At 40.0% G+C, this 115,343-nt stretch carries 81 protein-coding genes, 1 tRNA gene and 2 pseudogenes (1 of these 84 running past the window's edge); 63 read left to right on the top strand and 21 right to left on the bottom strand.

Annotated features, from left to right (window positions below):
- Positions 1-481: the final stretch of a carboxypeptidase-like regulatory domain-containing protein gene (locus DUT71_RS15425; protein WP_113663444.1), read on the top strand. Its footprint begins 824 nt before the window's first position; 481 of the gene's 1,305 nt are visible here — the last part of the coding sequence; its start codon lies beyond the left edge, outside the window; it ends in the stop codon at positions 479-481.
- A 35-nt stretch (positions 482-516) separates the two neighbouring features.
- Here the strand turns inward: DUT71_RS15425 and DUT71_RS15420 are convergent, their stop codons facing one another.
- Positions 517-1,152 (bottom strand): HAD family hydrolase, encoded by a 636-nt coding sequence (locus DUT71_RS15420; protein WP_113663443.1) that lies wholly within the window; start codon positions 1,150-1,152, stop codon positions 517-519.
- A gap of 251 nt (positions 1,153-1,403) precedes the next feature.
- Here DUT71_RS15420 and DUT71_RS15415 point away from each other — a divergent pair.
- The 23 genes from DUT71_RS15415 to DUT71_RS15315 all read left to right on the top strand — a co-directional run bounded on the left by DUT71_RS15415 (position 1,404) and on the right by DUT71_RS15315 (position 32,911).
- Positions 1,404-1,477 (top strand) — tRNA-Ile (locus DUT71_RS15415).
- Between the two features lie 183 nt (positions 1,478-1,660).
- Complete coding sequence (locus DUT71_RS15410; protein ID WP_113663442.1) at positions 1,661-2,926, top strand: site-specific integrase; 1,266 nt, start codon at positions 1,661-1,663, stop codon at positions 2,924-2,926.
- Positions 2,927-3,037: 111 nt separating this feature from the next.
- Positions 3,038-3,184 carry a hypothetical protein gene (locus DUT71_RS20250; RefSeq protein ID WP_162796072.1) on the top strand — a complete coding sequence of 49 codons (147 nt, stop codon included), beginning with the start codon at positions 3,038-3,040 and terminating at the stop codon, positions 3,182-3,184.
- A 261-nt stretch (positions 3,185-3,445) separates the two neighbouring features.
- The gene (locus DUT71_RS15405) at positions 3,446-4,456 is read left to right on the top strand and encodes a LacI family DNA-binding transcriptional regulator (protein ID WP_113663441.1); all 1,011 of its coding nucleotides are present in this window, start codon (positions 3,446-3,448) and stop codon (positions 4,454-4,456) included.
- Between the two features lie 428 nt (positions 4,457-4,884).
- A complete protein-coding gene (locus DUT71_RS15400) occupies positions 4,885-7,944 on the top strand; it encodes a SusC/RagA family TonB-linked outer membrane protein (RefSeq protein WP_113663440.1) in 3,060 nt (1,019 codons plus the stop codon).
- Between the two features lie 20 nt (positions 7,945-7,964).
- The gene (locus tag DUT71_RS15395; protein WP_113663439.1) at positions 7,965-9,335 is read left to right on the top strand and encodes a RagB/SusD family nutrient uptake outer membrane protein; all 1,371 of its coding nucleotides are present in this window, start codon (positions 7,965-7,967) and stop codon (positions 9,333-9,335) included.
- 12 nt (positions 9,336-9,347) lie between these two features.
- Positions 9,348-9,845 (top strand): DUF5004 domain-containing protein, encoded by a 498-nt coding sequence (locus DUT71_RS15390; RefSeq protein WP_113663438.1) that lies wholly within the window; start codon positions 9,348-9,350, stop codon positions 9,843-9,845.
- A 4-nt stretch (positions 9,846-9,849) separates the two neighbouring features.
- Positions 9,850-10,623 (top strand): hypothetical protein, encoded by a 774-nt coding sequence (locus DUT71_RS15385; RefSeq protein WP_162796071.1) that lies wholly within the window; start codon positions 9,850-9,852, stop codon positions 10,621-10,623.
- A 7-nt stretch (positions 10,624-10,630) separates the two neighbouring features.
- Positions 10,631-12,400, top strand: a complete 1,770-nt coding sequence (locus DUT71_RS15380) for a SusE domain-containing protein (RefSeq protein ID WP_113663436.1) — start codon at positions 10,631-10,633, stop codon at positions 12,398-12,400.
- Positions 12,401-12,476: 76 nt separating this feature from the next.
- Entirely contained in the window at positions 12,477-14,921 is a 2,445-nt protein-coding gene (locus tag DUT71_RS15375; protein WP_113663435.1) for a glycoside hydrolase family 31 protein, read from the top strand.
- Positions 14,922-16,769, top strand: coding sequence for a glycoside hydrolase family 13 protein (locus tag DUT71_RS15370; protein ID WP_205313967.1), 1,848 nt, complete (start codon positions 14,922-14,924; stop codon positions 16,767-16,769).
- A 26-nt stretch (positions 16,770-16,795) separates the two neighbouring features.
- On the top strand, positions 16,796-17,452 hold the full coding sequence (pgmB, locus tag DUT71_RS15365; RefSeq protein WP_113663434.1) for a beta-phosphoglucomutase: 657 nt from the start codon (positions 16,796-16,798) through the stop codon (positions 17,450-17,452).
- An 18-nt stretch (positions 17,453-17,470) separates the two neighbouring features.
- Positions 17,471-19,789, top strand: coding sequence for a glycoside hydrolase family 65 protein (locus DUT71_RS15360; protein WP_113663433.1), 2,319 nt, complete (start codon positions 17,471-17,473; stop codon positions 19,787-19,789).
- 10 nt (positions 19,790-19,799) lie between these two features.
- Positions 19,800-21,560 carry an alpha-amylase family glycosyl hydrolase gene (locus tag DUT71_RS15355; protein WP_113663432.1) on the top strand — a complete coding sequence of 587 codons (1,761 nt, stop codon included), beginning with the start codon at positions 19,800-19,802 and terminating at the stop codon, positions 21,558-21,560.
- Positions 21,561-21,586: 26 nt separating this feature from the next.
- Complete coding sequence (locus tag DUT71_RS15350; protein WP_113663431.1) at positions 21,587-22,954, top strand: MFS transporter; 1,368 nt, start codon at positions 21,587-21,589, stop codon at positions 22,952-22,954.
- 43 nt (positions 22,955-22,997) lie between these two features.
- A complete protein-coding gene (locus tag DUT71_RS15345) occupies positions 22,998-24,893 on the top strand; it encodes an alpha-amylase family glycosyl hydrolase (protein ID WP_113663493.1) in 1,896 nt (631 codons plus the stop codon).
- A gap of 894 nt (positions 24,894-25,787) precedes the next feature.
- Positions 25,788-26,462: a TetR/AcrR family transcriptional regulator gene (locus DUT71_RS15340; RefSeq protein WP_113663430.1), complete on the top strand. Its 675-nt coding sequence runs from the start codon at positions 25,788-25,790 to the stop codon at positions 26,460-26,462.
- Between the two features lies 1 nt (position 26,463).
- Positions 26,464-28,131, top strand: coding sequence for a peptidase domain-containing ABC transporter (locus DUT71_RS15335; RefSeq protein ID WP_113663429.1), 1,668 nt, complete (start codon positions 26,464-26,466; stop codon positions 28,129-28,131).
- 18 nt (positions 28,132-28,149) lie between these two features.
- A complete protein-coding gene (locus DUT71_RS15330; protein ID WP_113663428.1) occupies positions 28,150-29,448 on the top strand; it encodes an HlyD family secretion protein in 1,299 nt (432 codons plus the stop codon).
- Between the two features lie 8 nt (positions 29,449-29,456).
- The gene (locus DUT71_RS15325) at positions 29,457-30,860 is read left to right on the top strand and encodes a TolC family protein (protein WP_162796070.1); all 1,404 of its coding nucleotides are present in this window, start codon (positions 29,457-29,459) and stop codon (positions 30,858-30,860) included.
- Positions 30,861-31,245: 385 nt separating this feature from the next.
- Positions 31,246-31,782, top strand: coding sequence for an RNA polymerase sigma factor (locus DUT71_RS15320; RefSeq protein WP_162796069.1), 537 nt, complete (start codon positions 31,246-31,248; stop codon positions 31,780-31,782).
- A 99-nt stretch (positions 31,783-31,881) separates the two neighbouring features.
- Positions 31,882-32,139: a hypothetical protein gene (locus DUT71_RS20245; protein ID WP_162796068.1), complete on the top strand. Its 258-nt coding sequence runs from the start codon at positions 31,882-31,884 to the stop codon at positions 32,137-32,139.
- Entirely contained in the window at positions 32,063-32,911 is an 849-nt protein-coding gene (locus tag DUT71_RS15315; RefSeq protein ID WP_113663425.1) for a cytochrome-c peroxidase, read from the top strand. Before DUT71_RS20245 ends, DUT71_RS15315 begins: the two co-directional genes overlap by 77 nt.
- A 259-nt stretch (positions 32,912-33,170) precedes the next feature.
- Here DUT71_RS15315 and DUT71_RS15310 read toward each other — a convergent pair whose 3' ends face one another.
- Entirely contained in the window at positions 33,171-34,094 is a 924-nt protein-coding gene (locus DUT71_RS15310; protein ID WP_113663424.1) for a LysR family transcriptional regulator, read from the bottom strand.
- 91 nt (positions 34,095-34,185) lie between these two features.
- Here DUT71_RS15310 and DUT71_RS15305 point away from each other — a divergent pair, with 91 nt between their 5' ends.
- The 7 genes from DUT71_RS15305 (at position 34,186) to DUT71_RS15275 (ending at position 39,747) form a co-directional block, all read left to right on the top strand.
- Entirely contained in the window at positions 34,186-35,622 is a 1,437-nt protein-coding gene (locus tag DUT71_RS15305) for an NADP-dependent isocitrate dehydrogenase (RefSeq protein ID WP_113663423.1), read from the top strand.
- Between the two features lie 11 nt (positions 35,623-35,633).
- Positions 35,634-35,945, top strand: coding sequence for a divalent cation tolerance protein CutA (locus DUT71_RS15300; RefSeq protein WP_113663422.1), 312 nt, complete (start codon positions 35,634-35,636; stop codon positions 35,943-35,945).
- A gap of 197 nt (positions 35,946-36,142) precedes the next feature.
- Entirely contained in the window at positions 36,143-36,418 is a 276-nt protein-coding gene (locus DUT71_RS15295; RefSeq protein ID WP_113663421.1) for a hypothetical protein, read from the top strand.
- A 3-nt stretch (positions 36,419-36,421) separates the two neighbouring features.
- A complete protein-coding gene (locus DUT71_RS15290; protein ID WP_113663420.1) occupies positions 36,422-37,258 on the top strand; it encodes a DUF6671 family protein in 837 nt (278 codons plus the stop codon).
- 2 nt (positions 37,259-37,260) lie between these two features.
- Positions 37,261-38,235 (top strand): L-threonylcarbamoyladenylate synthase, encoded by a 975-nt coding sequence (locus DUT71_RS15285; protein WP_113663419.1) that lies wholly within the window; start codon positions 37,261-37,263, stop codon positions 38,233-38,235.
- 38 nt (positions 38,236-38,273) lie between these two features.
- Positions 38,274-38,795 (top strand): hypothetical protein, encoded by a 522-nt coding sequence (locus DUT71_RS15280; protein WP_162796066.1) that lies wholly within the window; start codon positions 38,274-38,276, stop codon positions 38,793-38,795.
- Entirely contained in the window at positions 38,785-39,747 is a 963-nt protein-coding gene (locus DUT71_RS15275) for a sodium-dependent bicarbonate transport family permease (RefSeq protein ID WP_113663417.1), read from the top strand. Before DUT71_RS15280 ends, DUT71_RS15275 begins: the two co-directional genes overlap by 11 nt.
- Before the next feature lie 241 nt (positions 39,748-39,988).
- On the opposite strand, the pseudogene DUT71_RS15265 reads toward DUT71_RS15275, so the two are convergent.
- The 4 genes and pseudogenes from DUT71_RS15265 to DUT71_RS15240 all read right to left on the bottom strand — a co-directional run.
- Positions 39,989-40,099, bottom strand: a pseudogene (locus tag DUT71_RS15265) (DUF4133 domain-containing protein); the annotation flags it as partial.
- Positions 40,100-40,110: 11 nt separating this feature from the next.
- The gene (locus tag DUT71_RS15260) at positions 40,111-40,371 is read right to left on the bottom strand and encodes a DUF4134 domain-containing protein (protein WP_113663415.1); all 261 of its coding nucleotides are present in this window, start codon (positions 40,369-40,371) and stop codon (positions 40,111-40,113) included.
- Positions 40,302-40,793, bottom strand: a complete 492-nt coding sequence (locus DUT71_RS15255; RefSeq protein ID WP_240186953.1) for a DNA topoisomerase — start codon at positions 40,791-40,793, stop codon at positions 40,302-40,304. Before DUT71_RS15255 ends, DUT71_RS15260 begins: the two co-directional genes overlap by 70 nt.
- A 2,158-nt stretch (positions 40,794-42,951) precedes the next feature.
- Positions 42,952-43,482, bottom strand: a complete 531-nt coding sequence (locus tag DUT71_RS15240; protein WP_162796065.1) for a hypothetical protein — start codon at positions 43,480-43,482, stop codon at positions 42,952-42,954.
- A 752-nt stretch (positions 43,483-44,234) separates the two neighbouring features.
- On the opposite strand from DUT71_RS15240, the gene DUT71_RS15230 reads away from it, so the two are divergent.
- The 9 genes from DUT71_RS15230 (at position 44,235) to DUT71_RS15190 (ending at position 55,937) form a co-directional block, all read left to right on the top strand.
- The gene (locus DUT71_RS15230) at positions 44,235-45,881 is read left to right on the top strand and encodes a TonB-dependent receptor plug domain-containing protein (protein WP_113663410.1); all 1,647 of its coding nucleotides are present in this window, start codon (positions 44,235-44,237) and stop codon (positions 45,879-45,881) included.
- A 551-nt stretch (positions 45,882-46,432) separates the two neighbouring features.
- Entirely contained in the window at positions 46,433-46,852 is a 420-nt protein-coding gene (locus DUT71_RS15225) for a cupin domain-containing protein (RefSeq protein ID WP_113663409.1), read from the top strand.
- Positions 46,853-47,070: 218 nt separating this feature from the next.
- A complete protein-coding gene (locus DUT71_RS15220) occupies positions 47,071-47,433 on the top strand; it encodes a hypothetical protein (RefSeq protein WP_113663408.1) in 363 nt (120 codons plus the stop codon).
- Positions 47,434-47,516: 83 nt separating this feature from the next.
- Positions 47,517-51,902: a CusA/CzcA family heavy metal efflux RND transporter gene (locus tag DUT71_RS15215; RefSeq protein WP_113663407.1), complete on the top strand. Its 4,386-nt coding sequence runs from the start codon at positions 47,517-47,519 to the stop codon at positions 51,900-51,902.
- A 9-nt stretch (positions 51,903-51,911) separates the two neighbouring features.
- Entirely contained in the window at positions 51,912-53,072 is a 1,161-nt protein-coding gene (locus tag DUT71_RS15210) for an efflux RND transporter periplasmic adaptor subunit (protein WP_113663406.1), read from the top strand.
- Positions 53,072-54,301, top strand: a complete 1,230-nt coding sequence (locus DUT71_RS15205) for an MFS transporter (protein WP_113663405.1) — start codon at positions 53,072-53,074, stop codon at positions 54,299-54,301. The genes DUT71_RS15210 and DUT71_RS15205 overlap by 1 nt, the downstream gene beginning before the upstream one ends.
- A gap of 33 nt (positions 54,302-54,334) precedes the next feature.
- Entirely contained in the window at positions 54,335-54,544 is a 210-nt protein-coding gene (locus tag DUT71_RS15200; RefSeq protein ID WP_113663404.1) for a hypothetical protein, read from the top strand.
- A 65-nt stretch (positions 54,545-54,609) separates the two neighbouring features.
- Entirely contained in the window at positions 54,610-55,299 is a 690-nt protein-coding gene (locus DUT71_RS15195; protein ID WP_113663403.1) for a HupE/UreJ family protein, read from the top strand.
- 11 nt (positions 55,300-55,310) lie between these two features.
- A complete protein-coding gene (locus DUT71_RS15190; protein WP_113663402.1) occupies positions 55,311-55,937 on the top strand; it encodes a hypothetical protein in 627 nt (208 codons plus the stop codon).
- Between the two features lie 68 nt (positions 55,938-56,005).
- Here the strand turns inward: DUT71_RS15190 and DUT71_RS15185 are convergent, their stop codons facing one another.
- The 10 genes from DUT71_RS15185 to DUT71_RS15140 all read right to left on the bottom strand — a co-directional run bounded on the left by DUT71_RS15185 (position 56,006) and on the right by DUT71_RS15140 (position 68,139).
- A complete protein-coding gene (locus DUT71_RS15185; protein WP_113663401.1) occupies positions 56,006-56,728 on the bottom strand; it encodes a superoxide dismutase in 723 nt (240 codons plus the stop codon).
- Positions 56,728-57,909 (bottom strand): chromate transporter, encoded by a 1,182-nt coding sequence (locus DUT71_RS15180; RefSeq protein ID WP_113663400.1) that lies wholly within the window; start codon positions 57,907-57,909, stop codon positions 56,728-56,730. The genes DUT71_RS15185 and DUT71_RS15180 overlap by 1 nt, the downstream gene beginning before the upstream one ends.
- On the bottom strand, positions 57,891-58,343 hold the full coding sequence (locus tag DUT71_RS15175; protein WP_113663399.1) for a chromate resistance protein ChrB domain-containing protein: 453 nt from the start codon (positions 58,341-58,343) through the stop codon (positions 57,891-57,893). The genes DUT71_RS15180 and DUT71_RS15175 overlap by 19 nt, the downstream gene beginning before the upstream one ends.
- A 37-nt stretch (positions 58,344-58,380) precedes the next feature.
- Entirely contained in the window at positions 58,381-59,376 is a 996-nt protein-coding gene (locus tag DUT71_RS15170; protein ID WP_113663398.1) for a DUF1259 domain-containing protein, read from the bottom strand.
- Between the two features lie 111 nt (positions 59,377-59,487).
- The gene (locus DUT71_RS15165; protein WP_162796064.1) at positions 59,488-60,579 is read right to left on the bottom strand and encodes an efflux RND transporter periplasmic adaptor subunit; all 1,092 of its coding nucleotides are present in this window, start codon (positions 60,577-60,579) and stop codon (positions 59,488-59,490) included.
- Positions 60,580-60,592: 13 nt separating this feature from the next.
- The gene (locus tag DUT71_RS15160; RefSeq protein ID WP_113663396.1) at positions 60,593-63,742 is read right to left on the bottom strand and encodes an efflux RND transporter permease subunit; all 3,150 of its coding nucleotides are present in this window, start codon (positions 63,740-63,742) and stop codon (positions 60,593-60,595) included.
- Positions 63,743-63,747: 5 nt separating this feature from the next.
- On the bottom strand, positions 63,748-65,130 hold the full coding sequence (locus tag DUT71_RS15155) for a TolC family protein (protein ID WP_205313965.1): 1,383 nt from the start codon (positions 65,128-65,130) through the stop codon (positions 63,748-63,750).
- A 77-nt stretch (positions 65,131-65,207) separates the two neighbouring features.
- Positions 65,208-66,473: a sensor histidine kinase gene (locus DUT71_RS15150; RefSeq protein WP_113663394.1), complete on the bottom strand. Its 1,266-nt coding sequence runs from the start codon at positions 66,471-66,473 to the stop codon at positions 65,208-65,210.
- The gene (locus tag DUT71_RS15145) at positions 66,470-67,144 is read right to left on the bottom strand and encodes a response regulator transcription factor (RefSeq protein ID WP_113663393.1); all 675 of its coding nucleotides are present in this window, start codon (positions 67,142-67,144) and stop codon (positions 66,470-66,472) included. Before DUT71_RS15145 ends, DUT71_RS15150 begins: the two co-directional genes overlap by 4 nt.
- A 137-nt stretch (positions 67,145-67,281) precedes the next feature.
- Positions 67,282-68,139: a chromate resistance protein ChrB domain-containing protein gene (locus DUT71_RS15140; protein ID WP_113663392.1), complete on the bottom strand. Its 858-nt coding sequence runs from the start codon at positions 68,137-68,139 to the stop codon at positions 67,282-67,284.
- A gap of 482 nt (positions 68,140-68,621) precedes the next feature.
- On the opposite strand from DUT71_RS15140, the gene DUT71_RS15130 reads away from it, so the two are divergent.
- Positions 68,622-69,923: a site-specific integrase gene (locus DUT71_RS15130; protein ID WP_113663391.1), complete on the top strand. Its 1,302-nt coding sequence runs from the start codon at positions 68,622-68,624 to the stop codon at positions 69,921-69,923.
- 559 nt (positions 69,924-70,482) lie between these two features.
- Here the strand turns inward: DUT71_RS15130 and DUT71_RS15120 are convergent.
- Positions 70,483-71,889 carry an apiosidase-like domain-containing protein gene (locus DUT71_RS15120; RefSeq protein ID WP_113663389.1) on the bottom strand — a complete coding sequence of 469 codons (1,407 nt, stop codon included), beginning with the start codon at positions 71,887-71,889 and terminating at the stop codon, positions 70,483-70,485.
- A gap of 219 nt (positions 71,890-72,108) precedes the next feature.
- On the opposite strand from DUT71_RS15120, the gene DUT71_RS15115 reads away from it, so the two are divergent.
- The 13 genes from DUT71_RS15115 (at position 72,109) to DUT71_RS15055 (ending at position 97,596) form a co-directional block, all read left to right on the top strand.
- On the top strand, positions 72,109-74,085 hold the full coding sequence (locus DUT71_RS15115) for a sialate O-acetylesterase (protein ID WP_113663388.1): 1,977 nt from the start codon (positions 72,109-72,111) through the stop codon (positions 74,083-74,085).
- Between the two features lie 505 nt (positions 74,086-74,590).
- On the top strand, positions 74,591-77,695 hold the full coding sequence (locus DUT71_RS15110; protein WP_240186957.1) for a SusC/RagA family TonB-linked outer membrane protein: 3,105 nt from the start codon (positions 74,591-74,593) through the stop codon (positions 77,693-77,695).
- Positions 77,696-77,705: 10 nt separating this feature from the next.
- A complete protein-coding gene (locus DUT71_RS15105; protein ID WP_113663386.1) occupies positions 77,706-79,523 on the top strand; it encodes a RagB/SusD family nutrient uptake outer membrane protein in 1,818 nt (605 codons plus the stop codon).
- Positions 79,524-79,545: 22 nt separating this feature from the next.
- On the top strand, positions 79,546-80,448 hold the full coding sequence (locus tag DUT71_RS15100) for a DUF5017 domain-containing protein (protein WP_113663385.1): 903 nt from the start codon (positions 79,546-79,548) through the stop codon (positions 80,446-80,448).
- A 51-nt stretch (positions 80,449-80,499) separates the two neighbouring features.
- A complete protein-coding gene (locus DUT71_RS15095) occupies positions 80,500-81,585 on the top strand; it encodes a glycoside hydrolase family 5 protein (protein WP_205313963.1) in 1,086 nt (361 codons plus the stop codon).
- A gap of 1 nt (position 81,586) precedes the next feature.
- Positions 81,587-82,822, top strand: coding sequence for an MFS transporter (locus DUT71_RS15090; RefSeq protein ID WP_113663384.1), 1,236 nt, complete (start codon positions 81,587-81,589; stop codon positions 82,820-82,822).
- An 84-nt stretch (positions 82,823-82,906) separates the two neighbouring features.
- Positions 82,907-84,412, top strand: coding sequence for an L-fucose/L-arabinose isomerase family protein (locus DUT71_RS15085; protein WP_113663383.1), 1,506 nt, complete (start codon positions 82,907-82,909; stop codon positions 84,410-84,412).
- Between the two features lie 188 nt (positions 84,413-84,600).
- Positions 84,601-87,144 (top strand): hypothetical protein, encoded by a 2,544-nt coding sequence (locus DUT71_RS15080; RefSeq protein WP_113663382.1) that lies wholly within the window; start codon positions 84,601-84,603, stop codon positions 87,142-87,144.
- Between the two features lie 15 nt (positions 87,145-87,159).
- The gene (locus DUT71_RS15075; RefSeq protein ID WP_205313962.1) at positions 87,160-87,873 is read left to right on the top strand and encodes an SGNH/GDSL hydrolase family protein; all 714 of its coding nucleotides are present in this window, start codon (positions 87,160-87,162) and stop codon (positions 87,871-87,873) included.
- A 183-nt stretch (positions 87,874-88,056) separates the two neighbouring features.
- Positions 88,057-89,211, top strand: coding sequence for a T9SS type A sorting domain-containing protein (locus tag DUT71_RS15070; protein ID WP_113663380.1), 1,155 nt, complete (start codon positions 88,057-88,059; stop codon positions 89,209-89,211).
- A 211-nt stretch (positions 89,212-89,422) separates the two neighbouring features.
- Positions 89,423-91,705, top strand: coding sequence for a cellulase family glycosylhydrolase (locus DUT71_RS15065; protein WP_113663379.1), 2,283 nt, complete (start codon positions 89,423-89,425; stop codon positions 91,703-91,705).
- An 85-nt stretch (positions 91,706-91,790) separates the two neighbouring features.
- A complete protein-coding gene (locus DUT71_RS15060; protein ID WP_113663378.1) occupies positions 91,791-94,157 on the top strand; it encodes a cellulase family glycosylhydrolase in 2,367 nt (788 codons plus the stop codon).
- 109 nt (positions 94,158-94,266) lie between these two features.
- Positions 94,267-97,596, top strand: a complete 3,330-nt coding sequence (locus DUT71_RS15055) for a cellulase family glycosylhydrolase (RefSeq protein WP_113663377.1) — start codon at positions 94,267-94,269, stop codon at positions 97,594-97,596.
- Positions 97,597-97,617: 21 nt separating this feature from the next.
- Here the strand turns inward: DUT71_RS15055 and DUT71_RS15050 are convergent, their stop codons facing one another.
- From DUT71_RS15050 to DUT71_RS15040, 3 genes are all read right to left on the bottom strand, one after another.
- Positions 97,618-98,376, bottom strand: coding sequence for a GntR family transcriptional regulator (locus tag DUT71_RS15050; RefSeq protein ID WP_113663376.1), 759 nt, complete (start codon positions 98,374-98,376; stop codon positions 97,618-97,620).
- A gap of 178 nt (positions 98,377-98,554) precedes the next feature.
- Positions 98,555-99,664, bottom strand: a complete 1,110-nt coding sequence (locus DUT71_RS15045; protein WP_113663375.1) for a glycoside hydrolase family 5 protein — start codon at positions 99,662-99,664, stop codon at positions 98,555-98,557.
- Positions 99,665-99,783: 119 nt separating this feature from the next.
- Complete coding sequence (locus DUT71_RS15040) at positions 99,784-100,665, bottom strand: AraC family transcriptional regulator (RefSeq protein WP_113663374.1); 882 nt, start codon at positions 100,663-100,665, stop codon at positions 99,784-99,786.
- A gap of 407 nt (positions 100,666-101,072) precedes the next feature.
- Here DUT71_RS15040 and DUT71_RS15035 point away from each other — a divergent pair, with 407 nt between their 5' ends.
- The 7 genes from DUT71_RS15035 to DUT71_RS15005 all read left to right on the top strand — a co-directional run bounded on the left by DUT71_RS15035 (position 101,073) and on the right by DUT71_RS15005 (position 113,226).
- Entirely contained in the window at positions 101,073-102,899 is a 1,827-nt protein-coding gene (locus tag DUT71_RS15035; RefSeq protein WP_113663373.1) for a sodium:solute symporter family protein, read from the top strand.
- A 28-nt stretch (positions 102,900-102,927) separates the two neighbouring features.
- Positions 102,928-104,112, top strand: a complete 1,185-nt coding sequence (locus DUT71_RS15030; protein ID WP_113663372.1) for a glycoside hydrolase family 130 protein — start codon at positions 102,928-102,930, stop codon at positions 104,110-104,112.
- Positions 104,113-104,242: 130 nt separating this feature from the next.
- Positions 104,243-106,363, top strand: a complete 2,121-nt coding sequence (locus tag DUT71_RS15025) for a bifunctional aldolase/short-chain dehydrogenase (protein ID WP_113663371.1) — start codon at positions 104,243-104,245, stop codon at positions 106,361-106,363.
- A 110-nt stretch (positions 106,364-106,473) separates the two neighbouring features.
- Complete coding sequence (locus tag DUT71_RS15020; protein ID WP_113663491.1) at positions 106,474-107,757, top strand: sugar isomerase; 1,284 nt, start codon at positions 106,474-106,476, stop codon at positions 107,755-107,757.
- A 3-nt stretch (positions 107,758-107,760) separates the two neighbouring features.
- Positions 107,761-109,152: an FGGY-family carbohydrate kinase gene (locus tag DUT71_RS15015; protein WP_113663370.1), complete on the top strand. Its 1,392-nt coding sequence runs from the start codon at positions 107,761-107,763 to the stop codon at positions 109,150-109,152.
- Positions 109,149-110,291, top strand: coding sequence for an alpha-hydroxy acid oxidase (locus tag DUT71_RS15010; RefSeq protein ID WP_113663369.1), 1,143 nt, complete (start codon positions 109,149-109,151; stop codon positions 110,289-110,291). Before DUT71_RS15015 ends, DUT71_RS15010 begins: the two co-directional genes overlap by 4 nt.
- A gap of 106 nt (positions 110,292-110,397) precedes the next feature.
- Positions 110,398-113,226, top strand: a complete 2,829-nt coding sequence (locus tag DUT71_RS15005; RefSeq protein ID WP_113663368.1) for an FAD-binding and (Fe-S)-binding domain-containing protein — start codon at positions 110,398-110,400, stop codon at positions 113,224-113,226.
- Positions 113,227-113,345: 119 nt separating this feature from the next.
- Here DUT71_RS15005 and DUT71_RS15000 read toward each other — a convergent pair whose 3' ends face one another.
- On the bottom strand, positions 113,346-113,741 hold the full coding sequence (locus tag DUT71_RS15000; protein WP_113663367.1) for a hypothetical protein: 396 nt from the start codon (positions 113,739-113,741) through the stop codon (positions 113,346-113,348).
- Positions 113,742-113,887: 146 nt separating this feature from the next.
- On the opposite strand from DUT71_RS15000, the gene DUT71_RS14995 reads away from it, so the two are divergent.
- Positions 113,888-114,748: a LytR/AlgR family response regulator transcription factor gene (locus DUT71_RS14995; RefSeq protein WP_113663366.1), complete on the top strand. Its 861-nt coding sequence runs from the start codon at positions 113,888-113,890 to the stop codon at positions 114,746-114,748.
- Between the two features lie 116 nt (positions 114,749-114,864).
- Positions 114,865-115,343 (top strand): annotated as a pseudogene (locus DUT71_RS20400) (hypothetical protein); the annotation flags it as partial.

The following is a 115,343-nucleotide window of genomic DNA, read 5'->3' as shown; positions in this document are numbered from 1 at the left end:
GTTTGCTTTGGATTTGCATGTCAGGGATTTGATCGCTGATCAGGATACCTTGGCTTATTATGGCGAGGTTTTTAAACAGCCCGATTTGGTATGTAGAACTTTGGATACGGTATGCTTGGACCGCATTCTGGAACACGATAAAGTGAACAGGGTGTATAAACTTAAATTTAAGGATTCTCTGATGGTAACCTACCGTCGGAATTTTCAGAAAATGTCAGCCTATGTAGATACTACAAAAGTGAGGATCAATAAGGAAATGCCTACAAAGATGGAAACGTTGTTGTATATGATGGATGACGAACCTTTTGAACTCTCGGAAGATGGTTTGGAATTGAGCTACAACCTCTATATGTCGGGCTTTATGTCGAAAAGGAGGCTGGCAACCTTTATGCCTGCCGACTATGAGCCGGCTGTTCCACGAAAAGCAACAGCTATTGATGCGCTCAAGAACCATGAAGCGCTTCGGGAGAAAAAGCGGTAGGAAAAACCAAACAGATTATCCCTACCCATATAATGCTACAGAATGTGATGGCTCACCAGGAAATCACGCAAATGCTCTGGGTGTACATTCATTAGCAAGGTGTTTAATCCTGCTTTTTTAGCTCCCTCAATATGTTGCGGGCTATCGTCAATGAACAGGGTTTCTTCGGCTACAAGGTTGTTTTCTTTCAGTACCATTTCAAATATGGCAGGGTTTGGCTTGCGCATGCTGGTATCTTGTGAAAAATAGGCTCTTTCAAAAAAATCATCATAGTTGTTGAAACCAAAGTCTTTTTGTAGATAGGCAATGATCCAATCGTAGTGGATTTTATTGTTGTTGCTTAACAAAAAAGTGCGGTAATTATCTTTTACTTCTAACAGTACCTCGTGGTTGTTGCCTGATACGCCAATTAGCAAACTGTTCCAGGCATCGTCTATTTGTTGGTCGGTAAGTTCTAATTTTTCGGCTACCTTTCTAATGCCATCCCTAAACTGGGCAGGGGTAATGCTTCCGGTTTCAAAATCGTCAAATAGTTGGTTGTGGCCCTTGTGCGCAAAGAATTCGGTTACATTGGGGATACCTAGTTGTGCAAGAGCATTTTGGGTGCGTAAGAAGTCGATAGCAAAAATCACGTTGCCGTAATCGAAGATAATATTTTTAATTTTTTCCATTTATTGTTCCAAAATTCGATGCAAATATGTAACATTGCACTCGCAAAACCTAACAGTGTTTTAGCAGGGCCATTAGCTCAGTTGGTTAGAGTAGAAGACTCATAATTATCTGGACTATAGAATTGAAAACAAGCTTTTTTGAACTTAAATTCTTCCCAAACCTTTGAGGGTCTTTCAAAGGGGAAAAGAATTTGCCAACTCGAAAAATTTTGTCTAAGTTTGTCTCACGCAGACAGCTAAAAATAGTGTAAGGGCCTATAGCTCAGTTGGTTAGAGCGCCGGACTCATAATCCGTCGGTCCCAGGTTCAAGTCCTGGTGGGCCCACTTCAAAACCGTCTTACAAAGAAATTTGAGGACGGTTTTTTTATTTTTTCTGATGCCGATTACCGTCGGCAACTATGCTTCAGGAAGCCCCCTGAAAGCAGGTTTTACATAATTTTTTGTTTAACTCCACGCAAAAACGTTACGAAATGGTTACGAACTTTTTACGTGCTAAATTCAAGGATTATGGCAACCGTTAGCGCCAAGGTGTTCGAACACCACAAAAAAACAGATGGCACCTTCAATGTAAAAATCTGTGTCCATCACAAGGCCCAAAGAAAGTACATCGACACTGTACACTATGTAGTCAAAAAGCAACTGACTACAAAAATGAAGATCAAAGACATTTTTGTTAATGATTTAGTAGAACAACAACTTAGGGGCTATCGAAAGATCATCAGCGAACTAGGAGAAAGGCTAGACTTTTTTACTGCTGAAACATTAAAGAACTACCTCTGCGAAATAGATGACGATGTTGATTTTATCAAATTTTGTGCTGAACACATGGCTCAAACTGTCAAAGAAGGACGAAAGGCGACGGCCCATAACTTCCGCTTAGTCCGCAATAGCCTCATTGATTATTTTAAAAGGGAATCTGTTTCGATAACGGAAATCAATTCCAATATGCTTATTTATTATGAGCGCTTTTTGCGAAGCGAACGTACGATGGAGCGCCCGAATGGACAGAAAAGCATTATTACCAAGAAAACAGCAAAGGGAGTTTCTGACAGCGGACTTCACAACCACATGCGTGATTTACGCACCCTATTCAATGCTGCACGCAATAAATATAATAATGAGGACTTAGGCATATACCGGATCAAGCATTACCCATTCAAAAAATATAAGATTGGTTCTCCACCACTTACTAAAAAAAGGAACAATACTTTAGAGCAGATAAGAATAATTCGAGACTGCAAAAGCGAAATGGGAAGCCGTGCAGAAATGGCAAAGGAGCTTTATATGCTTTCGTTTTATCTGTGTGGAACAAATGCAGTGGATTTTTATCAGCTGACCAAAGAAAATATCAGAAATGGCAGATTAGAATATAACCGTTCCAAAACTAGGGGCAAGCGAAAAGACAGTGCTTTTATAAGCATAAAAATTATAGATGAAGCCAAACCACTGCTCCAAAAATATATAGGAAAACTTTCTACCCGCTATATAAATTCTGATGGTCTAAATAAAGCTCTATCAATGGGAATGAAAAAGCTGAGAATTCTTACAGGCCTTAAAGAACTAACACTTTATTGGGCAAGGCACACTTTTGCAACTATTGCCCGCAATTCCGGTGGAATGAGTAAGGATGATGTGGCACAAGCGTTGAACCATGTAGATAATGAGCATACTACAACTGATATTTACATTGCAAAAGATTGGCGAATTGTCGACCGCGTACAGATAAGTGTTATCAGCCTTTTAAGAAAGTTAGATAAAAAGAAGGTGACCTAGAAAAGAAGATAAAGCAAATAAAAATAGCAGTTTAAATGTTACACCTTCATGGCTTTTATTTCTTAGCCATGAAGGTGTTTTTAATAAATGAAAGTATTAAATTTTAATATCATGAAAAATCTCATTCTATTTTTTTTGACTTGTATTGTTGCTACAGGAGCGTTTCTCTCTGGTCTTACCATGGAAAACCCTTTGCCTGCCTTTATAGTTGGTTTTGTGGTTTGGATGTTTTTTCTTTATAGAATGGCTTGTAAATAGTTTTTTGAAAAAAACTTTAATAGGTTATAGATTTTGTCAAAAGTATCTATCACCTTTCGTCCCAAACTCGCCATCCAGCTAATTTTTCAGCTTTGGAAAACTCATCCCACAGATAAAGCAATATTTATAATTTGAGATCCCAGAAATTTCAGCAGATAACCTTTTCAAACCTAATTACAAAGCTTATCGATGAAGATTTAACTGTTGATATATCCATTTCAAGGTTTATCTTTGTTTCAAGATAATTTTGGTAAATTATAAATGGATCGTATCAATATCAAAAAGTTGGCGGAGGCGCTTAATCTCTCAAAGTCTACAGTGTCTAGGGCTTTTAGGGATCACAGTGATATTAAACCACACACCAAAGAAAGGATATTGGCGAAGGCTCGTGAGCTAAACTACCAACCCAATCATTACGCTAGCAACTTAAGGGAGCAAAAAAGTCGCACTATTGCGATCATTGTTCCAGAGCTGGCCAATAACTATTTTTCGCAAGCCATACATGGTATAGAGCGTATTGCCCGTAAACACGACTACCACATTTTAATTTACGTAACAGATGATGACTACCAAAAAGAGGTAGATTTTATCAGGCACTTGCACAATGGTAGGGCTGATGGCATCATCATGTCTGCCTCTGGTGAAGCTAATGATCATGCATATTTGAACAATTTGGGCCCAAAGCGCTTACCTTTAGTGTTTTTTGATAGAATTTACGAGGATATTGAAGTGCCAAGGGTAATTACAAATGATTATGACAGCAGCTTTAAAGCTACGGAACATTTAATACAGCAGGGTTGCAAAAGAATTGGTTACCTGGTAGTAAACAAAAATCTAAGTATCGGTAAAACACGTATGAGTGGCTACCAAGATGCCTTGGGCAAATACAATATTCCATTTAATGAGAAGTTGGTAGTAGATTGTAGTAACAGTTACGAGGAAAACGCACTAATTATTAAGACAGCGCTGCAAGAATTGAAACCAGATGGGATATTTGCTGCTGTAGAACGCTTGGCGTTCGCTACCTATTATACTTGTTTCGATTTGCAAATACGTATTCCTGAAGATCTCAAAGTAATAGGTTTTTCGAGCCTTGAGATAGCCCCTTTGCTTAATCCATCGTTAACAACAATGACACAACCGGCCACAGAAATAGGTGCGCAGGCGGCACAGTTACTTTTCAATATTTTGGAAGGAGAAGAGGCTGTAGAAACTATCCAAGAAGTGGTGCTCAAGTCAAAGCTTTACAGTCGTAAGTCTACTGCGAAATAATCAAGTTTTTTGCGAAACTTTTTTGAGTTTAATTTTTCAATTTTTTTCTTCACTTAGTGTATTTTAAGAAGAATTATCGTTTTTTTTCGGGAACGTTCCCGAAAAAAGCAATCAAATTATCTCTTAAAAAACGGGAACGTTCCCGTTAATTAGTGTATGAAAATACTAAGTGTTTAAAATACACTTTGTTTTTATTTTATTTATATTAAAATATTGATTATAAGTTATTTATATTTTTTATTTAGGCATTATTTACTTTAATTATTTCTTTGCTAAGTGTGTTTTTTAGGAAAAATAAATAACTGGTTTTGGTAGGTGAAAATTAATTTTAAAATAAATTTTGATTACTACTTTCTACTTGTAAATTAGTGCTTAGTGTATTTTAACTAAAACTCTAACCAAATTTATTAATCAAATTAAGCCAAAGTATGAAAATATTTTACTTGCTAAAACGGGGGCTTTTGATGCTACTGATGCTAGTAGCGTTGCAGGTTCAGGCGCAAACCGGAGTAATTTCTGGAAAGGTGCTTGATAATACGGGTCAGCCTTTGCCCGGTGCCTCTGTTTTTATTAAAGGAACAACAAAAGCAACTTCTACTGATAACGATGGCGTGTTTCAGATTAGTGGCTTAACCAACGGTGATGTGACCTTAGAGGTACGTTCAATCGCCTTCAAAACCTTAGAGCGCGTTGTAAAGGTGTCCGGCAGAACAGAAGTGACTTTGACCTTACAGTCTGACAACCAAATGTTAGACGACGTAGTGATTGTAGGTTACGGCACCCAAACTAAACGTCAGGTTACTGGGGCTATCTCAAAAGTTACTGGAGAAAAAATAACCGCATTGCCAACACCAAGTTTCGAAGCTAGTTTGCAAGGCCAGGCGCCTGGCGTTCAGGTTACTCAGGGTAGTGGTTTAGCAGGTAGCGGCTCGGTAATACGTATCAGGGGTATCGGTTCAATCAGTGCAGGTGGCGATCCGCTTTATGTGCTAGATGGTATTCCAATCACTGCTGATCCGTTCATCGGTGGAAATCGTGGCGCAATGAACCAAAATCCACTAGCCACCATCAATCCAAACGACATTGAATCTATTGAGATCTTAAAGGATGCCGCTGCAGCTGGTATTTACGGATCTAGAGGTGCTAACGGTGTAATTTTAATTACTACAAAAAGAGGAAAAGCGGGCAAAAAGCCAACGGTAACACTTTCTAGTAAATACGGTTTAAGCACGTATGCCAATAAGCCAACTTTTGCCACAGGCGAGGAATGGTTGTCATTACGTCAAGAAGCTTGGACCAACGATGGCAACACTGGCTTAGCACCTTTGCCGGGCGGCTTAACTTGGGACCAAGCTCGCCAAAACAATACAGATTGGTGGGGAATTGTAACTGAAACCGGAAAATCTAACGACCAGTCAATTTCTATAAATCAAGGTTCAGAGAAAATTAGTACTTATTTCTCTGCCAACTACAGCGATAACAATAGCTTCCTAAAAGGAAATTCATATGAGCGTTATGGTTTTAGAGCCAACGTAGATGTAAAACCAACCTCGTATTTTGCTACGAACATTAACCTCGCCTACGATAACGGTACTAACAATCGTGTAAATGCGGCTTGGTCTGGTGGCTTGGGAGAAGCGATGTCTACCGCATTACCAATTTTTCCTGTGTACAATGCTGATGGTAGCTTCTTTTCTAACGGAGCAAATCCGGCAAGAAACCTCGGATTACTAGATTGGAAAACAATCAACAAACGTTTAATCGGTGGTGTAACTTTCGAATTGAAGCCTGTTAAAAACCTTAGCCTAAAAGCTATTGGTAACATGGATAATTTGGACATTCAAGACAACGTATTTTCACCTGCTGAACTTGTAAATAGAACCAGAGGACAGGCCTCTACTTATCCAGTGCAGGTTTTTAATAAAACAGTAACTGGAACGGCAACTTACGATTGGGCGTTAAATACAAACAATAAAATCACCTTCTTAGCGGGTATAGAAACTCAGTTCTCTGATAGACGCTTATACAGAGATGGTATTTTTGGAGATGCAGACGCTAGATTTGATGTGGATAGGGCTAGCTATTATCAGGCCTTAAATGCAGCTGCTGCCAGCAACAGTTTAAATTATTTTAATGGAATTGGTAGAGACAGATTTTCATCTGTGTTTGGCCGTATCAACTATTCATACAAAGATAAATATTACTTACAAGGTGTAATACGTAGAGATGGTTCATCTAAGTTCGGTCCTAACAATAAATACGGTTACTTCCCTTCAGGATCTGCTTCGTGGTATATCAGTCAGGAAGATTTCTTGAAAAATAATAAGGTTATCAGTAATTTGAAATTGAGGGCTAGTTACGGTTTAGTGGGAAGTTCTAACTTTCCAAGTGGTGAGTATTTTCAACAGTTTACAGCAGGTTCGCCATACAACGGCCGCCCTACATTATTTCCAAAAAACGTTCAAAACCCAGATTTGAAATGGGAGGAAGGTCAAAACTTGGACCTTGGTATTGATTTTGGATTATTTAATGGGCGAATTAGCGGTGAGTTTTCATACTACCGTAAAAAAACAACGGATGCATTGCTGAATGGTGCTATTTCTCCATCAACAGGATTTGATGGCGCATGGATTAACGTTGGAGAAATTCTAAATGAAGGTTACGAATTTGCATTAAACACTGTTAATGTTGAAACTAAAGACTTCAAATGGGTTACTCGTTTCAATGCCTCTAAGAATTTCAACGAGGTTTTAAGTTTGGGCGGTTACAGTCCAGATGCTGTTGGCGGTGGTACCAATGATACTCGTATCGCCGTAGGTTATCCAATTGGAACAAACTATCTGGTAAGATACAAAGGTGTTGATCCTAATGACGGCTTGCCAATTTGGTTAGATAAGGATGGCTTTGAAACAAAAACCTTCTCGTTAGATAACCGAGTACCAGTAGGTAAGATACTGCCAGATTATTTGGGTGGTTTAACTAATACATTTAGCTACAAAGGATTTGAATTAAATACCTTATTTACGTTTGCAATTGGAGGTAACCTGTACGACAGTTCGGCAAAACGCCAGTTAGGTGTAGTAACAGATTGGAACATTAGGGAAGATATTGCAGATCGTTGGAGGCAACCAGGAGACGTAGCAAGGTTTCCACGTTTAACTATGAACGCGAGCAATTACCCGGGCTTATCAAGCGAATGGCAATACAACTCTACGATGTTCCTGTACGATGCTTCTTTCGTTCGCTTAAGGGAAATTACATTGTCTTATAGCTTGCCAACCAAAGCCATTAGCAAATTAAGACTTCAGAACTTGAGATTATTTGCAACTGGTATGAATTTGTTGACTTTCACTAAGTATCCAGGTGGCGATCCTGAGATTGCCCGTGATTTCGAAAATCCGCAGGATAGAAACATGAGCCCGAACGTTACTTATTTGACTACACCTCAGCAAAAATCAATCACTTTCGGTTTAACAACATCATTCTAACCAAATAAAGCATTAAAGAAATGAAAATTGAGTATAACAATATATGGAAATCATTCATTGTACTTACTGTGGTGGCAGGTTTTGGTACAGGATGTAAGAAATTTTTAGATGCACCCCCAGTGGATGCGATAACTAAAGAAGTTGCTTTAGCTGATCAAGAAGGATTAGTTAAAGAGATGAATGGAGCGTACCAAATTGTAGGTGGTGCAATGTTTGGCGGTAAAATACAAGTCATGAATGAACTAATTGCCGACCAATTAGACGGCTCGCAACTAAGCGCAGATTTTGGCGAGATCTATGGCAGAAGAAGCTCGGTTTTTGGAGCTTACAAAAATGATTTATATCGAGATATTTATCAATCTATTTATAGAGCTAACGTAGTTCTAGAAAACTTAGCTGTTGCAAATACACTTAAAGATAATCTAGAAGGACAAGCTCGATTTGTAAGAGCAATTAGTCATTTCGAAGCGGCTAAGTTGTGGGCACAACCTTACGGCTATACTGCAGATAATAGTCATTTAGGTGTCCCGTTGAGATTAAAGACAGAAGCAGTGGCAGGTTTCAGGTCTACCGTAAAACAGGTGTATGACCAAATCATTGCCGATTTGAAAATAGCAGAAGTAAAACTACCAGATGAGAATGATGGATATGCTACTAAATGGGCAGCTAAAGCATTGTTAGCAAAGGTGTATTTCCAAATGAACGATTTCACCAATGCATATAAATACGCTAACGAGGCAATCTCTTCTAATAAATTTACATTAGATACCTACGCATCAAGATTTTCAGAAACTGGATCAAAGGAAAGCATTTTCAAAATCATTAGCAGCAGGGGCACGTTTGAGGCGGGTGGCGAGTTGAGAGGCCAATTCCGATCGGATTTTAATTTGCCAACCCTGCGTTTTAATACCGCTTTTTGGAATACGGTAAATACCACAAATGATGTGAGGAAGGCATGGTTCGAAACCGTGAAATATCCAGGTTTTATCGCCATTAAAAAATACAACAGCGATCGTTTTGAAATTCCCGTACTTTATTTAACCGACATGAAGTTGATTAGGGCAGAGTCGGCTGCAGAATTGAACACCAGTTTAAATATAGCTGTTCAAGACATCAATGACATTTTAGCTCGGGCCTATGCAGGCACCAAATCAATTCCAGCTGGTTCATCCGCTAGTTTAATTAGAACCAATGCAAGGTTCGAACGTAGCATTGAAATGGCAGGTGAAGGTAACCGACTATCAGAAATTAAACGTATTGGCGCTAAAGGTGAGAACATCGACAGACGTGGCGCTGTTTGGAACTGTGGCGGTATGATCTTACAGTTTCCTCAAGGTGAAATGGCTGCCAGCGACATTTTCGTCCGTAATCCAGAAGGTGGTTGTAACTAAATTTAGATAAAGATGAAGACATTAAAATATTTTACAGTATTGGCGGTTGTCCTAAGCGTTTTTGGATGCAAGCCAGAAGACTTTGGCCCTATTACAACCAAAGTGGAAGTAGTAAAACAAATGCAGGGAACTTGGGGCTTAACCAAGGTTACACAGGTAGACCAGGACGCAGCTACCAAAGGATTTCCTTATAAGGAGTTGGATATTACCAGCATATATCCTTACAAAGATTTAACCATTGCGCTGCTTGGCGATGCTAGCGGTACACCAACAACCTTTACCATTACCAACGGTAATGCGCCTAAAATTGCAGATTTAACTTCTGGTACTTGGACGGTAGATGATGCAACAGCACCGTCCGCAATTACCCTTAAAAATGGCACAGTAACCAATATATTAAAATTGGGTTCTTATGCTGGTTTAAGCAGCGGTAAGTTTTACTTAACCAAAAATAAATCCATCAATGGTAAAGTAATCATTTCTTACAAATACGAGTTCACTAAAAAGTAACATCATGATGAAAAAGTTTTTATTATCAACCATATTTAGTTTATGTACGCTTTGGGCATTTGCTCAGGTAACTTTTAGTCCGGCGTCGTTTACTGCAGAAGATGAGGTAACCATTACCTTAGATGTTTCTAACACGCCGTTGGCAGGGATGAACGATATTTACATTTGGGCTTTCTCTAATGATGGTGTTGGAGGCGGTAAAGATGCTATCGTAAATGGCCAGTGGGGAAATTCATCTGAAGCGGCCAAGCTTACTAAAATCGCAACCAATAAATTTACCTTTAAGTTTATTGCTACAACATTGTTTGCACAAAGCCCAGCAGAGCTAATTAACTTTGGTTTTTTGGCCAAAACAAAAGACGGTTCCAAACAAACCCAAGATTTTAAGCCTTACAAGTTCGATCCCTTGGTGTTTTCGCCATCGCAGTTCAGAATATTTCCTTCCAAGCTAGATCAGACCGATATGGCTACGGTCTATTTTCATCAAGACTTGGCAACTGATCAGAATTTGCAGCGTATGTTCGATGTGAAAGTGACCATCACTTTCTTCGATGGGGCTGGTAATCAGTTCGCCCAAAGGGCAAACATCACTGCAAAGAAAGAGTCTGATAAATTGTACTCTTATTCTTTTATTCCTGAAAAGCTAATTACGCTTCCTGCAGGAACAACGCTGTCTAAATTTAGCTATCAGTTTTCGGGTAATATTAAAGACGCTACAGGGACTAACGTAGTAACTACTGCACCTGTAGTTGAGGTAGCTTATTTAACCTTTAATTAATATTGATATGAAGAATAAACTATTTTTTTTATTACTGTCAGTATCGGTAATAATTTTTGGATGTAAGAAAATTGATTTCGACGACCAATCTAAGGGCGAGGCCTTAGGTGCTTTTAATTTAACGGCACCTCAAAATAACGCTATATTGGTGTTAAATAGTGCAACCCCTAATGCTCAGGTGCAGATTACTTGGACCGCGGCTAAGCCCGGTGTATCAACTGCCTCAACTTACACATTTATAGCGGCGCTTAAAACAGGTTCTTTAACACAACCCTTGCTAGAAATTCCAGCAGACAATGATGGGAAAACCAATAAACTGACACTAACACAAAAACAGTTAGACGATGCTTTAAAAGCAAAGGGAATTGCTGATGGTGTTAAAACAGATTTGATTTGGAATGTAAGGGCTGATAACGGCACTAAAAAAGAAGTAGCAAGTGCAAACTACAATATCTCCATTACTCGTTTTGGAGATGGTATCAGTAACTTCCTACTTTATGGTCCGGTCTCTTCAGCTAACAACGTAGAGATTAACCCTAACTCTACTACAGATTTGATCACTTTCAAATGGCAAAAGGCTTTCCCTGGAAAATCAACCAGTCCAGTAACCTACAAAATAAAGTTTGCTCGCGAAGGAGAAAGTTTTGATACACCAATTTTCGAAGCGGCATCTAACAATTCGGGAGCTGACTCTACTTTTACCATCAGCTACCAAGCGATGGATCAAATGTTAAGCTCAAAAGGTTTTACAGATCAATCATCGGCTGCTAAATTGCAATGGACAGTAGAAGCAAAATCTGGCACTTATATTAAAAATTCTGATTACGTTAATAACCTAAGCATAGTTAGGGAAGTAAAATTGTTTATGGTGGGTGGCGCAACGCCTATTGGATGGAATCCAGCTCAGGCCATTCAAATGATTGCAGATAAAAATCTGTCGGGAACGTTCTATGCCTACGTGTATTTAACACAAGACGGTATGAAGTTTTTAAGTGAAAACACCGACTGGAGCACACCATCTCAGAAAATTTACGGCAAGGGCGCAGCAGACGGAGAATTATTACAAAGCGGGGGCAGCGGCAATATCGATATACCTGTAGCTGGCTATTATCGCGTTAGCGCCGATTTGAAAAACAACAAATACTACATACAACAAGGTAGGATGGGTGCTGTAGGCGCTGCAACAGTTGCAGGATGGAACCCTCCTAATGTTTTCCCTACCCAAGGCTTAACTTTAATTGGAACCAATAAATTTATGGGCTTCGTAAACTTAACTGCAGGCGAACAGTGGAAATTTGTAGACGGTGCAGCATGGGGCGACGGTACGGCAGCGGGATCGAAAGATTTTGGTAAAGTGAAAAACACCACAGATGGCTCCATTACACAAGGCGATGCCGACAATATGACGGTTCCAGGTGCAACAGGTTTATACCGTTTAATTTGGGACGGTACTAATATCAAAAACCTAAAATATCAAATCACTACTGGAACAGTTTTCTTAATTGGTGCAGCGACAGCTGGCGGTTGGGATAATAATAATGCCGCTTTACCTGCAATGATTTATCAAGGCAGCGGTGTGTGGCGGGTAACCACCAACTTAACCGCAGGCGAATTTAAATTCTTATTGCAAAAAGGAACTTGGGATTATACTTATGGCCCAGGTACAGCAGCAGGTACGATTACCGATGGTGGCGGCAATATGAGCGTGGCAACTTCTGGTAATTACACCGTTACGTTAAATGAGTTCGACAGAACTTATACAATAGTTAAAAATTAATCGATATCAGATACCATTTTCGGCATAAATCTTTGCCGAAGATGGTATTCTTTCTTTTCTTGTTTTTTTTGCCGATATGCACAGATATTTTCTTTCCATATGCTTTCTTTTTATAGCGATAAACCCAACTTTTGCACAACAAAAACCTGTGTTAGCTGCAGGCAGTGTTACCAATACAACTATTGCAGGCCAAAGTGTACGCTTTGTAACCGACAACGCCTTTGGAGAAGTAACTGTTTATTCGCCGAGTGTAATTAGGCTGCGTTTAGATAAAAAGCAATTGGCCAAAGATTTTTCTTACGCTGTCATTGCCCAGCCTCAAAAAACAAACGTAAAAATCAGTGAAGATGCTAATGAGCTTACGCTAGCTACAGATTCGGTTAAAACCATTATTAAAAAGAAACCTTTTTCGGTAGCTTTTTTTACCGTAGATGGTAGGTTGATCAATCAAGATGAGCAAGGTTTGCAAAACTCTTGGGTAGCAGAAGAAGTAACAGCTTATAAGCAGCTGCAACAAGGTGAGCGTTTTGTAGGTTTGGGCGAAAAAACTGGTAACCTCGATAGAAGAGGCAATGGATATACCAATTGGAACTACGATGCTTACGGCTATTCTACCGGTCAGGATCCTTTGTATTCATCAATTCCATTTTACATCGGTATTCATAATAATTTAAACTACGGCATCTTTTTAGACAATACCTATCAAACCGATTTTAATTTTGGTGCAAGTAACAATCGTTTCTCTTCTTTTTCTGCACAAGGTGGCGAGCTAAATTATTATTTCATTTATCACACGCATCTGGCGGATGTTGTAAAATCTTATACCAACCTAACGGGAAGAATGAAAATGCCACCATTATGGAGTTTGGGTTATCAACAAAACCGTTACAGCTATTATCCGGAAACAGAAGTAATGCGTATTGCGCAAACGTTAAGGGAAAAGAAAATCCCTGCAGACGGTATTACGCTTGACATTCATTACATGGATCAGTATAAGCTATTCACTTGGGATCGGCAGCGTTTCCAAAATCCCTTAGCGATGAATAAAAAGCTAAAGGAGATGGGTTTTAGAACTACGGTTATTGTAGACCCGGGTATTAAAGTGGAAAAGGGCTATGAAGCTTTTGAGGACGGCGTGAAACAAAACATTTTCGTGAAATATACCGACAGTAGCAATTTCACGGCACAGGTTTGGCCGGGCTGGTGCCATTTTCCAGATTTCACATCCCCTTTGGGTAGAAACTGGTGGCACGAAAAAATTAAGTTTTTTGCCAATACCGGCGTAGATGGAATTTGGAACGATATGAACGAAATTGCCAGTTGGGGTCAAAAAATGCCATCAAATATCATTTTTAATTACGATGGTGCATTGGCAAGCCACAAGCAGGCACACAACGTTTACGGCATGCAGATGGCTCGTGCAAGTTTCGAAGGCATGACACAGGCCACTAATAAGAGGCAGTTCAATTTAACAAGGGCCGGTTATGCAGGTTTGCAACGTTATACTGCCATTTGGACTGGCGATAACCGATCTGAAGAAGATCACATGTTATTGGGCGTACGTTTAATGAACAGTTTAGGCTTAAGCGGTGTAGCTTTTACCGGGATGGATATTGGCGGGTTCACTGGAAACCCATCAGTGAGTTTGTATGCACGTTGGATACAAATCGGTGCATTTAACCCTTATTTCCGTAACCATGCTGCGGTGAACAGTAAATCTTCGGAGCCATGGACCTACGGCGAAGAAGTAACAGAAATCTCTAGAAACTTCATTAACCTGCGTTATCGATTGTTACCTTATTTATATTCGACCTTTAACGAAGCTACACAAAATGGAATGCCGGTAGTAAGAAGTTTGGCACTGGAAAATGCCCACGAAGCAAAAGTTTTCGACGGCAAATTCCAGAACCAATTTATGTTTGGGCAGGCATTTTTAGTAGCACCTTTCGAAAGCACGAAAGAGTACGGGGCAGTGTTTTTTCCAAAAGGCACCTGGTACAGCCTTTATGACGATGCTGCGCAACTTGGCAATACCGAGAAAATTTTTCGCTTAAGCGTACAGCAATTGCCCGTGTTTGTAAGAGGTGGCAGTATTGTGCCAATGCAATCTTTAGTACAAACAACAGCCGAAAAGCCAACGGATACGTTGGTATTGCACATCTATAAAGGTGACCAAAACAATAGTTTCACGTATTATGAAGACGATGGCGAAACCTATAATTACGAAAAAGGCGATTACTATAAACGTTTAATCAGTTATGATGCAACGCAGCGTAAAATTATATTTAACAAAGTTGAAGGCAATTTCAAGTCTAAATTTAACTTGCTAAAGTTAGTGTTCCACGGGTTTGATGACAAGGATAACATACAAGCATCTGGAAGTTTAAAAGATGATTTTGTGTCCTTAATTGCGCCAATTTCTAGGTTCGATCCGCAAGGTACTGCCAACCCAACTATTGGTTGTAAAGTAAAAAGTTTAACCATTGCTAGCAAAGTTTCACAATTCGAAATCAAATATTAGATGATGAAAAAAGCCTTATTATTCCTGTTTTTGGCTATTCCGTTTGTACTTGTTGCGCAAATGCCAAAACTTGAAAGGGTAGAACCAGCTTTTTGGTGGGCAGGTATGAAAAATCCAAAACTGCAGCTGTTGGTTCACGGTAAAGACATCGGCAAAACAGAAGTAAAAATTGAAAATACTGATGTAACGCTAGAAAAGATAAACCGGGTAGATAATCCCAACTACCTTTTTTTAGACCTATTAATTTCGGCTAATGCCAAAGCCGGAAAGTTTGAGATTTCATTTAGCTATAACGGTAAAAAATACGCTCAATATACTTACGAACTTAAAGTACGGAATGCTGGTCAGCAGCAGTTTCAAGGCGTTACCAATAAAGATTTTATCTACCTTATTATGCCAGATCGCTTTGCAAACGGCGATAGCAAGAATGATGTGGTGAAGGGAATGAACGAAACAGCCCTAAACCGAGATAGCATGTATTATAGGCACGGCGGCGACTTAAAAGGCATTACTTCGAAGCTTGATTACCTGCAGGAACTTGGCGTAACTGCCCTCTGGTTAAATCCGGTGCTAGAAAATAACCAGCCCAAAACCTCGTATCATGGCTATGCCAACACAGAAAATTATAAAATAGATCCGCGTTTTGGCACCAACGAGGATTATAAACAACTCGTGATAGATTGCCACCAACGTGGTATCAAAATGATCAAAGATTTAGTGCACAATCACTTCGGTACCGAACATTTTACCATCAAAGATATGCCTACTAAAGATTGGGTGCACCAATGGCCAAACTATACCAAAACTACTTACAGGGAGCAGGTGCATTTTGATCCGTATGTAGCCAAAAGCGATAAAGACTTGATGCTTAATGGATGGTTCGATAGACATATGCCAGACCTGAACCAAAACAATGAATTTGTAAAAAATTATTTAACGCAAAGCCACATTTGGTGGATAGAATATGCAGATCTAGACGGTTTTAGGCTAGACACCTACGCTTACAACGATGCGAAATTTATGGCCGAATGGGGCGAACGCATCATCGAGGAGTATCCAAAATTTACCTTTTTTGGTGAAACTTGGGTGCATGGGGTGCCTAATCAGGCTTTTTTCACTAAAGGGAACAAAATCAATCAGGGCTTGGATACGCAATTGCAAGGCGTAACCGATTTTCAAACGCTTTGGGGCATTAACGAAGCCTTAAATGGGAAATTCGGTTGGACTGACGGCGTGGTGCGCTTGTACAACACCCTTGCCAACGACTACATGTACGAAGATCCGACACGGAATGTGGTTTTCTTGGACAATCACGATATCAGTAGGTTTTATTCTGTGGTAGGCGAAGATTTTGATAAATACAAGTCTGGCATTGCCTGTTTGCTCACCACCCGTGGTATTCCACAGATGTATTACGGAACTGAAATTCTGATGAAGAACTATGCCAACCCAGATGGTTTGGTGCGAAGCGATTTTGCAGGTGGTTGGCCAAGCGATAAGATGAATAAATTCGTGGCTTCGGGCCGTACCGAAAAGGAAAATGATGCCTTTAATTACGTGAAAAAATTGGCCAACTACCGTAAAAACAACGAGGTGCTGCAAACTGGAAAGCTGATTCAGTTTATACCAGAAGACGGCATTTATGTGTATTTCAGGTATAACGATGCTAAAAAAGTAATGATGTTGATGAATGGAAATACCGAAGCAAAAACATTAAAGACAATACGTTTTAACGAAATGATTTTAGGCAGCAAAAAAGCCAAGAATGTAATCACGGATGAGCTGTTGAACGACATTACTCAAATCAATATCCCAGCAAAAACCACTTTGGTTTTAGAACTACAATAATTACGTAATAACAATACATACACAAAATGAAGATCAAAGCTTGCCTTTTCGATTTAGATGGTGTGCTGGTAGATACGGCAGTTTATCATTTTAAAGCCTGGAAAAAATTGGCCAATACTTTAGGGTTCGATTTCACCGAAGAGCAGAACGAACAACTTAAGGGAATTAGTCGTATCGAGAGTTTAAACAAAATCTTGGACTGGGGAAAACAACAAAAAACGGAAGAAGAGAAAATCAGCCTTGCTACGCAAAAAAATGATTGGTACGTAGCCATGATTAACCAAATGACACCGGCGGAGGTGCTTAATGGAACAGTTGACTTTCTTTCGAAGGTTAAAAACGCAGGCTATTTAATCGGTTTGGGCTCGGCCAGTAAAAATTCCGCAATGATTTTAGATAGAACCAATTTAACACATTTTTTTGATGTCATAGTAGATGGGAACGTGGTAAGCAAATCTAAACCAGACCCAGAGGTATTCCTAAAAGGAGCCGAATTACTCCGGGTTTTGCCCCAAGAAGCATTGGTTTTTGAAGATGCTATTGCTGGAATTGAAGCCGCCAATAGGGCAGGAATGAAAAGTGTAGGTATCGGCCATGCCGAAATATTAACAGAAGCTACTCTGGTAGTGGCAGATTTAAGTAAACTGTCTATTGCGCATTTGCACCAAATGGACGAATTATAAAAAAGTATCAGCAATAAAATGAAGAATTATATCAAAGCGCATGAATGGAACATTATCGAGGAAGGTTTTGATCCACATTTGAACAAGATTTCTGAAAGTATTTTCAGTCTAGGTAATGGACGGATGGGGCAACGAGCCAATTTCGAGGAAAGCTATTCTGGCGAAACACTTCAAGGAAACTATGTTGCTGGTGTTTATTATCCCGATAAAACCCGGGTAGGCTGGTGGAAAAACGGCTACCCTGAATATTTTGCTAAGGTGCTTAATGCCACCAATTGGATTGGTATTTTTATTACCATTGATGGTGTGGAATTAGACTTGGCAAAAGCTGATGTTACCGAGTTTTCGCGTGTGCTACACATGAAAGAAGGTTATTTAGAACGCAATTTTAAAGCAACTCTGCAAAATGGCTATGAGGTAGGGGTGAAGGCCTTACGTTTTTGCAGTATTGCTGATGATGAGGTTGGCGCTATCCATTATCAACTTAAAGCGCTAAATTTTGATGGGCAATTGACCGTAACATCATACCTAGACGGCGACATAAAAAACCAAGACAGTAATTACGACGAAAAATTTTGGGATTTTGTAGCTGATGCAGATGAGCAAAACGCCTGCTATTTGACACTGAGGACAAAGAAAAGTGGTTTCGAGGTTTGTACCGGGGCGCACATCGCAATAGCTAAAAATGGCACAAACCAAGACTGCGAACTTCAAACCATCCGTAGCGAGAAATATATTGGACAGCAATTTAATTTAGCTTTGGCCAAAGGCGATGAAATTACTCTCATTAAAACAGCGGTAATTCTATCTTCACAAAATTACGATACAAGCAAGCTGTTAAACGCAACTAAAAAATCGTTGGAAGCTGCGGTATCTAAAGGTTTCGAACGGCTTTTTCAAGAGCAGCAGCAGGCTTGGGCTAAAAAATGGCAGGAAAGCGATATCGTAATTGAAGGCGATGTAGCAGCCCAACAAGCCATCCGCTTTAATATCTTTCAATTATTTCAAACCTATACCGGTACCGACGATCGTTTGAATATTGGGCCGAAAGGATTTACGGGTGAGAAATATGGTGGCTCTACCTATTGGGATACTGAAGCGTATTGCGTACCGTTCTATCTGGCAACTGCGCCGCAAGAGGTAAGTAAAAATTTGCTAATCTATCGCTACAAACAATTAGACAAAGCCATAGAAAATGCCCAAAAACTAGGCTTTACCGATGGTGCGGCTTTATACCCAATGGTAACCATTAATGGCGAAGAATGCCATAATGAGTGGGAAATTACCTTTGAGGAAATACATAGAAATGGTGCTATAGCTTATGCTATTTTCAATTATATTCGTTACACCGGCGACACTGAATACCTAGCGCAATACGGATTGGAGGTATTAATTGCAATTGCACGTTTCTGGAAACAGCGTATTAACTGGAGCCAAGCTAAAAAGCAATATGTAATGCTTGGTGTTACCGGACCAAATGAGTACGAAAATAACATCAATAACAATTGGTACACTAACTATTTAGCCGTTTGGTGCTTAAAGTATGCCCAAGAGTCTACAAACTGGGTAAAGCTAAATCAGCCGCTACGCCATCAAGAATTGCAGCATAAGCTTCACTTTTCTGATGATGAATTTGCAACCTGGCAGCATATTGTAGAAAATATGTACTATCCTTTCGATGAGGCGGCTGGAGTGTACTTGCAACAAGACGGCTACTTAGATAAAGAACAGGTTTTAGTGAAAGATTTGCCAGCGGAAGATCGCCCATTGAACCAAAAATGGAGCTGGGACAGAATTTTACGTTCGTGTTTCATTAAACAAGCTGATGTTTTGCAAGGCTTTTACTTTTTTGAGGATGATTTTGATTTTGATATGCACAAGCGCAGTTTCGATTTTTACGAACCGCGTACAGTACATGAAAGTTCCTTATCGCCATGCGTGCACAGCATTTTGGCCGCCAAATTGCACGACGAAGCAAGAGCTTACGAGTTTTACCTTCGCACTTCACGCTTAGATTTAGATGATTACAATAACGATACCGAAGATGGTTTGCACATCACCTCTATGGCTGGTACGTGGATGAGTGTGGTAGAAGGCTTTGCAGGTATGCGGGTGCGTAACAACAAACTGATATTCAATCCGTTTGTGCCGAAAAAATGGCAATCTTTCTCTTTTACCGTGGGTTTCAGGGGCGCAACAATCAAAGTCAATATCAGTAAAGAGCAAATTCATATCGTTAATACGTCTAACCAGTCGATAGCCTTACAAGTATTAGATAAAGACTATCAATTGCTAGGTAACGCCGAGTTGCAAATATCAAACGCAGTTTTGGCCTAAAACTTTTAAAATGAATACGAAATTCGGTTTTACTTTAGTTTTTTTAGTTTTATTGATGATATCTTGTATAGAAAATCAACAATTGCAACCTGCGGACAAGAAGGATAATATCATTATTTATCAACTCTTGCCACGCTTATTTGGTAATGCTAATATCACCAACAAGCCTTTTGGTACCATAGCCGAAAACGGTTGTGGCAAGTTTAATGACATTAATGACAAAGCATTTGATGGATTAAAGGAGCTGAATGTAGATTACGTATGGTACACGGGCATAATTGCCCACGCAAGCCTAACCGATTACAGTCAGTTTGGTATTGCTACTGGCGATGCCGATGTAGTTAAAGGCAGAGCTGGATCACCTTATGCGATTAGAGATTATTACGATGTTGATCCTGATTTGGCAGTTGACGTGAACAAGCGCATGCAAGAGTTTGAGGCGTTGATTAAGCGTACGCATGATAAAGGATTAAAGGTATTAATTGATTTTGTGCCCAATCATGTAGACAGAAATTATAAGTCTACCGCTAAGCCAGAAGGTGTAGAAGATTTCGGCGCAAAAGATAATAAGGCTGTTACTTATAGCGCAACTAATGATTTTTACTATCTGCCATCCGAGGATTTTGTAGTTCCTGCAAATTCAAAATCAAGTGGTGCTTTGGCTACATTGCAAGACGGTAAGTTTGCAGAAAGCCCGGCAAAGGCAACGGGCAACAATGTGTTTGCAGCTCAGCCATCAGTAAACGATTGGTACGAAACCGTGAAACTAAACTACGGCGTAGAGTTTAGAAACGGAAAGGAAATCAAACATCTACAGCCAACGCCACCAGTTTGGTTAAAAATGAAAGATATTTTGGTGTATTGGGCAAAAAAAGGAGTAGATGGTTTTAGGTGCGATGTTGCAGAAATGGTGCCGGTAGAATTTTGGAGCTGGGTAATACCTGAAGTAAAAAAGGTAAATTCAAAACTGATATTTATAGGCGAAGCCTACAATCCAAAGGCCTATGCCCAATACGTAAATGAAGGCAAGTTCGATTATTTGTATGATAAAGTGGGCTTGTACGATGGTTTAAAACGTTTCGTTAAAGATGAAGCTTCTGCCAATATTAAAGAAATTCAGCATGTTTGGCAAACGGAAAGCAAGGGTTTCGACAATCAAATGTTACGGTTTTTAGAAAACCACGATGAGGAACGTATTGCATCCAAAGGTTTTGCGGGTGATGCGAAATTGGCCTTTCCGGCAATGGTTATTTCCGCCACATTAGGGAAAGGACCGCTGATGCTGTATTTTGGGCAAGAAGTAGGCGAGCCAGGTGCGGCTGCCGAAGGTTTTGGTGGCGATGATAACCGTACCACTATTTTCGATTATTGGGGTGTTCCCAACCATCAGCGCTGGTTAAACGGAGGTAAATTCGATAGTGCAAAACTTACTGTTCAAGAGCAGCAAATTCGAGAGTTTTATAAGAAGTTAACTACGATTAGGGCAACTAGTGATGCTGTCACGAACGGCGCAATAACCGAATTTCCTTTAACCGAATTTCCAAAAGCTTATGCTTACATTAGGCATAGCAATAAGCAGCGTATTTTAGTAGTAGCAAACTTTAGTCGTACGCAAAATGTAGAGACAGCCATAAATATTCCGGCGCAATTCATCAAAAAAGAAGGAATCGCTAAAGCCAAAGAGTTGTTATCGGGTAACCCAATAATTTTAGAAAAGAATAATATTACTTTGAAAATAGCGCCTTCATCGGCACAAATCATTCAGTTTTAACCGAACTAACCAAATTTTAACCTTTTATGAATCCTAAAAAAGATATCAAACCTGCACTAAGCATTTCTCAAATCATCAACATGAGTGTTGGTTTTTTTGGGATACAGTTTGGATGGGATTTGCAACGTGCCAATATGGGCCGTATTTATGAAAATTTAGGTGCCAATGCCGATGATGTGCCTTTGCTGTTTTTGGCAGCACCGTTAACGGGCTTGATTGTGCAGCCAATTATTGGTTACCTGAGCGATCGCACATGGCATCCTACTTGGGGCCGAAGAAGGCCTTATTTTTTCATAGGGGCGTTGATTAGTTCTGTTGCTTTAATTTTTATGCCACATAGCAGTGCCTTGTGGATGGCTGCAAGTTTATTGTGGATATTAGACGTATTTGGTAACGTGTCAATGGAGCCGTTTAGAGCTTTTGTGGCTGATAAACTTCCGGACAGTCAAATCAATCGTGGTTTTGTGATGCAAAGTATGATGATTGGTTTAGGCGGAAGTATTGCATCGGCCTTACCTTGGATATTTAACAATTGGTTTAAAGTAAGTAACGTTGCTGCCTTTGGTGGCGTTCCTCAAAACGTAAAATATTCTTTTTATCTAGGAGCGTTCTTTTTCTTCTCAGCTGTACTGTACACGGTACTTACCAGTAAAGAGTATCCGCCAACGGAAGAAGAATTAGCTGAAAATAAAAAGGGCGCAGGTTTTTTTGGTGGAATTTCGGAAATGATTGCCGCTGTTGGCAATATGCCGAAGCAAATGAAGGTAATTTCGTTAGTACAGTTTTTCACTTGGCCGGGCTTGTTCTTAATGTGGTTCTACTATACCACCGCCGTAGCCGTAAATGTATTTGGCGGCAAAGATGCTAGTGATCCGGTATACGCTGCTGGCGCCGATTTTGGAAGTCTAACGTTAGCGTTTTACAGCGTAGTTACCTTTTTATTTGCATTGGTACTACCCAAAATTGCTGATGCCTTAGGTAGAAAGGCTACACACTCACTTTGTTTGCTTTGTGGTGCCCTAGGCTTAATAAGCGTAGCTTGGGTGCACGATAAAAATATGCTTTATCTATGTATGACGGGTATCGGAATTGCTTGGGCAAGCATTTTATCTATGCCTTATGCCATGATTAGTGGCCACTTGCCAAAAGCGAAAATTGGAATTTACATGGGCATCTTTAATTTTTTCATTGTGTTGCCAGAGATAATTGCCTCTTTAGGTTTTGGTTGGTTAATGCGCCACGTACTGAACAATGATAGGCTTTTAGCGGTACAGTTGGGCGGCGGATTAATGATTTTTGCAGCCGTAATCTGTTATTTTTTGGTGAAGGATGAACGAAAGGCGAATGACCAATTAGCCGCAGAACTTGCGGTAGAAGAACATCGAAGCGTTTAAGAGTATATATGTTCCATCCCTGATGGAAGCCGAATTAGATGATATGAAAAGATATTTTTTATTACTGTTTTTAAGTGCCTGTTTAAGTTTTTCTTGTAAAAAAAGTAACGTAGGAGAAGAGCCTACACCAACGCCGCCTCCGGTTCTTCCACCTGTTTCAACAGAATTGCCAGCAGGCGCTAAAGAGGGTGTAGTATTTACAAACGGCGGTACATCGGCAATTTTTGTACTGTATGCACCAGGGAAAAACGCAGTGAGCTTAATGGGCGATTTTAATAATTGGTCGGCAACTGCAGCTAAAATGACCAAAACTCCTGATGGTAATTACTTCTGGATTAAGGTTGATAACATAGATCCGAACTTAGAATACAGCTATCAGTTTTTGGTGGATGACAACCTGAGAATTGCAGACCCTTATTGCGAAAAGATTTTAGATCCTGTTAACGACCCCTACATCACAGCAGCCACATATCCCAATTTAAAGGCTTATCCAACAGGTAAAACTACCGGAATTGTCAGCGTTATGCAAGCTAATCAGCCTAGCTATACTTGGAAAAACAATAATTTTGTTCGTCCGGCGAAAAGCGATTTGGTAATTTACGAGTTACTGATTAGAGATTTCACCAATGGACATACTTATAATTCAACTATTCAAAAACTAGATTATCTGGTTGATTTAGGGATTAATGCTATTGAGTTGTTACCCGTTAACGAATTTGAAGGTAATTTGAGCTGGGGTTATAACCCATCCTTTTATTTTGCTCCCGATAAATACTACGGCCCAAAAAATGATTTGAAGAAATTTATTGATGAGTGCCATGGCAGAGGAATTGCCGTGATTTTAGACATAGTGCTTAACCATTCGTTCAGTCAGTCGCCCATGGTACAGCTTTATTTTGATGGCAATAAGCCAACGGTTAACAACCCTTGGTATAATGTTGATGCCAAACATCCGTACAATGTAGGTTACGATTTTAATCACGAAAGTGGTGCTACCAGAGCCTTTTCTAAAAATGTGCTTAAGTTTTGGATGCAAGAATATAAAGTGGATGGCTTTAGGTTCGATTTGGCTAAGGGCTTTACTCAAAAACAGAGCAATGATGATGGAGGTTTCTCTGCATTTGACGCCGGTAGAGTAGCTATCTGGGACGATTATGTAGCAACAATGAAAAACATCGACCCTAATTTTTATATCATCCTAGAATTATTTGCAGATGATTCCGAAGAGCGTGCCTATGCAAACAAAGGTTTAATGATGTGGAACAATCTTAATCATTCCATGAACGAAGCAACGATGGGCTGGCTAACTTCGTCCGATTTTTCTAGAGGGGTGTTTGGCACACACGGTTTTACATCTGCCGACGGCTTAATTAGCTACGCCGAAAGCCATGATGAAGAACGATTAACCTATAAGAATTTGATGTATGGCAATGCAAATGGCAGTTATATCATTAAAAGCAACTTACCAACTTCGCTTAAACGGAACGAGATGGCGGCTGCATTTCTATTTTCGATGCCCGGTCCTAAAATGCTTTGGCAGTTTGGAGAGTTAGGTTACGATGTAAACATAGATTTTAATGGACGTACTGGCGATAAACCCATACGTTGGGAGTATTTTGGCGACAGTAATAGAAAAGCACTTTATAATGCCTTTGCTAGGTTCATTAAGATGAAGCAGAAAAACAGTGTATTTAAAAGTGCCAATTTTACCTACGATTTTTCAAAAGCAATTAAATACATTAAGCTTACAGATGCCAACAACACAGTAGTTGTAGTAGGTAATTTTGATGTAGCCGCACAAACAGCTGTTATTGATTTTGGTGCCGGAAATTGGTATGATATAAAAGGCGGTACATTGAATCTATCGTCAAATACATATAGCCAAACGATAGCCCCAGGAGAATATCATATTTATAGTAGAAATATGCTTCTTCATTAAGAAATCATTTAATTTTTTTCGAGTAAAATCCTTAGGCGGGTGGTGACACACGCCTACAGCGACCCGCTAGAGTTTGGTGTGCTTGAACTTGTTCCGATGTATCGGAAAACTCAACCTGTTAAATATTTATTCCATTTTTAAACGGTTTCTAAAAATGTTTTTATTTGTTAAACTTTAATTAGGTGTAAATGGTAGTTCAGAATTATAAGGAATAATTCGCAATTTGCCGTCTTTCCCTTTTTAAATACTGACGTTTTGCCTGCAATTAACTCTTTGCTACTCTCGTCGGTAACCCAAACATTCCTCGTCGTAAATAGAGCTTACAAAGTAAGGTAAAGCTCGTTTCTTGCTGTTACTAAATGTTTGTCGTCCAAAAGCTAACGTTAGTTTTAAAAAAAAAATACGTCGTCATAATGCTAGTGTCTGTATCAGAAATCACTTGATTTGCTAAGTTTTTATCATCTCCTGCTTTTTTTGATTTGTCCAATTTTCACAAGAGCCTCGCACCACGCTTGCTGCGTTTTATTTACTTCGTCGTAAGTTATGATGCTTTGAGCCCCTTCTTCAAAATAGCCTAGGCCCCAACTATTCTATCACTCGTTTCATTTCTGTTTTAATACTGCTTTTTTGCTCATTGGAGGTGTTTCGTTGGCAGCACAGAATGCTATGCAAATAGTTGTTAGTAATACACATAATTTTTTCATTGTTGTAGCCTACTTTTTAATACGGTGTTCGGCATTTCCGTTTATAGTTAGTAAACATATTTTTTATAGTATTACTATTATTTTTATTTAAAAAAAATATATTAAATTTGTATTTACTATATTTTTTGTTGTTTTACTTAATTGTTATACAGCATATATTTTATTTTTGCAGATGTAAAATAATATTGTTATGGAGTTTTTGTTGAAATTTAGGATAAACGAACATTTGTACTTGCGAAATCCCGAGAGTTCGGAGATAGGAAAGTCTATTATAAAAAATGCCATTAATTTAGTTTATGAGATAGGGTTTGAACAGTTTACTTTTAAGAAATTAGCGCAAAAGGTTGAGTGTACCGAGGCAACCATTTACCGTTATTTTTCTTCTAAACACAAGCTGCTGACTTATATCCTTAATTGGTACTGGAACTATTTAGAATTTGTGGCAAAAATGCGTTTGCAGCAAATAACTGATAGTACTGCAAAACTTAAGCTGATCTTAGAAATTATTACGCACAGTGATGGCTACAGTTCAGAAATACAAGAGTATGATTTACAGAAACTGCATCGTATTGTGATATCAGAAAGCAGTAAATCTTACTTGGTAAAAGAAGTGGATGAAATTAACAAGGAGTTTGTGTTTAATCCGCTTAAGAGTTTGTGCCAATTTATAGGGGAGATCGTTTTGGAAATCAACCCGAAATTTGCTTATCCCAAATCGTTGTCTAGCACGTTGATGGAAACGGCACACGATCAACAGTTTTTTAGTGAACATTTACCTAAACTTACAGACAATAAAAGTAGAACGCAGCATAAAAACTATGTGTTGGCCTATCTAAATGTATTGGCTTTCTCAGTAATTAAATAATATGGCACAAAATCAAGATTATACAAAAAGTAGTAAGGCGTTATTTAAATACATCACCAAAGAAAAGAAAGATGTAACTGCTATTTATGTTTATGCCATATTAAGTGGCTTGGTGCAATTAAGTATCCCCTTGGGCATACAGGCAATTGTAAGCTTTGTAATGGGGGCTACGATGGTTACATCACTGTATTTACTGATTGGTTTTGTGGTGTTAGGTACTTTTTTAGCTGGTTTTTTCAGAATTAAGGTGATGCAGATTATTGAGAAAATTCAGCAGAAAATCTTTGTAGAATACGCTATTGCCTTTGCGGAAAAGCTCCCGAATATCAATTTATCGGCCACTAAAAAATACTATTTGCCAGAGCTGGTGAACCGTTTCTTCGAAGCGCCAAATCTGCAAAAGGGAATTTCAAAGATATTGCTCGAAATTCCAACTGCGCTTATTCAAATTGTTTTTGGAATACTTCTGCTTTCTTTCTATCACCCTTGGTTTTTAGTTTTTGGTGGTATTGTAATCATCATTGTAGTACTTATTTTTCGTTACACAATGGATTCGGGAATTCAGTCGAGCGTAGAAGAAAGTGATAAAAAATATGAGGTTGCTTCTTGGCTGGAAGATATTGCTGGAGCCATCAAAACCTTCAAAATTAATTCGAAAACCGAACTTCACCTTGCTGGTACCGATGAGCGAGTGGTGAAATATTTAGATCATCGTACTTCGCATTTTAAGGTGTTGGAATTTCAATACAAGGCAATTATTGGCTTTAAGGTAATTATGACATTGGTGATGCTTGCCATTGGAACGTATTTGCTTGTTACCCAGCAACTCAATATCGGTGCTTTTATTGCTACAGAAATTGTGGTGCTCACTATGATGACCGCCGTTGAAAAGCTGATCAAAAGCTTAGAAAGTTATTATGATGTCATTGCATCGTTGGTGAAACTGGAAAAGGTGACAGAACTTACCGACGAGCATAACGCAGATATTGTGTTGGAGCAAAAAAGTAGTGGTATGGAAGTGGGTTTTAAAGATGTCAGTTTTTCATTCAACGATAATAAACCAATTTTGTCGGGTTTAAATTTCGACATCCAAGCCAATACTATCACGGTGATATCTGGTAAATTGGGCGCTGGTAAATCACTGCTTCTAAATATGATGGCAGGATTTTACGATCCTACATCTGGTGCAATTCTTTTTGATAAGGTTCCATTAAAAAACCTCGATAAAATATCATTAAGGAACTTGATAGGTCTTTATATGGAAGATATGCAGATTATTAAAGGTACACTGCAAGACAATATTTTATTAGGTAGACACGATGTAAATGCTGAAGATATCCTAGAATTATCAGAATTGATTGGCATAGAACATTTATCAAGTCAATTTACCAATGGATTTTATACTGAACTAAGTGAGACAGATACCGAAATTTCATTTAGTTCGAAAAAGAAAATATTGTTGTTGAGAGCACTTTTGGGCAATCATCGTTTACTACTTTTAGAAGATCCATTAGATGGTATGAATGCTGAATTTAAGTTGAAGATGATCGAATACTTACAAGAAATTAAGAAGAAAGCAACGGTAATTATCGTGTCGGATGCTAGTGAGATTATGAATATAGCAGACCAAGAGCTACATCTTCAAAATGGTAGAGTAACAAGTAATTAAACTTAGAAGAGTAAGAAAATGAAGTTAAAATCTATCGATAACATTTATCATATTAATAGAGACTCACGAGTAAAAAGGTGGTTTTTTATCTTTTTAGGTTTTTGTGTGGTGGTGCTCTTTTTACCTTGGACCCAAAATATCAAGGTAAGGGGAAATGTGAGTACGCTTTACCAAGATCAACGTCCACAGCAACTTAATTCGCCTATTCCGGGTAAGATTATAAAGTGGTACGTGAAAAATGGCGATTACGTTAATAAAGGAGATACCATTTTACAACTGACAGAGGTAAAGGACGATTACCTAGATCCACTTTTGTTAGAGCGCACCCAAGAACAAGTGAAAGCAAAAAGGGGCGTAAGAAGTTACTACGAAGCTAAGGTTGGCGCTACAGATAATCAGTTAACCGCATTAAGTGCAGCAAGAGAACTGAAATTGAGCCAGCTTAAGGTTAAAATCAGTCAGTTAAATAATAAACTAGCAGCAGAAGAAGCAGAACTTTTGGCTGCGGATAATGAACTGAAGTTAAGTGAAGATCAATACAATCGCCAGAAAAAGATGTACGACGATGGTTTGGTGTCGCTTACACAATTTCAACAACGTAACGTGAGTTATCAAAATGCAGTGGCTAAAAAAACTGCGGCACAAAATAAGTTGGCGCAAACCAGGCAGGAAATTGTAGCAACTAACATAGAACAGAACGCTACCATACAAGATTACACCGAAAAATTAAGCAAAACTCAAGGCGAACGTTACCAAAGCATGGGGCAAATTGAAGGCAGCACTGGAGATATTGCCAAGCTCGAAAATCAGGCGGCAAATTACCAAGCTAGGAGAGGTTTGTATTATGTGGTGGCATCACAAGATGGGCAGGTGGTACAGCTCAACAAAGCTGGTATTGGCGAAATTTTGAAAGAAACCGAAAGCATTGGAACCATTGTGCCCAAAAAGGTTGATTACGCAGTAGAGATTTATGTAAAACCTGTGGATTTGCCATTGCTTAAAGAAGGTCAACGGGTAATGTGTATTTTCGATGGTTTCCCTGCCATTGTATTTTCTGGTTGGCCAAATACCAGTTACGGAACTTTTACTGGAAGAGTAGTAGCCATAGAAAATAACATTAGCGTTAATGGTTTATTTAAAGCGTTGGTGGTAGAAGATAAAACGCAAAAACCGTGGCCGCCACAAATAAAAATTGGTGCTGGTGTGCAAGGCATCGCTATTTTAAATGATGTGCCTATTTGGTACGAGCTATGGCGAAACATTAACGGTTTCCCACCTGATTATTACATCGCCAAAACCGAAACAACTACCAAATAGAAATGAAAATGCGATATAGATTTGTCTTAGTTTTCTTAATAATTTGCGTTGTTCAGCCAGTTTTTGGACAAGATACCCTGCGGCTTTCGCATCAGGAGTTTTTAGCTGCCGTTAAAAGCTACCATCCATTAGCGTTCAAATATCGACTGCAAAATGAAATAGCGAGGGCAGAAATCCAAAGAGCTAGAGGTAATTTTGATCCGGTAGTTGAAGGTAAAAAAGGTGAAAAAACTATTGATGGCATCGATTACTACAAAGAAACAAACATTGGCTTGGGTATTCCTACTTGGTATGGCATAGAATTAAATGGCAGTTATAACTATATCGACGGACAAAAGCTGAATAACAGCGATACCCGTGGTGGTCTATACCAATTTGGATTAACGGTTCCGCTAGCTAAAAATCTGGTTTACGATAGACGAAGAGCGTTGCTAGACCAAGCGAGAATTGGCTTGCAGATGACCGAGGCCGAGCAACTTGTACTTACTAATGATTTGCTTCTCGCTGCCGATAATGCCTATTGGAATTGGGTGAAAGAATATGAACTTTTTTTGCTGCAAAGCAGAGCGGTAACCATCAATCAGAATAGATTAGCACTCACCAAAAAAACCTATCAATATGGCGAACGTGCCGCCATTGATACCACAGAGGCACTATCGCAATTGCAGAGCTTCGAGCTAGAACAGAAAGATGCTTACCTACAATTTGTAAAGGCAACGCAAGAGCTGTCTTTATTTTTATGGAAGGAAAACCAGCAGCCTTATGATATTTTGGAAGGCATTATCCCGAGCGAAACCTTAATGAACAATGTGGCGTACCAAGAATATGTGCCACTACTAGGACGGTTAAACGGCCAACCTTTAGGAAATCATGCATCGGTTTTGTATTACCTGCGAAAGCAAGATTTTTTAGAAAGCGAACGCCGACTTAAATTTCAGAGCTTTTTGCCCAAGTTAGATTTAACCTACAATTTCTTTAATAAGGAAAATTACCGATCTGAGTTTTTCCCTTTGTTCCAAAACAATTATCAATATGGTATCAAGTTAGAAATTCCTATCTTTTTAAGGCAGGCCAGAGGCGATTATCGCATTGCGAAAAATAAAGTGCAACAAAACCTTTTAGATATCGATTATAAAAGGCAAGAAATTAACACTAAGTTGAATACCTATAAAAACGAGGTGATTAACTATCGCAACCAGATAGATATCGCTACACAAAATATCGATAACTACGAGCGCTTGGTAAAGGCAGAAGAAGCCAAGTACAACGCTGGAGAAAGTTCTTTGTTCTTGATCAATAGCAGAGAAAACAAACTGATTGATGCACAGGAGAAGATTTTAGAATTGCGTTTGAAGTTCATTAAAGGTTATAATCAGCTCAAGTGGTTAAACGAGAATTTCGTGGTGCAATAGTTCTTGAAGAATTTAATTTAAGTCTTATGTTGTTCTAGTTACAAGCAATTAGGAACATCGGTAAAAAACAAAGTGACAATCAAACTCCATGAAACCCCAGAGCTTCGATTTCTCCTACATATCTTCTCGACCAGCTATTCAATTTAATGTTTCCTGTAAAGAATTAAAAAGATAAAGAAAAGCCTAGCAAACGTAGCATTACTAGCTATCTGGATTAAAGTTGCAGAAGAAAGATTCTATTGCCGTCGATATTTGGTGGATAACCTCTAACTATAATGTAGGTGTAGCTGTGCTATTGATTTAAGTACGAATTGCCGATCCTCAGCCTTTAATAGTATTCTACATTATGGTTATTTAAAATTTGTTATTTACTTTTATGTTTCGAATGGATCCAAAAATTTGGCAAAATATTAGAAATGGTGATGCGCTTGCAATGAAAACATTGTATCAAGAGTGTTTTCAAGAGCTTTTTGCATTTGGATTTAAGATGATCGCTGATAAAGAGAAAGTAAAAGATTGTCTACATGAAATTTTTTGTGATATATGGCAAAAAAGAGCTCAAGTTGGAGAGGTTAATCATGTGAAAGCGTATCTTAAAACTTGTGTTCGCAATAGGCTACTAAAAGAAATCAAATTAGACCAAAAAACAGATCAGATTAGCGGCCAAGAATTTGAGTACTTAACAGAAAATTCTTACGAGCAATTGTTAATTTCTGCAGAAACTGATGCCGACACGAAAGTGAAAATATGGCGAGCTATTAACGAGCTGACGCAGATGCAGCGGGAAATTATCAAGTTGAAATTTTTTGACGAGCTGAATTACGAGGCGATAGCGATGATGCTAAAACTGAAACCCAGAACAGTTTACAACCACATGTATGCAGCGATCTGCAAGCTCAGGGACGAATTGAGTGCCAAATAAAAATATTTTTAATAATTTCTGGTAAAAACTGAAGTTTCCTAACTCTTATAATAAATTACTGACAAGTAATTTGTAATTGTCTGCTCTTACTTACTTAGAATGAACTATAACTATTACCATTCGGAAGATTTTGCGGCTGATGAATCATTCATCGCTTATTACCTTAAAACAGATACAGAGGCAATTGCTTTCTGGTTGGACTGGATTGCCCGGCACCCAGAGAAACTGGATGAAATTTATAACGCAGAGCGAATGTTGGCCAAGCTTAGTTTTAGACTAGATGACGAGGAATTGCATGATGCATTCTCCAAGTTTGATGATTTTCTGGCATTTGACCAAGGGCGCGGGAATATCTAACGGCAGAGTTTTGTTAAGAAACACACCAACACTGAATTATGTAGGCATGCAACGTGGTTTCTTTTATGATCTAAAAGCGGGATCGCTAGAAGATCAGGTGATTGATGTGGTCCACCACAGACAGGAAATGAACGGCTCGCTGGAGCAGGCGGCCTTGATCATAAATTCCAGAAAAGGATACCATAGGTTATTCAATAATGCCTATCCGGGCCAGTCTGGCGGTGCTGACCCATGGAAGATCCAACATGCCATTGCAAGCTACCTACGTTCGCTATCCCCCTTTAGCTCTAGATTTGACCTTTACATGCGAGGCGATCACAAGCAGCTAAGTGCAGATGAGAAAGCTGGATTTAATCTTTTTATGGGAAAGGCCAAGTGCGGGAGTTGCCATTTTGCGCCATTATTCAATGGAACGCAGTCACCACTTTTTATCAAAAGTGAAGCGGAGGTTCTTGGCGTTCCTGCCGATACTGACACTACAGGAACCATGATAGATCCCGATCTTGGGCGGTATGCCCTTTACGCATATCCACAATATAAACATGCCTTCAAAACCGCTACGCTCAGGAATATTACCAAAACTGCACCCTATATGCATAACGGGGTATACAAAAGCTTGGAACAGGTAATGGATTTTTATAACCGTGGGGGTGGTACAGGGCTGGGCCTGAAGGTAGATAACCAAACCCTGTCTTCAGCTCAATTAAATCTTACAAAAGCAGAGATACAGCAGATCATAGCATTCATGGGCGCACTGGAAGATCTCCCATAGCACGTCCATATCCAGCTTTGCCGCCAGGTTAAAATCAATCTTGTGCAGATGTTCGTTTGGTGCGGTAGACCACTGTAGATCCATTAGTTTTTTGTGTTTATGTACAGTCTCGTATAATTGCTGGCCTGTGGTACTTCTGTAATGAATGGTGTATTTTAAGGATTACGGTTTTGCATTGGCTATGATCCCATCTGAGGGCTAAGGGCAAGTAAGCATCAAGGCCCACCAGGTGTCTCTAATAGGCTCCGTGATCATAGGACTAGTATTGTTCATACCAAGTGAACTTATTTTCTATTATCGACCGGGTATTTTTGTTAAGATATTCCAAATAGGCCAAGGAAACTGGTGAATGCTTTTTCCCCTTCAGCCATACAATCCGCCAAGTTGTAGTAATAGGAAGACCTTTTACCGGTATAATCTGCAGTTCCTTGTTCTGCAATTCGTTCCGGATACCGATCAAGGGCATGACCGAGTAGCCCAATCCGGCAAGCAAAGCCTGCTTTACCGCTTCGTTAGAGGAGAGTTCCATCTTTTTTAGCACAGCGATTTCATTCCTGTTAAAAAAAGCTTCCATGGTCTGCCTGGTGCCCGAACCCTTTTCCCTAAAAATGATAGGGAGCTTTTCAAATATCTCCTTTACCGTAGCTTTTTTGCTTAATGTAGGCAAAGAATTACCCACCAGATAAAGTTTGTTATTCAACAAATCCAATTTTTCTACATTTACGGTGGTTGGCAAGATGGAAACCAGGGCAAAATCAACTTCGTTATTCTCTAGGCTTTCAAGCACCTTGTTCTTATTGGTCACATCCATCACAAGCTCTACCCCCTTGTGCTCGTTCATGAAATCCGATAGGAAGTAGGGCATAACATACTTTCCCGTAGAAACTACAGAAATTTTCAACCGGCCAGTTATCTGTCCCTTAAAGGCAGAGGTTTTGTAGTTGATGGCATAGACCTCATTGAGAATATTCTCTGCGGCATGTGCAATCTCCCTGCCAAAATCTGTTACATAAAGCTGACGCCCAACTACTTCTGTCAATGGGATTTCGAACTGGTCCTGCAAATTCTTCAGTTGGATGGAAACCGCAGGTTGGGTCAGATGCAGCTCTTCGGCTGCCTTGGTAATACTTTTGGTCTGGGTGATCTTCAAAAAAACCTGAAGCTGGTGTAGCGTATAATTCATAAATTATTTTTATGTATATCATTACAAACATAAATAAAAATATATAAAAACTTTCCCGGAATATTGTGCCAATCAAAAATACATGATCAATATGACGAGAATAACAGTTGCAAAAGGAGACGGGGTAGGCCCGGAAATCATGGATGCCACTTTGAGGATTTTAAAGCTTGCTGGCGCACAATTGGAAATTGACGAGATTGAAGTGGGAGAGAAAGTCTATCTAGAAGGAAACACTTCGGGCATAGCAGCAGAATCTTGGGAGACAATTCGCAGGAACAGGATTTTCCTGAAAGCGCCCATCACCACACCTCAAGGTGGGGGCTATAAAAGCTTGAATGTAACCATGAGAAAATCGATGGGCCTGTACGCGAACGTTCGCCCATGCACTAGTCTGCACCCATTTGTCGCCACAAAACATCCGGTAATGGATCTGGTGATCATCAGGGAAAACGAGGAGGATTTGTATGCAGGCATTGAACATCAGCAGACAGATGAGGTGATACAGTGCCTAAAGCTGATCAGTAGGCCCGGTTGCGAAAAGATCATCCGTTATGCCTTTGAGTATACCAAACAGCAGGGCAGAAAAAAGCTGACCTGCCTGACCAAGGACAATATCATGAAGCAGACCGACGGATTGTTCCATGAGGTGTTTGATGAGATTGCTTTAGAATATCCAGAAATCAAAACCGATCATTGGATCATTGATATCGGTGCAGCTAAATTGGCGCAGTCTCCCGAAGATTTCGATGTAATCGTAACCATGAACCTTTATGGCGATATCATCTCGGACATTGCTGCGGAAATTGCAGGTTCGGTTGGGCTAGGGGGCTCGGCGAACATTGGCGAGGAATGTGCCATGTTTGAGGCCATACATGGCTCGGCTCCAGATATTGCCGGCAGAAATATCGGTAATCCTTCAGGGCTCATCCAGGCTGCGGTAATGATGCTCACGCACATCGGACAAACGGGCGTTGCACAGAAAATCCAGAATGCCTGGTTGAAAACCATTGAAGAAGGCATACATACTAGTGATATCTTCAAAAGCGGGTTTAGCAAAAAAGAGGTAAGCACCACAGAATTTACCACTCACCTCATTTCAAACTTGGGAGAGCAGCCCTCGTTTTTAAAAGTCAGCGCTCAGTTTACAGATACTGTTTTAAAACTACCCAAATACGTAAGAAAGGCCCCAGCTGCGAAAAAACTTGTAGGTGTAGATCTATTTGTGCACTGGCAAGGTAGCAATCCAAATGAACTGGCTACACAAATTTCTGTACTTGAAAGTGGCGGTGTGCTGCTTTCTATGATTACCAATAGGGGAGTAAAGGTTTGGCCCAACGGTTTCAAGGAAACATTCTGCACCGACCATTGGAGATGCAGATTTACATCAGAGGTAGGAATCGGCATCAGTCAAGAAGATATCATTCAACTCCTAAAACAGGCAAGCGATCTAAATATCGATGTTATCAAAACAGAAAATCTATATGAGTTTAATGGAAAGGCTGCATTTTCATTAGGCCAGGGGCAATAAAACAAAGCGGTATGGTCAATATCATTATTTACCTAGATAAAAAAAATGATGCAGAGGATTTGGTTAAACACCTACTTGAGGCTAAACTCATCGCATCTGCAGTAATTGATATGGATAATATTTCCTATTCCATCAAGGATGGGAATTTTACCAAAGAAGTCTACAATGTAATCACGGCCAAATCCAAATCACTTTTGACCAACCAGATCGTTCATGCGGTTGAAGCGCAGCTAGGGGAAGAAGTATTGATCATCTCCACTCCAATTGTCGGCTCAAACAGCAGTTTTGATGAGATGGTGAAACAAAATACAATTCCGGTATAACTAGGTATTCAACTCTTTCTATCAGCCAATATTAAAATGAAACAAAACAATATCATCGCTTTGCTCAGTTTGATAATGCTATTTTCTCTTGCCGCAGCTTTCATCACTTCTGATGCATTCCTTGGGAAGCTATTATCTTCATTAGGTATCATTTCTGGAGCATTGTGCTCCGGACAATTCATAAAACAAAATCAATCATGAACAACACACAAAAATTCAAGTTTATTGACGGTAATTTTTCCGCAACCGAAAGCCGTGACATCTTAAGAAACGTATTTACCGGAAAGGTACAGTTCCATCAGATCAAGAACTTTAGTTCCCAGGAACGACAAGGCAAGGATGATGAACACTCCGTGCAAAGGATAATAGAACTTAAGCAATCCCTTGCCCAGATCATGCACTTTCTTGAGACGGCACAAAGGGAAGACAAACAACTGGCCATCAGATCGGAAATTGAAATTACCATCCTGTAAGACATGTTTGAGGGAAGGCGTTTACTCATTGCGACCAAGCATCAAAAAGAAAGCGTGATTGCCCCAATCATGCAAAGAGAACTTGGTGTTGACTGTTTTGTCTGCCCAGAATTTGACAGCGATCTGCTAGGAACTTTTACTGGAGAAATGGAAAGGACTGATGATGCCCTGACAACCGTCAAAAACAAGTGCCTACAGGCAATGGCCTTGGCCAAATGCGATCTGGCAATAGCCAGTGAAGGCTCTTTTGGCCCACATCCGATAATATTTTTTGCCAATGCGGACCAAGAAATTCTAATATTTATCGATCAGAAGAATGGATTAGAGATTACCGTGAGTGAGCTGAGCTTGAGTACTAATTTTAATGGAGCTAACGTCAATTCTGAAAACGAACTACAAGCTTTTGCCGCTGATGCAGGCTTCTCATTGCATGGGCTAATCCTTCGAAAGCAAAAAGGGGATTTAGCATTTATGGTTAAAGGGATTACCGATTGGGAAACGCTGTTGTCAAGTTACCATAAGGTTAAACTCGATAACGGGAGTGCCTACGTTGAAACAGATATGAGAGCCATGTTTAATCCCACAAGGATGAAAGTAATTGAAACCGTCACAAAAAAGCTAGCCGACAAGATCAAGTCGCTATGCCCGAGCTGTCAGATGGCTGGTTTTGGAGTAGTAGAAGCAGAGCAGGGTTTGCCCTGTGAGCTTTGCGGATTGCCGACACGATCTACGTTAGCCCATGTCTACCGCTGTGCTCACTGCCATTTTTCATTGGAACGACAATATCCCCATGGCAAAGAAAAAGAAGACCCAATGTATTGTGATTTATGTAACCCCTAATTATGATCAGTGATAATATAGCTTTAGCAGCAGATATGCTAAAACAAGGCTGTCTGGTTGCCATACCTACAGAAACGGTATATGGCTTGGCAGCAAATATCTACAACGAAAATGCAATAAAAGCGATATACGATGCTAAAAATCGTCCCTTGCACACCCCCCTGATCGTGCATATCAAAGGTATCGAATGCTTGGAAACAATAGCCAATACAATACCATCGGTGGCCATAAGACTTGCAGAGAGATATTGGCCAGGTCCATTAACCCTGCTACTCGAAAAAAACCGGAATGTATCCGATCTGGTAACTGCTGGCTATCCTAGGGTGGCAGTAAGGGTGCCAGATCATCCGGTAGCTTTGGCTTTGCTGAACCAAATCGATTTTCCACTGGCAGCACCCAGCACCAACCCATTTGGGGGCATTAGTTCCTCCAGAGCCGAGCACGTAGAAGCACATTTTAAAGACCTTATCGGGATGGTGCTTCAGGTTGGCAGCTGTAAAAGAGGTATCGAATCTAACATCGTGGGATTTGACGGAAACCAGACCATCATTTATAGGTTGGGTTCGCTACCCATTGAAGAGATACAAGAGGTTGTTGAAAAGGTAGTGTTGATCAATAAAGCTGTTCAATCTCCTGTAGCTCCAGGTATGCTAGCTAGACATTACGGTCCGGAAACGCCGCTTATTTTTACTAAGAATATCAGATACGAGGTAAGTAGACTAAAAGATAATAAGGTGGGGCTATTGCTTTTTAATGAAGCTTTAATTGGTTTGCCAGCACAATTCAAACAAAAAGTCCTGTCTGCCAATGGCAATTTAACAGAAGCTGCAACTATACTTTATGAAACGATGCACGAGCTGGATAAGGTGGGTTTGGATTACATTGTCGCCGAGCAGTTTCCCGAAGAAGGCATGGGCATTGTAATCAATGATAAGCTTGGTAGGGGTTCAAACGGTGGTTTCTTGGCATTGGTCTAAGACTTAAGCATTGTATGATCAACATAACTTTCAGGTATTTGTCAATAGAAAATTATATGCATCACATCTTATTTTTAGTCTGTCCTTTTTCCTGCCTGGAGCAGCCGCTCAAACAAAGGTATGGGAAGCAGCACTTATTTTTGACCGCTCCAGCTGCAGTTTTTGGATGGAGCCAGGTAGATCATTTGTTGGCGATACGAGATGTGCTTGTTCAGCAAGAGATCAGGGAAATTTGCGTTGTGGCCGATACGTCCTGTAGATTCATTCATGCTGTGATACAAAAAGACAAACCATTCGGTTTGTCTGCCGAAAAGATATTGATAGAACTATATATCGATAATTACTTCAGATATTTCAAAGATCAGGCGATAGAAAACCAGCGAGATCAATTAGCTAAACTTATTGTACAGCGGCAACTTGATGAGCTTATTGCGGTTCCTTTTATTGGGGGATGTATCCAAGAGAATGCCATTGCTGTAAATGGTTTAGTGAGTTCTTCAAGAAATTTTTTTAAGGCTATTTCTCTAAAACCAACTCAACCTATCAATTATGGATTATAATTTACTGATAGATAATTTGACCAACCCTGCACTTTTGTTCTTTGTGCTTGGTATTTTAGCTGTTTACCTCAAAAGCGATTTGGAGATACCGCCAAACTCTTCGAAGTTCATTTCGCTTTATCTGCTCTTTGCCATCGGCTTTAGAGGTGGGCAGGAACTTTCTCATGAAGCTTTCTCCGCAGAGATTGTATGGGCAATGATTTTCGGGATCTTGATAGCATTGTCTATCCCACTGTATACCTTCTTTATCCTAAAAAGGCGATTGAATGTATATGATGCGGGAGCAATTGCCGCCGCCTACGGATCGGTGAGTGCGGTCACCTTTGTTACAGCAGTTTCTTATCTGGAAAGTCAGCAGCTGGTTCTGCATGGGCACATGGTTGCCATTATGGCATTGATGGAATCGCCGGCTATCATAATGGGGCTGTTGCTGATCTCATTCTTCAATAAGAACAATTTGCACCGGATAAATAAGATGCAGGTGCTCAAACACTCCTTTACCAATGGCAGCGTACTGCTAATCTTGGGTAGCCTTGTTATTGGCTATCTGGCCAGCACCAAACAGGCCGATGGTATCAAGCCTTTCACTAATGATCTTTTTAAAGGTTTTTTAGCCATTTTTTTATTGGATATGGGTATTGCCAGCGGGAAAAAGCTAAAAGCCTTTTTCTCATTTGGATGGTTTCCAGCCCTGTTTGCATTTTTTATACCACTGTTGAACGGAAGCTTGGTTGCACTGTTGAGCTCAAATCTGATTGATGATGATACCAACAGGTTTATTTTTGCTGTACTTGCGGCAAGTGCCTCCTACATCGCTGTTCCGGCAGCCATGAAGATTTCAGTACCAAAGGCAAACCCTGGGCTGTACCTGCCAATGGCCCTGGCAATTACCTTTCCGGTAAATATTACAATTGGTATGCCCATCTATTTTATGATTGTTAAAACGTACTGATGCGCTCTGTAAAGTATTTGATGACCATTAAAGAAGGTAAGCTACAAAGAGATAATAGTAATGTAGATTTAAAAAAAAATAGTAATGCTATAATAAAAATTTGTAATACGTTTATTTGGAATATATTGACTTTTTTGATAATTTTTTTTGCTTTTTTACTCGTAGGGAATAATGTTTTCGCAAAAAGAATACGGTTATGAATGTATCATTGAAGTTTAAGATTAATGAAAGCCTATATCTTAAGGATCCTCAAAGCGAGTAGTCCGCCTGCGAAAATGAATAGATATTGAGCCTTCAATCCCCTGAATTCAACCGTCCTGCCTATGCCTTTGTTTATGTTGTAACTGTTCATAAGACAAAGGTTTATAGAAAGAATGAACGTAGGACTGTAGCCGCAACAATCAAGAAGATACACGCACCAAACCACGAAGCCGCAGTTTTGCTTGTGTCAGGATCGCCCGAACTGAACTTGTTATACACCTTAACGCCTCCGATTAGTCCAACGACCGCACCGATGGCGTAAATGAGTTGGGTAGCGGGGTCGAAATAGGAAGTTACCATTTGGGTAGCTTCGTTAATACCTGCCGAGCCGTTTCCCTGTGCGAACGCACCAATTCCTGACAGTTGAGGGTTTCTTCGGCAGAAAGGTTCAGCTTTTTGTTGGCTTCCTTCTGCAATCCGGTAAGGTCGAACAATAAAGGAGGTTGTTCTGTAACGGTTTTGATTTCTACTGATGTAACTGTTTCCGTTTCGCTTCGCTGAATGGCTTTCAGCCTATCATCGGCAAGTTTTTGGTCTTCCCATTTGGTTTTGGAAAGGTTTTTAAAATCTGTCAGTTCTTTGTGGTGTAATAACTGTATCTGCCAATGTTTCTTTACCGAGAAATTTTTGTTTTTCAAATAGCGTTTGCATATCAAAGCCAGTGTAGGTGTCTGCACTCTTCCGCACGAATAAATGCCGTTGCCTGCGGTAATGCTCAACGCCTGTGTAGCATTGATGCCCACAAGCCAATCGGCACGGCTTCTGCCTTGTGCCGCCTGATACAATCCGTCAAATGCCGCACCTCTTTTAGATTGTCAAAGCCTTGCTTGATGGCTTTTTCGGTAAGCGAGCTTATCCAAAGGCGTTCAAAGGGCTTGTTACATTTCAGGTATTTATAAATGTACCTAAAAATGAGTTCGCCCTCACGTCCTGCATACCCGTAATATTAAGCTCTACCCGTTTAGACCTCCCAATAATAGCAAAAGAATGTGGGGCTGATGCCTATATACTTAAACCTTTTGACACATATATATTCTGTGATCTAATAAGGGATACGTTAAAAAGGAACTTAAAGCGAGGAATGAAATGAGGATATTGATTTTAGCCGTTTCTGTCCACTCAACAATTTTGTCACATAAGAAACGCTGTAAAATCTATTGTCAATATAATTCATAATAAAGAACTAAAACTAAAGTAGTAAATTTATATTAATCAGCTACGACACCGTATTATCGCGCATGGTTACTGCAAGTCTGATGGGTAACGTAGTCTTTTGTGTTTCTTTATCTGGCAATAAATTGAATTTCAATATTAGGCAACTTTAGTCAGTTTCTTGATTTAAGTTTAGATCTACTTTCCTTCTTTTTTCACTCTATCTACTTTTTCATACATTACTTTGCCCAACACGACTTTATCTGTGTTAGTTGGTGTATCGGCGGTAAGTCTAGAGCTTTTATCTATCCTTTTCCTTGTGGGCTTATTTGGTGTTGGAAATTGCATAGTGATATTGGCGATTATGGTTTCGCTATGTCCATTTCTTTAAAGTTCCCGAAAAAAAGTTACCTTGCCGCTATCCGGATGTATTTCCACCAAGACTTTTCTACCAGTTCGGTACTCGTAAATAAACCAGTTTTGATTTTCTGGCTCGTCAGCAGAGTAAGAAATCAGGATATTTTCGCCCTTTTCATCTAAAACACTATCAGGAGATATATTATTCTTAATTGACTGGCCTTATATTTTTAAGTTCAGATTGTAACAAAGATAAAAAAGGATTCAATAGTTTTCCCACTTTTAGTTTTATTGTATTCAATAACTGATTAGCGAAACAACAATAATTGGGAAGCTGTACCTTTTGCTACAAATTGAGTTTTTAAAAGAAAAGCATTGTTTTTATATAGAATATTTTTTTGCGGCTTTCATTAATGAAGTAGTCGAACAAGAGAATAACAACTAAAAGACATAACATCAACGATGTGTATATTGGTTCTAGTTTTCCGCATTTCTATAAGAGTTACAACATACAGTATGTTAAAACACAAAAAAACTAAGTGGCTATTTCGTTTATTTGTTTTTTCTGCGTCTCCTTTTTTCTCCTTTATTGATATAACTAATTTTAAGACAATGTAAGTACTGTTGACAGTTAGCGAAAGAATGAAAAACAGGGATGCATTTTGATAGGAACTAGCAATATGGAAGCCCGAGATAGTGTATAGAGACCAAGTGAAAATTGAAAAAAATAAATAGTAGGTATACTTTTGAGAATAGACTGAACTACAATCGCCTTTAGCTTCCTCGCATCTTAGAATTTTATTGTCATCTAGGTATGCCTTAATCGTAAACCCAATAAAGAAAATTGCAAATAGAAGAGTATTCAAGTCTGTTTTCATCAGGTCATGGAATACTGATATTTTATCACTTGGTTCTTTAATGTGTTTTCTGTAGCTTAACAGGATTGATCCAAGATTAGATACAAATAGGGCATCGTTCATATAACGAATAGCTGTTTTAGAGTTTTTTAAACTGTTATTCTGCCCTTTCGTCTCGATTGGTTTACTAGGGAGAAAGAGTGTTCTTAATTTAGAAAGCATGTTAGAAACATAAGTTACTTAAAGTTAATAAAATAACTATGTAAATTAGATGTATATTCATCTTAACTTTTACGGAGAATTGAAAGACTTGAACCGCTAATTCAATTTCTTATCGAAATTTAGACTTGAAGTTATTTAAATTGGTATTGTTTATATTTGAGTGCTGAGGCCAAACATAAATGAAGAATTGCCACATTGGCTAAAGGTGGTGTTTATTATCTTAATTTTAATTGGGATATTGAATTGGCTCGTATCTCTTTTGGGTTTTGATATTAATGGTTATTTCTTGAAATAGCTACTATACAAACCAATTTTAAGTGTTGTGGAATTTCATGTTTCTTGACAATATTTAAACTCATAAGAAGTTTTCATCTTCCTTTTGCAGTCTTTTTTGTTCTGATTCAGTATTTAGATTTATGTTCTCGAACAACTTGTTAAATAATGTTCCTGGTTTGCGATCAGTTGCGAGTTCAATAAGGTATAATTGATGTGATAGCAATATCGTTGTTTCTTTCGTAGCTAAGTTTCTCAGACGATTTATCTTTATTCCAGTTTTATGTGAAATTATTTCAAAAGTATACTCTTCCAGTGAAAATAAAATCTTACCAATGGATGTAGTTGATGGTTTAATTTTGTTGGAAAGAGGATTATCGCTATTGACAAGTTTCAGATTTGGATAAACTTGTTTAAGTACTACTTCCATTGTATCACCAGTTACTAATGAAATAAGATAGAGTCTTACGGCTGGTATAGAACTAATTTCACCATTTCTCATTCTGCTAAGGTCCGTAGTTGGAATACCTGTCTTATAGTATATTTCGACATTTGACAAGTTGCAGTTTGTTAAGTATCTTCCTAAATAATTCTGTGGTGCTATTTCTTTCACGACTATCTTCTCTTGCTTAAATGTATGCAAGCTGAAACAACGCACCAATTTTTGTTAATTTTGATGTATTTATTGTGAAATAAATTTTTATTAATACAATATTTTGTATATTTACTCATTCAAAAATGGATAATAGAGATTGAAAAAATAATAAAAAAGAATAAGTAGTATATTTTTAACGAGCCTCGCGGTGGAAATCTGGAAAATTTATCAAGCGAGTGTAAGTGTTGCGCTAAAGTCCTACCTTTGTCGGATAGGGCTGGCGCTCGCTTATCCTACTGCATGATAGCCATCCGAAAGGATGGTGAAGTTGAAAGCTGAACCTAGTTCAGTAAGTAGACGGGCCCTCCAGAGCCTCCACTGTAGTTAGGTGCGAGTGACCAGCCCTCTTTTACGAGGATTTGATCCTTGCTCTAAAAAGGTTCGTTACTATGTAACGAACAATGAAAACACTTACCAGAACTGTAATAAATTATGACTTATCCTTTTTTAAAGAGGAGAGGGGCGGTTACATCGTTCTGGCTTTATACAAACTACCAAAATGCCGCAATGGGCATCTTCAATGTTTTGGCTTTTCTTTCCAAACACACAAACCCCATCCGTTTTATTCTTTTAACAGGCTATATGCCCTTAAACCCAAAAATCCAGTTTAGGCTGGTCTATGCCTGCCGCCTATCTTCAAATATTTAGGTTAATTAATTAATGGCGGCAGGTTTAGTTTTTATTTCAACCAACTAACTAAACTTATTAAAATGATATTCAAAAAAATAACGGCTTTTGCCGTAATGGCTGTGCTATGCCTTTTTTTTAAGGTTAATGTGCGGGCACAAACCATACTTATGGGAAAGATAGTTGACGAGCATCAACAGCCCCTGCCCAATGTTACCTTAAAAATAGGGACACAAACAATGGGCGCTTCAAATAATGAGGGAATATTTATAATCCGTGCTAATTTGGCCAAGGGTGTGCTACTGTTCAGTGCAATAGGCTATAAAAAGGGCCAACTACCATTTGAAAAGAGCATGACCAATATTGAAATTGTGCTATATAGCGAAACAGCTAGCTTACAGCAGGTAAACATAGCGAGTACAGGTTTTCAGAATATTCCAAAAGAACGTGCAACAGGAAGTTTTGTGGTAATAGACAGCACTTTATTTAACCGTAAGGTTGGTACTACCGTTCTAGATCGTTTGGACGGGATTACAAGCGGTGTATTATTTAATGGCACAAAATCCCAGAGGACTGTATCAGGCACAGCTACAAGTGTTTTGGGAATTAACATTCGTGGGCAAAGCACCCTTTCCGATGATGTGAGCAAAGATCCCTTGATTATTGTTGACAGCTTTCCCTATATCGGTAGTTTGGAGAACATAAACCCCAACGACGTAGAAAGTATTTCCGTTCTAAAAGATGCCGCAGCAGCAAGTATCTGGGGAGCAAGGAGCGGCAATGGTGTAATCGTTATCACCACCAAAAAGGGACGTTTGAACCAAAAGCCTATAATAGATTTCAATAGTAATATTACCCTTGGAAATAAGATAGACCTCTATGCAAACAAAAAGTTTGTAGATGCCTCTACCTTTATCGATATAGAAAAATACCTGTTTGGGCAAGGCTATTTTACAGCAGATATAGCAAATACAACTACCCGACCAGCTTTGTCGCCGGTGATAGACATATTAGCTGGAAACCTAAGCCAAAGTGAGAAGGACACAAGAATAGACGCTCTGCGCACAATGGACGTGCGCACTGATTACGAAAAGCATTTCTATCAAAAATCCATAAACCAACAAAACTCGCTTAGTATACGTGGAGGTGGAAACCAGATGATTTATGCGCTTTCAATTGGTTACGACAACAATAGAGAAAGTTCGATAGGCAATGGTTACAACAGGATAACAATTAATGCCCAGAATACCTACACCCCAATCAAAAACCTTGATATTACCGCCGCATTAAACTATACCCGTAGTAAAGCATTGAGAAATAATTTAACTGGTTATGGATGGGATGTTGGTGGCAAATATGGCGGTTTGTATCCGTATGCCGATTTAGTTGACGATAACGGAAATGCACTTGTAGTCGTAAAAGGTTATCGTGCAGCTTACGTAAACAGTACAGCTGAACTTGGTTTTCTGGATTGGAAGTACAGGCCTTTGGACGAATTAAGAAATGGAGATGCCAACGATAGAACAAGTAATCTTTTAGCCCGGATTTCAGCAAGGTACAGGTTTACCAAATTTTTAAATGCGGAAGTGCTCTACCAGAACGAAAATCAGAGGATCGATACTTGGGAACATTACAGTAGGGAGACTTATTTTACACGTAACCTGGATATTTCGGCAAAAGTGGCCAGTAAATCCGCGTTTAAACTGACAGGGGATTTCGCTTCAAAGTGACACCCTATTTCGGAGCAAAGTGGCCGTTTTAATGCTTTCAAGCTACTTTTTTATCTATTACATACTACAATCGATTTTCTATTTTAAGCGACAATAAAGCCTTCAGGATTCATTATGAGCTTGAGTGAAGGGCGGTGGGCCGAATCGTGTTTTGGATTGCTTAAATCGTCTTATTTTGAGTCGTTGCCATTTGTTGAATAGCGAGCGCTATTGAAATGGGCTTCTGTGTTCCAAAAATGGACTCAGATGGTGGATGGAGTAGGTTTTGGTGGTTTTGAATCATTAACCAGGAAGCGTCAATCTGGTTTAGGTATATTTGTTCAGGGGAAAGGAACATTATCTACCACTTTTGGCAACCGTTCTGGCGGCCACTTTGCCCCGAAACAAGGGGGCCACTTTTGCCGAAATATCCATCCAATGGTATCAGGGGGTCATTTTACTATGGTTTGTCCAGATTTTCCACCATTGCTCTTAAATCGTTGTCAGTATTCTTCTTGATAGGCGTGATAATTGCATAAGCATTCTGCATCACTAGTAAAACACAAAATAAGATGGAAACAATAGTCCCAAAAATCAGTGTCTTTCCCACAGGGGAAGAAAACACGGCTTACGCAAAATACTTTAGCGGAAAATCCTGGAATGCTCCGCTTACCTCAAACAAAGACTTAAATGTTCCGATGAATAACATTACGTTTGAACCTGGTTGTCGCAACAACTGGCACAAGCACACGGGGGGGCAGATACTAATTGCTGTTGGTGGTGCAGGCTATTATCAGGAACGGGGAAAACAAGCTGTACACATGGAACCCGGTACAGTTATTGAAATTGCCCCAAATGTCGAACATTGGCATGGAGCTGCACCAGCCAGTTGGTTTTCTCATATCGGTATAGCCTGTAACTCCCAAACGAATGAAAATATCTGGCTGGAACCTGTAACCGATGAAGAATATACAGAAGCAACAAGGCAATAAAACTTAAAGGGATGGACAAAAAATTAAAAAAAAATGATATTGTCAATAGATTAACGTATGGAATTAGCAAATGAATTGTCCTGGATTTATTTGTCGTTTAGCAATTGATATGCTTAAATAGGCATTTTTCAAACAAAAAATGAAACAATCTAGTCTAAGTAGATTATAAAAATATTACTTACTGCACAACTTATAAGGCATAATTCTATATTTGCATTATGAGAGTATGGCTAGCCCGTGTTTTTATTGGTCTTGCATTTAGCCTTTTATTGGCCCATAACCTCATTTCGCACCATCACGACGAGCAAGTTATTACATCTTCTCACGATCATCATGATCATGAAGAAGATAATTCTGCCACTCCTTTTGACAATGTGAAACTTGATGGAGACTTCATTCAAAAATTAGATTTTCAACACAACGATATCAGTGTGCCGATAAATCTGATTGTTGTCGAGTATAGCTTTATTCTGGAACCAGTCGTACTTGTTCAGCAGCATGTTCTTCCGCCGCCAGAATATCCCCCTTCACTCTATAATGTCGATGCCTCGTGCTTACGTGGCCCCCCTGCTTATTGTTAATTACCGGAATTATTTGCTTTAAGCAAATGAACAGGGTCGCTTATGCGATCTCTTTTTCTGATTTTTTACAATAAATTTTTAAGATGCTGAATAACATCATAGCGTTTTCTATCAAGAATAAGCTCGTTATTGGTTTGTTTACCCTTGCGTTGATTGCATGGGGTACCTATTCCATTACCAGATTACCCATTGATGCCGTACCTGATATTACAGATAATCAGGTGATGGTCATCACTGTTACACCTACTTTAGCTGCCCAAGAAGCAGAAAGGCTGATTACCTTTCCCGTTGAACAAACCATGGCCAGCATTCCCGGTATCAAACAGATCCGTTCCTTTTCCCGTTTTGGCCTGTCGCTGGTTACGGTCGTCTTTGATGAAGACGTCGACATTTACTGGGCACGCCAGCAGATCAGCGAAAGGCTGAACGATGCCGCAAAACAGATTCCCGAAGGTGTAGGGAAACCCGAAATGGCCCCGGTTACCACAGGGCTTGGAGAAATATACCAATATGTTATCCACCCCAAAAAAGGGTATGAAAAGAAATACAGTGCGATGGAACTGCGTACCATTCAGGACTGGATCGTAAAACGCCAGCTGTTAGGTACGCCGGGCGTGGCCGAGGTCAGTGGATTTGGCGGGTTTGTCAAGCAGTATGAAATCGCCGTAAATCCCGACAGGCTGCGGAGTTTAAACATAAGCATAGCCGATATCTTTAAGGCACTGGAAACCAACAACCAGAATACCGGAGGGGCATACATCAATAAGTCGCCCAATGCCTACTTTATCCGTAGCGAAGGATTGGTGGATGGCCTGGAAGACATTGGTAAGATTGTCATCAAAACCAATAACGGAACCCCGGTACTCATCAGGGACGTAGCTGCCGTACAGTTTGGTAACGGCGTTCGTTATGGTGCCGCAACAAGAAACGGCGAGGGAGAAACCGTTACAGGGATTGTAATGATGCTCAAAGGCGCCAATTCATCAGAAGTGATCAACAATGTTAAGGAAAAAATTGAGCAGATCAAGAAAACCCTGCCCGAGGGCGTAACGATTGAACCCTTTCTGGACCGTAAAAAATTGGTTGATAATGCCATTGGTACCGTATCTAAAAACCTGATCGAAGGTGCATTGATCGTAATCTTTATCCTTATCCTGTTTCTGGGAAACCTGCGTGCAGGACTGGTTGTCGCATCGGTTATTCCACTCGCGATGCTGTTTGCGATCTGTATGATGAACCTGTTCGGGGTTTCAGGAAACCTGATGAGCCTGGGTGCAATTGATTTTGGCCTTATCGTGGATGGGGCCGTAATCATTGTGGAAAGTATAGTCCACCGGATCGCCATTGGTAATTTTGCCATTCAGGGGATTTCAAGGCTGACCCAAAAGCAGATGGATGAAGAAGTTTACCAGGCATCATCCAAGATCAGGACAAGCGCAGCATTTGGTGAGATCATTATCCTCATCGTCTACCTTCCTTTATTGGTATTGGTTGGCATTGAAGGGAAGATGTTCAGGCCAATGGCGCAAACAGTAATGTTTGCCATCCTGGGGGCATTTATCCTCTCCCTTACTTATGTACCGATGATGGCTGCATTGGGCTTAAGCAAAAACACCAGCCATAAGCGTAATTTTTCGGATAAAATGATGGATTACTTTCAGCGCCTGTACAGTCCGCTCATCAAAAAAGCAATTCAGCATAAAGCTGCGGTACTTATTGTTGCTGTTGTACTTTTCGTCTTAAGCATCTTTACTTTCAATCATCTTGGAGGCGAATTTATCCCGCAACTGGACGAAGGAGATTTTGCTGTAGAAACCAGGGTATTGACCGGGAGTTCAATTGACCAGATGATCGAAGTGTCAAGAAAGGCCCAAAAGATTATACTCGGCTTCCCGGAAGTCAAACAGGTGGTCAATAAAATTGGTTCAGGTGAAGTGCCCACCGATCCAATGCCGATTGAGGCGGGTGACATGATGGTGATCCTGAAGGAAAAAAGTGAATGGACAACTGCCAAAACCAGGAAGGAACTGGCCGACACCATGCAAAAAGCACTTTCAGTCATTTCAGGTGCCACCTTTGGTTTTCAGCAGCCCATACAGATGCGTTTCAATGAGCTGATCACTGGCGCCAAACAGGATGTAGTACTGAAAATTTACGGCGAGGACCTGGATGTGCTAACCAGTGAGGCGGCAAAGATCGGTAAGCTGGTCAAGCCGATCGACGGAGTGTACGACCTGTATATAGAAGAGGTTACCGGACTTCCGCAAATACAGATCAGGTTTAACCGGGACAAGATCGCCCAATATGGATTGAACATTGAGGAAGTGAATAGGACAGTGAAAACCGCATTTGCCGGGGAAACCGCAGGACTGGTATATGAGGGAGAAAAACGTTTTGATATGGTCGTTAGACTGGACAAAGATGACCGGCAGGACATTAACAATGTACGCGAACTATACATCTCTACTCCAACAGGACGACAGATTCCTTTACAGGAAGTGGCCAGTGTGGAATTTAAAAATGGTCCTAACCAAATCCAGCGTGATGACACCAAAAGAAGGATCACGGTTGGTTTTAACGTTCGCGACCGTGATGTAGCCAGCATTGTGAAAGAAATCCAGTCAAAGATCGACCAGAAGATTAAACTTCCGGCAGGTTATTATGTGACTTATGGCGGTCAGTTTGAGAACTTACAGGCTGCCAATAAAAGACTGGCCTTTGCCCTTCCTGTAGCGCTGCTGCTCATCCTTTGCTTACTCTATTTCACTTTTAACTCCATGAAACAGACCTTGCTCATTTTTACCGCCATCCCGCTTTCGGCCATTGGTGGCGTTTTTGCCCTGTTGATCAGGGATATGCCATTCAGTATTTCCGCGGGCGTTGGTTTCATTGCACTTTTTGGGGTTGCGGTATTAAACGGTATCGTGCTGATCTCTGAATTTAACCGGCTGAAAGAAGAAGGTATGACCGATATCAACGAAAGGGTACTTACCGGGACAAAGATCAGGCTGCGTCCTGTATTGATGACTGCGGCCGTGGCATCCCTGGGCTTTTTACCAATGGCAATTTCCAATTCGTCGGGTGCAGAGATCCAACGTCCTTTGGCCACGGTGGTGATTGGTGGGTTGCTTACCGCTACCTTACTTACCTTATTGGTATTGCCTGTGCTGTATATCCTTTTTGAGAAGAAGTTTAAAAGGGTTAATACCAACGCTACGCTCAATACGATGGCTGTTTTGGTAGTGTCAACTTTTTTATTCTGGCCTTCAAAAGTACAGGCACAGACGGTTCCACAAGAGAAGTTAAGTCTACAGCAGGCCATTGACCTGGCTTTAAAGAACAATAATGGAATCCGTGCTGCGGGCTTTGAAGTTGACCTTCAAAAAGCCCTAAAAAAAGGGAGTCTGACCCTTGACCGCACGAACGTTGTTTATCAGCAGGGGCAAATTAACAGTAACCAAAGAGACAACCACATCAGTGTCAATCAAAAAATTGAGTTCCCCACAGTCTATTCGGGGCAATCAAAACTGGCTGCCGAAAATGTCAAAAGTGCGCAGGGACAGTTTGATGTGAAAGCCCTGGCTTTAATAGGTAAGGTCAAAGCGGTTTACTATAAGCTGGTTTACCTCGATGAAAAGAAAACACTATTGCGGTTTCAGGATAGCCTGTATACCAATCTGCTCAAAGCAAGCGACCTGCGTTACCGTACCGGAGAAAGCAACAGGCTTGAAAAGGTGACTTCCGAAACCCAGTCTATGGAGCTTAAAAATACCTTAAGACAGGTGGATGCGGATGCGCTGATTGCTGAAAGGGAGCTGCAAACCTTGTTGAATACCAATCAGCAGATTGGTGTAGTTGACCGTAAACTGCAAAGACAGCGTGTTGCCATCTTACAGGATAGCGCAATTCTGGCCCAAAACCCTTACCTGAATTACCTGCAACAGGAACTTAAAGTCAGGGAGCGGGAAACCAATTTGCAAAAGGCGAAAGGACTGCCAGATTTTTCAATCGGTTATTTCAACCAGTCTTTTAAAGGCCCTCAGAATTTTAATGGTACGACAATGACTTATACGGGTGGCGACCGCTTTAGCGGCTTTCAACTGGGGATCGGCATTCCGATTTTACCTGGTGGAAACAGGGCCAAAGTGAATGCAGCCAAAGTAAACCAGCAGATTGCGCAGGCCAATTTACAGGATCAGCAAAGTATGGCCCAAGGTGTTTTCGCACAGCTTTTACAGCAAAACCGTAAACATTCCAGTGCTTTGGATTATTATGAAAATGGTGCGCTGAAGCAGGCAGAACTGATCATCAAAAATGCAGAAGCTGGATTTAAGGGAGGTGAAATTGCTTATCTGCAATACCTGCAAAGCCTTACACTGGCCATTAAAATTAAATCTGATTATCTGGACGAGCTTTTTGCCTACAACCAGAACCTATTGGACATTGAAAATATCACAGGGAAGAAATAAAAAAACAGGATGAAGACACTGAATTATATTGCAGCTTTCACGCTGTCATTTTTAACCCTAACTGCCTGTAACCAGGCAGCTAAGGAAGAACAAAAAGAAGAACCCGCCACTACAAAAGCCAGTGACGAGGTAACACTTTCAAAAGATCAGCATAAGCTTGCCGATCTTCAGACCGGCAAACTGGAAATGCGTACGCTCAGCGACGTGATCAAGGCCAGTGGAGCGATTGACGTGCCACCTGAAAATGTGGTCTCTATTTCCGCACCACTGGGTGGATACATTAAAAGTTCGGGGCTATTGCCAGGTCAGCAAATTCGTAAAGGCCAGGTGATTGCAATTATAGAAAACCCGGTATTTATCGACATTCAGCAGGAATACCTGGAGAGTAAAAGCCGTTTTGAATTTTTGGCGCTGGAGTATAAAAGACAGGAACAGCTAAGAAAGGAAGATGTTAACTCGGCTAAAACTTTTCAGCAGGTCAATTCTGAATACAAGATGATACAGGCCAGAATGAGTGGGCTAGAACAAAAATTATCGATGATCGGTATCAATGCCCGTAATCTGCAATCCGGGAAAATTGCTAAAACAAGCAACCTTTATTCGCCGATCAATGGATATATAACCATAAGCAACGCCACGATAGGAAAGTATGTAAACCCTACGGACGTGATCTTTGAACTGGCCAATAAGGATGAGATGCATCTTTCCTTAAATGTTTACGAAAGGGATGCAGGAAGAATAAAAGTTGGACAGTCCATCAAATTCTCCTTGGCCAATGAGACAGGTTACAACCGTAATGCCAAGGTGTTCCTGATTGGCAAGTCTACCAATAGCGAAGGGACCGTACCTGTGCATTGCCATCTTGAAAATGCGGGAAGTAGCTCACTTTTCCCAGGGATGTATGCCAAGGCGATGATTGAAACAACCGGGCAGTCTGTACCGTCATTGCCAAATGATGCGATCATTCAGGCAGATGGAATGGATTACATTTTTGTTCAGATTGGTGCTGATCAGAACGGATTTACCTTTAAAATGATCCCGGTTAAAAAAGGCATTGAACAGGAAGGCTATACAGAAGTGATTTTACCGGATAACTTCGACCGAAATGCGGCGGTTGTGCTCAAAGGAGCTTATACCTTGCTTTCGGCGATGAAGAATGTAGAGGAATAATGAACAGGGCAACACTCTTATCAGCGTTGAAAGAACCGTTTCGGGCTTTAAAACAAAGAGCATTTGCTACGCTGTATTTTGCGCAGACCATCAGTTTACTTGGGGATGCTTTTACCTGGGTGGGTCTTGCCCTGCTTTCTTATCAGTTCGGTAAAGAAAATTCAGCAGTGATACTGGCATCTGCACTTACCTTAAGAGTGATTGCCTTTATTGTTTTTTCTCCTTTTGCCGGAGTCCTCGCAGACCGCATAGACCGTAAAAAGATACTATACGTGACCCATTTCATACGGATGGGGATCATTTGCTGCCTGCCTTTTGTAAATGCTGAATGGCAGATATATGTATTGGTATTCCTGTTGAATGTGTTCAATGCCTTTTTTACTCCGACTTATAAATCAATTATTCCACAGGTAGTAGACCAGAAGAACTACCGTCAGGCCATCGGGCTTTCTACCGCCACTTTTCAATTGTTAGGTGTGCTAGGGCCCGGGCTTGCTGGGATTATCGCGGTATGGTTTGGACCCAGAGATATCTTTTTTATCGATGGCGTGTCTTTTATATTAGCTGGCATACTGATCCTGATGCTACCCGCCAAATTGATCAGCAGGCCCGTTCAGACAACTTCAGAAAAACCACTATCGGCATGGGCTGATGTAATCAAAGGTGCCAGATTGCTGTTTAGCAATAAATTGATCAGGTTTGCGCTGATCATAGAGTTTATTTCGGCTATAGCAGGTGCACAAATACTTGTTAATACTGTTGGGCACATCAAAAGCGGTCTTGAACTGGACGACAAGCATTATGGCTGGGTAATGGCAGCATTCGGTATCGGAGCCGCTATAGCTGCATTTATTGCCGGAAATCTGGATAAAACCAAAAGCCGCCGTGTTTCTTTAATAGTTGGGGCACTTCTGCTGGGACTTGCCATTTCTAGCGCCAATTATGTCGGTTTTTCGACCTTAATGCTACTGTGGTTGCTGGCAGGATTAGGTCAGAGCTTGGCAGAAATGCCCTCAGAAACGCTTATCGGAGAAAATATCAAAAGTGATGAACAGGGAAAAGTATTTGGTTCGCATTTCGCTTTTTCACATTTATGGTGGGCAATTGCTTATCCTATAGCAGGCTTTACAGGCAGCCGTTTCCCGGGAAATGATTTCCTGTATGGTGGCCTGATCACACTCGGAATGCTGGCTTTAGCATTCCTCTTCACATCAAAAACAAATAAATAATAAATTCTATAAACCATTAATCATTAAAAAATCATGAAAAAAACACTAATTATTGCCGCTCTTGCCTGTGTAGTATTGGGAGCTTGTTCAAGCGAGACGAAACAAGAAACAACTACAGATTCTCCGGCTGTTGAAACAACTGCCACCGCCGATACTACGATGTCAAATGTTGATACCTCATCGGTAGCTAAGGATTCTTTAGCGGTAGATAGTGCAACAAAAGCACATGGTCATTCACACTAATTAAACGCCATCACCTTACCCGATTGAAATTAGGGTAAGGTGGTGGTAAATGGAAGTATAGAAATATGAATTTTAAAAAAATAATTGTACTGGCAATACTGCTAATCTTATGTGGAGCGGGCAGTAATCTTTTCGCACACGGCGTAGATGGCGATACACAAACCTTTTTATCTGGCAACAACGGTGTTGCTTTCGGACCCTTTCTTTATATTGGGGCCAAGCACATGCTTACCGGATACGACCACCTGCTTTTTCTAGTAGGGGTTATATTCTTCTTATACAAACCTAAAGAAGTATTGCTTTATGTGAGTTTTTTCACCATCGGGCATAGTATTACCCTCTTGCTTGGCGTAATGTGTGACGTGGCTATCAATGCCTTTCTGATTGACGCAATTATTGCACTTTCAATTGTGTACAAAGGGTTCGACAATCTTGGTGGTTTCCAGCGCTTCTTTGGCAAACAACCTAACACAAAGGCCGCAGTATTGATCTTTGGTTTGTTTCACGGTTTTGGCCTCGCCAGCAAACTACAGGATTTCAAATTTGGAAAAGATGGTTTATTCACCAATCTTTTGGGCTTTAATTTAGGCGTAGAAATTGGACAATTTATTGCTTTGGCCCTTGTACTCGCATTAATTACTGTTTGGCGGAGATACCCAAGCTTTATGAAGTTCTCAACATTAACAAATACCATGCTCATGGCAGCAGGGTTCCTTTTACTAGGTTTTCAATTAACAGGTTACTTTACATCTTAAAAAAATATACAATGGCAGAAATGAGTCATCAAATCTTAGAAAAAAGCAAAATTATAAAAGCGGTAGTTATCGCAATAGTTGTGGCGGGAGTACTATTGGTTACTGCGGTACTACCAGCTGAATATGGTATCGATCCGCTTGGAACAGGTAAAGCTTTTGGTTTTGCCAAGCTTTATGTCCCTGAACAGGCTGATGGGGAAAATACCGGATTGGTCATGCAAAAAAGCCATCCACCAATCAAGATGGAAAAGGCAGGTTCAGGTCCTGAGGTAAAAAGACCAGCGGAGGCTGATATGCCTGCACCTGCGCAGCAATATGCACTTCGGGAAGACAGCGTAGCTATTCTGGTTCGAGCAGGTAAAGACCTCGAATATAAAATACATATGTTGAAACATGGACAGATGAAATACGAATGGATTACTAATAACGGTGATCTATATTTTGATTTCCACGGTGAACCAAAGGAGTTAAAACCAAGCAAAAATACCTATTTCGACAGCTATACGATTGCCTATTCCAACAATATGGTGGGGACTTTCTTATCGCCGTTTGAAGGTAAACATGGTTGGTATTTCAGGAACAACAGTGATAAAGATATTACCGTTACCCTAAGGCTGAAGGGAGAGTATACACTTTAACTAGTATTTTTGCTTTAATCTTTTAAACCTATTTCAGCCCGTATTTAGCTGAAATAGGGTTTTTCTATTTACCGCGTTTTTAAACTGGTATTTAAACGGTCAGCAACGTTTTCCCAGTTGATGATGCTGAACAGGTTGTCCACAAAATCATTGCGTTTGTTTTTAAATTTAAGGTAGTAAGCATGTTCCCATACATCTAATACAAGTAAAGGAACAACTCCCCATTGCGTCAATTTCTCATGATTCTCGCATTGCAGGATGGTCAGTTTATCCGTATAGGGTTGATAACCTAAAATCCCCCAGCCGTTTCCATCGACATCCTTTGAGGTTTTTGCCAGATAACCTTTCAGTTTTTCATAACTGCCAAAATCTTTTTCTATACGTTTCAGTAATTCCCCTTTTGGGTCTGTTTTTTTGTTATTAAGGTTGGTCCAGAATATGGTATGCAAGATATGCGATGACAAGTGGTATGATAACTTTTTAGTCCAATAATCTATTGTCTCCAGGTTGTTTTCATCCAAAGATTTTTTGATCATTAGCAGGTCCTTATTTGCACCTTTTACGGCGCCCCCATGATGGAAGGTATAATGGAGATTTAGGGTCTCCTCATCCATATAGGGTTCAAGAAAGTTCTGCTGATAAGGTAAAGACAAATGGATAAAATTACCATTCGCATCTACCAGCTTATCCATGCCATTTTCATTCAGGCTGTTACTGAAAACAGAATTTACAGGTAATAAGCTTGCCCCGCCCAGAATGGCTGAGGTCTTCAAAAATTCATTTCTTTTCATTATAAAATTGTTTTAATGATGATTCCAATTATAGCCGAAGCCAATATGAGATGCGGTTCCTTTATTTTTTTGATATAAATTAATGCCAGCATCGAAAACAAGGCGATCAATGCTGTAGGAATATCGGTGATAGAGCGCATGCCAATAACGATTACCGCGCCAACCAATGCTCCAATGACTACGGCAGTAATGCCATCCACAAATGCTTTGATGCTGTTGTTCTTTGCAATCTTTTTAAACGAAGGGGCAAAAGCTACGGTAAAGATATAACAGGGTAAAAAGGTGGCCAGTGCCGCTACACAGGCTCCGGGAAAACCTGCCACCAGATAACCAATAAAGGCAACAGTGATGACAACAGGGCCTGGAGAAACCATAGCGACAGCTACAGAATCTACAAATTGATGTTCATTAAGCCAGCCAAATTCGTTTACCACCCCGCCATGTAGGAAAGGGACAATGGCAAGCCCGCTTCCAAAAACAAAGGTGCCTGCTTTTAGGAAGAACCAGCCCATTTCTTCAAGGGTTTTGCCTTTATATTCCCAGAACCCAATACCTAACAATACCGAAGGAATTACCGTAGGCCGTTTCATCCATCCGGGCGGTGCTTTGACCACCATATAAACCAGGCCACAGGCAACGAATAGCAAAACGTTTTCCTGCTCGGTAACAACCGTCACAACAACCCCTGCAATATAAAATATCCAGAGCAGCCATTTAGAGCGGATGGCAGCCAGGTTCAAGCTACTTACGGATTTGACAGTAAGTCTATAGGCGCTGATGACAATAATGCCAATTACAGCAGCACCCACACCGTAAAACACAGCCTGCATTCCCGGAAGGCCACTATATACTTTATAGGCCATGCCAAGCAGAACAACCATAATAAAGGATGGCAAAACAAAAGCAAGACCAGCGAGGGTAGCCCCCCAAAAGCTGTAATGCACAAAACCCATATAAATACCCAATTGGGCAGCAAGTGGGCCTGGAGCTAGTTGTGCAAGGGCAAGTCCTTCCTTATATTCTTCTTCGCTGATCCATTTTTTATTTTCGACAAGATCACGGTGCATATAGCCTACCAATGCCACCGGCCCGCCAAAGCCCCATGTGCCCAGCTTTAAAAAATACAGGGCCATGTCGCTCGGCTTATAAATAGGTTTTTCTTTTATGATTTCTGCTTCCATGTATGTCTCTCTGTTTGTGCAAATTTTGCCCAGCTGTATAGGGCATCATAAATTTTTAAGCCGATTTCCAGCATTTCAAGGTCATTTGTATAGTTATGAGAAAGCCCTGCCGAGATTGCCCAAAGTCCGGCAGCTTGCGGAGCAAGGTCGAAACGGTCGGTATCTGCGCCGCGTACGATGAGTGCAATCTGTGATAAAGCCGGATCGGTCAAACCGTGCTTCTTTATGATGTAATCAAAAGTACAGTATTCCCCTTCGTGTGTGTATTCGGCGCCTTCTATGTCATAAGGGATAGCATCTAAGGCTTTTGCTTTTTCAAAAACAATCTCTTTCTGTACATAAATAAATTCCGCTTCAGGATCTACGAAATTTTTAATGAGCCAAGGGCAAGCTATACGATCTATTTTAGGCCGTTCACGTGTAATCCATTTCATGATATTCTCTTTAAGTTTAATAATTAGATGCAGGGAGTTACATTTTCATTCCTCCCATAGATTTTCCTTTCTTTTTGCCAAGTACATCCAGGGCGGCCCTAAAACCTTGGGCCAATGTAGCTGCCTGGCCACGCCCGTAATAATGAAGGAAGATCATGTGCGGATCATCGTCAAGCATATGGTTGTGAACGGCTACTATCTCAAGGTTGTTTTTGCGCAGTACTTTAATGACATCATTGACCTCATGCTGCAACATGGCAATATCTCCGGCTATATGCGCATCATCCTGCTTTCCGGCAAAAGATGCCCAACTGTTCAGGCCAATCGCAGCAGTCATTTCCACGCCCATTGCCATGATCTTCAGGTCGCTGCGCCCTATGGTATATTTGTAGGTTGGGCCATTTACTGTGCCGCTATATTTTACAATGGCATCAAGTGCAGCCGTGTCGAAGTTCTCTTTTCCGGTAACCGCTGAAGGAGCAGAAGCCGAAGGCTGATTGGCCGGGAAAATCTTACTGTCACGGATGGTATCGGCATATTTTTTTGCAAGCTCTTCCACGCTGCCCATCCCATGTATGTGCATGTAAAAAATGCGTGGTTCCTCATAAAAGAAATGGTTGTGTATCGCTGCAATTTCCAGGCCATTGGCATGTGCCGCAGATATCAGGGGATTGACCTCTTCCTGGAGCAATACCGTATCGCTCATTACCATTGCAGATTTACCATCTGTAGTTTTCTTGAAAGCCACCCAGCCTCCAAAACCGAAAGGGATTGGAACAGCTTCGCCCTTGATCTTCATTTTAAGGTCGTTTCTGGGCAATGGGGTCAGGTGTGTAAATTCAGCTTCTTTATAAGCTCCTTTTTTACCCAGGGCTGTCTCAATTGAAGCCATTTCGGAGGCTGACAACGGCGGTGTCTTTTCGGCGGTTATAATGCCCATTGCGCTGGCCCTGTCAATTCCGGTCAGCAATGCTGTGCCAAGAACAGCAGTTGCTTTTAAGGCATGTCGGCGGGTGAAATTTGAATTTTCCATGATCTGTAATTGTTATACAAGTTTATTAAAGTTCGATACCAGAAAATAGAACGTATTCTACTTTTGGTATCTTTTTTACCTTTTTGATGTGATAATTGTGCCCTTTATAGCTCATTTAATGAGCGCAGGGATTACCTTAACTTCTGCTTTTAATTCTTCCGTACCTTTTTGAACAAGGGTGTCCCCAGGCTTGATGTCGCCGAAGACCTCAATTTTATCACCCATGTTAAATCCGGGGCGTACATCTATCCATTGGGTCAGTCCGCCTGACACCCTGATGATAAACTTTTTTTCAAGTGTGGTTACTACAGCAGAAGCCGGGACGACCGTTGAAGGCTGCTGCCGCAGGAAAACAAGTTTTGCATCTGCGTAACTTCCCGGCTTAAGCTGATTGCCCGGATTGGGCACTTCAAACTCCCAGACCTCACTGCGGCTATCATGATCAATTCTTCCGGCCTTACGGACCAGTTTTGCTCTGAATTTTTTATCCGGCATGGAGCGTGTGGTCAGTTCGGCTGCATCGTTTAGCAAAATGGCATCCGCGTAGGCTTCAGGCACAGCTACCTGTAGCCTCAGTACACCATTGTCCGCCAGTTCAAACAACGGTTTTTCATTGGGACTGCCTACAAATGATCCGGTCACAACATTTCTTTTGGTAATGATGCCGCTATAGGGTGCCATTATAGCAAGATAATTGCCTACCTGTTTTGCGGAGGCAGCCGATGACTGGTTGGCCCGATATTCCAGGCTGTCTGCCATCATCTGGTTCTTTACCCGCTGAAGCTCGCTGACGGCAATCACCCCATCGGTCTGCGAGGCAGTATGGATACGGTCAAAGTAGTCCTTGCTGGATAAATAACGTGAGCGAGCAGCCCTTGCCTTTTCGTTCAGCTCCTGGATACGGGTATCGAGTTCAGGGGCTTCGATCAATGCCAGGATCTGTCCTTTGGAAACCTTTGAACCAATATCAACATACATTTTGCGGATATAGCCCTGAACTTTGGCCCGTATTTGTGCGTCTTCGTTCGGAAGCAGTTCTCCGGGAAATGTAAGCATCTTTTTTACGGAATCTGTTTTCAGGACGAAGACCTTTACCGAATCGATCTTGTTTTCGCTTTTTTCAGTCGTGGTTACATTCGGCTTTTTCTCGGAACATGCCGCTAAAATCAGCAGCAGTAAAATACTTCCGGCAGCATGTCTCATGGGAAAACTATATTTAGATATTGTTGTCATAATATGTCGAGTTTTTATCGTTTGGATCAAGTGATACAGAACTTTGTTGTTCTTTATTTTTTAGTTGGTCATATGCGAGTGGAACCAGCCAAAGGCTGATGACTGTACTGAACAGCAATCCGCCGATTACGGCAATTCCAAGAGGTGCAGTCTGCTGTCCGCTTTCGCCCAGCCCCAGCGACATGGGGATCATCCCCACGATCATAGCTGCACTGGTCATCAGTATTGGTCGGAAACGGTTCAGTGCTGCCTGCACACCCAGGGAACCTGTAGCCAGCCCATTTCTCCTGATTGTTTCGGCACTGGCTACAATCAATATCGAATTGGAGACTGCTACCCCTACAGCCATGATACAGCCCATAAAAGACTGGATATTTATCGTATTGCCCGTAAGCCATAACAAGAGCATGGAACCGGCCAATGCACCAGGGAGTACCGAGAGCACAGAAAGGCTCAGTCGCAGGGACTGAAAATAAGCAGTCAGCATCAGTCCAATCACCAGAATGGCAAGCATCAGGCCGGTAGAAAGTTCAGTGGTTGTCTGGCCCAGCATCTCCGACTGTCCGCGCAGGTATACTTTTACGCCCTGTGGCAGTTCGCCGAGTTTTTTTATTTCTGTGTTGATGTCCCGGATGGCACTTCCCAGGTCTTTGCTGTAAATATTGGCTGTAAGGGTAATAAAACGCTGCTGGTTAATCCGGTCATATTCCCCGATGGTATTGCCCGTTTTCCAGTCTGCCACATCTCTCAGGTAGACCATGTTATCGCCAGATTTACCAACGGGTATCTGGTTCACCTGTTCAGGGTTGCTCATGATAAACTGCGGATATTCTACCTGCACCTGGTAAGCATTCCCTGAAGTTTTGTCCAGCCAGTATACTGGCTGGGTATAGCGGCTGGAGGAAGTACCTTCGGCTACCGACCGACCGGCCTGATCGACGGTCAGTCCCATTTGCCCCAATCGGACACGGTCATAATTGATCTGCATGGTCGGGTAGTCCAATGGCTGCGCCAATTGCAGGTCGCGCAGGTAAGAAATAGCCCCAAGCGATTTTTTTAGTTTATCTGCCAGCTCCCGGCTTTGTGCCAGGTTTTTTCCCTGAACGACCAGTTCAACGGGATTATTTGCACCCATGCTCATCACCTGGTCCACCAGATCTGCCGGTTCAAAGGAAAGCTGCGCACCGGGTATTTTTTTTGCTATATCCGTCCGCAGTTTTTCTTTTAATTCCTCAATGGCAACGCCCGAACCTTTTTTCAGGTTCACTTTTATAACGGCTTCATGAGGCCCGCTGGTATAGAGAAAAATGGGGTTGATGGCAAATGTTGGTGGTTGTAGCCCCACAAAAGATGAGGTAATGGCAATATTGTCCTTCCCGGCCTCATCGGCCAATAGCTGCAAGGTTTTTTTGGTCGCATCTTCTGTGCGTTCGATCCGGGTTCCCGTGGGCATCCTCAACCGTAGCTGGAGCTGCCCGGCATCTACTTTGGGGAATATTTCCGAACCTGCCTGCCTGTAACCGAAAAAGGCAATAACCAACAATACAATAAGTACGGCTGGCACGATCAAATGACCAATGGGCGTTGTTCTGTCAATTATTCTGGATAGGCGTTGTTTTGCTTTTTCCAATCCCGGTTCATGATGCTTTTTGTAGGTCTTTTTAAGCATCCAGTTTGCCAGGACAGGTACCAGGGTTTGCGACAAAAGAAATGAAGCGATCATCGCAAAACCTACAGCCAGTGAAAGCGGAAGGAACATAGAACGCGGTACGCCTGACATCAGTACCGAAGGAACAAATACCGCCAGGATACTCAACAAGATCAGTATTTTGGGCGTAGCTATTTCTACACAGGCATCCCAGATCGCCCGTGGCCTGGATTTGCCCAGTTCCAGGTGATGATGGATATTTTCGATGGTGACCGTCGATTCGTCTACCAATATTCCAACGGCAAGGGCAAGCCCGCCAAGGGTCATGATATTAAGGGTCTGTCCCGTAAGGTAAAGACACAGAACGGAGCTTAACAGTGCCAGCGGGATTGTAATGATGACAATCAGCGCACTGCGCAGATCGCGAAGGAACAGGAGTACCATAAGCCCTGTCAGCAAAGCACCAAGAGCGCCTTCGGTAAGCAGGCTTTTAAGAGAGTTGATGACATATCCCGACTGGTCGAACTCGTAAGAAACTTTAATGTCATCGGGAATGGCGGCCTGCATATCCGGCAGGGCTTTTTTAATGGATTGCACGACATCCCAGGTAGAGGCGTCCGCTCTTTTTGTAACCGGAATATAGACCGAACGCTTACCATTGATCAGCGCATAGCCTGTGGTCACGTCGGCCCCATTATCAACGGTTGCGACATCCCTTACCTGTACGGGCGTACCATTTACTGTTTTTACCGTAACATTTTCCAGCTCCTTAAAATTATCGACCACACTGTTGGTTGCAGTGATCACCGCCTTATCATTGGTGCGGATCGTTCCTGCCGGTAATATTGAATTGTTGCGGGCCACAGCCACTGCAATTTCATCGGGGGTCAGGTTATAGCTTCTGACACGCTCCGGGTCCGCTTTTATCACTACGGTACGCTGGTTCCCCCCGAACGGTGGCGGTGCGGATACGCCTTGCAAAGCTGCAAACATGGGACGAACTTTAAACAGTGCCAGATCCTGGATTTCATTTAGGGAACGGGTGTCGCTTCTGAATACCAGTTGGCCGACCGGAACCGACCCCGCATCATAACGCATCACAAACGGAGGCAGCGTACCTGGGGGCATAAAAGACCTGGCCCTGTTGACATAGGAAATGACCTCGGCCATTGCATTGGCCATATTGGTTCCTTCGTAAAATTGCAGCTTGATCAGGCTCAGTCCCTGAATAGACTTGCTTTCTACCGCTTTTATTCCGGTCACATACAGGAAATGGTATTCATAATAGGAAGTTACATATCCTTCCATTTGTTGTGGTGATAGTCCGCCGTAAGTCTGTGCCACATAGATCGTAGGGGCATTTACTGCCGGAAAGATATCAATCGGTGTTTTCTTTGTTGCCAGTACCGAGAAAATTACAATGCCGATTACCAATACGAGAATAGCAATAGGTCTACGCAATGCCAGTTGAATTAATTTTATCATTTTCCTTACCTGATTTCGTTTAAAAAAATAGTCACGTCACCTTTTACGGCAGCTTCCAGCAGGAGCGCTTTCCAGGCATCCCAATAAGACTGTTTCAGATCCAGCTCCGATTTCAATAGGTTGTACTGCGTTTGGATAAGGTCGGAGAAATTGACCAGTCCCGTATTGTACCTGATCTGCATGGCATGGAAAGCGGTCTGTGCAGATTTGAGCTGGGCATTTGTCTCTGAGGCTACCTGTAAACTATGTGCAAATGTGGTATTGGCAATCTGCTGCTGAACGGATAGTTCCGAGCGCTGGTCTTCCAGACGTGCGGCGGCGGCTTTTGATAAAAAAGCCTGTTGCTGCAACTGCCTTTTTGCTTCTCCATATTTCATGAGGGGAAATACCAATTGCAGCCCTGCGCTATAGTTATACCGGTTGAGCTTCATTCCTTCCCATGTTTCCAAAGTGCCATCCGCCTGAAAACCGGAGCCCCTGGCAAAGCCGGTTCCCCAGATGTTTATTTTTGGGAGATAGGATTTTTTGATCTGCTGCTCCTTTGACTGGCTCAGTGAAAACTGGCTCTGGGCATATTGCATGGATGGATGCAGTGAAAAATCGCTGTTTGCAGGAAAAGGCATTGAAGGCAATTGGAACAGGAACAGGGAATCCTGCGGCAAGGGCAGATGATCCAGAACGATCAAACGGGCCAGTTTCCACTGCAAGGTCTCTAATTGCCTGGAGGCATTGATATATTCTATTTTTGCCTTTGACAATTCTGACTGGAACAGTGCAGTATCTACTCCGGCCTTGATGCCACTATTGGCCAGCACGCGGCTCTGCCGCAGGTTGGCCTCCACCCGCTCAATATTGTGCTGATGGATGCTCAGATTGGCATTAAAGAGCAGTACATCAAGGTAGCAGCTGATAATATTGATGGTGTGCTGGAATCGTTCTTTTTGCAGCCCGGCTTTCTGGACCCCAGCCTCTGACACGGCTACATTTATCCTGGCATTCCTTTCCCCAAAGGTAACAGCCTGCCAGTTCAGCAATACGGCCGCTGCACTTCCCGTACCCGGCTCAAATTTGTTTCCCGATGTCGGTGGACCTGAAATTGGCAGGATGCCAGTCGGATAAAAAGTACCGATCAGGTTATTGGCCGTTGAAACTCCTGCCTGGTAACTGACGTCAAGGCTTGGAAGCCTGCTGTATTTTACCACATTCACGTTGCCTTCTGCTGCCTCGATATTGTATTTCTGGGCCTGGAGCAGGTGGTATCGCTGCTCACCGATGGTTACCGCATCTTTCAGGCGGATCAGAGTATCTGTCTGCTGGGCTGAGACAGTAGCTGATGAAATGGTCAGCAGTAAAACCGGCAGCCATTTCTTTTTTAAAATCGTGTACAATATGTTATGCATTAGTCTTCGAATTTGAATTCTAAGCAAAATTAAATACCGATTTTGGAGACATTTTGGAATGGCCTTTATCCAAATGAAATTTCTACGGTATGCCAGCCATTTTTATAATTATAGGTTACATTATATTGATAAAGCTGGCTGATCTGTTTGACCAAGGCCAGTCCCAAACCAGTTGTTTTTTTCTGGTGCGAGTTCTTTTTGAAACGTTCAAATAATTCTGTCGTGGCAACCAGGAGCGGTTCTCCCGTATTCTCAATTTTCAATACACCGCTTTTGATGGTTATCGCTACTTTCTTTTCATCGTTATTGTGCACAATGGCATTATAGATGAGATTGGAGATCAGGATTTCAACCAGCGAACGATTGGCGGTTACATTAATTTCTTCTTCGATGAAAGTCTCTATCGGGGGGCATTCGTCAAAATAATCCATACAGGATGCGGATATTTTCTGAACAATTTCGCTCACATTCACCGGTTCTGTATCCGGGAACTGGTTGTTCTCTATTTTGGCAAGCAGCAACAGTGTCCTGTTCATCTCGCTCAGGCGGTTTGTTGCATTGCTGATGTCGCCCAGCAAGGTTGCCTCTTTTTCGGTGATGTTTGGCTGGTTAATGAGCAGTTCAAGTTTAGCACGGATAATGGCCAATGGTGTCTGGATTTCGTGGGAGGCATTTTCTACAAAATGTTTTTGCTGGAAGTACGCCTTGTTTACACGCACCGTTAATTTATTGAGGGTGGTATTCAGCCGGTCGAACTCGGTAGTACCCGTTTGCTCGGAAAGCTGTAGCCGGGCGTTTCTGATTACATCAAAATTCTCCGCGGCGTCTATGCTTATAGAAAAAGGCCGCCAAAGCCTGTTCGAGCTTTTTCTGCTGAGAATGATGATTGCGACCAATAATACCAAAAGAATAATGGCTTCAGTCGTAAATACTTTTATGATCAGATGCGAGGTTTCAGTTGATGAAATATACGTAGAAACAAGATAGGCGCGATCTTTCCAGTGAAACCGGCTGGTGAGCACCTGGAACGGAAGTGTTGTGTTTCTGTCCTTAAAAGATAAGATCGTATCCCTGGGGATGTCGAGTGGTACAGATATGGAAGAGGCGCTTTCAATAATGTCATACTCTCCTATAATCTGTTTTTCTAAGGTGCCGGATGTTGATATGAATTTGCTCCATATATTCTTTTGTTTTAACAGAAGGTATTTTTCCTCGGCATGATGCGCATGTTTACGGAGCATGACATAGAATACCCCTGAACAGGCCAATAGAATGACGGGCAGCCATATCAATAACAAATTGGTGTTGCGTTGTAAGAGTGGTTTGCTCATAATGAAATCTTGTATCCTAATCCATAAACCGTTTGAATCAATTCATCGCAGCCGTTTTCTTTCAGTTTACGTTTCAGGTTTTTTACCTGTGAGTAGACAAAATCAAATGACGGCATATTGTCGGTACGGTCGCCGTAAATATGTTCGGCAATGGCTTGCCTGCTGATTACACGATTGGGGTTATTTAACAGGTAGGCCACCAGATCAAATTCACTACGGGTAAGTAATACCTGTTGTCCATTGCAGGTAAGCTGTCTTGATGAGAGGTTAAGCTTCAATGGCCCCATTTCGAGTACATGAACCCCCTGGTTGTATTTTCTGCGGATCAAGGCTTTCACTCTTGCATTAAGCTCTGAAAGGTGAAAAGGTTTCGTAACATAGTCATCTGCTCCCAGGGATAATCCTTCCACTTTATCATCTAATGAATTACGGGCCGAAATTATGATCACGCCGTCCTGCTTTTTGTCTTCGCGAAGATGGTTCAATAGTTTAAGGCCATTGCCATCGGGCAGGTTAATATCGAGAATAACACAATCATAATCAAAGGACTCGATTCTGGCAATCCCTTCCCGGAACGTGGTAACACCTTCACAGCGAAAGTCTTCCTGGGTAAAGTACTCCAGTATACTTTGCAACAGATCCGGTTCATCTTCAACTACCAGTAGTTTCATAACAATTATTTAAAAAACAAAATTACTTATCAATTTTGGAGAAAATTTGGAAACTTGTATTGGGATACTATATCTAAATGCAATGTATCTAAGTTTGTTTTTACAACGATGCTATTTCACCTGGAATAAAGATAGAATTAGTCCTTAGAATTTTTTTTAGTTTTTAAGGTGTTCTTTCTGTATTCAGAGGGCCTTAGACCAGTTTCTTGTCTGAATATTCTCGTGAAATGACTTTGATCGGAAAAGCCTGTCAGATAGGCAATTTCAGATAAAGAATAATCACTTGTTTCCATAAACACAATCGCCTTTTCAATCCTCAGTTTTCTAATGTATTCGCCAAAGGAGAGGTTGTCGAAATATTTGGAAAATTCTCTGGATAGGTAAGCAGAATTTACATTCAACTCGTTTGAGACATCGGCAAGGCTTAGAGCAAGATTTGTATCAATCTGATCCTGAATGATTGTTTTTAATTCTATTGCCCAAGATGGTATTTTACCTGTATTTCCCTTTTTGAGAAATTTGTGATATACATCAACCAGCAATTGTTCTACAGGACTTTCAGTATGTTTTACATTTTGAAGATGTTTAGCCCAGGTATAAAGGGCATCATAAATCACCATTCCCGCCTGCAATAATTCCTGATCATCTTTAATGTTATAGGCCATACCTGCGGCTATTGCCCACAGACCTGATGATTGGCTGGCTACATGGTGGCTATCTGTATCTGCTCCCCTTACGATGGGAGCCATAATATCCAGAGCGGGATCATTCAGCTTATACTTTTTTATAAGTGCATCAAAGGTACACATGCCATGTTGGTGGGTAAGCTCTACACCAAGGACATCAAAAGGAACTGCGTCAAGCTCGGTAGCCTTTTCGATAACCTGATCGAACGGAACATAGTAGAAATGGGCACTTTTATCAATGAAATTTTTGATTAGCCAGGGGCAGGCGATTCGATCTATTTTTGGTCTTTCACGGGTGATCCAGTTCATTTCTTTAATTATTATTGATCAAACTTAATATTAATCAAGTAAACACGTAGGATTTTTTAAACTTAAAGAACCATAGGATACTTTATTTACCATAGACGTTAAATAGGACCAGATATTATTATGGTCAATCTACAGAATATAAAACGTTACAAATACGTTACGGAGCAAAATTTTGAGTTTTAAAAAAAAGTGATTAAATTGCTTCTGTAAGTCAGAAAAGCATATTTATACGTCATAACAGGACGGTTAGGCTAGAAGACTCATAATCTCTTGGTCGCTGGTTCGAGCCCAGCTGGGCCCACTATAAAACCGTCTTACAAAGAAATTTGGAGGCGGTTTTTTTTGTTTTTTCTGATGCTGATTACCGTCAGCAACTATGCCTTTAGAAAGCCCTCTAAGGCAGTTTTACATAATTTTTTGTTTAACTACACGTAAAAACGTTACGAAATAGTTACGGTTTTGCGTGCTAACCCAAAAGAATTATGGCAACCGTTAGCGCCAAGGTGTTCGAGCACCACAAGAAAACAGATGGCACCTATAATGTAAAAATCTGTGTACATCACAAAAGCGACAGAAGGTATCTTGATACCGTTCACTTTGTAGTCAAAAAGCAATTGACTGCCAAAATGAAAATCAAGGACAGTTTTGTCAATGACCTAATCGATGAACAGCTCAAAGGCTACCGCAAGGTCATCAGCGAGCTTGGCGAAAAGCTTAATTTTTTCACAGCTGAAACTTTGAGAGAATACCTGCGTGAAAAAGATGCAGATGTTGATTTTATCAAGTTCTGTGCATTACACATCGCACAAAGTGTAAAAGATGGAAGGAAAGGCACGGCCCACAACCATCGTGTGGTGCGCAACAGCCTGGTCGACTATTTTAAAAGGGAAGCTGTGTCTATTACAGAAATCAATTCAAATATGCTGCTTTCGTATGAACGATTTTTGAGGGGCAAAAGGACAATGGTACGCCCCAGTGGACAAAAAGGCCTAATTAAAGAAACAACAAGCAAAGGACTTTCCGATAGTGGACTTTATAACCACATGCGTGACCTGCGTACACTGTTCAATGCCGCCCGCAATATGTACAACAATGAAGATTTGGGCATTTATCGTATCAAACACTACCCGTTCAAAAAATATAAGATAGGTTCTGCCCCACTGACCAAAAAGAGGAACAATACTTTGGAGCAGATCAGGATCATTCGCGATTGCGTAACCAAACCAGAAAGCCGGGCAGAACTGGCGAAGGAGCTTTATATGCTTTCATTTTATCTGTGTGGCATGAATGCAGTAGATTTTTATCATTTGACAGAAAGTAATGTAAGAAACGGGAGGATTGATTATAACCGCTCTAAAACAAAGAGCCAGAGAAAAGACAATGCTTTTATCAGCATCAAAATTATCGAAGAGGTCAAGCCTTTGCTGAAAAAATACATTGAAAAGTTAGCTATCCGTTATGCCAGTCCTGATAGTCTGAACAAAGCCTTGTTGATGGGAATGAAACAGTTGCGAAAGCTTACGAGCCTATCGGATCTTACCCTTTACTGGGCAAGGCATACTTTTGGTACCATCGCCCGTAATCTTTGCAGAATGAGTAAGGATGATGTAGCACAAGCCTTAAACCATGTGGATAGCGAGCATACTACAACGGATATCTATATCGAAAAGGATTGGAGCATTGTCGATGATGTGCAAATCAAGGTCATTACCTTATTGAGAAGGTTAGATATCAAGATCGCCGCCCAACAAAAGAAATTAGCTGCATTAAAAAATGCCGCATAATACTTATACTTGCATGGTTCAATCACTGGACTATGCAGGTTCATCTAATCAATCGAATAGCTTAAATTTGTTTTATCATGAAAAATCTAATTTTGTTTTTCCTGACCTGCTTCATTGCGACAATGGCCTTTCTAGGTGGTCTATCGATGAAAAACCCTTTGCCTGCATTTCTGGTAGGTTTTGGGGTATGGATGCTTTTTCTTTATAGAATAGCCCGCAAATAATTTTATTGTACTAGCCAAAATTTGTTTTTATCTGTTAACGATAATTTGCATGTCCGTGTTAATTCAGATGAGACTTATATAAAGTCCTTGTTAGATGGATGCTATCAGAATTTTAAATGGTATCGCAAGAACTTTAGCTAATGAAAGTGGCATAGGAAATTATGTACTTTAGAAACAAGAGGTATTTAGTACCACTAAATTTTGGATTCCGTCAATAGTGAGTAGGGGTCAGTAGAATTGGATTTTCCATTTTATGGTAGATTTTATTTTTTTGTATTCATCCAGTTATTATTCTTGGGATGTTAAATCTACTTTTCACTACGGTCTAACCATAATTATTTCAGTTTATCCTTGTCTTTTAAAATCAAAACCCAATCATTTTTATCTCCTTTTGTAGGGCTGGTTAAGCTTGTTGATTGAAACTTGGAATAAGCTTGCCATTTGGTGAATTCTCCATTACGAGGATTATACCAGCGTAATTTTTTGAACTGATGTGCCTTTAGAGTAATAGTTCCGCCTTTGGGCAAATAAATAAGCGAGTGTTTCATCGTAGAAGAAGCCACTATATGCAGACTGTCGATTGCACTGTTCTCTGCCAAAATATAATTGTCGGGTTTTAGTTCATTAAAAGGTATAGTTTTAAATAACTTGATAAGATGCTGTAGCTGTACGGCTCCGGGTCTTTGTAGGCTTTCTTTCCAATCCGTTATACAGGGAATAACAAATGATGAGTTTTTTTCGAACATCTGCCAAACAGCATTATGTCCGTAGGTAAATCCACAGGCACCAGCCAATATATTTCTGTAGGCGGCTAACCTTACATCATAATCTCCGAAAAAGCCCAGTTTAAAATGTGCAGTATCTTTTAGGGAGTTGTCATTATTCAATATAGTTTTGTGAACTTTGAATTCTGTATCGAAATTCATATAATTCCAAAACGCCACGGGAATGTCTTCATAGCAGGGTTCTGCATCTAAAAAGGGTTTTGTGGGTGTCTTATCATAATCTTTTTTCGCAAAATGGTAAACTTCCATGTGTTTTTTTGCATGTCCTGTTTGGTAAATATTAAAATCTAGCCAAGGTTCGTTATGAAAGAAATCAGAAGATGATTGTTCGCCAGCAGGGTGATAGGTAATGAGGTGCCTACCTCCGTCTCCCTCTGTTAAACCTTTCGCCATTGCCCTCCATATTTCTATCGATTCTTCAATAGGGTTTCTATCGCCACCTAAAATCCACACCACATTGTCGTTCTTATATCGTTTACCGAGAAATCTTCCATAGAAATAGGCATTGGTCTTGTTAAATATAATAGGTCCGTTTCCTAAACGATCCGAAATAACCTTATCGCCCCAGGTAGGCAAGATGGCCATTACCAAATTGAGCTTGTTAGCTTTTCTAATTACCTCATCTACATGTCTAAAATAGAGCTCGTTGGGTTTGTTTGGATCTAAATCAATAAAAGGTACATCGCCATTGGCATTAGGTTTTTTAAGACCATCGTCTTCCGCCAATAAGGTGGCCTGTATTACCGAAAAGCCCTGTGCTGCCCTTGTTCTTAGATAATAATCCGAATCATTTATATTTAATTTATGGAACAGTTCCCAAGCAGTATCACCTAGCCAAAAAAAAGGCTTGCCATTTTCATCGGTTAAATACCTTTGATTACTGCTGATTTTTAGATTTTGAGCATATAATACATTGGATAAAACGAGAGAAACCAATACAAAAAGAATATATTTCATTTTTATGATGATGTAATTTAAGCATCAATTTATAATACTTTTTTAGTTTATATGCAAAATAGACAAGTAAACATAAGCTTGGGCTATAAAAGTATAGATTGAGTGGCGTTCAGGGATAATTATCTCCACACTTTGGTTAAAAAAGTATGAGCAGCTTAATGTGGTTTCTAATAAATTTGATATTATCAAACTTCTTTTAAATTGAAATATCTGTATCAGATGAGATATATACTATTCTTTCTTGTTTTTGTTTGTGTTAATGATAGTTCAGCAGGTATTAGACTTCCCAAGCTGTTTGGTAATGGGATGGTGTTACAGAGAGACGAGCCTATAAAAATTTGGGGCTGGGCAAACCCTAACGAAAAAGTAACGGTAAGTTTTAAGTTTCAGCAGAAAACTGTTAAAGCCGCTATAAACGGTACATGGCAATTATTTCTGGCTAAAGAACCTGCCGGTGGCCCCTATCAATTAATAATAAGAGGAGGTAAGGAAGGCATTAGCATAGATGATGTGCTTTTGGGTGATGTTTGGGTATGCTCTGGTCAATCTAACATGGAATTTGCCGTAAGCAGCTCTTTAAATGCAAAAGAGGAAATTGAAAATGCCAGTTTTCCTTTAATAAGACATATAGAAATTCCTAAAGCAATGGCCTATCATCCAAAAGATGATTTGGATAGGACAGTACAATGGAAACAGGCCAATTCGGAAAATGTGGGTAGGTTTACCGCAGTGGGCTATTTTTACGCGAAAGCCTTGCAAGAAAAACTAAATATCCCCATTGGGCTTATCCATACTTCATGGGGAGGTACAGATATAGAAACTTGGATAAGCAGAAGCGCATTGGAAACAAGCAATCTTTTTACAGCCGATAATATGGCTCGCAAAAATGTAGACCTAGAGCAACTGATTAAGCAACGGAAAATTGATATTATCGGAAGTATGCAAAAAAAACAAGACGGCTTTCCTAAGGATGCACTTGTAAAAACATTTCAAAACACTGCTTTTGATGATTCTAAATGGCCACTCATTAAATTGCCAGGGTTGTGGGAACAATCTATAGAAAATTTTGATGGTGTGGTGTGGTTCCGTAAAACAATAATCTTATCGGCAGATTACGTGAGTGGGGCAGGTTTGTTAGAATTGGCTAGGATAGACGATTCTGACGAAACCTATGTAAATGGTATTAAAGTAGGTGGCCTTAAGGATAAATATAGCGATAAGCGTACCTATCCCATATCGGCAGGTATTTTAAAACAGGGCGAAAATGTGATAGCCATTAGGGTAGAAGATACAGGTGGTGGCGGTGGTATATACGGAACGCCAGATGAGATAAAACTTACCATCGGAGATAATATGATATCACTTGCCGGCAACTGGAAATATCAAGTAGAAAGTGTCTTCGAAAATTCGTCTTCTAATACAGGAAATATAGGCAACCCTAACGATTATCCTACACTTTTGTTTAATGCAATGATTTATCCCCTAACTAAGTTTGCTATAAAAGGCGTCATCTGGTATCAGGGAGAAAACAATGCAAATCGGGCCTATCAATATCGTACAACTTTCCCTTTGCTCATTAACGATTGGCGTACACACTGGAATCTTGGAATATTTCCTTTCTACTATGTACAGTTGGCCAGCTGGAGAGGTGCTAACGGAAATAGCAATGCCGGTAGCTCGTGGGCAGAGCTGCGTGAGGCACAATCGCTTACACAATCCACGACAAATACCGGAATGGCAATAACCATTGATATTGGGGAAACAAATGATATCCACCCTAAAAATAAGCAAGACGTAGGAAAACGTTTGGCGGCTATTGCGCTAAACAAAACATACGACAAGAAAAATGTTTTCTCTGGACCTGTACTGGATAACTATACTATTAAAGCAGATAGTGTAATTATTGCCTATAAAAATGTTGAAAATGGCCTACTAATAAAAGATAAGTATGGATATGTTAAAGGATTTGAGTTAGCAGGGTCCGATAAAAAGTTTCATTACGCGATGGCCAATGTAACCCACAACAAAATTATATTATCTAGTAAAAAGGTTAAAAAACCAATAGCCATAAGATATGCATGGGCCGACAACCCTAACGATGCAAACGTATTTAATAAGGAAGGTTTTCCAGCAGTTCCCTTCCGTACGGATGATTGGGAAGTGACTACACGACATGTGAAGTACTCTATCAACTAGTTTTTATAATAACAATAATATGTTTACAGCCTAATTATATATAGACTATCTATATGTTGAAAATTACGGTCTAAAAAAACTACTTATTTTTTAAGTACGGGAAAAACTTCAATACTATACATATCTAAATATTTAATTTACGTTTTTGTACGTGTTTTGGACAAAAAAGTATTATCGCTTATACTAACAAATTCCCAATTTTGATACACAATGTCTTAACGCACTAAGTTTGAAATTGTTTCTGCATTATTCTACAGGTAAAGAAAAGGGCAGGAGATATTGTAAACGAATTAGAAATTTATTCGTGAAAGTAGGATTAGTTTTCTCATCGAATAAAAAATTAAGTATACTAACCAATATATTAAACCAAATTTAAATGAAAGTATGTCGTAACTTTTTTTACCCTTTTCGTTCATTAGAAAGTGGTGAAAAATCGAAATTTTCTAAATGGAGAAGGAATTGTAGAAAGCCTCCATATCTATCAAGGAAAATTCATCTTTTAATTGTGGCCTTATCTTTTTGTTTTCTCGGCGTTAATGCACAAACAGGGATTTCAATAACAGGAACAGTTAAAGATTTCAATAATCAGGTGTTGCCTGGTGTTAGTGTCAAGATAAAGGGCACTAGTACTGCCACAGTTACCGATACAAAAGGAGCATATCAAATTCAAGCTAAAGACTCTGAGAGTATTCTAATATTCGCTTTTCTTGGAATGGATCCAAAAGAAGTGAAGGTCGGTAGTAATAAAGTTATCAATGTATCTCTGAATGAATCAAGATCTTTATTAAACCAGGTCGTGGTTATAGGTTATGGAGAAACAACCAGAAAGGATTTAACGGGCGCCATTGGTCAAGTTAACATTACCGATTTACAAAAAGCACCTGTTAAATCATTTGATGAGGCACTTGCAGGACGTGTTGCAGGTGTATCTGTAGGTACTAATGATGGCCAGCCCGGCTCAAACACCAACATTGTAATAAGAGGAACCGGAACATTAACCCAAAATCCAACACCTTTATATGTAATTGATGGTTTCCCAACCGAAGATGCTAATAGTAATTCTATTAATCCTTCAGACATAGAATCTATGGAGGTATTAAAAGATGCGTCTGCAACAGCTATCTATGGTGCCAGAGGAGCAAATGGTGTGATTATCATCACCACTAAAAAAGGTAAAGCCGGAGCGCCGGTAATTACCTATAACGGCTACGCCGGATTTTCGGAAAATCCAAAACCAATAGCCCTAATGAACGCCTATGAGTTTGTAAAATATCAGGCCGAATTAGAGCCTGTATATGCACAGAATGCTTATCTGAATGCAATGCCATTGGAAGACTACCGCAATGTGCCCACCATTGATATCCAAGACCAGATTTACAAAAGCGCAGCAACCCAAAATCATGAATTTTCATTGAGAGGTGGAAACACAACTACAACCTATGCAGTTTCTGGAAATGTGCTAGATCAAGATGGTATTATTATCAATTCTGGATTTAGACGTTATCAAGGTAGGATTAGTTTAGACCACAAAGTGAACAAATGGGTGCAGGTAGGTACAAACTTAAATTACGCAGCAACAAAAACCTTTGGAACCATTGCTACAGAAACAGCTTATAAATACACTTATAGTAGTTTAGCTTTAATGTATAATGTTTGGGGCTTTAGACCTGTAGCAGGTGCTGGAGAGCAAATAATAGAAGAACTGTTTGATCCATTAGCTGTTGCCGGAGACTTTCGCGTAAACCCTATCATTTCGGCAAAAAATGAACTAAGAGAAACTAAGGTGAACAGTTTGAATGCAAATGCATGGGCACAGTTTAAAATTTTACCAGAATTAACTTTCAGAGTATCTGGCGGAGTTGCTAGTACGATGGTAAATAGAAACATTTTTTTCAATTCGTTAACAGCCCAAGGAAATTTTCGCAGGGTAGAAGGGGTAAATGGCTCTGTTGTATTTAATCCTATCAATACATGGTCAAACGAAAATATCTTAACCTATCAAAAAATATTTAATAAAGCACACAATGTAAATATTGTTGGCGGGTTTACCATGCAGCACCAAACCAATAAATATTATGGTTTAGAAGCACAACAGGTAATTAACGAACAGCTAGGACTAGATGGATTAGACGAGGCATTAACCAATATCAATTTCTCAAATGGCTCACTTTGGTCCATGGCATCTTTTCTTGGGCGTGTGAGGTACAACTATAAATCCAAGTACTATTTTACCGCTTCGTTCCGTAACGATGGTTCTTCCAAATTTGCTCCTGGAAAACGTTGGGCATTTTTTCCTTCGGCAGATGCCTCTTGGAGAATGAAGGAAGAAGACTTTTTTAAAAATATTAATGTCATATCGGATGCCAAGCTTCGTGTGAGCTATGGGGCATCAGGAAACAATAGGGTGTCAGATTTTCCATACATCACTCAGTTGTCGCTTCCGCGTTTTGGTGGTTATTCTTTCAATAATGCCGCCCCTACACGTGGCGCATTGTTAACAGCTTATGGTAATCCAGATTTGAGATGGGAAACTACTGTACAGGCAAATATTGGTTATGACCTATCCTTATTCAAGTCTAGATTGAACATTACTGCAGATGTATATAGAAAAACAACAAAAGACCTATTGATAGAAGCAAACTTGCCATATTCCACCGGATTGTACAATATATACAACAGAGCTACCGCTTTTAAGAATATTGGTAAGTTGAGAAACCAAGGTCTAGAATTGACCATTAACACAGTGAATATCGATAAGCCAAATTTCAAATGGACATCCAATTTTAATATCAGCTTTAACCAGAATAAGATACTGGAACTATATGAAGATATTTCATCTATCACTAGTCAGGTTGCTTTTGATAGCGATTTTAGCAGTGTCCCTTCATATATTTCACCTGTGGGCAAATCTGCGGGTAACATGTATGGCCTAGTTTGGGATGGTGTTTATCAATATTCTGATTTTGACAACATTGCAGGTGTATGGCAATTAAAAAGCCACATAACCACCAACGGGCAAACAAATGTACGGCCTGGAGATATTAAATATAAAGATTTAAATGGCGACCTCAAGATTGATATTGCAGATTTTACCGTAATAGGACGTGGTTTGCCAATTCATACAGGTGGTTTTACCAATAATTTCTCTTACAAAGGATTCGATTTAAACATATTGTTTCAATGGTCTTATGGTAATGATATTATAAATGCAAATCGTTTATTGTTTGAAGGTAATGCTAAGAGATTAAGGGCCTTGAACCAATATGCAACTTATGCAGATAGATGGCAGCCCGATAATCCTAGTAATACACTTTTCGCTACCGGAGGGCAAAGAGATGCATACTTTTCTAGTAGGGTGGTTGAAGATGGTTCGTTCTTAAGATTAAAGACTGTAGCATTGGGCTATAATTTTGAACAAGATTTGGTTAAAAGGCTAAAACTAAAAACCTTAAGGGCTCATTTTTCGGCACAGAACATCTTTACTTGGACCAAGTACTCTGGCTCAAATCCAGATGTTTCGACCAGACATTCTGTACTTACGCCAGGATTTGATTTTGCATCATATCCATTGGCAAGAACAATAATTTTCGGATTAAGCACCTCATTATAAATAGTATACAATGAAAAAGAACTTAATATTATTAGCAGTTGTGTTACTATGTAGTACATCTTGCAAGAAATTTTTAGATACCAAACCCACAAATTTTATCACCCCAGAATACAACACTATAGCCCAATTGGAAACGGGTTTAGCGGGTGTTTATGATGTATTGGGAACTGTTTATCAAGATGTATATCCTTATTGGCTAAATGCTACTTCAGACTTAAGTTTAGAAAGATCTGGATCTTCTAATAGTACAGTTTATGTTTATAGTCCAGCTGATATAAGGATAACTGATCTATGGAGGCAATTATATCAAGGTATATATAGAGCCAATAATATTCTTGCTGTGGTAGATAATCCGGCACTTGACGAAAAATCTAGAAACAGAATAAAAGGTGAAACGCTGTTTTTAAGAGCATATTTCAACTTTTTGTTGGTAAGTAATTATGGTGATATACCACTATTGTTAACATCAAATCCATCAATTACAGAGCTAAATATACCCCAAACTCCCCAAAAAGATGTTTATGATGCGATTGTAAAAGATATGATTACAGCTGAGGGTTATGTAGATGCCGCAGGAACAGGTGTAGCAACATTTGGTGGTAGAGTATCGAAATCTGCAGTACAGGGTATCTTAGCACGTGTATATCTTAAAATGGCGGGCTATCCCTTAAATGGAGGAATACCAATGTATAAAGAAGCATTAAATTGGGGCTTAAAAGTGAAAAGCTCGGGAAGTCATGAGCTGGAAGCAGACTATCGTGAAGTATTTAAACGCTATGCTAGAGATCAATATGATATTAAGGAAAGTATCTGGGAAGTAGAATACTATGGTAACGGTACAGGAGGGTTGCAAGAATATAGTTATGTAACAGGAGGTCGTTTTGGCATTCTTTGTGTAGATCAAAGCAAAGGCAATAGTTCAGGGCTAATTTTTGCTACGAGAAAACTCTATAACCTGTACAAAGAAAGTGCAGAAAGTACACTTCCTATCAAATCTTCTTATGACATTAGACGTGATTGGAACATTGCTCCCTATCATTGGGGTTCGGGAACCACAGCCGTTTATACCGCCAATTCCGACCTTCACAGAAGATATGCAGGCAAATGGAGACGCGAATATGAAACTCTCACTCCCAAAGGAAATAATGTTACTGGTGAGAATTTTCCGTTGTTAAGATATTCGGACGTATTGTTGATGATAGCAGAAGCTGAAAATGCAGTAAATGGTCCAGCAAATGCGGCTCAGTATGTTAACGAGGTAAGAAGAAGAGGATTTGGGATTCTATATGGTAATACCGTTAAATCTATTACAGTTACAAATGGAGGAACAGGCTATACTTCGGTTCCAACAGTAACGGTGGGCGGTACGCAAATAACAGCTACGGCTACAATAGCAGGTGGTGCTGTTACAGCTATAAATATTACTGATTATGGACAGATAACCAAAACAAATGGTTATGCTGCACCCCCAACTATAACCATTACAGGAGGTGGCGGCACTGGTGCAGTTGCGGCAGCAGTTTTAACACAAAATGCAGATGCAGATTTAACTGCTGGAGACATTGCTTCTCCCGGGGCCATGTTAATAGCCATAAAAAATGAGCGTGCTAAAGAGTTATGTTTTGAAAGCTTGCGGAGATCCGATTTAATTAGGTGGGGTAATTTTGTAAATGATATCAAACAGTATGCAATAGATGCTAGAGCTATTGGCGCAATTGATGGAATGGTAGCTTGGACCAATAATGTTACAGCAAGGTCAGTTTTGTTTCCTATTCCTATCTATGATATCACGTTGAACAAAGCATTGGTACAAAACCCAGGATATTAATCAACTAAATAATTATATTCCAATGAAGAAATTATATATCATTTTACTGGCATGTATTGTATTATCATGCAGTAAAGAAATGGAAGTAAATGAGCCTAAATTTGAGGTAACAACTGAAAAACTTACCTATAAAGTAGGAGAGCCTATAAATTTCAATTTTACCGGAAGGGTAGAGAATATTACATTTTATTCTGGTTTGCCCGGGGCCGATTATACCTTTAAAGATAGGACCGAATTGGAAGGAGGTACACCCCAAATCAGTTTAAACACCCAATATGGTGGAGGAGGAACACAAATCAACTCTCTAAAGCTGATGGTTACAACAGAACTTACGGCACTAACTAAAGAAGCTGTAATAGCCGCCGACTGGACTGATATCACATCTAGAGCTACAATTACTACAAATACTACTGTGGTGCCATCGGGAACTATGAATTTATCAGATATTGCCAAGCCTGGTAAGCCCTTATATTTTGCCTTAAAATTTGTAGGAGCACAAGACCCTACAAAAGCAGCAGGTAATTGGATTATTCCTGCATTTAATGCATCCACTCTGTTAACCGATGGAACAATTTTGCCTATCGCCAACCTACAAAATGCTGGCTGGTTAGCTTTTTCTATTAAAAACGATGCCAATAGCTGGACTGCAAGAGGTAACCCTATTGCGGATTTAGTAGTTATAGGAGGTGGTCCAAATGCGCCAGAAAGTGAAGATTGGTTTATTACGAAACCACTTTTCTTTACAAAGGTTGCCCCAGATAAAGGTTTAGCAATCCAATATATTAGCAGTAACACGCTAAGCAGCTACAAGTTTGCAGGATATACACAGCCTGGAAAATATAAAGTAGCTTTTGTGGCATCAAATGCAAATGCCGATGGTCAGAAATCGATTGTGAGGCAAATAGAAATTACAGTAACGCCATAGCTAAAAGTAATAATGGAGCAAAGAAGAAATAGGTATTCTAATTAAGAAGGTATGAAGTTTATGTATGTAAATATGTTTGGTAAATTATTATTGGTTTTCTTTTTAATTGTAACCTCTTGTGGCAAAAAAAAGGAAAATACAGTAGTCGAGACAGTTGCGCCAGACGGTGTACAGCTTAAACCACAACCTTTTGGTACCAACTTATCTGGAGCCGAGTTTGGCGCAAACGTACCAGGGCAGCATCAACAAGATTATAGTTATCCGCTAGTAACAGATTTGGATTATTTTAAATCAAAAAACATGATGTTGGTACGCTTGCCGTTTAAATGGGAACGAGTACAGCCAGTCTTAAATGGGCCGTTAGATCCAGTAGAACTTAAAAGACTTACCGATTTTATAGATGCTGCGGCTGTTCGCGATATACTCATCATACCAGATGTACATAATTTTGCACGTAGGGTAGTTAACGGAAATAGGGAAATAATAGGCACTAGCCTGGTCCCAACAACGGCTTTTACCGATTTTTGGGGGAAACTTGCCGAAGTGCTGAAAACAAAGAAAAACATTTGGGCCTATGGCGTTATGAACGAACCTTTCAATATGCCCTCTAACATTGCGTGGTTTAGCATTGCACAGGCAACTATCAACAAAATTCGTGAAATAGATCAAAAGACAGCTATTTTAGTTGGTGGCGATAGTTACAGTTCTGCCGAAAGATGGCCTCAGGTAAGCGAAAATTTAAAAACATTACGTGATGATACAGATAACCTTATTTTTGAGGCACACGTATATTTTGACGACACTTCTGCTGGGACTTACGATGGTACGTACGACCAAGAAAAAGCAACACCACAAACTGGTGTAAACAGATTGCGCCCTTTTGTGGAATGGCTAAAAACCAATAAAAAAAGAGGTTTTATAGGAGAATATGGTATTCCAGACGATGACCCGCGTTGGCTGGTAGTTTTGGATAATATGTTGAAATACATGAAAGAAAACAATATCAACGGAACTTATTGGTCTGCCGGGCCTAGATGGGGAACTTACAGACTAGCTATCCAACCGCGTAATGGCATAGACAGACCACAAATGCAAATACTTCAAAACTATCAGGCCACCTCGCCTACACAAAAATAAAATGGGTTCAAATAAAATACGCTGGATAATACTCATATTGGTTTTTATAGCCACAGGCCTTAATTTTTTAGATCGCCAAGTGCTTTCCATTACGATCATCAAGATACAAAAGGAATTTCATCTTACCGATGTACAATATGGAATGGTAAATACCAGTTTTCTTATCAGCTATGCGTTGATGTTTACCATTGGTGGCCGTTTAACGGATAAGTTCGGAGCAAAACTAGGTTTGGCTTTTTCGGTGGGTGTGTGGTCTATTGCCAGTTGTTTGCATGGCTTTATGGATACTTTTTACCAATTGATATTGTTCAGGTTTTTGTTGGGCGTTGGCGAGGGCGGGTGTTTTCCAGCAGCAGCTAAAACTGTAAATGAACTATTTGAGAAAAAAGAACGTGGATTTGCTAACGGTATTGCCATTGGTGGTTCGGCAATGGGAGCAGTATTGGCGCCACCCTTAACCATCTGGATAGCAAATCAGATGGGGTGGCGTTGGAGCTTCATTATTCCGGGTATTGTGGGACTTGTTTGGTTAGTGGTATGGGTAATTATACCATGGAACAAAAAAAGAATAGCCCGACAACAAGAAGCATTGCTACAACAGACGGCTTTAGTGTCTAGCAAGCCAATTCCATTTTTAAAGATTCTTACCAACAAGTATGCAATTGTATTCTTGGTCATCAGGTTCTTGCTCGATCCAGTTTTTTATTTCATTATGTTCTGGATTCCAAAATATCTTAACGAAGAAAGAAATGTCTCTTTTGATGAAGTTGGACGCTTGTTATGGATACCGTTTTTGGCATTGGGATTATCTAACATGATTGGTGGCTACTTTTCAGATAAATTATTGAAAGTAGGTTTCTCAATTAATAAGGCGAGAAAAACAGTAATGGGCATAGCTGCATTTTTAACCTTGGGGGCAATGTTTGTACAGGGCGTATCATCGGTAACTTGGGCAATAGGTCTAATGTCGTTGCTCATGTTTGCCCACGGGTTCTGGATTACCAATTACATTACCTCCATATCAGATGTTTTTGGAAACACCGCCACGTCAACAGTAGTGGGACTTAGCGGTACTGCTGGCGCAATTGCTGGAATTATTTTAAACCCATTGATAGGGCTTGTGGTACAAAATTATTCCTACAATCCACTTTGGATAATTTGCGGATTAATGTATCCTTTGGCATTTCTTATTCTAATGGTCTTTATCCCCAAAATAAAACCTATCACAACAGAATAGGCTATATGCTTACAAAATGAGCTAAATTTTTATATACAAAATAGGTTAACGCGTTAAGATGATATTAATTAATTAAGATAGATAATGAGTGAATTAGCAGCAAAAGTTAAAGCGGGTTTTGATAACCAAACAACAATAAGTAATAAGATTAAAAAACGAAACCAAACCAGTCCACGTATAGGTGTATTTGGTGTGGGCTACGCTAAATACTGGCCACAGTTTGAGGGTTTGTACGAGCAAATGCTCGAAAAGCAGGAAATCTTTATTGATAAGGTAAAAAAGAACCATGTAGAAGTGATTGATTTTGGAATGGTTGACGATGTGACTGGAGCCTACGATATTCTTCCAAAATTAAAGTCGGCAAATCTCGATCTTATATTTTGCGATATGCTTACCTATGCAACCTCAAGTACATTTGGTATCATCATTAAGAGTATAGACGTACCTATTGTATTGGTGGCATTACAGCCAGATAAGGCATTAAACTATAAACAGGCGTCAACTTACCAACAATTATACAATGATGATGTATGTTCGTTGCCAGAATTTACAGGTGTGGCGGTACGCATGGGAAAAAAGGCACCCGATGTAATTATCGGCACACTACATGATGATCCGAAAGCAGAAGAGGAGATAGCAGAGTATTGCAATATTGCTAGGGTTCTGCACGATTTAAAAACAGCAAGGATAGGGCATATCGGTCATCCGATAGAAGCTATGTTAGATATGCACTCTGACTCTACTATGCTTACGGCACATTTTGGAGTGCACATTGTACAATGCGAAGCAAATGAAATTGTAACCCAATATGAACGAGCGGAAAGAAGTGCGATAGAATCAGAAAAAGAACGTATCCTAGATTTTTTTGATACGCCAGATCCAGTTTCTGACCCAATTTCGGAGAAATTAAAAGTAGATGATTTAGAAGTTGCGGCAAGAGTTTCGGTAGCTTTAGAGGCATTTGTAGAACAAAAAAAATTAACAGGATTGGCCTATTATTACGAAGGAGAAGATAATAGCGAAACCCGCAGAGTGATGACCAATCTCATTGTTGGCAATTCGTTGCTAACTGGTGCTGGCTTCCCGATGTGTGGCGAATCTGATCTGAAGTGCTGCATCGCCATGCTCATTATGGAAAGATTGGGTATTGGTGGTAGCTTTGCCGAATTTCATCCAGTAGATTTTGCCGAAAACTTTATTTTGGTAGGGCACGATGGCCCGCATAACATTACCATTGCACAGGGCAAACCCGTATTAAGAAGTTTAAAAAAGTATCATGGTAAGCCTGGTTTTGGTGCAGGGGTAGAGTTTAAGATTAAAGAAGGTCCAATTACCATGCTGAGCATCAGTTCTAACTACGAGGGCAAATTCAAATTTGTAATTGCCGAAGGAACATCGGTAGAAGGCCCGATACCACCAACAGGAAATACCAATACTCGGGGGTATTTTAAACCAGATGTACGTACATTCCTTAAAAAATGGGTTAAAGAAGGTCCAACACACCACTTTGCTTTAGGTATTGGCCATCATGCGCAAACCATTAAAAAAATAGGTGAATATTTAAACATAGAAGCTGTAATTGTAGAATAAGGTTTAGTCGCAATAAAACAATAAGCTGGTTAGGAAAGCTTCGAAAAACATTATTGGTCATTAATTTTTTAAGAAGTTAAGCTTGTTTCTAAAAGCAGTTACAAATTGGCTTACAACTTGTCACTTTCATGAAAAAATAAGCCATTTATTAAATAATATGGCTATTTTTCTAAACAAATCGCACACAAATGAAATTAAAATATCTTTTATACTTAATTGCTGCAAGCCTATTAATATATGGTTGCAGTCATCTAAAGCAAAGGCCATTAACCTCGTTAGGTAGTAGTAATCTTAGAGGCGTTCCCTTTCAGAATATAACTTTAGAAGCTTCTTTAAAACCGTTTAAAAAAAATGACAAGGAAGATATTAGAAGGGTGGCAGAGGAGATTTTTACACAGTGGAGTTCTCTGTTGCGCCATGCCGATACTATTTCTATCATGCTTTGGACTTCTGACGGTTCTGAAATTTTAGATTACACAGGCAATTTAAACCAACCTTTGGAGTGGTCTAAGTATATCGGAAACCCAAATACCGAACACGCCATAGGCTCGGGTCCAAAAGAACTTTCATTGCATGAGCGGGCTTACTATTACATGGAAAATCCCCCAAATTATACTTTTAAGGATTTAAGGTTTATCGTTAACACTTTAAAAGAAGTAGGCGCAGCCATTACGGGCAGACCCATAAGAATAGGAGCTACTTTTGATCCAGGTCCGGAGTTTGCAAAATCTGAATTTAAATATAAAAAGCATCCCGAAATACTAGAAGGCAGTGCCATGGGCGAAAAGAGCTTTGTGTTCAGTTATGCTACCTTAAATGAAGATAAAACCAAGTATGCAGGCTTTCCTAATGGTATTCCGGCAAACACCCCATTCGGTACTTTTTTTGGCCGTCAAAGCCAACATTTTTTAAAAGATCTTAATTTCGATTATATCTGGTTTAGCAACGGTTTTGGCTTTGGTATGGAGCCTTGGGCATCAACTGGTGTTATTTTTACAGGAACAGGTTTCAATTCCCACCGTCTAGCCGAAACCAAGGAAAAAATCATCAACTTCTGGAAACTGTTCAGGGCAGAATGTCCAACGTTCAGGATAGAAACCCGGGGCACCAATCTATCTACTGGTATTGATTTAGCTAAGGATGGTGTTGATTTGAGAGCGATATACAATGGTGGCTTTAACCTATTGCCACCGCCAAATTCGCCTTGGGCTGCACTAGATGGAGATTTTGGATTGGAAATGATTGGCTACCTCTCTCGAATGGCCGAACTGCCCGATGACAAATACATCTACCGTTATTATACACATGACCCTTGGTGGTTAAATAGTCCATGGTTAGACAGGTATGGCAGCGAGCCACATGATATTTATCTGCCTATGTCGGCGTCACGCATTAATGCCAAAGGCGAAATCAAACTGCCTACACATCTTAATTTTTTAACCATAGATGATAGTTTCGGCAACATGCCAACACAAGTGCCAAACGAAGTTATCCCGCATATTTTAAAAGCACGATATAACAGCCCAACCGCTGCTGCACCACTGGTATGGGTCTACCCTTTCGATGAATACCATAACTGGGCGTCTAACCAACCCAACAGGCTAAATGAAATTTACTATGGTGATTGGTTCATTAGACAGGCCATTAACAACGGATTACCTTTGAATACGGTAATATCAACTAAATCATTTCCCACGGCAATACAAGAAAAACCAAATTTGTTTAGCCAATCTATTTTATTGGCCGTTGTGCCCGATGCTAATTCGGTTTACGAAAAAACGCTAATCAACTTTGTTAAAAATGGAGGAAAATTAGTAGTCTACGGTCCAGCGGATTATGCTAGCGCTGCTTTTAAAGAATTGTTGAACTTAGAAAATTCGACAAGCCTAATCGGGGAATTTAAAATAGTAAATAACTACCTGTTAGATAACCTTAATAGAAGCTATCGCGATAAAATCACTCATCAATCTCTATTCTCTGGCGGTGGAATAAGCACTGTTATCAACAATAAAAATGATAAAAGCACTAAATCTCTCGTAAAATTCTCTAAGGACGGTCAAATAAGAGATGTGCTTTGGTTTAGGGAATTACCAGAATGGAACGGTGGCAAGATAGCCTACGTAAGGGGAACAAATTCTAGTCATTTTGAAGGCGGCAGGTTGTTAAAGCCAGATGATCCGAATGAATATTTTGTTGGACCGCTCTACCTGCGTTACATTCTTAAAGAATTTGGGCTGGAATACACTGTAGATAAGCAAAATTCTGATGTTAAAAATCCGGTATTAGGCATTGCCCGTAACAACAACGGCTATTTCTTTTCGGGATATGTGCCCAATACATCAGTAAGGCATGGTTTTAAATTTGCGCAGGGTGCACCCATTTTGGTAGGCTATGATGCCGTAATGGAAAACGGAAAGGCCAACTATTCTTTTCCTACGGCTTGGCATAGAGAGGCAAGAGTGTTTGTAGAGCAGAACGACGGTATTGTTTCTTGTAAAGAAATGCACTCTGGAGAACTAGGTATTAGCAGAAGGCTGCAGGTATATGGACTTAAAAATGCTACAGTGCGGGTTTTTCCAAATGATGAAACGACCGAGCAGACCATCCATTTTTATCTGAATAGCACCTACCCGTGGAAAGAAGGGCATCTTAAATTTGCCAAGGGCGAAAAAGAATATGGAAATAACTATGTCGTAAAAAATGTTACTGGCGAATTAGTGGTTTCTTGGTAGATAATGAATAGAATAATGAAGAAATTTAGCGGTATGGTATTGGGTATGCTATTTACCCTTACGGTTAATGCACAAATTGGTAAACTGTCGGATACGGTTAATTACCTTGCTCCAATAAAAAAGCAATTGGAAACCAAGTTCCCCAAAAACCGTACTATAAACTTGGTTTTTCATGGTCATTCCGTACCATCGGGATATTGGACAGGCTCTAAAGTGCACACTTTAGAATCTTACCCGCACCTTTTGTTGGGTAAGTTAAAAACCATTTACCCTTATGCGGTTATCAATGTAATTTTAACCTCCATTGGGGGCGAGTGGGCCGAAAAAGGACAGACACGTTTTACCAACGATGTGCTATCGCATAAACCGGATGTGGTAATTATAGATTATGCACTGAATGATTTGGGCATCGGTCTAGAACGCTCCAAAATTGCATGGAGCAAAATGATAGAAGAAGCCCTGTCCAAAAATATCAAGGTAATTTTGGTTACGCCATCCCCCGATCAACGCGAAGATATTACCGATTCTAATAATAAGCTGGCTCTACATGCGACACAGATTAGGGAACTGGCGGTAAAGTATCAAGTTGGCTTGGGCGACCCGTTTGCTCAGTTTCAAAAAATAGCCAAAGAGAAAGGTTCTATAAAGGAACTGATGTCGCATGTGAACCACCCCAACGAAAATGGACACAATCTTATTGCCGAAGAACTTTTTAGATGGTTCAAATAGCATAAAATAGATATTAACTAGCATATTGCTAATGTAGTGGTACAATTTTGAGTACATGGTCAGAAAAGTATCAATGATGGCAAAAAAAATATGCAAAACTTAGTGCGTTAACTTGGTAAATTAGCTAATAATTAACAGAGTGTACAACTCTTTCCGTTTAACCAAGTATTAAAATCTTTTTGTATGAAAAAAACAGCTACTTTATTTTTATCATTTTTATTATGCTTTGCATTGGGAGCAAAAGCCCAACTATGGGAATTTAAGTTTAATCAACCTCCGGCAACGTCTAATTTGCCCTCATCGTGGTCATCGGTAAATTATACCTTCAGTTATTCGGGTACGGCATTAAATCTTAAAATAAATGCTGCTGGAGCAGCCTATTTGCAATATAATCCAGGAGTTGCTTCTACCATTGCTACAAAAATCTATAAATTACTAAGGGTACGTTTGGCTAACGAAACTGACGGAACAATTGCCAGATTTTATTTTAGAAATGCTAATGCATGGATATATATACCTTTTACTATTGATGCTAATTCTGGTTATAAAGATTATACCATAGACTTAGCCAGCGAGGCATTCTCGGGCAATGGAGTTTCTTTTGGAACAAATAAATGGGAATTTACAGGAGGGGATGCAGATGCTTCACCTGCAGGAGATGGTACCCACAGAAATATGCCGATAATCAGGTTCGATTTGCCTAGCGGACATCCCGGAAGTGGTTCATTGCCGGCAGATTATGCAAATAAAACAATTAGTATAGAATATATTAGGTTTGGCAGCGATTTACAAACACTTCCAGTGAGTTTAGCTAGCTTTACCGCCAAAAAGCAAGCTAACGGCATCCAACTAAATTGGAGTACAGCATCCGAAGAAAATAATTCGCATTTCGATATATTACGTTCGGCAGATGCGGTTAATTTTGAAAAAATTGCTCGCGAAGAGGGAAAAGGCAATTCAAATAGCGCAATTAACTATCAATATACAGATACCAAAGCATTGCCGGGAATCAACTATTACCAGTTAAGTCAAGTAGATTTCGATGGTAAAACCAGAAAATCTGAAGTAGTGGCGGTAAATTCGGGTCTTAAGAACGTCGATTTTAAAGTTTATGCAGGCACTGGAGCTATAAAGATTTCTGCATTTGCAACTAACAATGATAAAGGAAAATTGCTCATTACAGATATTTCTGGAAGGAAAATTATAGAGAACCCTTATACTTTCACTAAAGGGCAAAATGTGCTGGAACTTTCTTCTGTAAAGTTAACTGCGGGTGTATATGTGGCCACTTTAGCTGGTAAAGCGGAAACCACAAGCGTAAAATTTACGGCGAAGTAAAATAATCGAGAATAACAGCCAAGAGCTAATAGAAAGAACAGTTCTTTCACGAAAAAATAAGAATAGAACAACGAAAGGCTTAACGAGAGTAATAGCGTTAAGCCTTGTTTATGAAATACATTAGCTGTTTCCTATTAAGATATTATAGGCAGTAAGCATAGCTAATAATTATACGCTCTGTTAAACAAACCAAATATAAATTAAACCTAAAATGATTAAAAAAATCTGTTTTGTCGGGATATTTTTATGTTGTGTAGCTTATAATGAGCTGTTTGCCAATACGGTTTTATGGAGTTTTAATGCCCCAGTTGCGGCCAATAAGGCCGATGGATGGAATATTGTTGGCTATACTAACGCCGCCACAACTAGCAGTACCCTAAATCTTAGCGTACAGTCTAACTCAAACATTAGGTTTGATGAGTATACCAACCCATACAACCCATCTGTATATAAATATGTAGCTATAAAACTTAAAAATACCACCTCGCAAACCACAGCTAGGTTTTATTGGTGGGGAGTGAATAATAGTACAGCCTATTATATAGAGTTTGCTATCAGTTCAAATGATAATACTTTTAAAGAATACTTAATTAATTTAGGCACCAATAGTAACTGGACAGCTCAAACTGCCGGTATCCGGATCATTAGGTTTGATTTGCCTAGCAATGTACAAGCTGCATCCTTGGGCAAGACTATTAGTGTAGACCATATTAGATTGGCGGCCTCGCCGCCCATACAATTTCCATTGGCGCAACCTTTTGGCGTAAACCTAGCGGGTGCAGAATTTGGTGATATTCCCGGGAACGACTATAGCTATCCAACTATTGCCGAGTTGGATTATTTCAAATCAAAAGGCTTGAAACTATTTAGACTGCCCTTTAAATGGGAGCGCATCCAGCCTACGCTAAATGGAAACCTAGATGTTACCGAATTGGCAAAAATGACAACTTTTGTAGATGCGGCTCGAGCACGTGGTTTGTGGGTGATATTAGACATGCACAATTACGGAAGAAGGAAGATGGACGGAAACACCATTATTATCGGTTCGCCTACACTTTCTGTTGCACACGTAGCTGATGTATGGGAAAAACTGGCACTGGTATTTAGAGATTATGAAAATATATATGGCTATGGAATAATGAACGAGCCCCATGGCATGTTGACTACAGCTCCCTGGTTTAATATTGCACAGGGCATTATCACAAAGATAAGAACGGTTGATGCGGGTACGGCAATTATGGTTGGGGGAGATGACTGGAGTTCTGCCAGTAAATGGCCTACCGCTAGCGATAACCTTAAAAATCTGATAGATGCATCTAACAATCTAATTTATGAAGCTCATATTTATTTCGATAAAAACGCAGGAGGGTTGTATACACAAACTTACGATCTGGAAGAGGCTACGCACAACATAGGTGTGGTAAGGGTTGCGCCATTTGTAAAATGGTTAAAAACAAATAATCTTAGGGGTTTTGTTGGCGAATATGGTGTACCCAATAACGACAGCCGTTGGTTGGTTACCTTAGATAATATGCTCAACTATCTGAAGGAAAACGGCATAAACGGAACCTATTGGGCGGCAGGACCAAGGTGGAATGACTATTTCTTATCTGTAGAACCACAAAATGGTAATGATAGAGTGCAAATGTCGGTTTTGCAAAATTATACTACGGCAAATATATCAAGCACTTCAGCGGTTGTTGATAGTCGTAGCATGATGCACAATTGGGAATTTAATCGCCCGGTTGTAACCAATGCAGTAGAAGGATGGACTATTATCAATTATGCCAATCCAGCTACTTCCGCAGGTATATTAAACTTACAGACTGTAGTAGCCAATAATCACATTAAATATGATGTAACACCACTCGATCCCATTCAAACTACACTGCACAAATATGCTGTTGTCAGACTTAAAAATACAACCAACCAAACACAGGCAAGATTTTATTGGCATGACCATATTGCTTATAGCTATGCCGATTTTAGCATTACGGCCAACGATACCCAATATAAAGAATATGTTGTTGACCTTAGCCAAATTAGCAGTTGGACAAGTAAGAACAGTATAAAGATTATCCGTTTCGATGTGCCTTTTGGCGGTATTACAGGTTCGATAAATAAAACTGTGCATATCGATTATGTTAAACTAGCAACATCAGCACCGATAGTAACATCAGTTTCGGCAAACGTAGAATTTACGCATCTGCAGAAACTGGTGCCCATTAATGCTAATTTAACAAAAGGAAAGATACTGAAGATAGTGCCAAACCCAGTGGATAGCCATGTAGAACTGGTGTTGAATAATGGTAAAGGCATACTAAAAGTGAAATTATTAACCTTAGATGGTCGATTGCTTTTTGAAACAAGAGGAACTTTAGATAAAATAAACGAGCAATTTGGTTTAAAAGTTTCAACTTTTAATTCGGGTACTTATCTGGTAAATGTTGAAGATAACGGTATCTTCTACAGCCAAAAGTTGATTAAGAAGTAGTTTTATGTTATGACAATAAAGATGTCATATCTAATATAGATGAATAAATAGTTTTTAGAGAATACTTAGTATAACACACAAAAGAATGAAAAAAAGAATTGCCTTAATCTGCCTTCTACTGGTAGGAATGATAATGAATGGAGCCTATGCCCAAAGCAGAACCGATTCCTTTTTTAAAACTGGCGACAAGATTAGTTTTATTGGCAACAGTATCACCCACAGTGGCGATTTCCATCACTATATTTTAGTGTATTATGCCACTAGATTTCCAGAACTAAATATCAGCGTTTACAATTTAGGTATCAAAGGCGATAATGCAAATAGTTTTTTGCGCCGTATGGATGCAGATATTATCCCCAAAAAAGCAAACTGGTCTATCATTATGGCTGGTATGAACGATGTAAACCGTAGTCTTTATGCGGCCGAAAGACAGGGAGATACAGATATCCCGAGCAGAAAGGAACGAGCTCTGAGCGATTATAGGAACTACTATGAAACGGTTATCCAGCGGTTATTGAAGACCAAGACCAAAATTATTCTTCAAAAGCCAAGTATCTACGATCAAACAGGCGATTTGCCCGTACCTAATTTAATGGGTGTTAACGATGCTCTTAAAAAATGTACAGGCATTATAGACGAACTTGCCAAAAAATATAAGCTCCAAGTTATTGATTATTGGACTATTATGGCGCAACTCAACAAACAGTTGCAACAAAAAGATCCGAAAGCTACTATAGTAGGTAACGACAGGGTTCACCCTGGTCCAGTCGGAAATTTTGTAATGGCACATCAGTTTCTAAAATATACCAGTGCACCTACATCAGTATCTGCTATAGAAATAGAAAACGGAGCCGTTAAAAACTCAAGTTATGTTGTAGTAAAAGACTTATCGGTAAAAGATGGAACAATAACATTTAAAGCAAAAGAAGAAAGCTTGCCTTTTCCTATGCCACAAGAGGCCGAGCCAGCTTTGGCATTGGTTCCTTTTGCCGAAGAGTTAAACAAACAATCTCTAAAAATAGGAGGGCTAACCGAAGGAAGCTATACACTAACCATTGATGGTACTTTTATTGGAAACTTTACCGCACAAAACTTAGAAAATGGAATTAATCTATCCAACTTTAAAAATACACCACAATATAAACAAGCGGTTAAGGTATTACAACAGGCAATTTTGTACCGCAATACTCAACGTAAAGTAAGAGACCTGAAGTTTGTAGAGTTTAGCTATTTGCCAGAAAATTTATGGAATGGCGACTTTAATGGCATTAAAGCATTTATGGATAACTACCTTAGCTTTATGCAAACTTCCAATGACGCCAGATATCCTAATTTTAAGAAGGTATTTGATGATTATCTGAAAGATAAACCTTCACAAAGAATGTTTGAAAAGCAGATTGACAGTCTTGCTGGTGTTATTTATACTACAAATAGACCAAAAGAACATACTTTTCAAATTAGTAAATCTGATTTAAATATGCCAGATAGAAGCAAAGCTCCTTTTGGCGTAAACTTGGCTGGTGCAGAATTTGCCCATAACAAAATACCCGGCATTTATGCAAAAGATTATATTTACCCAACTATAGACGAATTGGATTACTTCAAATCTAAAGGAATGACCCTCATAAGAATTCCATTTTTATGGGAAAGATTGCAGCACGAGTTGGGTGGCGAATTAGATCAATTGGAACTACAACGCCTGATGACTATAGTAGACGCCGCTAGAGAAAGAAAGCTATGGGTAATTTTAGATATGCACAATTACGGTCGTAGATATGTAAATGGAACTAGAGAAATTATTGATTCTGAAAACCTGCCTATAGCGCACGTAGCCGATGCTTGGAGGAAAATTGCAACAGAATTTAAGGGAAAAGATAATATTTGGGGCTATGGTTTAATGAACGAGCCACATGACATGCTTAAACCTAACTCTTGGTTTAATATTGCGCAAGCCTGTATCAATAAAATTAGAGAAGTAGATCAAAAAACGCCAATTATGGTAGGAGGCGATAGCTGGAGTTCGGCAGAACGATGGATGGAATTTAGTGCCAATCTTAAGAACTTGGTAGACCCATCAAAAGACTTGATTTTCGAAGTGCATATTTATTTCGATGAAGATGCTTCTGGAACTTACAAACGGTCTTATGATGAAGAAAAGGCTGATCCAAATATTGGTATTAAAAGAGCAACCCCTTTTGTGAAATGGTTAAAGGAAAATAATTTTAGAGGCTTTGTTGGCGAATACGGTGTGCCAGATGACGACCCTAGATGGCTAGTGGCGCTGGATAATTTCTTGACCTATTTAACCAAAAACAATCTGAACGGAACCTATTGGGCAGCTGGCCCATGGTGGAACAAGTATCGTTTGGCCATAGAACCTAAAAATGATGTAGATAGGCCACAAATGGTAATCTTAGAAAAATACATCTATACAGAGCAGCCCCGAAAATAATTCCATCATCTCAAATTAATAACTGTTAACCTTATTTGTTAAAAAGTAGAGTTAACAGTTATGCTTCCAAGTAAAATTATTGTCAACCCAGAACTCATCATCTATTACCATGAGAAAGTTAATGCTATGCCCTATTTTTTTTGTGTTGTTGTTTCAAAACACAGTTTTTTCACAACACAGGAATGATTCCTTTTTTAAGGATGGTGATCGTATCAATTTCATTGGCAATAGCATTACACATGGTACGTCTGGCGTTGGGAGGTTCCATAATTTTATACTGCTATACTATGCTACTCGTTTTCCCAATAGTAAGGTTGTTTTCTACAATTCTGGTAAATGGGGCGATAATGCCAATAGCTTTTTACAAAGAATAAATAATGATATATTGAACAAGGGGGCTAATTGGTCTGTAGTAATGGCTGGCATGAATGATGTAAACCGCGAATTATATGCGCCCGAAAGACAGGGAGAGGCAAATATCGAAACGCTAAAACAGAATGCCTTAAATAGTTACAAAGGGTATCTCAGAAATGTTATCGTTAAATTACTAGAGGCGAATACCAAGGTCATTTTACAAAAACCAAGTATCTATGACGACACTGGCGATTTGACGGGTGCAAACAGGCCCGGTGTTAATGCAGCACTACAGAAATGCACATTTATTATCGATGAACTGGCCACTGAGTTTAACCTTAAAACTATCGATTATTGGACCATAATGAACACCATTAATCAGGAGTTGCAGCAAACCAATATCAAGTCTACCATTGTTAGTAACGATCGTATCCATCCGGCTGCTCCGGGCAATTTTGTAATGGCCTATCAGTTCTTAAAATCCACCGATGCTCCCCAATATGTGGCTAACATTGAAATAGAGAATAATTCGGTTGCCAAAAGCGAATTTTGTACCATTACAGATTTAAACGTTATAAACAATGTCCTTACCTTTAAATATAAGGCAGAAAGTTTGCCTTTTCCCCTTGCGGCAGATGCTGAACCAGCTTTAGCACTTGTGCCCTTTAACAATGACCTGAACAACGAAAGACTTAAAATCGCAATGCTTAGTGCGGGTAAATATGCACTAAATATTGATGGTTCATTTATAGGCTCTTTTACAGCGAATGAACTAGCGCAAGGTATAAATCTGGCACAGCTAAAAAACACACCACAATATTTGCAGGCATTACAGGTTAAGGCTAAAACAGATGCTTATAGAGACCAATATGTTTTAAGTAGGGATATAAAGTTTATTGAAATGAACTATTTGCCCCAAGCATTGTGGACAGATTTTGCTGCGGGCCAGGCTCATATCCAAAATTTGATCATCACTAATAGCAGTACCTATACCAACCAAAAAAACAGGTTTGATGCATATTTAATTAACAAGCCCAACGAAGCTATTATAGAGCAGGGCCTTAATACTTTGGCCAATGAAATTTTTACCATAAACAAACCCGTAGAACGCAACATCGAAATTAAGCAGACTGCCCAAACCCATATTTGGGAATTTAATGACCTTGTGGTTAACGATAAGGTAGAAGGATGGTCTATTATCAATTACATCAATGCGCAAACTGCCAATGGAGTATTAAAACTTACCGCCTCAAAAACCAATTGTCTTATCAAGTTTGATTGTCCAGATGGATACATAGATCCCCAATTTAGTAATGCAGCAATCATCAGGCTTAAAAATGAAACATCAAATACTTTGGCCAGATTTTATTGGTGGACGGGTACCGTTAGTGCAGCCTATATAGAATTTCCTATTTCTGCCAACGATACCGATTTTAAGGAATACACCATTTATTTAAGTGACGATCCAAGATGGAGCGGAGATATAAATATCATTAGATTTGATGTGCCCAGTCCTGTTACTGCCGAAAACCTAAATAAAAATGTTGAGATTGATTACGTTGCATTAAGTGCCATACAGCACGAGATGACACCAAAAACCCCAGCGCCATTTGGCGTAAATTTGGCCGGGGCAGAGTTTGGGGAAATAGGAGAACCCCATTATAGTTATCCAACTACAGCAGAGCTCGATTATTTTAAACAGAAAGGATTGAAGTTGTTTCGCCTTCCCTTTAAATGGGAGCGCATACAACCCATATTAAATGGCAATTTAGATAATGAGGAGTTAACTAAAATGAAAACTTTCGTGAGTGCCGCACAAGTAAGAGGACTATTGGTTATACTAGATTTGCATAATTATGGCCGTAGAAAAATAAATGGTACGGAATATATTATCGGCTCTGCCCAGCTATCTGCTGCACACGTAGCCGATGTTTGGACCCAATTAGCCAATGAGTTTAAATCTTATAAAAATATATGGGGATATGGCATCATGAATGAACCACACGATATGTTGGCCACAACACCATGGGCAAGCATAGCGCAAACCATTGTCACAGCCATTAGAAGTGTAGATACAGAAACCAGTATTTTAGTGGGCGGAGACAGTTGGAGCTCGGCGCAGCGTTGGCCTGTTGCCAGTAACAACCTAAAAGATTTGATAGATCCTGCTGGCAAACTGATATTTGAAGCGCATGTATATTTTGATAAAGATGCCAGTGGTAAATACCAAAATAGTTACGAAATAGAAGAAGCTACGCCCAATACTGGAATTAATAGGGTAACACCTTTTATTAATTGGCTAACGTCCAACAATCTTAAAGGTTTTATAGGTGAATATGGTGTGCCAGATAATGACCCCCGTTGGCTAACGGTTTTAGATAATATGTTGGCACACCTACAAAGTAAAAATATTAATGGTACCTATTGGGCAGCCGGACCAAGATGGGGAACTTATACACTTTCTGTAGAGCCGAGAAATGGACAGGATAGACCGCAAATATCCGTGTTAGAGAAGTACAAGGTGGCAACCGATTCTACGCTGCCAGTTTCTCTGCTTTCTTTTACTGGAAAAACACAGTTTAATAGCATTCTATTAAACTGGAAAACAGCTACCGAACTTAATAACTCGCATTTTGATATTTTGCATTCTGCAGATGGAAAGTTGTTTGGAAAATTAGCCACTGTTAAAGCGAACAACGAACCAGACAAGGTTTTTAGCTATAATTTCAAACATCAATATCCCATATTGGGTACAAATTATTATCAGCTTAAACAATTTGATTTCGATGGTAATACGTCTGGCCCAACAATAATATCGGTAAATTTTCAATTGGAAAAGCCATTGTTAAAAGTTTATCAGGGCATTAATAAGGCAATGAATTTCATGTTTGAGGTTACTAACGACACCAACGCCAAGCTTACGATAACTGATTTAGCAGGAAGGAGATTAATAACTCAAGACTACTGGTTACAAAGTGGCAAGAATATACTTGAGATTAAAGACAAACTGGCGTACGGAGTTTATGTGGCAACCTTGACAACAGCTACCGAGAGGTTAAGTGCCAAATTTTTTGTACAAGACTAAATATGAACACAATTTAGTAGCCTAATCGTCACTTTTGTGCCCATATTCAGGGTGTGCACTAATGGCGAATTTATACTTATCACCCCGATAGTAAGAGTGCTCAATTTCTATCACCTTTCCATCATCGGCAAAAACAGCACTGTCAAGAACAAAAATAGCGATGTTGCTGGTTGTGCCAAAATGGTTCTTATTGCTATTGGCTTCTAATATATCTGCGCTGAGCGTTTGCCTTATGTCGTTTATTTTGAGATTATATTGTTGCTCATAAGCTTTAAAATAAGATATTTCTGTGGATAAGGCGTCTATTTTTGGACATAGAGTTAACGAGATATATCTTGTTTCATCTTTCATTAATTCATCATCGGCGTAGCGAAGCTGGTGTACTTTTAGAACAGGCCCTTCAATAATTACGTGCCTTCCCACAATAGCGGCAGAAACGCCCTCATTCAAGATAGTTTTCTCTAAAATAATATTTTTTGGCGTAAGGCCTTCGGCCTTTAAGCTTTCGTTAAACCCTTTACGCGTCGAATCAATGGATCCTAAAGTGCGTACCAGCTGGTGTGTCGCTGTTCTATTTAGTACAAAAGTACCTTTGCCTTTTATTCTCCTTACCCAACCTTTCGATTCTATCTCTAACAATGTTTTCCTCGCTGTGGTATTACTAATTTTATAGTTTTTAATCAGTTCATTTTCAGAAGGGATTTTGTCTCCGGGAATTAATTCCCCCGATTTTATCTTTTCAATAATAGAATCGCTTATAGTTATAAACTTAGGTTTCATTCGTTGAAGTAATGAAGAATTGGTTTTAGTTAGGATAAATATACTGTAAAAATACTAAGTTTTTTATCCTCAGATGGTTTTTATGGCTTATTATTTAAAGGTTGCTGCCTTTAAATATCATATTATACATAAGATAATCTAAAGCGCACAGCAACCTTATATTAATACAATCAAAAAATTATTTTTTACTATTGTTAAATTTGAACTTACCCTGCATCACATCCCTAAAAAATGCACCTTGATCCGTGGGCTCGTAATTCCAGTTTTTAATCATTTGTGGTACCCATACCGGATCGAAAACCCATACAGTAAATGAGATACCCTTCTTGTTAAAATAATTCATAATAGCAGGACCGTATTTGCCATTATCGTTCAGATTTTTGTCTTCGTCATTATCTTTCATATAGCCAATTTCTGTGGCAAAAACAGGATAGTTATCTGCAACGTAACCAAAATCTTTTTCCCACTCGTCAACCCAAGGATATTTTCTTTTTCCTGGATAGGGATGGGTTACATAGGCTATTCCGGGTCTTTCGATTGGTTTGAATTTTACAGGAGTAAGATCATAGGCCCAGTTAAAGCCAGCAACCAACGGTATGGCCTTATCGTTAAGGGAGTAGACTACATCTATCAACTGCTCCATCAGGTTCTTCCATTCGTCCCAAGTAACTCTGCCATATTGCCCATTGTATGTGGTAGGTTCATTAAAGAGTTCATAAAAAGCTACTGTTGGCACATCTTTATAATGGGCAGCAATAGTTCTCCAGAAATTGAATGTTTCCCTTTTCGTGGTATTGTGCATGTCGTGCGCCAAAAGTTCTGTATGTAGATTTCCAATAGAATGCCAATCTATAATCACATACATGCCCAGTTCAGAACACCATTTTACAGCTTCATCTAAGAGTTTGATATACGCCTCAACGCCTCGTTGATGAAACGCAATGGGATGCACTGGGATACGGATAACATTGGTGCCCCAACTTTTAATCACTTCAAAATGTTTTCTGTTCCAATAGCCATCCTTAACTAATTTGTCTGGGTCCGAAATAGAAAGCCCTTTAAATACAACAACTTTTCCGGTTTCGTCTATAAAAGTATTTCCTTTAACCTTTATAAGAGAAAGTTTGTTGATGTTGGGATATTGTTTAATAAAAGGTGTAATTCTGTTAATATACCACCATTCTTTTTTTGTTTCGTTGCTGGCTAAGCCAGGCTGCGCTTTTAACGTCAAACCAACAGTCCAAAATACAATGAAGAGTAGCAAGGAGATTAAATTATAATTTTTCATATCAATACATTTTTTTTAGCCCGAAAAATAAGCTTAGCAATATTTAAATAGTAGCTTATTTTTATCCATATATGATATTGATTTAGCTCTGATATATTTTCCTGCAAATACGAGCTGGCTTATATGAATATTCTATGTCCAGAATAGTTTTCCCGGAGTTCTTTTGGTGTGCAGTGTTTTTTCTTTTTAAACAATCGGTTGAAATTTGATATATTATTGAAACCACATAAATAAGATATTTCTGTAATGGTATGGGTCGTATCAATTAACATTCTAGAAGCATGGCCAAGTCTGATTTCATTTAAAGAATTAATGAATGTGTTACCCGTACGTTTCTTTATAAACCTACTGAACGATTCTTCGGTCATATTGGTCAGCTTGGCTAAATCTTTTAGTGATATTTCTTTATCATAGTTATTATTCATGAATTCGAATGCTTTTTCCAGTCTTCTACTGTTATGTTTAAGGTTGGCAGCATTCATAAAGCTAGAGTTAGATAGAAGAACCATACTTTTAGACATTGAAAGTTCATGAAGAATACTCAATAGTTCCAAAACAGAGTTAAAACCGTTAGAGTCTTTCAGTGCAATGAGCCTAGGCTGTATAGTATTTATCATTTCCGGACTGAAGGAAATTCCACGTAAACTTTTTTCCAGCATATTTTTGATAAGAGTCATCTGATTCCTTTTCAAGAACTTTTCCTCGAAGAGGTCTTTATGCCACTGCATCGTAATCTCAGTTATTTCGGAATTACATTCGTGCGTAAGCCATACATGAGGAAGATTGGGTCCGATCAAAACAAGTTCTAAATCGCCAATGACATCAATATTGTCACCAACAATTCTTTTCGCTCCCTTAGCATTCAAAATTAGGTTCAACTCGTATTCCTCATGGAAATGTATCGGAAAATTAAATTCTTTCTTTACCCTCGAAAAAATTGTAAAACAATCGTTTGGAGTAAGTGGGGTAATTTCTTTAATAATATTATTAATCGATGCCATAGAATAATTGTATATGATATTAGTAGTTTTCTAGACAGTGTAAAGCATTAAAGAAAAACAGAATGAAACTGCTCTTTTATAAATAAATGGACTTTAACGTTTGGTTAAAGGTAAGCTAATTTATTAACTTAACGCACTAAGTTATATGGTTTTTTTTATCATAATTGATACTATCGTGACATCTCTAAAGCCAAATGAGTGCAGATCCTCTAAATCATCGGTAGAAATAGATCTTAATAAGCTTTTCAGCAAGAGAGATAGGAATTATATGTTATTTGGGTAAAAAAGTATTTGTCTTATGCCCATTTTATTAATGAAATTTACCCCATTGAAATTACACATGTAAAGCCGCTTCTAGTTGCTATATGCCGTATAATTATTGTTTAACCGGATAAAAACCTACACAATTGAAACTACAACTAATAGATATTGCGATCGTTATCTCTTACCTAGTAATGATGGTATTGATAGGATGGTACTACAAAAATAAAGCCAGGCAAAATAAAGAAAGTTACTTGATGGGGGGTAAGAAACTGCCCTGGTATATGTTGGGTTTAAGTGATGCCAGTGATATGTTTGATATCAGTGGAACGATGTGGATGATATCACTTTGTTTTGTTTATGGAATGAAGAGTATTTGGATACCTTGGTTATGGCCAGTTTTTAACCAAGTATTCAATATGATGTTTCTTTCCAAGTGGCTACGTCGTTCTAATGCCAATACCGGAGCAGAGTGGTTGGCTACCCGTTTCGGGCTTACAGGAACGGGAGTTAAAGCTTCACATAATATCGTAGTAGCATTTGCCATTATCAGCTGTCTGGGTTTCTTAGCTTATGGTTTTATTGGATTAGGTAAGTTTATAGAGGTTTTTGTGCCATGGGATTTGGTCAGTGGTTACATCCCTTTTGATATTCCACCGCAATATGTTGCACATTTTTATGGTATCATATTTACCCTTTTTGCCATGTTCTACTCCATATTGGGGGGTATGCATAGTATTGTGGTAGGTGATTTTATCAAATATATGATTATGACGATAGGTTGTATAGCTATTGCCGTAATTGCTTATTTACATCTGCAAGACAAAACCCTTAATGTACCGAAGGGTTGGTTCGATCCATTTTTTGGGTGGAAACTGGACTTGGACTGGTCTAATATCCTCCCGTCAGCCAACAAGAAAATAGAAGATGACGGATTTGGATTGTTTGGCATATTCTTTATGATGATGCTCTTCAAAGGTTTTTTTGCGAGCTTGGCTGGGCCTTCGCCAAGTTACGATATGCAGAAGGTATTGTCTACAAAGTCGCCCAAAGAGGCATCTAAAATGACGGGCTTTGTATCACTTGTTCTGCTACCGGTTAGATATTCTATGATTATTGGCTTAACTGTATTGGCCTTGTTATACTTTAATGAAATGGGCATCAGCACACCTCAAGGAACCGATTTTGAACGTATATTGCCTGCGGCTATCAATAACTTTTTGCCTGTTGGGATTTTAGGTCTGGTTCTTACGGGGTTATTAGGTGCCTTTATGGGAACCTTTTCGGGTACTTTAAATGCTGCACAGGCATACATTGTTAATGATGTATACCTAAAATATGTAAACCCTAAGGCTTCGACTAAGAAAATTATCAGTATGAACTACATTGTAGGTGTACTGGTCGTTATTGTAGGTGTTGTGCTTGGCTTTTTCGCTAAAGATGTAAACAGCATTCTGCAATGGATAGTTGGCGCACTATACGGTGGCTACATTGCTTCTAACATGTTAAAGTGGTACTGGTGGCGCTTTAACGCTAATGGCTTTTTCTGGGGAATGGCCTCGGGAATCGCTGCAGCATTAATATTTCCCTTTATATTCGATGGTATTTTACCATTGTACGTATGGCCTTTATTATTTGTAATCTCTTTAATAGGCTCTATTGTGGGTACCTATGCCGCTCCAGCAACAGATGTAGAAATATTAAAAGCTTTTTATTCAAATGTAAAACCATGGGGTTTTTGGAAACCAGTGCATGATTTGGTAATCAAAGAAAATCCGTTTTTTAAGCCAAACAAACGCTTCAAGCTAGATATGTTCAATGTATCGCTGGGTATTATAGCGCAGTGCTGTTTAACGTTGGTACCTATGTATCTGGTGATGTGGATGAAACTTCCATTACTTATAGTGCTGCTCATATTAGCAGTAATCATTATCATCTTAAAAAGAACATGGTGGAATAAATTAGAAGATTAGTAAGATAAAGACACAATTAGATAATATTATGAATTTGTATTTTGATAAGCGGCTGAATGAATTAAGGCAATCTTATTTTGAAAGAATAACAGCACAAAATCAGGTAGAGAAATTGGGTAATGGTGTATTTGAACGCTATCAAAATCCTATTCTTACAGCAGCTCATACCCCTTTAAGTTGGCGCTATGATTTAAATGCCGAAACTAATCCTTTCTTAATGGAGAGGTTTGGTATCAACGCTACCTTTAATGCCGGAGCCATCTTGTTCAATGGTAACTTTGTTTTGGTAGTAAGAGTAGAGGGCCACGACCGCAAATCGTTTTTTGCAGTGGCCGAGAGTTACAACGGTATTGATAATTTTAAATTTTGGGAATACCCAATAATTATCCCCGAAACAGATGAACCCGATACCAACGTATATGATATGCGGTTGGTTAGGCACGAAGACGGCTGGATTTACGGTCTGTTTTGTACCGAAAGAAGAGATAAATCAGCTCCAGAAGGTGACCAGTCTGCCGCAGTTGCACAATGTGGCATAGTAAGAACAAAAGACCTTAAACACTGGGATAGACTGCCAGATTTGAAAACACCATCTCCTCAACAGCGTAATGTTGTATTGCATCCAGAATTTGTAGATGGAAAATATGCATTTTATACCCGTCCGCAAGATAGTTTTATCGAAGCTGGCAAGGGAGGGGGAATAGGATTTGGTGTGTGTGATGATATAGAGAATCCAGTAATATCCGTAGAAAAGGTAATAGATAAAAAGGTTTATCATACCGTTTACGAAGGAAAAAATGGGTTAGGCCCAGCACCAATAAAAACGGAGAAAGGCTGGCTACATTTGGCTCATGGTGTGCGCAATACCGCGGCTGGTTTGCGTTATGTGCTATATATGTTTATGACAGATTTACACGACATTAAAAAAGTGATTTATAAACCTGCTGGATACTTTATGGCACCAGAAGGTGAAGAGCGCATAGGGGATGTTTCTAATGTATTGTTCAGCAACGGCTGGATAGTGGACGAACAAAACAACGTCTACATCTATTATGCATCATCAGATACCAGAATGCACGTAGCCACAAGCTCTATAGAAAGGTTATTAGATTATGTAACCAATACGCCTGAAGATGGTTTACGATCTGCTGAATCAGTAAAAACAATTTCTAAAATAGTGTCGAATAACGCTAATGTTAACATTCAACAGTAAACATAGGCTTGCTTAAGTTTTATAGGTGCTTAATATTTAAGGTATCTAGCTATGATATGTCATTTATTGACAGAAGTTTTCCTTCTAGCCGAGGGAATTAATGAAATAAAGAATATTAAAATATACTGCAATGGCTGTTAAAGAAACGAATTACAATTACGTAAGTTATTTATGGGATGAAGAAGAAGCAGCGAATATGGCTGGCGATGAGGTGGCATTATTGATTTATCGTTCAAACCTATTAGGTGCTGATTTGCGCCTGACCAATTACGGTGGGGGAAATACCTCCTGCAAGGTTAACCAAATTGACCCACTTACTGGGCTGGAAACGGAAGTAATGTGGGTAAAAGGCTCCGGAGGTGACCTTGGCACTCTTAAGAAAAGCGGTCTGGCAGCGTTGTACGTGGATAGGCTGCGCAGCCTAAAAAATATATACAGAGGAGTGGAGCATGAAGACGAAATGGTGGCGCTGTTCAACCATTGCATCTATGATCTTGATTCAAAGGCCCCTTCTATCGATACGCCATTGCACGGTTTCCTGCCGTTTAAACATATTGACCATCTACACCCAGATGCGGCTATTGCCATTGCAGCAGCAAAGGACGGAAAAAAAATTACCGAAGAATTGTTTGGGGGCACTGTGGGTTGGGTAGAATGGAAAAAACCAGGTTTTGAGCTAGGATTGCAACTAAAGGCTTGTCTAGACGCAAATCCGGGTATTCGAGGTATCATGTTGGGTTCCCATGGACTTTTTACTTGGGGCGATACGGCCTACGAAAGCTATGTAAGCACTCTTGATGTAATTGAAAAATGTTCTGAATATCTAAACCAAAACTATGGCAGGAAAGGTCCAATATTTGGTGGTCAGAAAATAGAAAGCCAATCAGAAGAAATTAGAAAAAAACAAGCTGCGGCAATTGCTCCAACCTTAAGAGGGCTATGTTCTACAAAACAGCAGATGATTGGTCATTTTACTGATGATGTTAGGGTATTGGAATTTATCAACTCAAATGACCTTTCACGTTTGGCTCCAATGGGTACAAGCTGTCCAGACCATTTTTTGCGTACTAAAATCAGTCCTTTGGTGCTAGAACTGGATTCGGATGCAGATTTGTCTGACGCAGCTTCCATCAGAGCCTCGTTAACTCCTTCCTTTGAAGCTTATAGGCAAATGTATACAAATTACTATGAAACATGTAAGCATCCGGACAGTCCAACTATTCGAGATACCAATCCGGTAGTAATTCTATACCCTGGAATTGGAATGTTCACTTTTGCCAAAGATAAGCAAACGGCTAGGGTAGCAGCAGAATTTTATATCAATGCCATTAATGTGATGAAAGGTGCGGAGGCAGTTTCAGAATATACTTCACTACCTCATCAAGAAGCTTTTAATATAGAGTATTGGTTGTTGGAAGAAGCCAAACTACAACGTATGCCAAAGCCAAAACCATTAACAGGCAAAATCGCATTGGTTACCGGAAGCGCCGGTGGTATTGGGAAGGCAATTGCGAAGAAGTTTGCCTCAGAAGGTGCTGTTGTAGTATTAAACGATATGAATGCCGACCGATTGGAAGGAACAGTAAGTGAATTTGAAACACAGTTCGGGAAAGATACAGTGGCTTCTGTAACATTGAATGTAACCCACTCTGCTGATATTGAACTGGCTTTTACAAAGGCTGCACTTGCTTTTGGCGGTATTGATATCGTGGTTAACAATGCTGGTATTTCCATATCCAAAACCATTGCAGACCATACCGAAAAAGATTGGGATTTACTGTATGATGTATTGGTAAAGGGACAATTTTTTATTACTCAGGCAGCATCTAATATGATGAAAAAGCAAGGTACAGGTGGCGACATAATTAATGTGGTGAGCAAGAATGCCTTGGTAAGTGGTCCAAATAATGCTGGCTATGGTAGTGCAAAGGCTGCACAGTTACACTTGAGCAGGTTGAACGCTGCAGAACTGGGTGCCGATGGTATCAGAGTGAACGCGGTAAATCCAGATGCGGTGATTAGCGACAGCAACATTTGGGCAGGTGGCTGGGCAGAAGGGAGGGCGAAAGCCTACGGGGTTACAGTGGAGGAACTGCCAGCATATTACGCTAAGCGTACATTGCTTAACCAAATCATATTGCCAGAAGATATAGCCAATGCTTGTTTTGCATTTGTTGGGGGGCTAATGAACAAATCTACTGGGAATATGCTAAATGTAGATGGTGGTGTGGCCATGGCTTTTGTAAGATAATTCTAAGAATTATTCTGTGAGCCTGCCAACATATCTACATGGTTTGTTGGTTTCTTCAAAGCAAACAAGTACACAATTTCGTGGATATTACCTTAATCAATCAAAACCACATGAATATTGAACAAAAACATATTGCACAACATAACGATTCGTTAATATCTGCCCATAATCGAAAGCTAGCGTATCTAAAGGAAGATTTTCCCCAGCATGATTTAGAAAGAGCAATACAGAAACTGGTGGATTTTCAAATTGCTATTCCAAGTTGGGCTCTTGGGACGGGGGGAACGCGTTTTGGGAGATTTTCCATCATCGGCGGCGAGCCAAGAAACATCGAAGAGAAAATTGAAGATGTTGGATTGCTGCACCAGTTGAATGCTTCTAGTGGTGCAATATCACTTCATATCCCTTGGGACATTCCACAGGATGTGGCAAAGATAAAGGAGGTCGCTGGTCGGTTTGGTCTTGCCTTTGATGCCGTGAACTCAAATACGTTCCAAGATCAGCGAGATGCTGCCCACAGCTATAAATTTGGTTCGCTGCAACATGTAGACAAAGCGGTAAGGCAACAAGCTATAGCCCACAACATAGAGGTAATTAAGCAGGGCGATAAATTAGGGTCAAAAGCGTTGACGGTATGGCTGGCAGATGGTTCTTGTTTTCCAGGACAGCTTAATTTTAGAAGAGCCTTTGAAAACACCTTACAGAGCTTGGAAGAAATATATGTACAATTGCCGCCAGACTGGAAAATGTTTGTAGAATATAAGGCCTTCGAACCCAACTTTTATTCCACCACTATTGGAGATTGGGGACAATCCTTATTATTAGCCAGTAAATTGGGTAATCAGGCATATACTTTGGTTGATTTAGGTCATCATTTGCCCAATGCAAACATCGAGCAAATCGTTTCCTTATTGCTAATGGAAGGTAAACTGGGAGGCTTCCACTTTAACGACTCTAAATATGGAGATGATGATTTGACCACGGGCAGCATTAAGCCTTATCAGCTTTTCTTAATCTTTAATGAATTGGTAGAAGGAATGGATGCAAGAGAAATGAACCACGCTAAAGACTTGGGATGGATGATTGATGCCTCCCATAATGTAAAAGACCCTTTAGAAGACTTACTACAATCGGTAGAGGCAATAATGCTTGCTTATGCGCAGGCACTAATGGTGGATAGACCAGCTTTAAATAGTGCCCAGCAACGGAACGATGTGGTACGGGCACAGGAGATACTTCAGCATACTTTCAGAACAGACTTTAGACCCTTAGTTGCCGAGGCAAGATTGCGAGCGAATGCCGCTTTGTCGCCATTGGCACTTTATAGAGATTTGGATTATCGCAATCAATTGATTCGAAAAAGAGGTAAGAATACAACCTCTACAGGACTTTAGCGCATGGCGAACAAAAGGAAAATACCTGTAGTGGCTGTTTTCGATGTAGGTAAGACCAACAAAAAACTGTTTTTATTTGATGAGCACTACCGAGTAGTTTTTGAACGTTCAGCACGCTTTATAGAAACGGTAGATGAAGATGGAGAACCCTGTGAAAACCTCGAAAGTTTAAGGCTTTCGGTCTTTGAATCCCTTAAGGAGATATTCAGTCATCCCTTGTTTGATGTGAAAGCAATCAATTTTGCTTCTTATGGTGCCAGTCTGGTGTATATTAATGAGGAGGGTGAACCCTTAGCGCCGTTATATAACTACCTAAAACCCTATCCAGAGAAACTTAAACAGGAATTTTATCAAAAATATGGTGGAGAAATAGAATTCGCATCACTTACGGCCTCTCCAGTGTTGGGCAGCCTTAACTCTGGGATGCAGTTCTATCGTCTCAAAATGGAAAAGCCAGAGATTTATGCACAGGTACAATATGCCTTGCACCTGCCTCAGTACCTTAGCTATCTGATTAGTGGCGTAGCCTATACCGATAAAACGAGTTTAGGTTGCCATACCAATCTATGGAATTTTGATAAACAAGATTATCATGCTTGGGTAGCTGAAGAAGGAATATTGGAAAAAATGGCTCCAATAGTTTCATCAGATCATGTTACTTCGGCTATTTTTACGGGAAGCAAACATGCCGTTGGAGTGGGGCTGCACGATAGTTCCTCGGCTTTAATACCTTACTTGGTGTCGTTTAAAGAACCTTTTGTACTGCTTTCTACCGGAACTTGGTGTATTAGTTTGAACCCATTTAATCAACAACCTCTCACCACGGATGAGCTGTCTAATGATGTTCTTTGTTACATGCAATATCAGGGTATTCCTGTGAAAGCATCAAGATTGTTCTCGGGATATAATTATGAACAACAGATCAAGCGTATTGCTTTGCATTTTAAAACCGATATTACAGCATTTAGGAATGCTGTTTTTCGTCCAGATTATGTTGCTTTGTTATTGGAAAAATACGGGAATAAAGTTAATATTAATTGGAAGGAGCTTCAATTCGCCAGCAGGAACCTAAGTGCTTATGAAAATGTATGGCTTGCCTATCATCATCTAATGATGGATTTAGTAAGTCAACAATACCACTCTACCCAATTGGTGGTAGTTGGCACCAATGCTAAACGTATTTTTGTCGACGGCGGTTTTAGCCGAAACGTGGTATTTATGAATTTATTAGCCATCACTTTTCCAGAGGTGGAAGTATATGCAGCTTACATGCCTCAAGCTACAGCTATGGGTGCTGCTTTAGCCATACACAAAAGCTGGAATACCCAGCCATTGCCAAATAATATCATAGACCTTAAGCTATACACTCCAGTTCAAATAAAAGTAAATTCATGAATTTAGATTATAACCAATCTTATCCCGGTATAGATGACCTAAGAAACAGAGCCAAAAGTAAGATTCCTCGTTTTGCCTTCGAATATCTAGATGGCGGCTGTAATGAAGATGTGAATTTATATCGCAATACCGCAGAGTTGCGTAATATTCAGCTAAAGCCTATTTATCTTAATGAGTATACCGGGGTAGATATGAGTACAACTTTGTTTGGCAAGACTTATTCTGCTCCATTTGGGGTGGCTCCAGTTGGATTGCAGGGCCTGATTTGGCCTAATTCACCAAATATTTTGGCAAAGGCCGCACATAAGCATAATGTCCCCTTTATACTCAGTACGGTAACCACCAGTGCTATTGAAGATATTGCAAAAATTACCGAAGGCAATTTTTGGTATCAGCTTTACCATCCGGCAGAAGAAAAACTGAGAGATGATATTATCCGAAGGCTAAAAGAAGTAGAATGCGATGTTTTAGTTATTCTATCTGATGTGCCAACATTTGGTTTCAGACCACGAGATATCCGTAATGGATTGGCTATGCCACCGCGTATGACTTTAAACAATATTGTTCAGATTATGGGTCGACCGCATTGGGCCTTGCAGACTTTAATACACGGCACACCTTCTTTTGCTACCATGAAACCTTATATGCCAAAGGGCTTAGATATGAAACAACTAGGGGCTTTTATGGATAGAACATTTTCTGGGAGATTAAATAGAGAGAGAATAGCTGCCATTAGAGACCAATGGAAGGGTAAATTAGTTATTAAAGGAATTGCCAGTGCTGAAGATGCACAGCTTGCTATTGATTTAGGGCTAGATGGTATTATTGTTTCCAACCACGGTGGGAGGCAATTAGACGCGGCGGAATCGGCTATAAAATCGTTAACGGATTTATTGCCATTTAAGGACAAGATAACTATGATGATGGACAGCGGGATTCGTTCTGGAGCAGACATTGGTAGAGCATTGGCTGCTGGAGCAGATTTCACTTTCTTAGGAAGGACATTTATGTATAGTGTTGCTGCACTTGGTAATCAAGGAGGGCAACATGCCATGGCAATTCTAAAAAGTCAATTAAAACAGGTAATGGAGCAAGTTTGCTGTCAACAGGTTTCTGGTCTTACAAATCGGAAAGTTTGAAAACGAAAACTATTACTGACAAGTAATTCTAGGACGAGACAGTAAGGAAAAGCCTGGAAATAGGAGGGGAATCTAAACCACGAAAATGCCGAATAATAACTAGGTCATGGCAAATATTGCAAAGTTTTTAAGTTTAATACTTCCAAAAGATCAGATAAAGACCAACCTAATAGATTTGGTATCTTATGCATCAGATGCAGGCTTTTATTGCTTACGTCCTAAAGCAGTGGTATTGCCGAAATCGGAAGAAGAGATAATCAAGTTATTTGATTTTTCTAGAGAACATCAAATACCCTTGGTATTCCGGGCTGCCGGTACCAGTCTGTCCGGCCAGGCCATTACAGATGGAATACTTGTTGACCTTAGCCAGCACTGGGATAAAATACAGGTAGAAGGCAATGGGGCATTTGTAAGGGTTCAGCCCGGAGCGATCGGATCCGTAGTCAATGCCCATTTGAACAAATATGGCAGAAAAATAGGACCCGATCCCGCTAGTATAAATTCTGCGATGATGGGAGGTATTTTGTCAAACAATGCCAGTGGAATGTGCTGTGGGGTGAGTAATAATTCCTATCATACCATAAAATACATTCGTTTCGTCTTGCCTAATGGTAAAAGCTATAGCACCGAAATTGGTATCGATTATGAGCGTTTTAAGCAGGAATGTTCTATCCTCTATCATCAATTATTAGCGTTAAGATTTCAACTCATAAAAAGGACCGAAATATTCGAAAGGATAAGGAGCAAATATCGTACAAAAAATACTGTAGGGTATTCGATAAATGCTTTTATAGATTTTACGGAACCATTAGATATTCTTGCCCATTTATTGATAGGGGCGGAGGGAACGCTAGGATTTATAGCCGAAGCGGTGATGGAAACAATTCCAGATCATCCAACAAAATCTACGGCGTTATTATATTTTACAGATATTTGTTCGGCCTGCAAAGCTATAGTCCCATTGACTAGATCAGGTGCGGCTGCTGTTGAATTAATGGATAGGGCATCGCTTCGGTCTATCGAGGATATTTCGGGGATACCGGCCATTATCAAAACACTTCCAGAAACAGCGGCCGCATTGCTCATAGAGTATCAGGGGGAAAATTCTTTAGAAACACAAACAAAGATTGATAGCTTCCTTTCGATAGTTGCCCAGTTGGAACTGTTAAACGAAGCTTCGTTTACTTCGATCCCCCACGAGCAAGCATTACTATGGAAAGTACGGAAAGGAATGTTCCCTGCTGTTGGGGCGGTGAGAGCAAGCGGAACAACGGTGATACTGGAAGACGTAGCGTTTCCCGTAGAAAAATTAGGGGATGCAATAATAGATTTACAGGGGCTGTTTGGAAAATATGATTATCAAAAGGCGATTATCTTCGGCCATGCCAAAGATGGAAATATTCATTTCGTCGTTACTCAATCTTTTGACACCAAAGAGGAAGTGCAAAGATATGCCGATTTTTTAGATGAAGTGGTGGAACTGGTTGTAAAGAAATATGACGGGGCTCTAAAAGCTGAACACGGAACAGGGCGCAATATGGCACCATTTGTAGAAACTGAATGGGGCGGCGAGATTTATCAGATCATGAGATCTTTAAAAGAGTTAATAGACCCAGAAAATTTTTTAAATCCTGGTGTGATCATCAATTCAGACAAAAAAGCTCATATTTCAAACCTTAAAGAGCTCCCAAAAGTAGAGGAAGAAGTAGACCGTTGCATGGAGTGTGGTTTTTGTGAACATAAATGTCCCAGCAGAAACCTTACCCTAACGCCTAGAAGAAGAATTGTGATAAGACGAGAACTACAGAAGTTTAAGCGCCAAAATAATAGAAAGGATTATAAGACATTGTTAAACGAGTACCAGTATCATGGACTTGATACCTGCGCTGTAGATGGACTTTGTGCAACGGCATGTCCGGTAGATATAGATACCGGCGATCTGGTAAAACGTCTACGTAGGGAAAATCACTCGGTAATAGCAAATAAGATCGCATTGCAAACAGCGAAACATTTCAAGGCGGTATCAGGAATCATAAGGTTCGCATTGGCCTCTGGTATACTTGCCAATAAAATAATTGGGGGAAAAACCATGTTCCGTTTTACCAAGGGCATAAGGAAAATAGTGCCATCCTTTCCGTTATGGTCAAGCCAGCTAGCGTTGGCAAAGGCCATTCCACAGACAAACGAAAAACAAGGCCTAATGGCTAAGGTTGTGTACTTTCCGACATGTATTTCCAGGATAATGGGCGATGTGGACAGAGATGAAAAAGGAGTGATGCAGTTATTTTTGGATGTTTCAAAAAAGGCAGATATCGCAGTGATTATTCCAATGAGTATACAGACACAATGCTGTGGGCAGATCTATTCGTCAAAAGGGTTTAAAGACGCTTACACATACACCGTCAATAAAACCATCAGTGAATTGTGGGAAACGACACAAGGGGGAAGATATCCTGTAGTGCTGGACATTACTTCCTGTACCCAAACGCTGACCAATTGTCGCCCTGCATTATCATTAGTAAACAAGAAGAAGTTTGATGCGCTAAAGATTATAGATAGTTTAGCTTATTTACATGATTATATCGTGCCCAAAGTCAGGATATCAAAGAAAAAATCCCGTATCGTTTTACATCCTGTATGTTCATTACAAAAAATGGATGGATTGGATAGAAGATTTACGGCAATTGCGAAACATTTTGCGGACGAAGTAATGCTGCCTTTGTTCGCTGGCTGCTGTGGAATGGCAGGTGACCGGGGCTTTATCTATCCCGAATTAACGAAGTCGGCAATGCTTTTGGAGAAGGACGAAGTCTGTTCGTCAAAAGTGTATGAAGGTTACTATTCCTCTTCTAAAACCTGCGAAATGGCACTTTCAGAAGCAATAGGCGAAAATTATCAGTCTATACTAAAGTTAGCTGATGAATGTACACTCTAGGAAAGTTAGCTATTGATAGAGTAGATTGAAAACAGTTTTCGTTTTAGAAAAAGTGATGAAAATGGTGGTGTGCTGATAGTTTGTTAGCTAGGGATAACCTAAGCGGCTATCCCGTTTCACTACTGGTTGTAGGAAATAGAAAAAAGCAACTCTTCGCTTTCCGAGTAACCATTTTGTTCGGAGTAGTTTGCAGACTGTTTTTTGTCCAAATCTAGCAGCTTGCCCCGGTCGCCATTTTCACTTTTTTGTACTGGTTTGGACATTTTGTGCAAAAGGATGGGCTTTCTGTTTTCTAGAAAAACTTTGGTATCTGCGGCGGCATGGCCAATCCACTGTGGGTCTACGCCATCGAGGTAATCGAGTTGGTCTTGGTCAAGTTCGAAATGCTCGCTGATCCATAAGCGGAAGTCTGATCCTGCGGTGTTGGCCTCTAGTTGTAGGTCTTGGTCGGACAATTGGTAAAGAGTGGCGATCAGGTCGGCCGCTCCCTGATCGGTGAATGGGAATTTTTCCATATGTGTATTGATTATAATTGCTGAATGGGACAAGGTTAGGGATTGGTTTTGTAAAGGACAATTTTTGATTGGGGACTGGGTGTTTTGGCTTGGGGAGCGGGGCTTGGGCTTTATTTTTTATATTTTTTTGATTTTAACGTTTTTCGATGGTTAGAGAGGTTGTATATTTCTCCAGGTGGGTGCTTGCTGTTTTGGCTATAGTGGTTTCCCACCATGTGGTGGCTGGAACGCAGGATAAGGGTACTTTGGAGATTATCCGGCAGTTGAACTATTATGTGGCGATGGCCTTCAGCTGGCCCTTTACGTATCTGTTGATGTGGTGGATCCATTTTTGTATCAAGCGGCTGGATGTGGCGGTGCCGTGGCAGGTGTATTGGCAGCGCAGGTTGGTGTTACAGCTTCTGTTGTGTGTGGGGCTGGTGATACTGGTGGACTTATTGGTTGTCCGTTTATATTTTTGGGCCTTTGATAACGATTTTTCGGCCAGTGGCTATATGCGCACAGAGCTGTTGATTATTCTTTGGATGGTGCTGTTCATGAACTCTGGGTATACGGCCTGGTTCTTTTCTAGGAACTATTTCCACGGACTGCGGGTGAACAGACACTTGAAAGAGAACTTGGATAGGATTGTTTTGTCACAGGGGGCATCGCCAATACGTATAGATGCCCGCTTGGGTAATAAGCTGTTACAGGTCTCGCTCGATGAGGTGGCCTGTTTCGAGCGGCATGAGAACATCGGTCATGTTCATCTAAAGACGGGCAAGGTATATGTGGTGGAGATGACGATGCCCGCACTTTTGGAGATGTTGGAGGGAAAGGGTTTCTTTCAGATCAACCGTTCTGTACTGATCTCCCTTTCTGTGGTGTATGGCTTTGAAAAATTTGGTAGGGCACAGGGAATAGTATTGTTGGTGGAAGGGGTGGGATTGGAGGTTTCGCTGGTGGTCAGCAGGTCTAGGATGAATGCCTTTAGGGAGGCTTTGGCAAATTTTGGCAATAGCATTTGATTGGTGCCGTTGGCGTTGTTAATATGACCACTGGACAATCTATCTAGTCTGATCTGTGGAAATAGAGAATAAATTGCGCTTGTCGAATTGTAGCGGAATAACTCTTGATCCCATTTATGCAGTTATCTTCTCTTTTTATATCCTTGGACCATTTGGTTATGCTTGTCCTGCTATTTGCTGGTTGCTTTTACCAATTGGCGGTCTTTTTGTACAGTCCGGGTCAGGTTTGGCGTATCTGGCAAGTGTTGCTATGGGGCGTGTTGATGAGCTATAATGTGGTATCTGTTATATTCCCAAATGAGGAATTGCCTGTTCCACTTTCCCTGCAATATATTTTTCGCTATGGTGTCGGTTTTCTTTTGGGGAGTTGTTTTCCGCTATATTTCTATAAGGCACACGGCATAACGGAATTCGCCATTCATGTGAGGTTCGGTCTTCCGGTCTGTTATGGTCTTCCGTTTCTATTGTTTTTTGTTATCATGTTTCCTCTAGGCAAAGACTTGGAGCTGATCCTCTATTGGGTAATGGCGTTGCCCGTAATATATGTAGATTTCGTTGAAAGTAACCACTGCCTTTCGTTCCAAGCTGGTCACCC

Origin of the sequence: Pedobacter nanyangensis (assembly GCF_003313505.1) — a bacterium.
In the GTDB taxonomy this organism is placed as follows: Bacteria; Bacteroidota; Bacteroidia; order Sphingobacteriales; family Sphingobacteriaceae; genus Pedobacter; species Pedobacter nanyangensis.
Note: the sequence above shows the minus strand (reverse complement) of the source record. Positions and strands in the feature narration are given on the sequence as shown.

Bases quoted from the DNA above. Each gene is read 5' to 3' on its own strand.
- DUT71_RS15105 (WP_113663386.1), top strand. From the start codon at position 77,706: ATGAAAAAGAACTTAATATTATTAGCAGTTGTGTTACTATGTAGTACA.
- DUT71_RS15275 (WP_113663417.1), top strand. From the start codon at position 38,785: ATGGATTATAATTTACTGATAGATAATTTGACCAACCCTGCACTTTTG.
- DUT71_RS15080 (WP_113663382.1), top strand. From the start codon at position 84,601: ATGAAATTAAAATATCTTTTATACTTAATTGCTGCAAGCCTATTAATA.
- DUT71_RS15230 (WP_113663410.1), top strand. From the start codon at position 44,235: ATGATATTCAAAAAAATAACGGCTTTTGCCGTAATGGCTGTGCTATGC.
- DUT71_RS20250 (WP_162796072.1), top strand. From the start codon at position 3,038: ATGAAAAATCTCATTCTATTTTTTTTGACTTGTATTGTTGCTACAGGA.
- DUT71_RS15380 (WP_113663436.1), top strand. From the start codon at position 10,631: ATGAAGAATAAACTATTTTTTTTATTACTGTCAGTATCGGTAATAATT.
- DUT71_RS15130 (WP_113663391.1), top strand. From the start codon at position 68,622: ATGGCAACCGTTAGCGCCAAGGTGTTCGAGCACCACAAGAAAACAGAT.
- DUT71_RS15335 (WP_113663429.1), top strand. From the start codon at position 26,464: ATGGCACAAAATCAAGATTATACAAAAAGTAGTAAGGCGTTATTTAAA.
- DUT71_RS15095 (WP_205313963.1), top strand. From the start codon at position 80,500: ATGAAGTTTATGTATGTAAATATGTTTGGTAAATTATTATTGGTTTTC.
- DUT71_RS15100 (WP_113663385.1), top strand. From the start codon at position 79,546: ATGAAGAAATTATATATCATTTTACTGGCATGTATTGTATTATCATGC.
- DUT71_RS15345 (WP_113663493.1), top strand. From the start codon at position 22,998: ATGAAAAGATATTTTTTATTACTGTTTTTAAGTGCCTGTTTAAGTTTT.
- DUT71_RS15060 (WP_113663378.1), top strand. From the start codon at position 91,791: ATGAAAAAAAGAATTGCCTTAATCTGCCTTCTACTGGTAGGAATGATA.
- DUT71_RS15375 (WP_113663435.1), top strand. From the start codon at position 12,477: ATGCACAGATATTTTCTTTCCATATGCTTTCTTTTTATAGCGATAAAC.
- DUT71_RS15350 (WP_113663431.1), top strand. From the start codon at position 21,587: ATGAATCCTAAAAAAGATATCAAACCTGCACTAAGCATTTCTCAAATC.
- DUT71_RS15405 (WP_113663441.1), top strand. From the start codon at position 3,446: ATGGATCGTATCAATATCAAAAAGTTGGCGGAGGCGCTTAATCTCTCA.
- DUT71_RS15410 (WP_113663442.1), top strand. From the start codon at position 1,661: ATGGCAACCGTTAGCGCCAAGGTGTTCGAACACCACAAAAAAACAGAT.
- DUT71_RS15030 (WP_113663372.1), top strand. From the start codon at position 102,928: ATGAATTTGTATTTTGATAAGCGGCTGAATGAATTAAGGCAATCTTAT.
- DUT71_RS15185 (WP_113663401.1), bottom strand. From the start codon at position 56,728: ATGAAAAGAAATGAATTTTTGAAGACCTCAGCCATTCTGGGCGGGGCA.
- DUT71_RS15215 (WP_113663407.1), top strand. From the start codon at position 47,517: ATGCTGAATAACATCATAGCGTTTTCTATCAAGAATAAGCTCGTTATT.
- DUT71_RS15310 (WP_113663424.1), bottom strand. From the start codon at position 34,094: ATGAATTATACGCTACACCAGCTTCAGGTTTTTTTGAAGATCACCCAG.
- DUT71_RS15175 (WP_113663399.1), bottom strand. From the start codon at position 58,343: ATGAAATGGATTACACGTGAACGGCCTAAAATAGATCGTATAGCTTGC.
- DUT71_RS15020 (WP_113663491.1), top strand. From the start codon at position 106,474: ATGAATATTGAACAAAAACATATTGCACAACATAACGATTCGTTAATA.
- DUT71_RS15300 (WP_113663422.1), top strand. From the start codon at position 35,634: ATGGTCAATATCATTATTTACCTAGATAAAAAAAATGATGCAGAGGAT.
- DUT71_RS15160 (WP_113663396.1), bottom strand. From the start codon at position 63,742: ATGATAAAATTAATTCAACTGGCATTGCGTAGACCTATTGCTATTCTC.
- DUT71_RS15040 (WP_113663374.1), bottom strand. From the start codon at position 100,665: ATGGCATCGATTAATAATATTATTAAAGAAATTACCCCACTTACTCCA.
- DUT71_RS15385 (WP_162796071.1), top strand. From the start codon at position 9,850: ATGATGAAAAAGTTTTTATTATCAACCATATTTAGTTTATGTACGCTT.
- DUT71_RS15400 (WP_113663440.1), top strand. From the start codon at position 4,885: ATGAAAATATTTTACTTGCTAAAACGGGGGCTTTTGATGCTACTGATG.
- DUT71_RS15355 (WP_113663432.1), top strand. From the start codon at position 19,800: ATGAATACGAAATTCGGTTTTACTTTAGTTTTTTTAGTTTTATTGATG.
- DUT71_RS15140 (WP_113663392.1), bottom strand. From the start codon at position 68,139: ATGAACTGGATCACCCGTGAAAGACCAAAAATAGATCGAATCGCCTGC.
- DUT71_RS15115 (WP_113663388.1), top strand. From the start codon at position 72,109: ATGAGATATATACTATTCTTTCTTGTTTTTGTTTGTGTTAATGATAGT.
- DUT71_RS15315 (WP_113663425.1), top strand. From the start codon at position 32,063: ATGACGAGGAATTGCATGATGCATTCTCCAAGTTTGATGATTTTCTGG.
- DUT71_RS15085 (WP_113663383.1), top strand. From the start codon at position 82,907: ATGAGTGAATTAGCAGCAAAAGTTAAAGCGGGTTTTGATAACCAAACA.
- DUT71_RS15170 (WP_113663398.1), bottom strand. From the start codon at position 59,376: ATGGAAAATTCAAATTTCACCCGCCGACATGCCTTAAAAGCAACTGCT.
- DUT71_RS15205 (WP_113663405.1), top strand. From the start codon at position 53,072: ATGAACAGGGCAACACTCTTATCAGCGTTGAAAGAACCGTTTCGGGCT.
- DUT71_RS15330 (WP_113663428.1), top strand. From the start codon at position 28,150: ATGAAGTTAAAATCTATCGATAACATTTATCATATTAATAGAGACTCA.
- DUT71_RS15075 (WP_205313962.1), top strand. From the start codon at position 87,160: ATGAAGAAATTTAGCGGTATGGTATTGGGTATGCTATTTACCCTTACG.
- DUT71_RS15165 (WP_162796064.1), bottom strand. From the start codon at position 60,579: ATGAGACATGCTGCCGGAAGTATTTTACTGCTGCTGATTTTAGCGGCA.
- DUT71_RS15390 (WP_113663438.1), top strand. From the start codon at position 9,348: ATGAAGACATTAAAATATTTTACAGTATTGGCGGTTGTCCTAAGCGTT.
- DUT71_RS15320 (WP_162796069.1), top strand. From the start codon at position 31,246: ATGGATCCAAAAATTTGGCAAAATATTAGAAATGGTGATGCGCTTGCA.
- DUT71_RS15200 (WP_113663404.1), top strand. From the start codon at position 54,335: ATGAAAAAAACACTAATTATTGCCGCTCTTGCCTGTGTAGTATTGGGA.
- DUT71_RS15010 (WP_113663369.1), top strand. From the start codon at position 109,149: ATGAATTTAGATTATAACCAATCTTATCCCGGTATAGATGACCTAAGA.
- DUT71_RS15285 (WP_113663419.1), top strand. From the start codon at position 37,261: ATGATCAGTGATAATATAGCTTTAGCAGCAGATATGCTAAAACAAGGC.
- DUT71_RS15420 (WP_113663443.1), bottom strand. From the start codon at position 1,152: ATGGAAAAAATTAAAAATATTATCTTCGATTACGGCAACGTGATTTTT.
- DUT71_RS15295 (WP_113663421.1), top strand. From the start codon at position 36,143: ATGAACAACACACAAAAATTCAAGTTTATTGACGGTAATTTTTCCGCA.
- DUT71_RS15210 (WP_113663406.1), top strand. From the start codon at position 51,912: ATGAAGACACTGAATTATATTGCAGCTTTCACGCTGTCATTTTTAACC.
- DUT71_RS15065 (WP_113663379.1), top strand. From the start codon at position 89,423: ATGATTAAAAAAATCTGTTTTGTCGGGATATTTTTATGTTGTGTAGCT.
- DUT71_RS15190 (WP_113663402.1), top strand. From the start codon at position 55,311: ATGGCAGAAATGAGTCATCAAATCTTAGAAAAAAGCAAAATTATAAAA.
- DUT71_RS15340 (WP_113663430.1), top strand. From the start codon at position 25,788: ATGGAGTTTTTGTTGAAATTTAGGATAAACGAACATTTGTACTTGCGA.
- DUT71_RS20245 (WP_162796068.1), top strand. From the start codon at position 31,882: ATGAACTATAACTATTACCATTCGGAAGATTTTGCGGCTGATGAATCA.
- DUT71_RS15180 (WP_113663400.1), bottom strand. From the start codon at position 57,909: ATGGAAGCAGAAATCATAAAAGAAAAACCTATTTATAAGCCGAGCGAC.
- DUT71_RS15090 (WP_113663384.1), top strand. From the start codon at position 81,587: ATGGGTTCAAATAAAATACGCTGGATAATACTCATATTGGTTTTTATA.
- DUT71_RS15055 (WP_113663377.1), top strand. From the start codon at position 94,267: ATGAGAAAGTTAATGCTATGCCCTATTTTTTTTGTGTTGTTGTTTCAA.
- DUT71_RS15070 (WP_113663380.1), top strand. From the start codon at position 88,057: ATGAAAAAAACAGCTACTTTATTTTTATCATTTTTATTATGCTTTGCA.
- DUT71_RS15025 (WP_113663371.1), top strand. From the start codon at position 104,243: ATGGCTGTTAAAGAAACGAATTACAATTACGTAAGTTATTTATGGGAT.
- DUT71_RS15290 (WP_113663420.1), top strand. From the start codon at position 36,422: ATGTTTGAGGGAAGGCGTTTACTCATTGCGACCAAGCATCAAAAAGAA.
- DUT71_RS15045 (WP_113663375.1), bottom strand. From the start codon at position 99,664: ATGAAAAATTATAATTTAATCTCCTTGCTACTCTTCATTGTATTTTGG.
- DUT71_RS15360 (WP_113663433.1), top strand. From the start codon at position 17,471: ATGAAGAATTATATCAAAGCGCATGAATGGAACATTATCGAGGAAGGT.
- DUT71_RS15005 (WP_113663368.1), top strand. From the start codon at position 110,398: ATGGCAAATATTGCAAAGTTTTTAAGTTTAATACTTCCAAAAGATCAG.
- DUT71_RS15015 (WP_113663370.1), top strand. From the start codon at position 107,761: ATGGCGAACAAAAGGAAAATACCTGTAGTGGCTGTTTTCGATGTAGGT.
- DUT71_RS15225 (WP_113663409.1), top strand. From the start codon at position 46,433: ATGGAAACAATAGTCCCAAAAATCAGTGTCTTTCCCACAGGGGAAGAA.
- DUT71_RS15395 (WP_113663439.1), top strand. From the start codon at position 7,965: ATGAAAATTGAGTATAACAATATATGGAAATCATTCATTGTACTTACT.
- DUT71_RS15050 (WP_113663376.1), bottom strand. From the start codon at position 98,376: ATGAAACCTAAGTTTATAACTATAAGCGATTCTATTATTGAAAAGATA.
- DUT71_RS15370 (WP_205313967.1), top strand. From the start codon at position 14,922: ATGATGAAAAAAGCCTTATTATTCCTGTTTTTGGCTATTCCGTTTGTA.
- DUT71_RS15145 (WP_113663393.1), bottom strand. From the start codon at position 67,144: ATGAAACTACTGGTAGTTGAAGATGAACCGGATCTGTTGCAAAGTATA.
- DUT71_RS15325 (WP_162796070.1), top strand. From the start codon at position 29,457: ATGCGATATAGATTTGTCTTAGTTTTCTTAATAATTTGCGTTGTTCAG.
- DUT71_RS15195 (WP_113663403.1), top strand. From the start codon at position 54,610: ATGAATTTTAAAAAAATAATTGTACTGGCAATACTGCTAATCTTATGT.
- DUT71_RS14995 (WP_113663366.1), top strand. From the start codon at position 113,888: ATGGTTAGAGAGGTTGTATATTTCTCCAGGTGGGTGCTTGCTGTTTTG.
- DUT71_RS15120 (WP_113663389.1), bottom strand. From the start codon at position 71,889: ATGAAATATATTCTTTTTGTATTGGTTTCTCTCGTTTTATCCAATGTA.
- DUT71_RS15305 (WP_113663423.1), top strand. From the start codon at position 34,186: ATGACGAGAATAACAGTTGCAAAAGGAGACGGGGTAGGCCCGGAAATC.
- DUT71_RS15150 (WP_113663394.1), bottom strand. From the start codon at position 66,473: ATGAGCAAACCACTCTTACAACGCAACACCAATTTGTTATTGATATGG.
- DUT71_RS15000 (WP_113663367.1), bottom strand. From the start codon at position 113,741: ATGGAAAAATTCCCATTCACCGATCAGGGAGCGGCCGACCTGATCGCC.
- pgmB (WP_113663434.1), top strand. From the start codon at position 16,796: ATGAAGATCAAAGCTTGCCTTTTCGATTTAGATGGTGTGCTGGTAGAT.
- DUT71_RS15220 (WP_113663408.1), top strand. From the start codon at position 47,071: ATGAGAGTATGGCTAGCCCGTGTTTTTATTGGTCTTGCATTTAGCCTT.